Source organism: Streptomyces sp. NPDC096046, from assembly GCF_040303285.1.
Lineage (GTDB): Bacteria > Actinomycetota > Actinomycetes > Streptomycetales > Streptomycetaceae > Streptomyces.
Map to the genome: position 1 here is coordinate 57,672 of NZ_JBEOSZ010000016.1, position 88,233 is coordinate 145,904.

Below are 88,233 nucleotides of genomic sequence, written 5' to 3' on the forward strand. Positions count from 1 at the left end.
CACATAGGGGTGGTAGTCGTTGATCCACACCGTGCCGTGGCGCAGCCGGCGGGCGACCCGCTGGGCCTTCCCGGCGTCCTGCGTCCAGACGGCGCCGGCGAGTCCGTACTCGGTGTCGTTGGCGATGCGGACGGCGTCGTCCTCACCGGTGAAGCGCTCCACGGTGAGCACGGGCCCGAAGGACTCCTCGTGCACCACCCGCATGTCCTGACCGCACTCGTCGAGCACGGTGGGCGGGTAGTAGTGGCCGTCGGCCAGCGCCGGGTCGTCGGGGCGTTGACCACCGCAGCGCAGGACGGCGCCCTCGGCGAGTCCGGCCGCGACGTACGCCTCGACCTTCGCCAGGTGCTGCGCGGAGATCAGCGGGCCGGTGTCGGCCCGCTGGTCGAAGGGGCCGCCGAGCCGGATCCGCCGGGCGCGGCGGACCACCTCGTCGACGAACCGGTCGTGCAGCGAGTCCTCGACGATCAGCCGGGCGCCGGCCGAGCAGACCTGGCCGGAATGCAGGAAGACGGCCGTGAGCGCGAAGTCCACGGCCGTCTCGAAGTCGGCGTCGGCGAAGACGACGTTGGGATTCTTGCCGCCGAGTTCCAGCGCGACCTTCTTCACGGTCGCGGCGGCGGTGGCCATGATGCGTCTGCCGGTGTCCAGGCCGCCGGTGAAGGAGACCATGTCGACGGCGGGGTCCTCGGCGAGCGGTGCGCCCGCCTCGGGCCCGGTCCCCAGGACGAGGTTGGCGGCACCGGCCGGGAGCCCGGCCTCCTCCAGCGCCCTCATCAGCAGGATGGACGTCGAGGGGGTGAGCTCACTGGGCTTGAGGACGATCGTGTTGCCCGCGAGGAGAGCCGGAGCGACCTTCCAACTCGCTTGGAGCAGCGGGTAGTTCCAGGGGGTGATCAGTCCGCACACACCGATCGGCTCGTACACGACGCGGCTGACGGCGTCGTCGCGGCCGGTGTCGATCACCCGGCCGGCGTCGGTGCCGCCGAGCCCTCCGTAGTAGCGGAAGCAGGAGACGACGTCGGCGATGTCGTACTCGCTCTCCACCAGCCGCTTGCCGGTGTCCAGCGATTCGGCGCGGGCGACGGCGTCGGCGTCGCGTTCGAGGAGGTCGGCGGTGCGCAGGAGGAGCGCGCCGCGCTCACGCTCGGGGATGCGCGGCCAGGGCCCTTCGTCGAAGGCCCGGCGGGCCGCGGCGATGGCCGCCTCGGTGTCCGGACGGGCACCTTCGGACACGGTCGCGGAGAGGGTGCCGTCTGCGGGGCAGCGGATGTCCCGGTGGCCGCCGGCGACGGGATCCCGCCATGTTCCGTCCACGTACAGGTCTGCCAAATCGAGTGCCTTTCAAGCGTTCGCGTTGCGCATCGTGCACCGTATTGCTTGTGGTGGAACACTCTGTAGAAGGCCGCACCCCACGTCAAGGGGGTGACCGATGACGGTTTCGCCAAGAGGACGGTCACGGGGAGCCTACGCCAGCCAGCCCGGAACGCTTCGCGCCCGGGCCTGCCGACTGTCTGAAAAGTGCTGGTTACGACTGGGATCGGTGCCGGTAATACGCGGCATCGGACGGCGGCAGCGGGTCCTTTCCGAGGATGAGGTCGGCCGCCTTCTCCGCGATCATCATCACCGGCGCGTAAATGTTGCCGTTGGTGATGTAGGGCATCACCGACGCATCGACCACGCGTAGCCCTTCCACCCCGTGCACCCGCATGCTGGCCGGATCCACGACGGCCGTCTCGTCGGTGCCCATCTTGCAGGTGCAGGACGGGTGCAGCGCGGTCTCGGCGTCCTTGGCGACCCACGCGAGGATCTCCTCGTCGGTCTCGACGGACGGTCCCGGTGAGACCTCCCCGGCGTTGTAGGGGGCCATGGCGGGCTGGTTGAGCAGCTCGCGGGCGACTCTGACGGCCTCGACCCACTCGCGCCGGTCCTGCTCGGTGGACAGGTAGTTGAAGCGCAGCGCGGGGTGCTCGGCCGGATCCTTGCTCTTGATCTTCACCGAGCCGATGGCGTCGGAGTACATGGGTCCGACGTGCACCTGATAGCCGTGTCCGCCGGCGGGCACGGAGCCGTCGTAGCGGACCGCGATGGGGAGGAAGTGGAACATCAGGTTGGGGTAGGCCACGTCCTCGTTGCCGCGGACGAAGCCGCCCGCTTCGAAGTGGTTGGTCGCGGCGGGGCCCGTGCGGAAGAGCCACTGCAGGCCGATGAACGGGGCCCTCCACTTCGCGAGGTACGGCTGCATGGAGACGGGCTGCTTGCAGGCGTACTGGATGTACACCTCCAGGTGGTCCTGGAGGTTCTCGCCGACACCCGGCAGATCGTGTACGACGTCGATGCCGAGCGCGCGCAGTTCCTCCGCGTTGCCGACGCCCGAGAGCTGGAGCAGCTGCGGGGAGTTGATCGCACCTCCGCAGAGGATGACGTCGCGGGCGAGCACCCGCTGGGGTCTGCCGCGACCGCGCCGGTACTCGACGCCGACCGCCCGCTTGCCCTCGAAGAGGACGCGGGTGACCAGCGCCCGTGTCCTGACCGTGAGGTTGGGGCGCTTGCGCACCGGCTTCAGATAGGCCTGGGAGGCCGACAGACGGCGACCGCGATGGACATTGCGGTCAAACCTGGCGAAACCCTCTTGACGGTAGCCGTTCACGTCGTCGGTGGGCGCGTGGCCCGCCTCCTCGGTGGCCTTCAGGAAGGCCTGGAAAAGCGGATTGACCCCCGGGCCGCGTTCCAGCACGAGAGGGCCGTCGTGGCCGCGGAAATCGTCGTCGGGGTCGGCGGCGAGACAGTTCTCCATCCGCCGGAAGTACGGCAGGCAGTGCGCGTAGTCCCAGGCCTCCATGCCCGGGTCGGCCGCCCAGCGCTCGTAGTCCATGGGGTTGCCCCGCTGGAAAATCATTCCGTTGATGCTGCTGGAACCGCCCAGCACCTTGCCCCGCGCGTGATAGACGCGCCGGCCGCCCATGTGGGGCTCGGGCTCGGACTCGTACTTCCAGTCGTAGAACCGGCTGCCGATAGGGTAGGTCAGCGCGGCAGGCATGTGAATGAAGACGTCCCAGGGGTAGTCGGGCCTGCCCGCCTCAAGGACCAGCACCCGGTTGCCCGGATCCGCCGAGAGCCGGTTGGCCAGCGCACTGCCGGCCGATCCGCCGCCGACGATGACGAAGTCGTACTGCACGTGAGCCATGTTGTCTCGTCTCGCTCGCGCCGTTGAGAATGCGCGGCATGCTAGTACCCGTATCTCTATGTGCACCAGGTTGCGGACGACGCAACTTGGATGGAGTCGGCCCGACCCGCGTGATCTCGCCGCCGCGGGCTATGTTTACGGTGCGTATAGTTGCGTTGTGAGCAACTACGAGCCAGATACCGAAACGACAAGCGCGCCGACCGGCGGGGTGCAGTCCGTCGATCGCGCCATCACCGTGCTGGAGATCCTGGCCCGGCGTGGCGAGGCCGGTGTCAGCGAAGTGGCCGCTGAGATCGATGTCCACAAATCGACCGCGTTCCGGTTGCTGGGGGCTCTGGAGGTGCGCGGCCTGGTGGAGCAGGCAGGCGAGCGCGGTAAGTACCGCCTCGGTTTCGGCATCGTCCGCCTCGCCGGTGCGGTCACCGGACGCATCGACCTCACCCAGCAGAGCCGCCCGGTCTGCGAGCGTCTCGCCGAGGAGATCGGCGAGACCGTGAACGTCGCAGTGATGCAGGAGCAGTTCGCGATCAACCTGTACCAGGTGCGCGGTCCGGGTGCTGTCACGGCGTTCAACTGGGTCGGCCAACTGACGCCGCTGCACGCCACCTCCAGTGGCAAGATCCTGCTGGCGCACATGCCGGCGAAGGAGCGTGCCTCCCTGCTGTCGGCGACCGGGCTGAAGAAGGTGACCCCCCGCACCCTGACCGCGAGAACCAAGCTGGAGAAGAACCTGAGCGAGGCGCTCGAGCGTGGCTACTCCTGGACCCTGGAGGAGTTCGAGGTCGGCCTGCACGCCATGGCCGCCCCGGTCCGCAACCGGGACGGAGAGGTCATCGCGGCGATCAGTGCCTCCGGACCGGCGTACCGGCTCACCGAGGACCGCATGCACGCCCTCGCTCCGGTGCTGGTCAAGGGCGCGGACGAGATCAGCCACCGCATGGGCTACCTGGGCTGATCCCGCCCCGTCGTCCGGGACGGGCGCCCTCACATCAGGGCCCGGTCGGCCGGTGCGGCGCTACTGCGGCCGCCCGGCGCCCAGGCGCTTCTCGACGAAGGCGTGGAACTCGCCGATGTGATGCTCGCTGGGCACGAGCACGCCGCCCTTGGCGTACAGCCGAGAGCTCATCGCGGGCTGACAGCGCTCGCACGCGTCGAAGTCCTGCCGGTTGACCCGGTCGAAGAGTTCCACCGACCGGCTCACGTCCTTGCCGCTCTCGACGACGTGCTTGAGGTAGAGCCAGTCGCACTCGACGACGGTGCGATCCGCGGCGACCGGATACATCCGGTGGAAGATCACGTGGTCGGGTACGAGGTTGATGAACACCTGCGGCCGGACGGTGATGGCGTAGTAGCGGCGATCCTGGTCCGCGGTGACCCCTGGAATGCGGTCGAGGCCTTCGGAGCCGTCCACGGTGAAGCCCTTGATCCCGGAGCCGAACTCCGCGCCGTGTCCCACGTAGAACTGGGCGGCGTACCCGTCGGCGAACTCGGGGAGCACCTCGGTCAGCTCGGGGTGGATCGTCGCGCAGTGATAGCACTCCATGAAGTTCTCGACGATGAGCTTCCAGTTCGCCCGCACGTCGTAGACGATGCGTTTGCCGACTTCGAGGTTGTCGATGTCGTAGTGCTCGATCGAGTCCGTGTCGCCGAGCCGCGCGATGACGTCCCCCACGACCTCGTCGAAGGGGGGTGGTTTCTCCGCGAGGCACACCCACACGTAGCCGAGCCACTCCCGCGTGGCCACGGTCGCCAGTCCGTATGCGGTGCGGTCGATGTCGGGCATCTTGGTGAGGTTGGGCGCCGCGACCAGTTTGCCCGTCAGGTCGTATGTCCAGGCGTGATAGGGGCATTGGAAGGCGCGTTTGACCTCGCCGGTCTCCGCCGTGCAGAGCTTCGCGCCGCGGTGCCGGCAGATGTTGAAGAAGGCGCGCACGGAGTTGTCCCGTGCCCGGGTGATCAGGATGCTCTCGCGGCCCACCTCGACGGTCCGGAAGGCTCCGGGCCGGGCAAGGTCGGCGGAGCGGACGGCGCAGAACCACATCGCCTCGAAGATGTGTTCCTGTTCCTGGGCGAAGATGCCGGGGTCCGTGTAGGCGGAGCCGGGGAGGGTGGCGATCAGGCTGTCCGGCAGGCCGGTCGCGGTCACAGTGCACTCCTCGGGGGATCGTCGTAGATCGGGCATGCACGCGCCGGGAAGTGCGACACCGGACGTCGTCGGATGCGGAGCAGCGCGGCTCCACGCAACAGCTGCTGTGCGGGTGAGGCCTGTGCGCCCGTCAGGGCGTTCCGGCCGCCGCGAGATGCTTGCGCCAGCGCATGAACGGCCGCGGCTGGTTCATCCCGAGCACGGCGACGGGGTGTCCCCCGCGCCGGTAGACGGCCAGGACGTTGCGCTCGTCCGCGGTGCCTTCCTCGATCGTCACGCTGTCGGCGCGGGAGGCGTTGCCGGCGAACTGGATCTTCACACCGTACTGATCGGACCAGAAGTACGGCGGCCTCGGTACGCCCGGTTCGGACTCGCCCCAGGACAGCAGGGCGGCCACGGCCGCGTCGGGCCGCTCCCTGGCTCCGGTCCAGTGCTCGACACGGCGGTGGGTGCCGGCGCGCGGGTCGTACCAGGAGGCGCAGTCCCCGACCGCGACCACCCCGGCGAGGCTGGTACGGCCGTCCGCACCGCACTTGACACCGTCGTCGAGTTCGATGCCGGATCCGGCCAGCCATTCGACGCAGGGGCGGGCCCCGACCCCCACGACCACGATGTCGGCGGGGATGCTCCGGCCGTCCTCCATCAGGACGGCGTCGACGCGGTTCTCCCCGCTCAGCCCCTTCACGCCCACGCCGCACAACAGGCGTACGCCGTGGTCCGCGTGGAGGGCCGAGACGATGCGCCCCATGTCCGGGCCGAGCGGCCCGGCCAGGGCTGTGGGCGCCGCCTCGACGACGGTGACGTCGAGGCCGAGGGCGTGAGCGGTGGAGGCGACCTCGGCTCCGATGAAGCCGCCGCCTATCACGACCAGGCGTCCGCCCCGGGCCAGTTCGTCCCGCAGGGCGCGAGCGTCGTCGAGGGTGCGCAGCGTGTGCACGCCGGGCAGTCCGTCCATGCCGGGCAAGGTCCGGGCGGTGGCGCCGGTGGCGATGACGATGCCGTCGGCGCGCACCTCCCGGCCGTCGGTGAGCCGCACGGCGCGGGGCGCGGTGTCGAGGGCGGCGGCCCGGGCCCCGAGCAGCCACTCCGCCCGGAGGTCCTCGTCGTCCGGCTCCAGCGCGAGTTCGGCTTCGCCGATGCTGCCGGTCAGGAACTCTTTGGACAGGGGCGGCCTGTCGTACGGGCGATGTGTCTCGTCGCCGATGACGATCAGGCGGCCGTCGTAGCCTCGTTTGCGCAACGAGCGCGCCGCCGACAGACCGGCCAGCGACGCGCCGACCACGGCCACCGTTCTCACGCGACGCCCCCGGCGAGCCGGGCGGCGATGCAGGGAGGCAGGTTCGGGGCTGCCGTGGACAGCCGGACGTAGATCATGCCGTCCTCGACGAGGACCTCGTGCGTGCGCACCGGGAGCTTGGCCGGCGGGGCGTCGACGGCTCCGGTCTTGAGGTTGAACTTCGAGGCGTGCAAGGGGCATTCGACCTCGCAGCCCTCCAGCCAGCCGTCGGCGAGCGAGGCGTCCTGGTGGGTGCATGTGTCGTCGATGGCGAAGAGTTCGCCGTCGTCGGTGTGGAACACCGAGACCGGCGGGTCGATGTCGAGCCTGTGGGCCTCGCCTCGGGGCAGATCCACGAGACGGCACGCGGCAATCATCATGACACCTCGGTGCGTATAGCGAAACGGATTGCGGTGAACGCAACGCCAGTTTGAGGGCGCCCACAAACCCTTGTCAAGGAGTTCACTGGACACCGAATGCCCATCTTTTGCGTTGCCCCAGACGCAACGCTCAGCGTCATGAGAAACGCAGGTCGGCGCCGGGGACCGTCAGAACCGCGGCACGGGCGACAGCGTTCCGGCCGCTTCGAGACCCCACCGGGCCACCACGCGCACCGCGTCGGCCGTCGAGGCCACGTCATGGACGCGCACGCACCAGGCACCCTGCGCCGCGGCCAGGACCGACACCGCGGCGGTGGCCGCGTCCCGCAGGTGCGCCGGGCGGGGCCGACCGGTCTCCGGGTCCGCCAGGAGGTCTCCCAGGAAGGACTTCCGCGCCGCACCCACCAGAACCGGCCGGCCGAGTGCGGAAACCTCCCGGAGACGGCCGAGCAGCCGCCAGTTGTGTTCGGAGTGCTTGGCGAACCCGAGACCCGGGTCGACCACCAGACAGTCCGCCGGGACCCCGGCGTCCAAGGCCGCCTCGACTCTCGACCGCAACTCGTCGACCACGTCGGTGACGACGTCGTCGTACACGGCGTTCGCCTGCATGCCCGCGGAGTGCCCGCGCCAGTGCATGAGCACGTAGGGCGTACCGGCCCGCGCCATCAGCGGCAGCATGGCCGGATCGGCGAGCCCTCCGGAGACGTCGTTGACGAGGGCGGCGCCGGCCTCGACGGCGTGCGCGGCGACCTCGGCCCGCATGGTGTCGACGCTGACCGTCGCACCGGCGGCGGCGAGTGCACGGACGACCGGCAGCACGCGCCGCAGCTCCTCCTCGACGGCCGGGCGCGCGGCACCGGGGCGGGTCGACTCACCGCCCACGTCCAGGATGTCCGCGCCCTCGTCGAGCAGCGCCAGGCCGTGCGCGACGGCCCGTTCCGGGTCGAACCACCGCCCGCCGTCGGAGAACGAGTCGGGCGTCACGTTCACGATGCCCATCACCAGGGTCCGGTCGAGGCGGGGAAGACCTGGCGGATGGAGCACGGGAGCCACCTGACCGGGCCGGGCGGCGGTACTCACGCGTCTCGGTGCGGGTCGGCGTGGGGACGTGCGGGAATCTCCATGAGCCTGTCGACCTCGTTGCAAATAGAGGAACAACGTGCGATATGAGCAACGAGTCTGGGGACGGCGGCACGACACTGTCAAGCCTGCTGGAAGGCGCGGGCATCCCGGTACGGACCGGACGCCGGAGAGAGCGAACGAGCGGCCTTCGGCTCGGTCTCCTCCCGCTCCCCGGTGGGCTCGGGCCCCCAGGTGATGCCGGCGCCCGTTCCGAAGCGCAGCACCGGTTCCCGCCGGGTCGGCCCGGTCGATCCGAAAAGTGCGGACGCCCACGGCCAGTTCACCGGTCCCCCGGACGGCGTCGACCCAGCCGACGGCACGGCGGTGGGGGCCGCGTGGCCGGCACTCCAGGGCGTCGTTGCTGCGCAGTGCATCGGACTTGGGCGCGCCGGTCATGGAGCCCGGCGGGAACGGCCCGCCGAAGCGGGCCATCGGGGCGGGAGCGTAGACGGCGGTTCGTCCACAGGCCGACGAGGCGGGGGCCCTCGGTCATGACGGTGGTCGCCGGCCGGGGCCGCTGTCCGTGCACGGGTCTCGTTCGAGGAGACGTGGGTGCACGTGACCGTCCCGGCCGGCCTGGGGCCTGTGTCACCAGCCGCGGGCGGCCCACTCCTCCAGGTGCGGCGCTTCCGCCGCGACGGTCGTGGTATCGCCGTGTCCCGTGTGGACGACCGTCTCACCCGGGAGGGTCAGCAGCCGGTCACCGATGGAGCCGATGATCGTGCCGAAGTCGCTGTACGAACGCCCGGTCGCGCCGGGCCCTCCGGCGAACAGCGTGTCGCCGCTGAACAGCGCGCCCAGGTCCGGTGCGTACAGGCACACGGCGCCCGGAGCGTGTCCGGGCGTGTGGAGGACCCGCAGGCCGACGCCCGCCACCGTGAGCTCGTCACCGTCCGCGAGGGGCCTGTCGGGTCGCCGGCCGGGATGGACCATCTTCCACAGCACCTGGTCGTCAGGGTGCAGGAGGATGGGCGCGCCCGTGGCCAGCGCGAGGTCCGGCGCGGCGCGCACATGGTCGTCGTGGGCGTGGGTGCAGACGACGGCCGACAGACGCCGGTCCCCGACGGCCTCCAGGACGGCGTCGGAGTCGTGCGCCGCGTCGATGACGAGCACCTCGTCGTCGTCACCGATGATCCAGACGTTGTTGTCGACGTCCCAGGTGCCGCCGTCGAGGCTGAAGGTCCCGCTGGTGACGAGGTGTTCGATCCGGGGTGCGCCGGCCATCACAGCACCACCACCGAGCGCAGCACGTCGCCGTGGTGCATCTTCTCGAACGCCTCCTCCACGTCGCCGAGGCCGATGGTCTCGGAGACGAAGGCGTCCAGGTCGAAACGGCCTCCCAGATACAGGTCGATGAGGGCCGGGAAGTCGCGCGAGGGCAGGCAGTCGCCGTACCAGCTGGACTTCAGCGCACCACCCCGCCCGAAGACGTCGAGCAGGGGCAGCTCCACCTTCATCTCCGGGGTGGGCACGCCGACCAGCACGACCGTGCCGGCCAGGTCTCGGGCATAGAAGGCCTGCCGGTAGGTCTCGGGGCGGCCGACGGCCTCGACGACGACGTCCGCGCCGAAGCCGCCCGTCAGCTCGCGCACTGCTTCCACCACGTCGTCCTTCGCCCCGTCGACCGTGTGGGTCGCGCCCATGGTCATGGCCCGGTCCAGCTTGCGCCGGTCGATGTCGACGGCGATGACCTTGCTCGCTCCGGCGAGCCTCGCACCCGCGACGGCGGCCATGCCGACGCCTCCGCAGCCGATGACGGCGACGGAGTCGCCCCGGCCGACGGCGCCGGTGTTCACGGCCGCGCCGAAGCCCGCCATGACGCCGCACCCGAGCAACCCGGCCGCGGCCGCCGGGGCCGCCGGATCCACCTTGGTGCACTGCCCGGCCGCGACCAGCGTCTTCTCCGCGAACGCGCCGATGCCGAGGGCGGGCGAGAGGGGGGTGCCGTCGAGCAGTGTCATGGGCTGTGTGGCGTTGTGGGTCGCGAAGCAGTACCAGGGCTTGCCCTTGCTGCATGCCCGGCACTGGCCGCACACCGCCCGCCAGTTGAGGATCACGAAGTCGCCGGGCTCGACACCGGTGACACCCTCTCCTACCGCTTCGACGCGGCCCGCCGCCTCGTGCCCCAGAAGGAAGGGGAACTCGTCGTTGATGCCGCCCTCGCGGTAGTGGAGATCGGTATGACAGACGCCGCACGCCTCGACGTCGACCAGCGCCTCGCCCGGACCCGGGTCGGGGACGACGATCGTTTCGACGGTGACCGGTGCGCCCTTCTTGCGGGCGACGACGGCACGAACCTCGTGGGCCATGAGCTGCTCCTCAAGCAGGAAACTCTCGCGAGCGCGTTGCCTCATCCGCTACACGCACCGCTATGCGCAACCGAGCATCGCGGAGGGGAACGCCGAGGGTCAAGGGCTCGGCGCCAACCGGGCCGACTCGGCCGGATCCTTCGACGCGAGGAACCGCGCCTTTACGGCTGGGACCGGCTGCGGCGGTCCGTCACCCAAGACATGACCTGGCAGCTCACTCTCTACGTCGGTGCGGTGACGGGAGCTCCCTCCCCAGGGTGGCTCGGCCTGCACCCCGGTCGCCGACCAGGACGCCGGCTCCGCGCCGGCAGGGCGACCCTTTCTCAACGTTTACAGTCAAATAAAGTGCTCCACCCCTTGACGCCCCGGCGGCCTGCGCTATCTATTTGGGCCCAAATGAAATGGAGGTGGGGACATGACCCGTGAGCCCCAAGCCGCTCTCCTCGCCGGGGTGGCAGTCGACACCCGGCACTGGATCGGCGGCGAGCGTGTCGCCTCGACCGAGACGTTCGCCGACATCTCGCCGCTCGACGGCGGCGTACTGGGTGAGATCTCCCGGGGCACCACGACGGAGGCTGCCGCCTCGGTGGCCGCCGCGAAGGCCGCGTTCCCCGGCTGGGCCGCCACCCTCGCAGGCCGAGCGCGCACGGGTCCTGCACGTGATCGCCGAGGGCGTGGAGAAGCGGCTGAAGGACCTGTCGATCGTCGAGACGTGCGGCAACGGCCCCCTGCTCCGCTCCCACCGGCGCGGCGTGATGCCCCGCGTCGCGCACAACTTCCGCTTCTTCGCCGACTGGCCGCTGACTCTGGACCACGAGCACTTCCAGACCCGGGGCCGCACCGGCCACGTCAGCTGGGACCCGGCCGGCCCCTCAGTGCTGTTCACGCCGTGGAACGCCCCGCTGCTGCCGGCCACCTGGAAGGTCTCCCCCGACCTCGTCGCAGGCAACACGGTGGTCCTCAAGCCGGCCGAGTGGTCCCCCCTGACCGCCTCGCTGCCGACGGACATCGCCGCCGAGGCCGGTCTGCCCGCCGGGGTGCGGAATGTCGTGCGGGGCTACGGCTCCGAGTCGACACGCGCGATCACGGAGGAGTGACGAGATGGACCTGAACAAGTGGCTGGCCGCGGCGGTCGCGTCGAACGCCGAGTGGGCGAAGACCTTCGGCCCCTTCGACCCGCACCCGGCGCCGGCCGTCGACGACAGCCGGTTCGCCGCCGCGTTCGAGGTCTTCACCGAACGGCTGAAGGACAATTACCCGTTCTTCCACCCCCGCTACGCGGGCCAGATGCTGAAGCCGCCCCACCCGGCAGCCGTGGTCGGATACCTGACCGCCATGCTGATCAACCCCAACAACCACGCTCTGGACGGCGGGCCGGCCACAGCCGCGATGGAGCGTGAGGTCGTCCAGCAGCTGGCCACCATGTTCGGCTACGACACCCACCTCGGGCACCTGACCACCAGCGGCACCATCGCCAACCTCGAAGCGCTCTTCGTGGCCCGCGAACTGCACCCCGGCAAGGGCATCGCCTACAGCACCGAGGCCCACTACACCCACGGCCGGATGTGCGGCGTCCTCGGGATGGAGGGCTTCCCCGTCCCCACCGACGACCTCGGCCGCATGGATCTCGACGCGCTGGAGGAGCTGCTGCGCGGCGGCAAGGTCGGCACCGTCGTCCTCACCACCGGCACGACGGGGCTCGGCGCCATCGAGCCGGTCCACGAGGCACTGGCCCTGCGCGAGCGGTACGGCGTGCGCATACACGTCGACGCCGCCTACGGCGGATTCTTCACCCTGCTCGCCGGCGCCGACGGCCCCGAGGGCCTGCCCGCCGAGCCCTGGCGGGCCGTCGCCCAGGCCGACTCCATCGTGGTGGACCCGCACAAGCACGGGCTGCAGCCCTACGGCTGCGGTGCCGTCCTCTTCCGCGACCCCACGGTGGGCCGGTTCTACCTGCACGACTCGCCTTACACCTACTTCACCTCCGACGAACTGCACCTGGGCGAGATCAGCCTGGAATGCTCCCGCGCCGGCGCGTCCGCCGCCGCACTCTGGCTCACCTTCCAGCTGCTGCCTCCCACCCGCGACGGACTGGGCCAGGTCCTGGCGGCCGGCCGGCGGGCCGCCCTGCGCTCGGCCGAACTGATCGAGGGCTCCGAGCACCTCGAGCTCCACCAGCCCCCACAGCTCGACATCGTCAGCTACTTCCCCGTGACCGCCGGCCACACGCTGTCGCAGATCGACGCGGCCAGCAACCGGATCCTCCAGGAGGGCATGACCGACAGCCAGGACCCGGTCTTCCTCAGCACTCTCCGTGTAGGCGCCGAACGCTTCACCGCCCGTCACCCGAAGATCACCGCGGACACCGACGGTGCCCGGATCCTGCGCAGCGTGCTGATGAAGCCCGAATCCGAGACCTACGTCGAGCACCTTCACCAGCGTCTGGAGCAGCTCGCCCGTTCATGACCACTCGGGGCACCACCGGCTCACCGCGGCCCACCGACGGTGAACCGTAGGCCGGGCGCCCAGCCCTGATCGCACACGACGGCACGCCCCCTTCTCCGCGCCTGTCAGTCCTGCTCCGCCTCCGGCGACGAACTGCTGGACCCGGCACTCGCCCAACCCCGCCCCGGAGGCGAAGAGGCCGTGCCCGGCGTTGTTGACGACCGCGTCGATCGTGCCGAGCGCCTTGAAGGCGTCCGCTACGACCTGGTGGGCCTGCTCGGTGTGAGTGACGTCGAGCCGGGCCGGCCAGAGGCGCTCACCATACTGAGCACGCAGATCGTCCAGTACCTCGGGCCGACGTGCGGTGGCGGCGACCCGGTCGCCGCGAGCCGGCAGCCTCTCGGTGAGCAGACGCCCGAAACCCGAAGAAGTACCGGTGATGAACCATGTGGTTGGCATGGGGCTCCGTTCATCGGTGACAGCCACGACAGGAGTCCGCACTGCGCCGTGCCCGACCGTGGCTGACGCCGTGACCGCCCAGGTGACTTGCGGAACCGCTCGGCCGTTTCATGGTGCGATGCCCACACCCTCGATGCGGCTCCACGCCCGTTCCCGCGCCGCGGACATGGCGGGCCAGTGCAAGCCCCCGGGCCGGGGACGAACCCGGGAGGCGAACGGGGCGGGGCGGAAGGCCGGATCGTGGAAGCAGCCGCCACCATGGGCGGTGTCGAACGCGCTGCACGAACGCGCGATCGATCCAGGGGTGGGCTTCTTCCCGGTGCGCGCCCATGTGTCCAGTGCGGCGAGGGAGTTGGCGTACTCCGCGTTGCTGAGCGCCCTGTGCTCGCTCTCCTTCGTGAAGGTCTGGACGAGGTTCCCGCTTCGGCCTGCGGCCTGGACCGTCGCGCGGTAGGCCGCCTCGTGCTCGACGAACACCTGTGGGTCGTCGATCGCGTGCAGCGTGAGGACCGGCAGTGGGATTCGTCCGGTGAGGTCACTGTCGTAGGAGAGGTCGCGGCGCGCGGCGGGGTCCGCCGAGAAGCGGGACATACCGGCGTTGAGCGCCTTGTCGTCGTGCGACCCGTCATAGCGGACCCCACGGTTGCTGAAGGGGTTACGGCCGTCGAGCCGCTTGTGCACGATGTCCCGCAGGAGGAAGGCCGCATACTGCATGTTCGTGGCCAGTGAGTGTTCCGGAATGCGGGTGACGGACATGATGGCGTCGAGGTTGCGCTGCTGCCGCGCCGTCCGGTCGGCCGGTTCGGAGTCGATGCCGGTGCACTCCTGGAGTCGGGCGTGGACCTTGTCCGGTGTCATCGTGGAGTCGGCGGGCAGTCCTTGCCACAGCGGGTACTGCATCTCGGTGGGACGGGGCAGGTTGCGGCAGTAGTACTGGTAGACCAACCGCAGGTCCACGCGCGTGTCGTAGCCGCGCGAGCCGCCGGCCAGGAAGCCGTTGGTCAAGAGCACTCCGTCGTAGGCGCCAGGCTTCCCACCGTAGGTCTCGGCGGCCTTGGCGGCGACGTTGCCGCCCCAGGACTGGCCGTGGAGGTAGGTACGGTCGGGGCGGCCGAAGTGGCTGACGAACAGGCGGCGTACGTTCTCCGTGTCGGCGGCGGCCATCCTGACCCCGTAACCGCCGCGCCGGTACGAGGAACCCGCCCAGGCATAGCCCTCGTCGACCATCACCGCCCAGCGTTCCAGGTCCTCGGTGGGGGTGGACGCATCGTAGGAGAAGTCGGGACCGCCATGGGCGTGGACGACGAGGGAGCCGTTCCAGTGTTCGGGGACGGCCATGGTGTAGTAGGCGCCGTTGGCGTCCCGGCCGGTGTGGCACGTGGCCTTCTCCGCCAAGTGGCCCGGGCAGGTGGCGGCGGTGGGGTGCGGGGTGGCGGCCGGGGTGGCGGGCGCGGCGCCCACGGTACCCACGGCCGCGGCCGCGGCCGCGAGCAGTGCCGTCAGCTTTGCCGAGCGGCGTGCGCGGGCCCGGGGTCGGGCACGGGTAACCGGTTCGGGCACGGCAAGTGGGTTCAAGGGACTGCTCCTTCGGATGCTGGGTGGGGAGGGTGAGCCGGTGAAGTGCCGCGTCCGGGCGGTGTCAGGTGGCGGGCAGGGGCAGCACCGCCAACGGCACATGGTGCTGACCGGAGTGGACGTCACGGTCTCGCAGGGATGCCTGGCTGACAGGACGCGGGAAGGAGATCTTGACGACGTTCAGCGAGGGGATGCGGAACATCTGCACGTCGGCCTCGTCGATTCCGTAGAGCCGGGCGACGGTTCCCTCGTTGAGGAACGTCTCGTCGGCGGCGATGCGATAGCCGTCCGCGTCACGCATGAACAGCTCCATGGTGACCCAGAACGGTCCGGCGTTCTTGGACCGGACCTCGTACGCCAGGTCTCCCAGAGTGGTGGGGGTGGTCTCAGCCATGGTGGGGGACTTCCTCGATCGCGGTGCGGAACATGTCGGCGGGGGCGAGGGTGTCGACGACGTGGTTGAGTACGAACGCGTACGCCGGGCCGCGCTCGACCTCCGCCGGTGAGGTGGCGAACGCGAGGCTCGGCAGGTGGTCCATATCGGCCGTCGGCAGGTGCAGCATCAAGGGATTGGCGATTTTCGCGACGGCGGTGGCGGTGCTCTGGTCCGGTGCGTTGACGAGGAGCATGACTCCCACCTCGCGAGGCGGATCCGATGCGGGATCGAGATCCCCGAGGATGGCGTTGTACCCGTAGAGGCGCAGGTCGAAGGCGTACTTGTCCTCGCTCAGACCGATCGTCTGCTCCACCCTCTGTTTGATCATCGTGCGCATGAGATCGGCCCAGTCGTCGATGTTCGCCAGGATGTGCGGGTCCCGGATCGCGCTGAACGACATGGTCTCGTAGCCGGTGATCCGGGCGCCTTCGAGCTTGATGGTGTGCTGGTCGGCGACCTGGAACTGCGAACCCTCGACTCGCACCGTGCGCTCGTCCAGGGCCGAGTAGAGGGCGTCACGGACGTCCAGCGTCCCGTCCGGCTCCCGCATCTGAAACGGGTTCACCGTCTCGTACAGCATGTGGGCGGCGACCAGGATCGGCGTGCAGGCGACCGTCGGGTCGAGCGGCTCGATCGTGAAGCCGTCGGCGTCGATCGTGGCCAGCACCCCGCCCGCGCGCGGATCGCTGGTGCACTGCCCACCGCACTCGATGATTTTCGCCGCGTGCCAGGACGGCCCGGCGGGCATCCCCTTCATCAGCGGATAGGCGGCGGCGATGGCGGTGTCCGTGGCGCGGCCGGCGAGCACGACCTGTGCCCCGGCCTCGAGGGCGGCGACGATCGGCTCGTGCCCCATGGCGCCGACGATGTGCGTGCAGCTCCGCAGCGTTTCCGGCTCCAGTTCGCCCCGTGGGGGCAGGGCGTGGATCCGCCCCTCGGCCAGGCGCTCCAGGAGCGCGCCGGTGTCCTGCTCGCTGTAGATGCGCGCCACCCGCAGCCGGAGTCCCTCGGCCGTCAGGATGTCGGCGACGATGCCGGTGACCCAGTCGACACCGGCATCGGTTCCGCTGGTGCCGCACGAGCCCACGATCAGTGGAATTCCGGCGCCGGCCGCGGCCTTCAGCAGTACACGAAGGTCACGGGCGACCGCAGCCCGGGTGGTCTTGGGCTGTGACGCGCCGAGATAGTAGGGACCGGAGTCGGTGCTGCCCCCGTCGACGGAGATGACATCGGCGCCGAGCGCCAGGCCTCGCTCGATCGTGGCCTCGGGAAAGCCGGCTCCGAGCATGCCGGTCGGTGCCAGGACCTTGACCTGGTGGAGCCGTTCGTTTTCCGTTTCGTTCTCCATGTTCCTCTTTCCTCTTGGTGGCGGGCGGGTGTCACCCGTCGGACCGGGCGGTGGGCGTGCGGGGCAGCAGGTGGGCGTTCACCACGAAACGGGGGCGGCCCTCGAGGGCGGCCACCACCTCGGCGGCCCCCTCCAGGCCTGCGGCGGCACGGGCTTCTGCGGTCTGACCCGCGAGATGGGAGAAGACGATGATTCCCTCGACGTCCCGCAGCGGGCTGTCGGCCGGGAGGGGCTCCTCACTCACCACGTCGAGGGCCGCCGCTGCGATCTCGCCGGTGCGCACGGCGTCGGCCAGAGCCCGTTCGTCGACGACGGCGCCCCGCGCGGTGTTGACCAGTACCGCCGTCGACTTCATCCGCCGGAAGGCGCCGGCGTCCAGGAGGCCTCGTGTGCGGTCGGTCAACGCGGTGTGCACCGACACGTAGTCGGAGGCCTCCAGCAGTTCGGGGAGGTCGACGAACCGCACCGGCTCGTCCGGCCGTTGGTCCTTCGGCACACCGGTCGTGCAGAGCACCTCCATGCCGAAGGCCCGGGCCAGCGGTACCACGGCGCGTGCTGCCGCCCCGTACCCGATCAGGCCGAGCGTGGAGCCACGCAGTTCGTGACCGTCCGCCCTCGGCCACCGCCCGGCTGCGACCCCCGCCGCGCTCTGCACCAGCCGACGCGCGGCCGCCAGCAGCAGACCGAGGGTGAACTCGGCCACGGCGTTCGCGTTGATTCCCGGCAGGTTGCTCACCGTGATGCCGAGCCGGCCGGCGGCGGTGATGTCGATCGAGTCGTAGCCGACGCCGGTTCGCACGATGGCGCGCAGGCGAGGCGCCTCACCGAGGACCTGGGCGGTCAGGGGCTCATGGCCGACGAGCGCGGCGTCGATCCCGTCGAGGGCGGCGACGAGTTGCTCGGGCCCGTGCCGTCCGATGAACGGCACGTGTACCGTCGTGTGGCCGTGCGCCCGGAGATGGTGATCGACCTCGTCGCCGGGCCGCAGGTAGTCGGTGGTGATCAGAATGCGGGGCACGGTTTCCTCGTCTCTGGCTGCGCCGGGCACCGGGTGGGCGCCACGCCGCGTGGAGGGGCTGACTACTTGGCGAGGGTCGGGACGGCGCGCCGCTGCAGCACACCGATCCTGGCTACGACGACGATCGACAGCGCGGCGACGATGGCGATGTCCATGAGCATCAGGGGCCAGCCGCTGATGTCGACCATCCCGCCGACCACCGCCGGGCCCACGAAGCCGCCGCCGGCCCAGCCGACGGTGTACATCCCGGCGTAGGTCCCGAAGACCCGGGCCGAGGGTGCCAGGTTCCACAGGACGACCACCGCGTTGACCAGGAAGCAGGCCGCGCCGGCTGCCGCGAGGCACAGGGCCACGGTGGCCCCCGTCGGTGTCCGGATGAGCGTCCCCAGGACCATGGCGCCGGCGAAGACCGACATGCCAAGGGCCATGACCCGGAGCCGTCCGTGACGCTCGGCGAGCACGGCCGCCGGGTAGGCCGCCAGGATGAAGGCGATACCGCTGGGCAGCGTGAGACCGCCCGCGTCTCCTCGTGACATGTCCAGCGCTTCCATCCCGTACGGCGTGATCAGGGACCGGGACGCGGCCCATGCGCTGCCGAAGAGGAGGATCGCGAGGAGCAGCAGGAGCCGGCTGCGGTCGGAGTCCTTGAGGATCTCGATGAAGGTGTCCCGGACCCGTGGTTCGATGCGCTCGGCATCGTCCTCCGTCGCGCATTCGGCCACCGCCGCCTGGTAGGCCGGGGACCGGTTGTCGCGCACGGTGGCCGCAAGCACCCCGATCGAGATCAGCATGATGACCGCGGGGATCGCGAAGGCCAGGCTCAGGTGGTTGTCGACCAGGAAGATGCTGATGAACGCGGCGACGATGGCCGTGACACTCGAAGCGATCTTGACCACGGCGTTGGCCCGGCTCCGTCGCTCGGGTGCGATGAAGTCCGGTACGAGCGCCTCGGCGATCGGCTTGAAGGTGTTGGCGACGAGCGCGTACGAGAACAGCACCGCGATCAGGAGCGGCAAGGACCCCGCGCTGTGAGGGATGAGGATGAACAGCGCGGCGGCGGTCGGCATCCCGACCACCAGGTAGGGCATCCGCCGACCCCAGGAGGTCCTGGTCCTGTCGGACCTGTTGCCGATCCACGGCTGGATGAAGATGCCGAGCAGGTTGTCCATGCCCATCAGCAGACCCACGACGGCCGCGCTGGTGAGGTGCTCCCGCAGGAGCGGCGGAACCTGGGATTCGTAGAAGTTCCAGGTCGACTCCTGCGCGAAGACCGCGAGTGCGACCAGCAACGTGATGCGCCGGGTACGTGTCCGCTGGCCTGCTGACACCGTCGTCATACGGGTCCTCCCTCCGCCACCATGCTGGGCAGCCGCCGGATAGTGCGCGTGGGGTGGTCGTCGGCGCCGTCCGCGTCCGGGGCTGCGCGGTGGACACCGTCGGGCAGGTCTCGGACGCCCCCTCTCATGGCGGCGTCGGTCACCGCGTGGACCTGGGGCGCGAACGCTTCGAAGTCCGGCTCACGGAAGTCGGTGGGGCATTCCTGGGCGCGTCGGCGGCACACGGCGTGCGCCGCGGCCTGCGCCTCCAGGTCAGCCCAGACCTGGTCCGCCCGTCGCACGTTCACCCACAGCAGGTCCGTGACCACCTGCTCGACCCGCCCGGCCAGGAACAGCCGCGGGGAAGGAATCAGGATGCCCTCGCAGGGCAGCTCGGTGGCGTTCGTCGAGGGCGTGCCGCCGATGTCCGGTGAGTGCGCCACGGTGCCCGCGAACGCGACGAGACGTCCGCGGTGGAAGACCGGGGAGATCATGGCGATGTCGGACAGGTGCCCGGTGGCGATCCACGGGTCGTTCCTGATGACGACGATCCACGGATCGTTTGCGATGCCAGTGTCGCCGTCCTGCAGGTCGTGCGCCGGGAGCCGTTCGAGGACCGGCTCGGTCAGTGAACTCATCAGGGCGGCGAAGGCGGGGAGGCCGGCCCGCGACCCGGACATCGTGCGGCCCGCGCGGTCCATCAGGACGACCGTGCAGCCGTTCGGCTCCCGGGTGATCGTGGGGAACGCCGTACGCCGCATCGTTGCGGCCGCCGCGTCGGTGGCGGCGAGCCGGTCCCGGCGCACCTCGACGCCGACCGGGCCCGAGACAGATCCGGTCATAACGCCGGGAGCCCTCCTTGGGCCGCGCGACCGGCCGGATCCCCGGCCGCCCCTCCCCCGCCCTGGCCGGCGCGCGACCCCGCCGCGATCCGGGCCGCGATGGCCTTCCCCAGTCCCACCGTCGTCCCCGGGCCCCCGAGGTCGGGGGTGACCACATCGGGCTGCTCGTCCAGGACGTTCTCGATCGCCGCCACGACGTGCGCGGCCGCCTGCTGCTCGCCGAGGTGGGTGAGCATCATGGCGCCGCTCCAGATCTGACCGACGGGGTTGGCGACACCGAGACCGGCGATGTCCGGCGCCGACCCGTGCACCGGTTCGAAGAGGCTGGGGAAGGAGCGGTCGGGGTTGATGTTGGCGCTGGGGGCGATGCCGATCGTTCCGGTACAGGCCGGGCCCAGGTCCGAGAGGATGTCACCGAACAGGTTGCTGGCGACGACCACGTCGTACCGGTCGGGCTGGAGGACGAACTTCGCGGCCAGGATGTCGATGTGGTCCTTGTCGGCGGTCACGTCCGGGTATCGGGCGGCCATCTCGGTGGCGCGCTCGTCCCAGAAGGGCATGGAGATCGAGATCCCGTTGCTCTTCGTCGCCCAGGTCAGGTGCTTGCCCGGGCGGGACGAGGCGAGTTCGAAGGCATAGCGCAGCACGCGGTCGACGCCGGTCCGTGTCATGACCGTTTCCTGGACCACCGTCTCGCGGTCGGTGCCCTCGAAGATCCGGCCGCCGATGCCGGAGTACTCGCCTTCGGTGTTCTCCCGCACGACGTAGAAGTCGATGTCGCCCGGCCGGTGGTCACGCAGCGGACTGCGGACGCCGCGCAACAGCCGGACGGGACGCAGGTTGACGTACTGGTCGAAGCCCCGCCGCAGCCGGAGCAGGCTGCCCCACAGCGACACATGGTCCGGGACCACCTCCGGCCATCCGACCGCGCCGAAGAAGATCGCGTCGAACGCACCGAGTACGTCCCGCCAGTTCTCGGGCAGCATCGTGCCGTGCTTCTGCCAGTATTCGGCACTGGCGAACTCGAAGTCGGCGACGTCTAGTTCGAAGCCGTGCGCCTCGGCAGCGGCCCGCAGGCACCGCAGGCCCTCCGGGACGACCTCGCGGCCGATTCCGTCACCCGGAATCGCCGCGATGCGATAGGTCTGCGGCACGACATCACTCCCCGTCCATGTGATCGATGCGCAAGTGAAGTGGCGGGCACTGCCTGCGGAGGCGTCCCGGCCACAGCGCGACTGGGTCCTACCTTGGCCAGCGGCGACAGCCGTTACAAGCCCGTAATCGGCAAGGTACGTTTTCCCCCATGGAAAGCTCTCGGCGTTCTGGTCGCCCCTGGCCCAAGAGCCGTTCAGTCGTGGATGACTTGCGGTTCTTCCACGTGGTCGCGTCGAGCGAGACGCTGACGGCCGCGTCGCGTGAACTCGGTTGCTCGCTGCCCGTCGTCAGCAAGCGCCTCAGCGCACTGGAGCACCGCCTGGACGTCCGGCTCGTGCAGCGCGGCGCCCGCCGGCTCGTGCTGACATCGGAAGGCGAGCTGTACGCGGCGCGCGTCGAGGCGATCCTCGACCAGGTACGCGAACTGGAGGACACCATCACCGACACGGCCGGGGGGCTGCGCGGGTCGCTGGTCGTCGAAGCCACCCTGGGCCTCGGCCGTGCGCACATCGCGCCGCTGCTCGGCGAGTTCGCCGCGGCCCATCCCGAACTGCACGTCCGGATGCAGACGTCCGCGCTTCCGCTGCGGCCCCACCAGCGTGAGTTCGACGTGGCCGTCCACGTCGGCATGCCGCCCGATTCCTCACTGCGCATGCGGCGTCTGGCCAGGAACCGGCGGGTGCCCTGCGCGTCACCGTCCTATCTCGCCAGGCACGGCACCCCGGCGGGCATCGAGGATCTGGCGCACCACGACTGCATAGTGCTGCGGGAGAACGAGAGCGATTTCGCGCTCTGGCGCTTCGAGGACGCGGACGGTCCCCGGCATGTGCGGGTGCAGGGAAGCCTGTCCAGCAACGACGGTGACGTGGTCACCGGCTGGGCGCTGGAGGGCCGTGGTGTGATCATGCGCTCCGAGTGGCACGTCAGACCGCATCTGGAGCGAGGCGAGCTGGTCAGGGTCCTGCCGCACCTGCCGACACCGGCCGCCGACATCTATGCCCTGCTGGAGGAGAGCGGGCATGTCCCGCGGCGGGTCAGCGCACTCCTCGACCACCTCGCCGCACGGCTACCGCTCCGGCTGGAACAGGCACAGGACCGGCCCCCGGGGGCGCTGAGCGCCGGTTAGCCGTACTGACCCGTGGGATTGGGGACGCTGCAAGCGGGTGGGCGCCTCTCAGGGCGGTGATTTCCGAGGTGGTGATTGTGGGTGTGCAGCCGGCCGGGGAAGGCGTCGCGTCGTTCCCGCTCTGAGCGGTACCGCGGGCGCAGGCCCACCCATCCGGCAACGTCCGATGGAACCGCTCGAACCTTGCCGTTGGTTTGCCGCCGACAGGGCGGGTGCGCTTGTGCGTGATGCCGGCCCGGGCCAGCTCGTCACGCCAGTCGCGTGAGCGGCAACGGGAGCCGTTGTCGGTGAGCACCCGGTCGCTGACGAGGAGTGCCTGAGCCTGAGCCGTCGAGGCGAGTCCCGTCGGCTTGCGCCCGCAGTCCGGGCTCCTCCTGGCCGGAGAGGACCGCCCGTCGCCATGCCGTGAGAGCCTGCGGAGAGACGAGGCGGCGCCGACGCGGGTTGCAGAGAGAAGGTGACCCGTGTCGGCGCCGGAGACCGACTCAATCGAGGATCGCGGTCGCCTCCACCTCGACCAGGACGTCGGGCTCGAAGAGGTAGTCGACCCCGATCAGCGAGGAGGGCGGAAGCGGCACCGTCAGCCCGATCTCCTCCGCCACCTGCCCGACCCCTGCCATGAACGCGCCGATCTTCTCGGGGGCCCATTCCGTGACGTAGAACGTGAGCCTCAGGACGTCGTCGAACGACGCACCCGCCCCCGCGAGGCCCTTCCCGGTGTTCCGCAACGCGTGGGCGACCTGGCCGGCGAGGTCTCCCGGGGCGACGGGAGACCCGTCCGCCGAGCGGGCGACCTGGCCGCTGACATGCACGTGACGCGTTCCGGTGCCCACGGCCACATGCTCGTACGGGGTGGGCCGCATCATGCCTTCAGGCGTGAAACGACGGACGGACATGGAGATCTCCTCACTTCGACCAAAGGCGGTATACCTTTGCTACCTGGTAGACGAAGGACACTTCAAGGAGACCAGGTATCGTGCCGGTTACCACGCACAGCCACGACGGCGAGCTCAGGATCGAGCAGCCTCACCGGGAGTTCCTCGACCAAGTGCTCGACAAGTGGTCGCTGAGCGTCCTCAACGAACTGTGCGAACGGCCCTGTCGCTTCAACGACCTGCGCCGTGCGATCCCCGCGGTGACCCAGAAGTCGCTCACCGCCACGCTGCGCCGACTCGAACGCAACGGAATCGTGGAGCGCGTGCTCCTCAGTTCCCGCCCCGTCGCCGTCGAGTACCGGATCACGCCCCTGGGCAAGACCATGCGGCAGCCGATCGAGGTACTCCTGGAGTGGGCCGCGACACACATGCCCGAGGTGGAACGCGCCCGTCGCGCCTTCGACCTCGCATGAACTGACTGGCACGACCGGACCGGCACCCTGACGCCTGGACGTTCGGCGACTGCAGGGCGCGGTCGGGGTTCTGGGTGAACAGGTCGGCGGCGAGACCGACGCCGTACCGAACGGTGGACAGAACCCGCAGGGAAACGGGATGTCCGCCGTGCGGCACGTTGTTGCCTTCGGTCAGATGCCGAGCATGGTGTTGAGGTCGTCCAGGGATTTCACGGTCACGTAGTCGTATCCGTGGGTCACCGGGTCGTAGCCGCGGTCCAGCAGGACCAGGTTGCGGAAGCCCATGTCATGCATCGACTGGTGGTCGTAACGGGTGTGCGACGCGACGTGCACGAAGTCCTCGGGGGACGCGTCCAGCTTCTCGAGCATGTACTCGAAGGCGGCGTAGCGGGGCTTGTAGTAGCCGGCCTGCTCCGCGGTCAGGACCGCGTGGAAGTCCGCCCCGAGCTTGGGCACGCTCTCCGCGAGGAAGGAGTCGTCGGCATTGGAGAGGATCACCAGCTTGTAGTGCTCGGCCATCTTCTTCAGCGGCTCCACCACGTCCGGGTGGGGTCCCCAGCTGCGGACGCCTGCGGCGAACCGCTTGCCGGCGTCCGGCGCCGCCGTCACACCCCACTTGCGGCAGACCCGCTCGAAGGAGTCCTGCAGCACCTGCTCGTAGGGGTAGTACGCGCCGCGCACCTGGTCGTAGCGGTAGCCGCGGAACTCCCGCACGAACTGGTCCCACTGCTCGGCGGGGATCTGGTCGCCGACGAGCTCGTACGTGATGGGGGTGATCGGGTACTCGATCAGCGTGCCGTAGCAGTCGAACGAGACGTACTTCGGACGGAACTGGAACGAGGGAATCGCCATGACAAAAGCTCCTGCCCTTCGATAGGGGAATCGCAGAGGTACGGGATTGAATGGTCAGGAAAGCCCGTGACGGGCTTGCCGTAGGTGCGCGACGACGTCGTCCAGGCTCACGGCCAAGGAGCGCTCGACGTTGATCCAGTCGTCCCTGGCGTGCTCCAGGAGGTACTCGCGCCGTTCGGGCGCCCGCTCGGCACGCCAGTTCGTGATCAGCGCGCGCAGGGTGAGTCGGGCCAATGCGGCAACCGGGAGCAGGGGAAGTTCGCAGGCCCGGATCGGCCGCTGCCGTTGGTAGCCCGCGACGAAGGAACAGGCGTCTCGCCAAGGATCATCCGGCGTCCTGCCGAGCAGGTTCGCCATGGGAACGGCGGGGTCGAAGATCACCGCGCTGCGCACGGTGTCACCGAAGTCGATGACCCCGGTGACGAAGTGATCACTCGTCGGGTCCACCACGATGTTGTAGGGGCTGAAGTCGCCGTGGATCACTTGTGTCTCAAGGTCGCTCAACCTCGGGACGACGTTCTCACCGAAGAGCCGGAAGACCGATCGGGCTGACCTGCGGTGCTCGAGGTCAGGCGTGTGTTCGACCAGTTCGGTCAGCTGGTGGAAGTGCCGGATGTCCCACGCCAGACCCCGTCGGTCCGCCGGGTGGGTGAACTCCCTGAGCGCCACGTCGATCAGCCCGAGCATCTCACCCGCCCTGGCCAGCCGCTCCGCGCCCGGGTCCACATCGGCCAGGGCCTGGCCTTCGACGAAGTCGAACACCCGCAGGACCCGCGTCTTGCCGTCGTTCAGCCTCAAGGTCACATGGTCGTTCCCGTCGGCGGTCAGCTTCACCCGCTGGACGGGCAGGTGCGGAGCCGTGCTTTCGAGGTAGCGCATCGCGGCGGTCTGGAGAGCGACGACCGCCTCCGCCTCTTCCGGGGGCGAGACCTTGACGAGACAGGTGCTCGACTCGGTGCTGAGTTTGAACGTGTCGTCCTTCTCGGTCGCCAGCCGTTGGAAGCGCCCGCTGAGGCGGTAGTGCCTCTCAAGGAAGATGCTCACCAGCATCACGTCGATGGGCTGATGGGACGACGTCAGGCCGCTCTCTTGGAGAAGCCGTTGAGCATAGGTCGGAGCCGGTGAGGTGTTCACGGTCAGTCCCTTCGGCCAGCCTGCTACAGACGGTTCTTCGCGACCGCGGCGAAGGTCTCCAGAAAGCGGGTCACATCGGCGGAGTCGAAGGCCAGCGGGGGGCGGATCTTCAGTGTGTTCGCCGACGTGCCCGTACCGTTGATCAGGATGCGGCGATCGCGCATGTCGTTGATGACGTCTTCGGCCAGTGCGCGGTCGGGCTCGAGGGTCTCCCGGTCCTTGACGAGCTCCACGCCGACGAAGAGACCGGCACCGCGGACTTCGGCGACGTAGGGGGAGTCCTTGGTGATCTCCCGCAGCCCCGCGCGCAGAGCGTTGCCGCTCTCCAGGACACGCTGCTGCACGTTCTCCTTCTCGATGACGTCCAGCACCGCGGCGCCGGCGGCCACGGGGATGGAGCTGCCACCGAAGGTGTTGAAGTAGCGGACGTTGCGACCGAACTCCTCGCAGACCTCGGGGCGGAAGACCACACCCGAGATCGGCAGGCCGTTGCCCATCGGCTTGCCCATGGTGACGATGTCCGGCAGCACGCCGTGGCGGCTGAAGCCCCACATCGAGTCCCCCAGCCGGGCGAATCCCGACTGGACCTCGTCCGCGATGTAGACACCGCCGGCCGCGTGCACCTCCTCCACCACGGCCTGCATGTAGCCGGGAGGGTCGGTGAAGATACCGTCACTGCTGTAGGCGCAGTCGGTGATCAGCGCGGCGAGCCGGTAGCCGTGGCGCTCGAGGTCGTCGATCGCGCCACGCACCTGCTGCCGCATGTGCTCGTCGAGCGTGGAACCGGGGGCGGCGAGGCGCGGGTCCGGGGCGTCGATGAGCCGGACGTTCGGGCCCAGCGGTGAGCCCGCACCCAGAGTGGGCGAGAAGCTCGCCACCTCACGGGTGATGCCGTGGTAAGCCCAGCGGGTGACGATGATGCCCTCGCCGCCCGTGTGGAACCTCGCCACGCGCATGGCCAGGTCGTTCGCCTCCGAACCGCTGCACGCGATGCTCAGCTTCGACAGTTCCTCGGGGAAGGTCGCGAGAAGCCGCTCCGCGTAGTCGACCAGCGCTTCCTGGACGTAGCGCGTGTTGGTGTTGACCGCGGTCATCTGCCGGGCCACGGCCTCGGCCACGTGGGGGTGGGCGTGCCCGACGCACGGGACGTTGTTGTAGGCGTCGAGATAGTCGTTGCCGTCACGGTCGATCAGGTGGGCGCCGTGACCGGCAACGAACTCGACCGGCTCCTTGTAGATGAGCGTGTAGCCGGGGCCCAGCACCCGCTCGCGGCGGTGGATGGTCTCTTGGATGTGTTCGGGGAGTTCGCTCACCGCGCCCGGGTCGAACCGGTTGGGGTAGTGGGCGATGGCCCTGCTGAGTGTGGAAGTCATCCGCAGGCACACCTTCAGTCTCGTTCTGGTCGAGGTTGCTCGCTGCTGTGGCTGCGACCATACCATCATTTGTTCCAGTTCCAACCTGAGACTAAAAAGATTCTGGGCTGATCCGCACGGCACAGCCGCGGTACGCACGTGGCCGTCATCGAAGCCGAAGCCACGGCGGCAGGGTCGAAGAGCTCAGTCTCCGCTCGGCGGCTTCCGGTACTGACATCGGTGAGGACGAGGAGCGGCTGGAACCGGTCGGCTCCACGGGGCTGCGCCCGCGGGTCAGGACTCGAGCCCCGCCGGACGGCCTCCGTGGTGAGTGGTAACGTCGCCGGCATGCGGTCAAGTCGCCCTGGTGATGGGGCGATCAGCCCTGCGATGTCCCTGCGTCGCGGCGGCTGACCGCACAGGGGTCCACCGTCTGATGGATGCTCGCTGCGACAGCCACCTGGTCATCGACCCCCAGTCTCCTGGCCTGCGCCGCGGTGCGGCGATGCCGCTGGGAGTGCCGGGGGACCCTTCGGAGTGCATGCAGATGAGCCGAGAACCGTCCGTCACAGCGGAGGACGAGGGAGAGGGCCCTGAGGGCCCCCTCCAGCGCACCCGGGCGACGACGGCAGGCGGGCGCGAGCAGCCTCGCGTCACTCCGCCGACGCCCATGATCATCACGCGCAGGCCGGTCCCGGCGGGAGCGGCGTACCGGGCTCGCTATGGTCATCACGTGACCTCTCACCCCACTCCCCGCGACTACAACAAGGCATCGGTCCTCGACGTGGTCCTCTCCCACGCGCCCCTGACCCGGAACCAGCTGATCGAGCTCACGGGCCTGAGCAAGGCCACGGTGTCCAGAGCGGTGGAGGAGCTCCGGGCCGACGGCTTCGTCGTCGACGGCGGAATGGACGAGGTCACCGGCCGTGGCCGCAGGTCCACCTACCTGGACTTGCCGGGCACGACCGGGCATGTCGCCGGCATCAGCTTCGGTGCGCAGACCACCGGTGTGCTGGTGACCGACCTCCGGGGCCGGGTGGTGCACCACCTGGCGGTTGCCACCGCCGAACACCAGGAGGTCGAGGACGCCGCACGATGGCTGGTCGATCTGATCGGACAGGCGGCCGAATCCGCGCGGGGTCCGCTGCGTCAGATCGTCGCCGCAGTTCCCGGCCGGGTCCGCGGCGGCACCGAGATCTTCGGCCCTGCGGAGTCGATGAAGATCTTCGAGGGCTCCGGTCTCCACCGTGCCGTCGAGGAACTGGTCGACGCCCCGGTACTCCTCGACAGCGACGCCAACGCGGCCCTGCTCGGGATCCTCACCGATGACGCCAGTATCCGGAACGCCGCGCTCTTCAGCGTCAGCACGATACTGAACTTCGCCAGCTGCACGGATCACGAGCTCGCCCGCGGGAATACACCGGCTTTCGGCGACATCGGTGTGCTGTCCTCCGGGACCGGGACCGAGGTCCTCGACGAGCTGCTGAGCACCAGGGGGCTGCTCCGGTTCGCACGTCAGCGAGGACTCGACATCGAGCGCGTCGAGGACCTCTGGATGGAGCCGCACCCCGGCGCCGCGCGTGGCGAAGTGCTCGAAGCGTTCACCACGGCCATCGTGACCGCTGTCAGCGTCGTCGCCGTGACGCTGGACCCGGAGTCCGTCTACTTCGTGGGCCGTCTGCGCCCGCTCGTCGACGAAGTGCTTCCCGAGGTGCGCGGCCGGCTCGACCGGAGCCTGCCGGCCGTTCCCGAGATCAGGTTGGTGCAGCATCTGATCGGTCTGTCGACGGCACAGGGAGCGGTGTACGCATGCCTGTCGATGGCTCAGGAACGGCTCCGGGACGCCGTGCTAGCGGCGCGCCGACAGAGCGGACCGGCCGAGCAGTCGGCACCCGCCTTCTGAACCGGGGCCGAAGGCGACGCACTCCACCGCGCACTGTCGAGCTGCCGGCGATTGTGGTTGCCTGGCGGTTCGGGCACGAGCGCAGTGCCGGGTGGCAGTGCCGGCACGTGTCGACGCCGTCGGCGAGTGCCTGGTCAGGGACTGCCGGAGCAGGACTCTCGTGGACATGCCTCTGGGTGTGTGATGCGCTCGATCACGCTGTGCGGCTGTGAGCTTTCCCGGACGCGGTCGGGCGGGCTGCGGGCGGGCGGATCAGCGCAGTCCGGCGAAGAGATCGTTTTCGGGTAGGGCCGCGCCCGTGGCGTCCTGGACACGTACGAAGGTCTCCATGCCCATCAATTCGCCGAACCTCTCCTTGCCCATCTTGAGGAAGAAGATGTTCTCGCCCTGACTGGCGTGCGCGGCCAGCGCGTCGAACTTCTGGTCGCTGACCGCGGTGGTGTCCACCCACGTGGTGATCTCATCGTCGGGGAGGCCGATCTCGGCCATCGCGGCGGCCTCGGCAGGATCCGGCTCCGGCATGTCCGGATGAAACTCGCGCATGATCTCGCCGAACCGCTGCATCATCGAGCGGGGCATCGTGGTCCAGTACACCTTCGGTGTCAGCGTGGTCATCTCCAGCGCCGCCATCGTGATGCGGTGGGCCTGGATGTGGTCGGGGTGGCCGTAGAAGCCGTTCTCGTCGTAGGTGACGACCACATCTGGTCGGTAGTGCCGCATGAGTTCCGCGAGCCGGGCCGCGCCTTCCTTCACAGGGGTCTGCCAGAAGGATCCGGGGGCTTCGTTGCTCGGCCAGCCCGCCATCCCGGAGTCGGCATAGTCCAGCATTTCCAGATCGCTGATCTTCAGGACGTCACAGCTCGCCTCGAGCTCTTGACGGCGCATCAAGGCGACCGCTGCCGGATCATGACCGGGATCACCCGGCTTGACACCCCCCGGTCCGTCACCGCAACCGCCGTCGGTACACGTCACCAGAACTGTGCGGACGCCTTCCGCCGCGTACTGCGCGAGGACCCCTCCGGTTCCGGTGGCCTCATCATCGGGGTGGGCGTGCACTGCCATGAGCGTCAAGGGCCGGTCCGTCATGAAACGTCCTCCTACTGAAATACGTCCTGGTCCGAGTGCGCGGCGGGCGTACCGCGCGCCTGGGCCCGGATCCTGGTAGGGCCGACGGCCTGTTGATCTCCCTGCTCCTCGCCCGTGCGGCGCCGGTCCCTCGGTCGATGCAACCGTGCGGACCGGGCGGCTGTTCCCGGCGTGGCCGCCTGCCCGTGATCAACGTCCAGCCTCGCGAGAGCCTGCAGCCCTCCGGCGGCGGCATCACCACCTCCGCCAACCTCGCCTACAGCCTGGCGCTCGGCGGTCCGTCGCAGCTCCCGGCGCTGCTCGCCGCTCTCGGCCTCCATCACGGCTCTGTGCTTCGGCAGCAACTCGCGCTGGGCGTCGGCCAGGGACTCGTCGTTCATCGGCGGCTCAACTCTCCTGCAGCGGGCAGGCGTTGACAACTGCACGTGGTCGTGTGCCAGCCACCGTCGGTCGGCGCCGCGAACTCCGGCCTGGCGAGCCGCACCGCGTGGCACGCCGACGTGGCCTGCTCAGACCTGCCGGGCCGTTGTAGGTCGACCCGACGACCTGCCGACCCGGATCATCAAGCAGATCCTGCCGTGCCTGGACAAGCCACGAGTGATCTACTTCCCCGACGCCACCCCGGAGATGATCGCAACTCTGGAAACGCAGCTGGAGCAGATGAACCAGCGCATCGAGTGCCTGACCCGCAACCGGGACGCGGTGGCTGGGTACTTGCAGTCGGTCCGGGACTGCGGCAGCTCCGACGCCGACTGAACGCCGGACGGGCGCCGAGGGGCCGTTCCTTTCCGCCGTTGTCAGTTCTCGGTGCCGACAGAGATCTCGGGGAGCGATTGCGCAGGGTGACCGGGCTGTTCCGTTGTGAGGCTTCGTGTCGCGTGAGACCGCGTGCGCCCGGCCGTCTGACGGGCAGGAGTGACGCTCCGTCAGGTATGTGTCCGGTCCTGTCATGAACCGTATCGCCGTCCTGCGTGCGACCCCACCTCAGGCGCCGCCGCCGACAGTACGGCGGGTCACCGGCTGGCTCACCGGCCACCCCGCGACCCTGGGCGAGGACGAGCGCGCCGCGCTGAGGAACGTCCTGTCCCGCTGTCCCGAACCCGCCGGCCTCACCCTGCACCGGAGTTCCGGTGGCACCGAAGGCGCTGTGAACCGCATCAAGAAGATCAGAAGGCCTCTCTACGGGCGGGCCGGATTCGAACTACTCCGCAGAATGTACCCGCTCCAGTAACCAAGCAGCCGCACGCCCGGGACATCAGCCGCGGACGAGCGGCGGCAGCGACGCGCAGAGGTGCTCGGGCAATTCCGGCAGGGTTTTGTGGATCCCGGCGCACCCCGCATCTCCGTTCGTGGCGACCGGCCGCCAGCCCGAGGACTCGGCCCGGTAGAACCAGCGCTGGGAGAGACCAGAGGAGGAGCATCCGTCGCCGGCGTCACCGCACGCCGGTCCCATCCGGGTCGACAGGTCCAGCACCAGCCAGGTGTCGTCGCAGCCGCGTTCCTCCCAGCTCGTGTGCTTGGGGATGTCCGTGTCGTTGACCGCCTGCCGGTACGAGGACGAGGTGCAGCGCGGCGGCGTGGGGTCGCAGCCGTTCTCACCGCACTGCCGCAGGGTGGGTGGTGTGGCACCGACGGGGGTGTACACGTCCATGGTGTTCACCATGACCCTGCGGGAGCCCAGGGGCTCGCCCAGCTTCACCGTCGCTTTGACCCGCCGCGTGCCGGTACAGCCGGAGTCCTGGTCCAGGGAACGGGTCTCGTACGTGACTTTCACGTATACGGTGCCGTGCTCGACGGTGTCGAGCTCACCGCGCAGGCTGCGCACGCAGTCGCGTGTCCCGTCGGGCACTTCGGCGTCGACCACCAAAGACCGGCCGCCGTCGGCGGTACGGACGCCGTCGACGCGAATCGGAGCGGCGAGGGTCCAGGCGGCCGTGGCCGTGTCTGTCGCCTCCTCATCGGTCTCGGCGATCTTGGAGCCGCAGCCGGCGAGCACCACCAGGGCCGCGCCGAGCGCGACCACCCGTGTCCCCCGCTGCCGCATGCCATGCCCCCAGCCGCCGTAGAACCGCAGCCTAACGTGCCCCCGGGTGCCCCCACCGTCTCCTCCCGGACCGCCTGCAGGGCAGATTCAGGCCGAGCACGTCGTCCAGGGCGTGGAAGATCCTCCATCGGTGCCCCGCCGTACGGCTTCCCAAGATCTGACGGGGTCGCGAGGGTCGGCGAGCAGGACGACCTCCCCGCCCTGCTCGCCGACCCTCTGAGTGAGGGCGGCCGATGGGGCGGACACGGCAGGACGAGGGGTGTTCGCAGCCGCGCCATCATGTCCGCGTACTTGACCGAGGTAGTGGTTGACGTAGTGCCAGGCGCACATGAACCCGTGAGCGTCGTCGTTCGACACCGTGATGCCGAGGTTCCTCATCGTCTCCAGGACCTGGACGCTGAAGACGCAGATGGTACCGGCGGTGTACTTCTGAGAGACCGGCTCACCGTAGGTGTCGTAGTCCCACACTCCGCTCTTCTTGTGCAGTTGCCGCACCGAGGCGTGCACCAGGCGCACCTTCGTCACATTGGCGCCAGGGCGCAACTGCTTCTCCTCTTCCTTGGCGATGTGGAAGGGACGCGGCTGATCGGGGTCCTGAAAGGACCGCGGAGGATTCCCGAAGACGTCGGCTGCGGGTGACCGCGTCGCATCACCGTCCCGGCTGACGCTCGGCGGCCACCCGCTGATGGACCGGCATGCTTCAGGTGAAGCTCCCGCGGTACCGGCGTTCGTGCTCGTTCGGAGTCAGCTCTGGTCTTCGGACGAGGGGTAGATCCGCCACAACTGGGACAGGTTGGGTCCGCCCCACATGCGGGTCAGGCCCACCAGCCGGTCGTTGCCCTGGAGGTGGTCGGCGATGGCCAGGGCGTAGCGGGGGTGCACGACCGAGACCAGGTAGAAGTCGTTGCCGTGCTCTGCGTGCGAGACCAGCCGCCAGTGCTGGTTGAGGCTGTCCGTGCTTTCCCGCAGGGTCACGATGTCGGGCGGGTTGGCCCCTGCGGTGAGGCAGCGGTGGTTGGCGTAGGACTCGATGCGCACGGTGCCGCCGGCGTTCTGCCGCAGGAACCAGCGGTGGGAGCTGTTGTCCTTGGCGAAGGGGTCTTGGGCCCAGGTCTGGGTGTGGTTGCCGACGCCGTCGTGCCAGCCGTTGCACATGAAGTAGGTTCCGGTGACGTGGTGGGTCATCGTCACGGAACCGCCCGCGAGCAATAGGAGGTCGCTCAAGTCATGCTCCTCAGCTTCGAGAGTCGTTCACGGAGCGGGCGCCCCTACAACTCAGCGTAAGGAGAAGGCGGTTGCTCCACAGCGTGGCCAACCGGCCGTTTCCTGAGGTCAGAGCCTGTCCGGTAGGTCTCGAACGGGTGGATGGCGCTACTCGAACTACTTGACCGAGCGTCACCCACATGTCCCGCATGCGGCGCAACGGTGTGGCAGCGCACCGCCGGCCTGAACGGACAGGGTGAACGCCACAGGGCAGGCGAGAGCGGCAAGACGAGAAACTGACAGCTGTCCCGGCGAGCTGCCTGTCTCATACTGCGGGTCGGCGATCAGCTCGCCGCGAGTGCACACCCGGCGCACACAACCAACTCACCGGCTTCCCTGCCCCCGCACGCCGCTGCTCGGCAGGTAGCACGACCAAGACGGCCTTCAGTACGTCGGCCGCACCATCAACCTCGCCCTTTCGGAGGGGGTTGCGGCCGCCGGCCTGCTCGCTCCAGGGCGGCACGGTCATCCGTGGGCAGGCTGGTCCTGCTCCGCCTTCCCTGTTGACTGGCGTTTTGAAGCCGTGAGGCAGTGTGCGGGCAGGAAACCCGGTGCGTCGGTTCGTACAGATCTGCGATCATCCCCGAATGGCGCACGGTCTGGAATCACTGGTCATCCGACACACCCACCGCATTCCCTCCCCCAAGGGCTCCGCCGGAGAGGGCGCCGCCGCCGCGCGGCAGTTCGACGCGACGCTGGCCTCCGTCGGCTTCAAGCTCTCGGCGGAGGCGCTGGAACGGCTGTCCGGGCTGTCGGAGGCCGCCGTCGTTCACACCGCCAAGCGGACGCTGCGCACCGTGAGCGAGATGGTCGGCGACCACGTCCGGCACAACTCGTACTTCATCGACTTCCCGGCGAACGTACCGGACACCGAAGAGTTCTGGATGCGGTGTGTGACCAAGGCGCTCGCCGACGACGCGTCGCGCGGGAACGTACTGACGCAGCTGGCGCACGGGGTGCTGGACCTGCTCACCCTGCCCACGTACGGCCGCTACCAGCACACCTACGAGGAGATGCTCGCAGCCCAGGACGAGCTGATCGCCTCGGCGGGCGACCGGGTGACCGTCCTGCACCTCGGCCGCGACCTGGACGACGAACTCACCGACCTCTACCTGGCCCTGGCGGGCAGTACGACGCCGCTCGGCGACGACCACCTGGGCGATCTCGGGATCCTCGCCGAGCGGTGCTCGCTCGGACCCCAGCCGGAGTCGATCCCGGTCAGGGAGAACCGCGCGATCGTCAACGAGGCACGTCTCGCCGTCGGCGCGGACCTCCTGCTCGACACCGTCGTGGATGTGCTGCGGCTGGCCTGCGCCGTCTCGGGCGGCGACGTGACGCTGCAGGAGCCGACCCGGTTCCGGGGCTTTCCCCGGCCGGTGCGCCGGAAGCTGCTCGCGGGCCTTGATGCCGTGGTCGCTGCGAACCCCGCCGGGCTGGCCGACGTACACGCCTACCGCGAGCCGTTCAAGCGACTCGGCGAGCGTCTTCACCCGCACGAGTATCCGCAGTGGCCGTGCGCGGCCGATGTGTTCGCCGTGGCCCGGGGCGAGAAGGAGGCGCGGTCCTTCGACAGCCGCTTCGAGAAGCTGCTCGACGCGTCCGACGTCCTCGGTGCCGTGCGGTTGCTGAAGTCCGCTCCCGGCAAGTTGTTCCGCGCGCTGGACCTTCTGTTGCGTATCGCCGCAGATCAGGCGGAGCGCGACGCGGTGGTGGCCGCCGCGGTGGAGACGGCTCCCGAGGTCTCCGGCCGGGTCGTGCTGTCCGTCCGCGAACACTTCCAGAACCGGGAGCGGGCGAGCGACCAGCCCCGGATCTTCGTCAACCGCCGAGGCCGCGGCTGGGTCGTTGCCGACGCCCGGCCGCAGGTACCCGCCGCCGACCGCGACCGCCTGATCACGGCCCTCGACGCCGAGATGCGCCGCAGGCTTCCGGCACCGGGCCGGCTGCTGCTCGACCCCGAAGTTCTCGACGTGGCACTCCCGCTCAGCGGCAGGGCGACCGCGGCCGGGCTCGGAGTGCTTCCGCGTGGTTCGATCTCGGCGGTCGACGGCGAGCAGCTGCGCTTCTTCGTGTACTGGAAGCAGGCCGAGAAGCGGACCGACTACGATCTCTCGGCCCTGCTTCTCCACACCGACTACAGCACCGATGACTGGCTCTCCTACACCTCCCTCAAGGCTGTCGGGGGCAAGCACTCGGGCGATGTCACCGAGGCGCCCGACGGGGCCTCGGAGTTCATCAACCTCTCCCTTGACCGGGTGCGCAGCACCTTCATCGTTCCGCAGGTCAACATCTACGCCGGCGAGGGCTTCGAGGAGACCGAGGAGTCCTTCTTCGGTTTCATGGTGCGCGACGGCGAGCAGAAGGGCCGGCCGTTCGAGCCGCGCACGGTGCGGATGAAATCGGAGCTGCGCGGCGTGGGCCGAGTGGCGTTGCCGCTGGTGTTCCGGCGTGAGGACGACGGCCGGTGGCGCGCGAAGTGGCTGCACCTGTACCTGAGGGGCATCTCCTCGGCCAACCGGGTCGAGGAGAACCAGATGTCGGTGTCCAAGGTGGTGCGTGCCCTCGTGGAACGCGAGTACCTGACGGTGCGCTACCTGGTCGGCCTGATGTCCGACGGCGGCACGGCCGTGGAGGTGTGGGACAGCGAGTCCGTCCTGGACGAGCCGGTCACGTACATCGGGCTCGAGCGCCCCGAGAGGCTGCCCGCGGGCTCCCGGGTCGTCACCCTCGAAAACCTGCGCGACCTGATCCCGGGCTGAGTGCTAGCGTTAGCGTCGGCGAGGCCATGGAGGGACTTCCTTCTCACTCCTTTCCTGAAACAAGTTCCTCCGCTTTCCTCGCCCTCGACGTCGCTCCGGGCGGTGCCCGCGCTCACCGCGCGTGCGCCGCCCGAGCGGTTTTCTGGCCCGGATTGCTCGGGAGACACAAGCCCGGAGGTTACGCGCCGCCCTCGACCAGTTGCGCCGGTTCAGCCGAACGACGTGAGCGACTACGCCGTCGAACATCTCGGAGTGGCGTCATGGGGCTCGGACCCGTCCCAGGATGGAATTCCACGAATCAGAGGAACCCCGGCCGTCGCGCGGCCGGGGTTTTTCAAGGCGGTGAGTATCGGTCAGCCGGTGGAGCTGCCCACGCGGTGGACAGCTCGTCTACGGGTAGACGTGGCCGCCGACTACGAGTACTTCGCCGAGGGCTGCGTCCCGGTCCTCAGCACGTGGGCAGGCACGAGGTGGAGAAGCGGGCCGTCGGGGCGCACGACGCCTTTCCGACGCGGTCCGGTGGGGGCCGCAGGCGTGAATGCGGTTGTTGTGTGCCGCTGCCGTCGGTCCGGAGCGGCTGATCCACCACACGCGGCCCGCGGCGGTGGCCATGCTCCGGGAGGGCAGTTCCGCTGACCTGGTTCTCGCCACGTCCGACCGGCCGCGCAACCCGCCACTGCGGGGCCACGGTCGGATCGGATGACCGTCGCGCCGGTGAGCCGGCGGGTCGGGCCGCCTCCGCGCAGGCGCTCAGTCGTTGGTGCCCGCTGGATCTCTGAGTCCGGGTGGGCGCCGGGTCAGTCGGTGGCGACCCTTTCGGGGTCGTCGCCCGGGGTGCCGACGCGCAGCCACCGGTATCCGTAGGCGGGCAGTTCGACGGCGAGCCGACCGTCGTCGGGCACGGTGGATCCCGCGTGCCCTTCGTCGAGCAGATCCGTCAGCCTCCCACCGGCCCCCGCCTCGGACAGTCGTATCCGCGCGGTGACGGGCCGGCCGGCGAAGTTGTGCAGGGCCAGGACGCTCCCGTCGGCGGTGTGGCTGACGTGGGCGAGGACGGAGCGCTCCCCGCTCTCGACCAGCCGGTACTCGCCCCAGGCCAGCTCGGGAGCCTCCCGGTAGCGCTCGGCGAACAGGCGTATGCGGCTGAGCAGGGAGCCGGGATCGCGGCTCTGCTCGTACACGTTGACCTTCTGCGGTGCGAACGCGCCCTCCGGCAGAGGATTGGGGAAGGTGCCGGGTGCGGCGGTGGAGAACCCGGCGCCGGGCTCCGGCGTCCACTGCATGGGCGTGCGGACGGCCTGACGGCCCTCGGCGGCCAGGTTCTCGCCCATACCGATCTCCTCGCCGTAAAAGAGCACGGGGGTGCCCGGCAGGGTGAACAGCAGGCTGTAGGCGAGTTCGACACGGCGGCGGTCGCCGTCGACCATGGGCGGCAGCCTGCGGCGCAGACCACGGTCGTACAGCTGCATGTCCTTGCCGGGGCCGAAGGCGGCGAAGACCTCGGCGCGTTCGTCGTCGCTCAGCTTGTCGAGGGTCAGCTCGTCGTGGTTGCGCACGAACGTGGCCCAGTGGGCGTCGCGTGGGGCCGCGGGCCGTTCGCGCAGCGCGGCGGCGAGCGGCCCCGCGTCCGCGCGCGCCATCGACAGGTACATCTGCTGCATCCCGACGAAGTCGAAGCACATGGTCAGCTCGTCCCCGCGGTCCGAGTCGGGATCCCCGAAGAACCGGCAGAGGTCGTCGTACGGCAGGTTGACCTCGCCGAGCAGTACGGACTCTCCGTTGCGGCGGCCGAGGAAGGCGCGCAGGTCGGCGAGGTACTCGTGCGGGTCGGGCAGCGCGTCGGCGTCGTCCTGCCCGTCCGTCTCCAGCAGGAACGGCACGGCGTCCACCCGGAACCCGGACAGTCCGAGCTGTGTCCAGAAACCCATGATCCGGGCTATCTCGTCGCGCACGTCGGGGTTGGCGACGTTGAGGTCGGGCTGCTGCTTGTAGAAGCGGTGCAGGTAGTACTGCCCACTGCCCTCGTCGTACTCCCACAGGCTGTCCTCAGCGTCGGGGAAGACCACTCCCTCGGGCCCGTCCTCGGGGGGCTCGTCCTTCCAGACGTACCAGTCGCGATGGGCGGAGTCCCGGCCGGATCGGGCGTCCTGGAACCAGGGATGGTCCTCGGAGGTGTGGTTGACGACGAGATCGGCGATCACGCGGATGCCGCGGTCCCGGGCGGTGCGGACGAACTCGGTGAAGTCGCCGAGCGTCCCCAGGCGGGGGTCGACACCGTAGAAGTCCGTGATGTCGTATCCGTCGTCGCGTTCCCGCGTCGGGTAGAAGGGCATCAGCCATACGCAGGTCACGCCGAGTCGCACCAGGTGGTCGATGCGTTGCGTGAGCCCCGCGAAGTCGCCGACCCCGTCGCCGTTGCCGTCCTGGTACGTCTCGACGTCCAGGCAGTACACCACCGCGTTCTTCCACCACAGGTCGGACGTGCGAGTCAAACGCATCGGTACTCCTCGGCCGTGGCGGGCAACGGGCGGGTGACGTCGAGCCGTGGCAGCACCTCGGCGCCGAACGCGTCGATGAACGCGCCCTGTTCACGACCGACGTGGTGCAGCATCACCGAGTCGAAGCCGAGTTCGGCGTACTCGTGGAGCCAGGCGGCGTGCCGGCCGAGATCGGACGAGACGTTCACGGTGCCCGCCACCTGCTCGGGCGTCACGTGCTCGCTGACGATGTCGAAGAGTTCGGCGGAGTCCAGGTCCCAACTGACCGGAGGCGCATGCACGTTGGTGCGCCACTGGTCGTGCGCCAGCGCGAGGGCCTGGTCGTCGTCGGGTGCCCAGCTCAGGTGCACCTGGAGGTGGACCGGTCCGCGCCCTCCCGCGTCGCGGTAGGCACCGATGATCTCGCGCAGCCGTTCCCGCGGGGCGTTGACGGTGATCAAGCCGTCCGCCCACTGCGCGCACCAGGCCGCTGTGGCCGTGCTGCACGCGGCTCCGATCAGTGGCGGTACGGCGGGCGGCAGCGTCCACAGCCTGGCCCGGTCCACGGTGACGAGTCCGTCGTGGCTGACCTCCTCCCCGTGCAGCAGGGCGCGGACGACATCGACGCACTCGCGCAGCCGTGCCTGGCGGACCTCCTTACGGGGCCAACCGGCTCCGGTGATGTGTTCATTGGACGCTTCTCCACTGCCGAGCGCCACCCAGAACCGGCCCGGGTACATGGATGTGAGGGTGGCGACCGCCTGGGCGATGATCGCCGGGTGGTAACGCTGGCCGGGGGCGTTCACCACGCCGAACGGCAGTTGGCCGGTGGCCTGGAGGGCGGCGCCGAGCCACGACCAGGCGAACCCGGATTCCCCCTGCCGGACGCTCCACGGCGAGAAGTGGTCCGAGCACATGGCGGCGGTGAACCCCGCTTGTTCCGCGTGCGCCACCGCGGCGAGCAGGTCCGCGGGCGGTGTCTGCTCGTGCGAGGCGTGTAACCCGTAAACAGTCATGCCGAGCGGTTACCCCCGGGATCCCCATGCAGCGGAGAGCGGGCCGGAAGAAGCCCGCGAAGCCGGTGTGCCCCGGCGGACCGTCGGCGCGAACGGCTCGCCTCTCGGGGAGTTCGTCCCGTCAGCGGCCAAGGGGCCAGGAGTTCTGTGTCGGGCCGGCCCCACAGCATCACGGCGGGTTCGCGGAGGCGGTCTCGGTGAGCCGGTGGCGACCGGGCCAACCTGAGGTGTCAACCCGTGGACTTCCACGTGCCCTCGGTGAGTCCGACGGGATTGCCGGTCGGGATGATTCCGGAGTCCAGGACTCTTCGTGCGAGTGGTTCGAGAAGGCGGGCGAGGCGGGTGGTCGCGTCGGCGCCCAGCGCCTGCCACGGCGTCAGGGCCGCCGCGTCCGTGTCCGCCTCCATCTGCTCATGAGCGGTCGCGCCGGCCCCGGTGAGGCGCCCCTCCTCGTCGATCCAGCCGCGCTCACGCAAGTTCACCTGCGCCGCACGCCATCGCTCGGCGTTCCACTGACGGATGCGCTGCTGGAACTCGGCGTCCGTTTCCCCTGTGGCGCTCTTGAGCACCAGCGCCTCGACCGGTCCCAGACGGCGGCCCACCAGCACGGCGACGTGGCCGTCGCCGCGGTGTTCGCGCAGAGTGGTCACGGCCTGCCAGAGCCTGACGTGGGGTTGGGCCGGGCGGGGCAGGGCCTGATTGGCCGCGCCGAGCACCCGTCCCGCCGTGTCCGCGGCGCGGGCGGCCTCCCAGGCGAGGTCGGCGGCCTCCGCCAGCTCGGCGGAGGCGACGACGTCCGGACCGAAGAAGCTGGTCATCGCGGCACCCATGGCCTGCTCGCGCGTTTCGAGCACCTGCTGCGGGGATGCGGCGGCCCAGGCGTCCGGCAGCGCGCTCGCCGCCCGGTCGGGGTGGAAGACGTAGAAGGAGCTGGTGACCACGGAGGCGGGAACCGGGCCGAGAGGTGCCGCGCGCAGGGCGAAATAGCCCTTCCAGTAGCCGCGCAATCCGAGACCGTCCGCGGCCTCGCGCAGCTCGGGGGTGAAGTAGACCAGTTGGTGGACCGGTTCGAACCTCTCCCACATCACCCGTGCGACGTTTTCGCTCATCTTCAGGCCCTCCCGGCTCGTCCTGCGCGGCTGCGGCGAACGCCGAGAGGCAGCATCCATCATGACAGCGGTCATAACAACCCCCGGCCTGTCGAACACTGGCCCCTGGGCCAGGCTCTCGACCGGGCCCGGCTCGTGGCGTTGCCGTACCGACAGGACCAGGACCCGTCCGGACGATCGTTCACGGGGCTCGTGACGCCGGTGGTGAGCCGAGGTGTCCCAGGGCCTGGACTTGGCGCAGGCGGTCGCCTTGCCCGTCGTCGTCGCGGAGCGTGCCACCCGCCGCCGTCACGGGGCGTACCGCCCGACGAGTCGGCATAAGCTCTGTCACCTATGCGCGGCGCCGTGTGCCCTGGTGTTGCCTGCCCTCGTCGCGGGCTTGCTGGAAGGCGTCGGTGATCGCCTCCGCGGCACCGGACAGAGCTCCCTTGGTCTTGCCGCGGGCGCCGGACTCGGTGACTTTGCCCGTGAGCTCCGTGAGTCCGGCCGGCTTGCGAGGCCCCGCCTCCAGGTCGAGTCGGTTGCACGCCTCGGCAAAACGCAGGTAGGTGTCCACGCTGGCGACCACGATCCGTATGTCGATCTTGAGGATCTCGATGCCGACGAGGGAGACCCGCACAAACGCGTCGATCACCAGCCCTCGGTCGAGGATCAGTTCCAGAACGTCGTAGAGGCCGCTGGAACCGCCCCCGCCACCCTGCTGCGTCGCGATGGTCATCGCGGCCACCCCTCGTCGTCTGTCCATGTGCGCGTAGTACCGCCCGGCGCTGTCTGCCGTTGCGACGCAGCTTGTGAATGCGGGTAACCCCTCCCCCTTGAGATCAAACGCACGTGCGAGTGTTTGGCGAGGTGGACCCCTGGGCGGAGGTCGTCGTCCCTTCCCGAGGCCGGTGTACATCGCCGGCCGGAAGCCAGGGCCGGGGGTCGTGCTCGGAGCCGTGACCACCCGGCTGCTGCGCGGCGACGTCCCGGAGGGTGATCAGCCGCACTGACTTGATCACATCGCTGTGTGGTGTCGGCAGTCTTCCCACCGACAACCCACGGACCCTTCTTCCCCTCCTGGGTGACGCGAAAGGGGCAACGTCGACGTCGACACCGCCCGGGCCGTCCCTCTGCGATCCACCGCTTCACGGCAGGGCGGACGGGGAGCGCTGTCTGCTACTGCGGGCGGCGTCCGGCGACGCCCCCGCCCGGATCGTCGGGCAGGGCGATGCGGGCAGTGACGCGCTTGCCGACCGGTTCCCGCTGGATCTCGAAGCCCTGGGCGACAGCCAGGACGATCTCCAGTCCGTGCTGGCCGACTCGTCCCGCATCAGCGGCCCGGGCCACCGGCAGCACGGGGTCGCTGTCCCACACGACCACTTCCACCACAGCGCCAACCACGCGCAACTCCATCAGCACCGGCCCGGGAGCGTACTTGCGGGCATTGGTGACCAGCTCGCTGACCACCAGCTGCGTCAGATCCATCGCACGCGCGGACACCGGAATGCCGTGCTCAGCCTGCACGCGGGCCAGGAAGGCCACCGCGCGATGCCGTGCCTCGGCGATGCAGGACCCGTCGCCGTCCAGTGCGACGGTGTCTTGTATCGGAGGGGCTTCAGGCCGCAGGTTGCCGCCCTCCGAGACTGATTCAGCCCGATCCATCCGTTTCCCCCCGTTCGCCCGCCTGCACATACCCCGCACTCCGCCTCGCACGCCCGTGATGTCGGACACACAGAGAGAGCCGAACACGCGTTCACCGTAGTATCGGGGCAGGCTGCCAGCGCACATCGTGTCGGGGGCCATGAGCCCCACGGACGAGCGCAGTCGAGGGAACAGTGACTGAGACCCACGGAGCAGCCCGGCCCGGGCTGTCGATCGACCACACCACCATCGACGACATCCGCGTGGTCACCCTGCGCGGCGAGATCGACCACACCGTCACGAGCGAGCTCACGGAGGCCCTGCTGTCCCACGGCAGCGTGACGCGGCCGAGGACCGTGATGGACCTCAGCGGTGTGACCTTCATGGACTCCAGCGGCATCAACGTCCTCATCGCCGCCCACCAGGCCCTGGGTGACGCGCAGGGATGGCTGCGCATGGCCGGAGCCCAGGATTCGGTGCTGCGGGTCCTTCAGCTCGTCGGCCTGGACCAAGTGATCGGCTGCCATCCCACCGTCGAACGGGCCCTGGCCCCCTGACCGGCGCTGTGCCGGGCAACGGCGTGGTGCGGTACCGATGCCGAGCTTGGTGGGGTTCGTCGGCCTTCGCAGCCTGGCGGCGGAACAGGTGTCGCCGTTGAGATCAGCGAGCGCTGCGTTGAGGTCCGTCTTCCGAGCCTCGGGCACCGGTGCCCGCCCAGCCGCAGCGAGTTCGACCGTCCTCCGAGACCGACTCCGCCCACTCGGTCGGGGTGTGCTGAGCAGATATGTGCCACGTGAGCAGGTGGGCAAGCTTCTCGTCGGAGAGGCTTGCCCACCGCTTCCCCTGGGCCCACTCGACCGCTCGGCGTTCCGGGATCGGGATCGGGATGAAGCCCTGTCACCCGGGGTGCGGCGATTCCAGGGCCATGGTGTGAGCGTCACTGCTCCCGGGGCCCTGACCGTCGGTAGCCGGGTCTCCCGGGCGGGCTGTCACGGCGCCATCTCGTACGCCCCGGACAGTGCTTCCACCCGCTCCCAGACGCGCTCCGAACGTGCTGCGTCGACGACGGGACGCCGGACGGCAGCGAGCGCCCAGCGCTGCTGATCCACCGTGGCGGAGTTCTTGCCGTGCAGTTCTACGGCGAAGGCGGAGAAGTCGCGCACGAGGACGGAGAAGAGTTCGTCGAGCACGTCCTCGTCGAGGTCCGTCAGGCGGGCCTGCTCCAGGATCAGCTGGCCGTGCACCACCAGCGCGAACAACTGGCCGACGGCGAGCAGGAGATCGAGGTCGCGGCTCTGCTCCTCGTCGGGGGCCGCCGTGGTGACGAATTCGCACAGGGCGTCGGCCTGCTCCCGGAAGCGGGCGACGTTCGGCACCGCGGCGTATGCGTCGTAGGCGGGGCGCCAGTCGTGGAAGCGCACGGAGCCAAGCCCACGGGCCGGGCCCTGCTCGAAGAGGAACGTGTCGTCGGCGGCGTCGAGGCGGGTCGGTACGGGCTCGAACTCGGCCGGGTGCAGAAGGTGGTTGCGCATGAACTTGAGGATCAGTGCGAGGTTGACGTGCACCGTGCCCTCGAGCTTGGGCAGCCCACGGATCTCGACGGCGGCCTGTGCGAAGTAGGTGTCCTTCTCGAAGCCCTTGGCGGCGAGCACGTCCCACATCAGGTCGATGACCTTCTCGCCCTCCGTGGTCACCTTCATCTTCGTCATCGGGTTGAACAGCAGATAGCGGCGATCCTCCGGCGAGGCGGAACGGAAGTAGTCGACGGCGCGGTCGCTGAACAACTTCATGCCGGCGAGGCGGACGTACGCGTCGGCCAACTCCCGCCGCACGTGCGGAAAGGCGGTGACGGGGCGGCCGTACAGGATGCGGTTGTGCGCGTGGGTGATCGCCTCGTACATCGCGTGCTCGCAGATGCCGATCGAGGCGGTGCACAGGTTGAACTTGCCTACGTTGACGGTGTTGAGGGCGGCGTCGAAGGCGGCGCGACCCGTGTGCAGGACGTCGTCCGGGCCCACGGGGTAGTCCTCGAGTCGGAACTCACTGACGTACTTCGACGAGTCGACGACGTTCTTCACGAGGTGATAGGCCGGGTGACGGCTGTCGGCGGCGAAGAAGACATAGCCGTCCGGGCCCTCGATGTCGCTGCGTCGGCCGAAGACCGAGACGAGCCCGGCGGCGTTGCCGTTGCCGATGTAGTACTTGGAGCCCGTCGCCCTGAAGCCGCCGTCGCCGTCCGGCGTCAGCAGCATGTCGGTGGAGTAGATGTCCGCGCCGTGGGTCTTCTCGGAGAGACCGAAGGCGAACACCTCGCCCTGCGCGAGGAGTTCCGCCGCGCGGGTGCGAGCAGCGGTGTTGCCGCTCTGCCAGACCGGGCCGAGACCGAGGATGGTCACCTGCCATGCGTACCAGTAGTCGAGACCGTAGAACCCGAAGATCTCGTTGAGGGCCGCGATGCGGGCCGTGTCCCAGCGCTGGTCCTGGTGTCCGGCGGCGGACGCCGGGGTGAGGAAAGTGGAGAACAGCCCTTCCTCGGCCGCGAACGCGAGAAAGTCGGCCAGCCAGGCGCGGGAACGGTAGTCCTCGATGAGCCTGCGCTTGCCGCGGTCCTCGAACCAGTCGACGGTGGCACGAAGCAACCTGCGGGTCTCGGCGTCGAACTGCGCCGGGTCGTACGTACGGGGGTTGAAGAGGAGGGGGTCGGCCATGGAGGTCCGCCTTCCGAGGGTTGAGGGTGGAGGGTGCGTGTCTGAAAATCGCGGTGCGCGAGCGGCCGGTGGCCGGCGGGTCAGGCAAGCGGGGGTGAGGTGCCGAGCCGACGGAGGGTGGTGAGTACGTCGTCGAGCCAGGCGATGGTCATCCGCTCGTACGCGATGCCGCCGCGCAGCACGACATGCTGCAGTTCCTGACCGGCGTCGAGCGGGGTGGGAGCTGCCGGGCCGGTGAAGTCGCGCCGTTGCCCGGCCAGATAGTGCGCGAGCCGGTCGCTGTGCACCTGGCGGTGGCGTTCGACTTCACGGATCAGTACGGACGGGTCGTCGAAGGCCGCGCCGCGGATCTTCACGGCGAGTTCGTGCCGCATGCTCTCGGGTTGGATCGGTTCGTGCAGCCACTGAGAGAGGATGGCGCGGCCGGGGCCCACGACGGAGTACTCCTTCTTGTCCGGCCGTCCCTGCTGCGGCAGCTCACGGACGGCGAGCAGGCCCTCGCTCTCCATGCGCTTGAGGACGCGGTAGATCTGCTGGTGCGTGGCGGTCCAGAAGTATCCGATGGACCGCTCGAACCGCCGGGCCAGCTCATAGCCGGAGCCCGGCTTCTCCAGCAGGGAGACGAGGATCGCGTGCTCGAGCGCCATACCGCGATCTTCGTATGCAACTCGTTGCATAGCCAAGTGGCACCGCACAGGTGAGACGGGGCTCACGCGGGGCGGCGGTGGACGGCCCGCCCGCCGCCGAAGGGATCGGCCCCCTTCATGCCGAACGGGGCGGGCCGACGGGAGCACGGCCTGCTTCGGGCGCGGGTCCCCTCCTTGTGTGTGGTGGGGGCGGTCACCCGCAGGACCGGGTGGGGCGACCATCGCGTCTGAGCCGTGGGAGCGGGCTGGCGGGCTCCGGGGCGCGCCACCCGAACCCACTCGGCCGACCTTGGTCATGTTGGCCACAGCGTTGCCTTCCGGCACCGCATCGTCGTGCGCCTCGGCCGCATCCTCGATCTTTTGCCGGAGTCCCTCAACCGCGTCGACGGCGTGATCGTCTTCGCCGCCCTCCCTCGCCGACGCGCGGTGACTGGCGGGTGGACGCGCAGGGGGTGAAGCTGGAGAGGACCGGTCGGCCGGGATTCGCCGCCCGGCCGCCGCTGCCACGCACCGTCCAGACCCAGCTCGACAACCGCCTCGCCGGCCTCTCACCGGGCGGCGAGGCCGACTCCGGCGACACGATCGTCGCGGGCATGCGCGGCGACTGCCCGCACCGACCGCGCAGTCGGCGCTGACCGGCGGTCTCAGCCGCCGCAGGAAGGCCCCGGTACGGACCTGCCCCACTCGTGGCCGGGATCGCTCGGGACACCGGCGCTCCGGGGCGACTCGAAGTACACGATGGGGGAACCGGAAGAGAAAACCTGGCGCAGAAGGGGAGGCCGGGTACCGGACGCCCAGCTCCGTCACCGGAAGAGAGACGACGATGACGCACGAAGACGACGCCCAGCAGGCCGTGCCGAACACCCCGGTCATGCGCCCGGACGGCGACGGCGTCGCGCGCCGCCGTCCCCTGCGGGGGCGGCACGTCGAGGAGACGGTCGAGGTCGCGGTGCCGGTGCGGACGGCGTACAACCAGTGGACGCAGTTCAAGACCTTCCCGCGCTTCTCGGCCCTGGTGCACGGCGTCGAGCAGATCAGGCCCACCGTGACCGCCTGGACCCTCCGCTACGGCCCTCTGCGCCGGCGCTTCGCGGTCGAGATCGTGGAGCAGGACCCCGACTCCTTCCTGGCCTGGCGCGGTCTGGAGCAGAGCCCCTCCCATCAGGGCGAGATCGAGTTCGCGCCGACGGAGTCCGGCGGCACCGCGATCACCGTCCGAATGTTCCTGGAACCGCAGGGAGCCGCGAGGATCCTCACCGGCTCGTCCCGGGCCGCCCGGCTCACCGCGCGGCTGGTGCACGGGGAACTCATGAACTTCAAGCGGTTCATCGAAGGGCTGGGGCAGGAGGGCGGGGCCTGGCGCGGCACCATCCGCAACGGCCGTGTACAGCACGATCAGCCGGAACCGCCCCGGAGCCGTGTGGCCCAGTGGCCCGTCGGCTGACGCGCGGACCGGACAAGAGAAAGGCGAACCGATGCAGAACCCGCCCGGCGAGGAGCCGGAGACCGCCCTCTCCGTGACACCGCCGAAGAAGTGGGCGGCCGGCGTCCCCGCGGTCGTGCACGCGCTGGACTACTCCCTGGAGCAGACCTCCCCCCGCAAGACCGGGGTGGACCTGCTGACCATGAACCAGGTGGGCGGGATCGACTGCCCGGGCTGCGCGTGGGCGGATCCGGCCCCGGGCCGACGTCATCGCAACGAGTACTGCGAGAACGGCGCGAAGCACATCAACGACGAGGCCACCACGCGCCGGATCACCGCCGACTTCTTCCGCGAGCACAGCGTCTCCGACCTGGCAGCGCGCTCCGACATGTGGCTCAACCAGCAGGGCCGGCTCACCGAGCCGATGATCAAACGGCCCGGCTCCGAGCACTACGAGCCCCTCAGCTGGAACGATGCCCTGGGTCTCCTCGCGCAGGAGCTGAAGGCGCTGCCCTCCCCGGACGAAGCCGTTTTCTACACCTCCGGCCGCGCCGGCAACGAGGCCGCCTTCGTCCTGCAGCTCTTCGCCCGCGCCTTCGGCACCAACAACCTGCCCGACTGCAGCAACATGTGCCACGAGTCGAGCGGCTTCGCCCTGAGCGAGACCCTGGGCACCGGCAAGGGCACCGTCAGCCTCGACGACCTCCACCACGCCGACCTGATCTTCCTGGTCGGGCAGAACCCGGGCAGCAACCACCCGCGCCAGCTCACCGCCCTGGAGGAGGCCAAGCGCAACGGCGGCCGGATCGTGGCGGTCAACCCGCTGCCGGAGGCCGGGCTACGGCGCTTCAAGAACCCGCAGAAGGCACGCGGGGTCGTCGGTCGCGGCACCCAGATCGCCGACCGTTTCCTGCACATCAAGCCCGGCGGCGACCTCGCCCTGTTCCAGGCCCTCAACCGCCTGTTGCTGGAGGCCGAGGACGCCCGGCCCGGCACCGTCCTGGACCACGACTTCATCAACGCCCACACCACCGGCTTCGAGGAGTTCGCCGAGCACGCCCGCACCGTCGACTGGGACGACGTGCGCACCGCGACCGGACTGAGCCGCGAGGAGATCGAGAAGGTCCGTGACGAGGTCCTGAAGAGCGAACGCGTCATCGTCTGCTGGGCGATGGGCATCACCCAGCACAAGCACGGCGTGCCCACCGTCCGGGAGATCGTCAACTTCCTGATGCTGCGCGGCAACCTGGGGCGCGCAGGTACCGGCGCCTGCCCGGTGCGCGGCCACAGCAACGTGCAGGGCGACCGCACCATGGGCATCTGGGAGCAGATGCCGGACACCTTCCTCGACGCCCTGCAGAAGGAGTTCGGCTTCGATCCGCCGCGCCCGCACGGTCTGGACTCGGTGGACTCGATCAAGGCGATGCGCGAGGGCCGCGTCAAGGTCTTCCTCGCCCTGGCCGGCAACTTCGTCCGTGCCGCTCCCGACAGCGCGGTCACCGAGGAGGCGATGCGCTCGTGCCGGCTGACCGCCCACATCTCCACCAAGCTCAACCGCTCGCACACCGTCTGCGGCGACACCGCGCTGATCCTGCCGACCCTGGGGCGCACCGAGCGTGACGTCCAGGCCGACGGCGAGCAGTTCGTCACCGTGGAGAACTCCATGAGCGAGGTGCACACCTCTCAGGGGCGCCTCGAACCGGCCTCCCCGCTGCTGCTCAGCGAAGTCGCCATTCTGTGCCGGCTCGCCCGCCGCACCCTGGACGGAAAGGCGGACATCCCCTGGGACGAGTTCGAGGGCGACTACGGCACCATCCGCGAGCGCATCTCCCGCATCGTGCCGGGCTTCCACGACTTCAACGCACGGGTGGCACGCCCCGGAGGCTTCCAACTGCCCAACCCGGTCAACGAGGGCGTCTTCAGGAACAAGGTCGGCAAGGCCCTGTTCACCTGTAACGAGTGCGTGGTCCCCCGGGCGCCCGAGGGTCATCTGCTGCTGCAGACGCTGCGCTCGCACGACCAGTGGAACACCGTCCCCTACACCAACGACGACCGCTACCGCGGCATCCACGGCAGCCGCCACGTCGTGCTCGTCAACCCGGCCGACCTGACCGAACTCGGCCTCGCCCAGGGCGATCACGTCGACCTGGTGAGCGTCTGGGCGGACGGCACGGAGCGCCGGGCCGAGAACTTCGAGGTGGTGCCCTACCCGGCCGCCAAGGGCTCGGCCGCCGCCTACTATCCGGAGACGAACGTCCTGGTGCCGCTGGACAGCGTCGCCGACATCAGCAACCAGCCCACGTCCAAGGGCATCGTCGTCCGTCTCGAACCCACGCCCGCCCGGACGCGGACACAGCCCACACCCGCCTGACCGGTGGAACGACCGCGACGGGGCCCGCGACGACAGCGGGCCCCGTCGGGCGGTGAGGGCTCGCGGCAAGCGGCGCCCCGGCGGCCGGGATCATGAAGGCCGCCGCGACCAGCACGAGCGGGACCAGAAGCAGCGGGCGACGGCCCGTCGACGGACGCGGGCGGGTGGGTGGGCTCGCCCGCCCGCGTGCCTGCCGTCAGGGCTGTCGGCGGGCCTGTTCGGCGGCCTGGTCGGCTGCCGCGTGTTCCGTCCTGGCGCCGGCGGTGCTCAGACGCCCGCCGCTGCTTTCCGGTCTTTCACGGTGGGGTCCTCCAGGCCTCATGGCCGGCGCCACGGTCACCACCGCGGTGGATGTTCCGCCAGATGGGGTCCGTCCTCGGCCGCAGCATCCTCGGCACCATCGTCATCACGCACCCCCATCACCTGGAGGGTCGGCTGGTCTCCGGCGACGTGCCCGGCCCGGGCGCCGCCCGCATACCGTCGGCGTCCTCCACGGTGACACCGCCGCCGACATGCCGGCGCCGCTCGCCCGCACCGTCACCGAGTCCGCCGCCTGGGCCGTCACCGGCGCCGCCGTCCATCTCCGCCTGCTCATCGGCGGCAGCGCGCTGCTGGTCATCGCGATCGCACCGCGATCTTCGTGCGGCACCGCAACACACCGGCGCCGGCGTAATCGGCCCGCTGAGAGACAGGCGTCTGCGGCGCTTCGGGGGACGCCGGAAGCGCGCCGGGCCCGGACCCCCGGGCCCCGTCGCCCGTTCGGGCGGGCGGACGGGGGCGGTCCGGCGATGCGTCACCTCGCACCACGTCGGGTGTGCCGCGGGTCCGGTCAGGCTCCCGGCAGTACCCCGGTGCGGGCGACCTGGGAGGACCAGCGGGCGCTGGCCTTGGGGATGCGGGTGCCGGTCGGATAGTCGACGTACACGGCGCCGAAGCGCTTGCTGTAGCCGTGGGCCCACTCGAAGTTGTCCAGCAGGGACCACAGGAAGTAGCCGCGCACGTCCGCGCCGTCCAGGATCGCCTGGTGGACGGCGGCCAGATGGCCTCGCACATACGCGATCCGGGCCGGGTCGTTCACCTGGCCGGAGGGGTCGGCGTAGTCGTCGAAGGCAGCGCCGTTCTCGGTGACGACCAGCGGCAGCCCCGGGCAGTCGGAGGCGAGCCGGCGCAGCAGCTCGTAGAGGCCGCTGGGGTCGATGGCCCAGCCCATCGCGGTGGTGTCGCCGGGCGGCTGGTGGAAGGCGACCCGGTCGGCTCCCGGCCACGGGCTGTGGGCGCTGTCGCCGTGTCCGTCGGAGGTGTGGGTGCCGTTGTCGTCCGCTTCGGAGACCAGGGTGGGGCTGTAGTAGTTGACGCCGAGGAAGTCCAGCGGCTGGTGGATCAGCTGCAGGTCGCCCTCCTGGACGAAGGACCAGTCGGTCAGCTCGGCGGTGTCCTTGAACAGGTCCTCCGGGTAGATGCCGGTCAGCATCGGGCCGGTGAAGACCCGGTTGGCGAGGGCGTCAATCCGGCGGACCGCGTCGGCGTCGCCGTCCGTCGCGGTGAGCGGGCGGACGTGGTGGATGTTCAGGGTGACCGAGACCTGTGCGTCGGCGCGGAACCGGGCACGCAGCGCCTGGACGGCCAGACCGTGTCCCAGGTTGAGGTGGTGGGCGGCGCGCAGGGCGGCGACCGGGTCGGTGCGGCCGGGGGCGTGCACGCCGGAGCCGTAGCCGAGGAAGGCGCTGCACCAGGGCTCGTTGAGCGTGGTCCAGGTTTTCACCCGGTCGCCGAGAGCGTCCGCCGCGAGGGCCGCGTACTCGGCGAACCGCTCGGCCGTGGCGCGCTCGGGCCAGCCGCCGGCGTCCTCCAGCTCCTGCGGCAGGTCCCAGTGGTACAGGGTGGCGACGGGCTGGATGCCCTTCTCCAGCAGCTCGTCGACGAGGCGCCGGTAGAAGTCCAGGCCCTTCTGCACGGCGGGGCCGCGGCCGGTGGGCTGGACGCGGGGCCAGGCGAGGGAGAAGCGGTAGGCGCCCAGGCCGAGTTCGGCCATGAGGGCGACGTCCTCGCTGCGGCGGTGGTAGTGGTCGGTGGCGATGTCACCGGTGTCGCCGTTGCGGACCCGGCCGTGGGTGCGGGCGTAGGTGTCCCAGATGGACGGCGTGCGACCGTCCTCCGCCGCGGCGCCCTCGATCTGGTAGGCGGCCGTCGCGGAGCCCCAGAGGAAACCCCTGGGGAAGGTGCGGGCGGTGTCCGGGGTGGATGCGGTCTGCTGTGCGGTGACCACGTGGGTCCTTTCGGGGTAGGGGGTTGCGCAGGCGGAGGCCTGGCAGGGGGTCGGTGTGCGGGCGGTCCGGGCGCGGCGGGTCAGCCCTTGACGGCGCCCGCCATGATGCCGCTGACGATCTGACGGCCGAAGACGATGAACATCGCCAGCAGTGGCAGCGTGCCGAGCAGGGCACCGGCCATGATCAGCGACTGGTCGCGGACATACCCGGCGCTGAGCTGGGTGAGGGCGACGGGGACCGTCGGGTTGGTCATGTCGAGGACCACGAACGGCCAGAAGAAGTCGTTCCAGGCGTGCACGAACGTGATCATGAACAGGACTGCCATCGCGGGCCGGGCGACCGGAAGCACGATGCTCCAGAAGATCCGCAGCGAGTGGGCTCCGTCCACGCGTCCTGCCTCGACGAGTTCGTCCGGCAGCGCCTCCGACAGGTACTGCCGCATGAAGAAGACGCCCACCGCGCTCACCAGCGTCGGGAAGATGACGGCGGGCAGCTGCTGGGACCAGCCCAGCTCGGCCATCATCATGAACAGCGGCACGACGCCGAGCTGCGGCGGCACCAGCATGGTGCCGATGACCAGCATGAGCAGGGCGTTGCGGCCCTTGAACCGCAGCTTGGCGAAGGCGAACCCGGCGAGCGTCTCGAACATGACCGTGGACAGGGCGATCACCCCGGCCACGATCAGGCTGTTGATCATGGCCTTGCCCATCGCGGCCTCGTCCCAGGCCCGGGCGAGGTTGCTGAACAGGTTCGGGCCGGGCAGGAAGGGCGGCGGGGTCTGGCTGACCCGGGTGTTGTCGGTGGAGGCGGCCACCATCGTCCAGTACAGCGGGAAGATCGACAACACCGCCATGACGGCGAGCAGCACGTAGGCGAGGGGCCCGGCGTGGTGCTGGCGACCGGCGCGCGGGCGCAGCAGCCGACGGCCCCCGCGCCCGGCCGGATCGTCGGCGGAGGTCCGGGCCGCGGTGCCGGTCCGGGCCGGGAGACTCTGAGTGGTCATGATGACTCCAGGTCAGGACGTGCGGGAGCGTGCGCGCTTGACGAGGCGCTGCCCGAGGAAGACGACGACGAGCAGCAGGAACATCGCCCAGGCCACGGTCGCCGAGCGACCCATCTGGTAGTTCTTCCAGCCCTCCTCGTACAGCAGCAGCCCCAGCGTCTGGTACTGGTTGTCCGCGCCGCCGCTCACCCCGTTGGGGCCCTGGCCGAAGATCAGCGGCTCGCCGAACAGCTGGGTGGCGCCGATGGTCGAGAGCACGATGGTGAAGACGATGGTGGAGCGGATCCCGGGCACGGTGACGTGGGTGAACTGCTGCCACCGGGAAGCGCCGTCGAGGGCGGCCGCCTCGTAGCGGTCGGCGGGGATGGCCTGCATCGCGGCCAGGTAGAGCAGCGCGTTGTAACCGGTCCAGCGCCAGATCACGATGGTGGAGATGGCGGCCTGGGCGGGCCACTTGTCGGCCTCTGCCGGTGCCGGGCCTGGCGGATCTGGCCGTCCCGCGCACCATGAGCACGCGGGGCGCCGGGCAGGCCGACCACATCATGGCGGCCTTCCCCAGCAGCACGAGGCACCGTGTCTACCGCGAGATCGTGGTGGAGACGGCCGAGATACTCGCCCGGCAGGCGCAGGCGGGGGAAGAGGGCGCGAAGACCGCGGACGTCACCGACCTGTTCGACTGTTACCTCATGGACCTGGCGTCCATCGCGATCACCGACGACTACCGGATGAACGCTGCCAGGGAACCCAACTACACGGCGAGGGTGTACAACGCCTACAAGGACCTGCTGCGCGCCCGGCTGCAGGACAACACCGCGCTGCGCGATCTCCTGCCGACGAACAAGAGCCTCCTCGGCGTGATCAACGACTTCCGTCGCATCGGCACGCACATGGCGTTCAACAACCGCGGCGACAGCATCCAGTAGGCCGACGCCACCTGAAGGTGGCCACCCGTTGGCCGGTGCGTCGGCGCCGACCCGCGCATCGGCAGCGCGATCGACGTCGCCGACCGCACGAACTCGCCGCGCTGCTGCGGAATGTGCGTCGCGAAAAGACCGACTGGTCACACCCGCCCCCTGCGGGCCACCGTATCGTGCCGCGCTTGCACTCCGCGCCGACGGAGATCGTGGGAGGGGGCGACGACGGGAGCGTGCGGGCCGTGCGCGTCACCGGTGCGAGCGGCGACGCGCTGGTGCCCTCCACGACCGTGTTGCGCGCCATCGGTTTCCGGGGCGCGCCGGTGCCGGGACTGCCGTCCGACGAGGCGACCGGAACAGTTCCGCACGACAAGGGGCGGGTGACCGGACTGACGGGCGCATATGCCACGCCAGCCCACCTGCCGCACCACCCCGCCCCCAAGAAGATCCACAGGCACCAGGCTGGGGAAGGAACGCCGAACGCCACATGGCCCCGGCGCCACGTCAGGTCCTGAACCGGGCACACCCTGCTGGGACCGTCCGGACGAACTCGGCCGGCCACAGACGTCACCCCGCCGACGGCCAGGCCGACATCAGGCCGGGCGCACCACACCCTTGATCGCCGACTGACCGGCGAAGAAGACCGACTCCTCTCGGATGCGCGCTCCCGGACCTGGGGCGTGGATCATCACGCCGCCGCCGCTCCAGATGCCGACGTGGCTGAGGTCGTCATGGAAGAAGACCAGGTCTCCCACCTGGATCTCAGTGAGCGCGACCTGCAACCCCGCCCTCCACTGGGCCTCGGTGGTGCGGGGAAGCGTCACGCCGGCGGCCTTCCACGCCGCCTGGGTGAGTCCTGGGGCGTCAAACGACCCCGGCCCGGCCGCGCCCCAGACGCACGGTCGGCCGATCTGCCCTCGGGCGAAGGCGATCACCCGCTCGGTCTGGGTACTGTGGCCGACCGCCGGAGACAGCCAGGACCCGCCGTGGGCGGCTGACGCGACGCTGGTGACGGTGGTTTCCCCTGCCGCCGAGATGACCGGCGCAGTGAGGACGGCAACCGTCGTCGGCGCGGTGGGGACGGGTGCGGCGGCCGGTTCGACCGGCAGTGCCGGAGCAAGGGCCGCAGCGGCCGGTACAGGGACGCCCGGCAGACCGGCGTCATAGGTCGCGGTGTCAAAGGACGCGGCTTCATAAGGCGCGGTCCGGGCTGGACCGACGGGCAGCGCCGCAGCGGCCTGCGGGGCGGGCAGAGGCCCGGGCTCCGGGGCGAGGGCTGGTTCGGGCTCGTACAGAGGCCATCCCGCCACGCCCCCACCGGGAGTCAAGTGCGTGTCGGCACGCCAAGCGCTCTCGTCCTGTGTGGACTCGCCTGCCGCAGCCGGTGCGACGGGAGGGCCGGAGAGCCGCGGGAGAGCAGGCGTCGTCACCTGGGCCGATCCGCCGGTCAGCTCCCACACAGCATGGGTGGGCTCCTCGGGCTCCTTGGGCGCTTCGAGGGCGAGGGGCTCGGCGGGACGTTCCGCCGGGCGCGTGGATCGCGCCGTCCGGGGCGCGGCGTCGGGACGGACCGGCAGCCTCTCGTCCGGCAGCGAAGCCGGCACGGTCGGGCCCAGCTTGGCACGGGCGGCGTCGAACCACTGCCGGGTCAGGGATCCGAACGCGGGCTCCGGGTCTTCCTGGGAGCGGCCGCGGGTGCCCGCGTTCCGCTGGCGCGGGATCGCGGCGGCGCGGGCCGCGTTGGCGGCACGGGTCGCGTTGGCGGCACGGGTCGCGTTGAAGGTACCCGTGGCGTTCTCGGCCCGGTCGTAAAGGTGGTCGACATACCGACGCACCTCGTCAGGGCTCAGCGCTTCGCTCTCAGTCGCCACCGTGGCCACCAGCAGACGGCGAGAGCCGGGCCTCAGCAGCGACGTCCGTAGGTGCAAGGGAGTCGGCCTTGCCCGCCAAGTCGGCCACTGCGGGGCACGAGGTTCGTTCCGGCGCCATGGAAAGAGCGCTCCTTTCGTCCGAGCGTGCACGAGACCATCCACCCATCGGCGGAACTCGTGCAGTCGGTGACCAAGGTAGCCAACTTGTGAGCCTTCCGTGAAGATCCAAGCCCTGAATGCCCGATATGCTTTGGTGACCTTCACCGCTCCAACCGCACGCTGGTTCCACGCCGTTGCCCTACCGCCCCGTGGTCGCCCCCGGCGCCGGCGCTCATCGGCCCGGCCCACTCGGCCGGGCACCCCCTCCTCCGCAGTCCCCGCAGACCTTCCACTCAGGGACTACGACCAGGCCCAACCCACCACGGTGACGCGGCGGCTTGATGCACAGCAAAGCCCCTGTCCGATGTACGACTCCGACATCAGGTGTTGGCTGAAGCATCAACTCACCACACCGGAAACACAGTTGTCGCACATCCGTTGAGTTGGCAGACTCGCCTCGCCGACGGGATCACGCGGGCAAGCGTGCGAACACCCACGCGGAGGCATCACGTCGGCGGACGGGACTCACGTCATCTCACCAGGGGAAACATCCATGAATCTCAGCCTGCCCAGACGCGCCCTGGCCCGTGCCACCGCCACCCTCGCGTTGGCGCTGGCCATGGCCACCGGCACCACGGGCCTGCTCGCCGGGACGGAAGCACACGCCCTGCCGGTCACCGAAGGCTCCTTCAGCTTCCACGGTGACGAGGACGACTACATCAGCGGCGGCCGGTCCTACGCCTACGCGACAGCGTCCCAAGACCGCATGGACGTCTCCGGCAACACCGACAACAGGGTGGTCACCGTCTCCCTCGAGGGGGCGAACGGCGACTGGTGGACCCTGAACCTCGCGGCGCCGTCCGGGAAGACCCTGACGCCCGGGACCTACACCGGAGCCACCCGCTACCCGTTCAACGACGGGGCGGAACCGGGCCTGTCGCTCAGCGGCAACGGCCGCGGCTGCAACCAGCTCACCGGCACCTTCACCGTCGCCGCAGTGGAATTCGGCCCGCAGGGCTACGTGAAGAAGCTCGACGCCACCTTTGTGCAGCACTGCGAGGGAGGCACCCCGGCCGCGCGCGGTGAGGTCCACATCGAGAACCCGGCCCCGCCGGCCGAACTCGGCCTGGGCCTCGACATCGCCCTGGCCGGCACCGCCAGCTCCCTCAACGGCAAGGCCACCCTCCACGGCACGGTGAGCTGCAACAAGCCGGTGCAGGTGACCGTGGCGGGCGATGTCACGCAGGTGAAGAAGCGGGACCTCATCCGCGGTTCCTTCTACACATCGGTGTCCTGCACCCCGGGCGCCCCGGTCTCCTGGACCGGTACCGCCGTACCCACCGGCTCGGTCCCCTTCCAGAAGGGGAACGTCGAGGTCGAGGGCCGCGCGACGGCGACGGACCCGGACTACGACCTGCCGGTGACGGTCGGCGAGACCGTGGCGGTCCGCCTCACCCGGGTCTGATTCCCGGGTCTGATTCCCGGGTCCTGACGCACTGCCAGAGCCACATCGGCCGGCCCGGGGCCCGTTCCTCTCGAGGAGCGGGGCCCGGGCCGGATCTCGTCGCGCGGCGCCTGGACCACGGACGTCCTGGGGTGCGCTCCGCGACGGCGGAAGGGGCTGCCAGAACCAGTGCCGTCCGTCGGGACGCAGTCGGCCTTGCCGTCCCGGTTCCCTTGCCACTACTGCCTCCTCGGGATACCGGCCACGGCTCGTGGTGTGCGACGACAGTGCGGCGTTGCCCCGGTGGCCAAGGCAATGGATCCCTCATGCTGTGCAGTCGTCGCGGTTGCCGAGCACGGTTCGGCCGGCCGCAAGGAGGCGGCACCATCACCCGCGTACCGCTGCGGAGCGGGCCCCGGCCGCGTTGTGGGGCGCAGGGTTCGCACCGGACCGTCCCGTCACCGCGAGCATCCCTGTCATCGGCCGCTCTGCGGACTGTAGGGCTGGAGGAGTTGGTCCACGGGTGCGTGATCGTCGGTGAGGAGTTGGGCATCGCCCGTCCAGGAGGTGAGGTCCTGCCCGGTGGTGATCCTCCAGCCGGTTCGCCGGGCGTCGAGAGCTTTCTGAACGGCGCGCAGAGCGACCGGCCGGTCGGACGCGAGGACCACCAGGTTGCCGCCGACGACGTCGGCAGCCGTGCCCTGGCCCATGTCGGCGGGTTCGCCGAGGAGGGCGACGTGCTCGAACGTCTCGTCCAGGGTGGCCACTTCGGCGCGTGCGAAGTCCATGCCGCCGTGGTCGATGAGGTTGGCCACGTACAGACCTTCCTCGTTGAGCACACGCCGTACATCAGCCATCGCTTCCGCCGTGGTCAGGTGCCAGGGGACACTGACGCCCCCGAAGGCGTCCCCGATGACCAGGTCACGACTGCCGGTCTCCAGCCGCCGCAGGCCCAGCCTGCCGTCCTCGACGCGTACGTCGACACCGGCTTGCGATCGCAGTCCCAGTTGCTCGCGGTTGATGCGCACGACCCCGCCGTCGATCTCGGAGACGAGGCTGTGCGTTCCGGGCCGCGTGGCCGCGAGGTAGCGGGGAAGGGTGAGTCCGCCGCCGCCCAGGTGGTGGGCGATGAGTGGTTCACGTTGCGGGAAGGCGGCGTCGACCACCGACGCGATGGCGCGCACGTACGCGAACTTCAGCTGGGTCGGGTCGTCGACGTCGACGTACGAGTGCCGCAGGCCGTCCAGTACGAGCGTGCGGCCGTTGCCCCCGTCCGGGTTCGCGACGACCCGTGCACAGTGGTACTTGGTCTCCACGTCGCAGCCCCCGGGCGCCGCCGAGACGGCGAGACCACCGGCCAGGACCACGGCTGTCAGTGCGGGGGCGCCGCTCCACCCGCGGGTTCGCCACTCGATCCACGCCGAGGCTGCCACCAGCAGTGCCCCGAGGCCGAGCAGTATGCCGCTGACCGGCAACCGCGACACGAGGACGAAGCCGGTGAGTACGGTGCCGACGATGGCGCCGACGGTGCCGATCCCCGAAAGTCGGCCGACCACCGAACCGGTCTCTGCCAGGTTGGTGAGACGCAGCTTCGTCACGAACGGGGTCACCGCGGAGAGCAGCGCGCCCGGCACCAGGATGGTCAGTGAAGCGATGACCAAGAGCACCGCGGGCGCCCACTCCGCGGTGCCGCGCAACACGGACGGGGTGAGCGCCACCACCGCTCCGGACACTCCGAGCGACGGTCCGATGAGCCGGCGTGGATCGACCTGGTCCGCGATGTGCCCGCCCAGCCAGGATCCGAAGGCGATGGCGGTGAGCGCGATGCCGATCACCATGGTGCTGGTCTCGAGGGTCAGGCCGAGGTAGGGGGCGAGCAGCCGCAAGGCGACGATCTCGACGACCAGAACCGCTGCCGAGGATCCGAACACCAGCATTGCGGCGGCACGAGGACCCAGACCGACACGGCGGGGCGTGCTCTCGGCAACGGGCGACGATGACGATCCGGTCACGGGCGCCATTCTTGCACGCAGCCCACAGCCGGAACGGCATCGCGTCAATCATCGTCCTTCGGCCCCACCCCTGTTGGGGTTGATGACGTAGTCGCCCGACGGAGTCTTCGACTTCTGGATCAAGGTCTTCGCCCGGTTCTCGACGGGCTCCACGGCCGTCTTCTTCGTCATCCGGCATCGCCTCGGACGGCATCGCCGACTGGCCCGGGCGGAGTCGTCGTGCGTCACGACACCGGCCGACCGGGCTGTTTCGGAGCTTCCCGGAGTGTGACTCCGTGCAGCGCATCATCGAGGCGGGCGTCAGCCGTTCGCGCGCGGCCGGCCGTCGTCGCGCTCGGGCTCACGCGGCAGGGGCTGCTCTGCCCAGATCGTCTTTCCGAGGGAGGTCTGACGACTGCCCCAGCGCTCGGCGACCTGGGCCACGAGCAGCAGTCCGCGTCCGCCCTCGTCGAAGACCCGGGCCCTCCGCAGGTGCGGGGCGGTGCTGCTGCCGTCGGAGACTTCGCAGACGAGTGCGTCGGCGCGGATGAGGCGCAGCTCGACGGGGCCGTTGCCGTACCGGATGGCGTTGGTGACCAGCTCGCTGACGATCAACTCGGTGGCGAACTCGAGCTCGGCCAGCCCCCAGCTGTCCAGCTGCTCGGCCGCCATCTTGCGGGCCCCGGCGACGGCGGCGGGATCCATGGGCAGCCGCCAGGTGCGGACCTGGTCGGCACCGAGCCTGGAGGTGCGGGCCAGGAGCAGGACGATGTCGTCGGCAGGAGGGCCGGGCGGTAGCGTGCGCAGGACTTCGTCGCAGGTGTCCTCCAGATCGGCGGCCGGGCGGCGGAGCGTTTCACTCAGCAGGTCGAGTCCCACGTCGATGTCGCGGTCGGGGGCCTGGATCAGGCCGTCGGTGTAGAGGGCGAGCAGACTGCCCTCGCCCACGTCGATCCGGGCGGCCTCGAAGGGCAGTCCCCCCAGACCGAGCGGCGGCCCGGCGGGCAGGTCCAGCACACGTGCGGTGCCGTCGGAGGACACCAGGACGGGCGGCGGGTGTCCTGCCCGTGCCAAGTCGCAGCAACCGGTGACGGGATCGTAGACGGCGTAGAGGCACGTGGCCCCGACCTCTCCCGAGGCCTCCTCCGCCTGCCCCCGCGTCTCCGGGCCTTCCTCCCGGTCGAGGCGGATGACCAGGTCGTCCAACCGGGTGAGCAGCTCGTCGGGGGTGAAATCGGCGTCGGCGAGGGTGCGTACCGCGGTGCGCAGGCGGCCCATGGTGGCCGAGGCGCGTACGCCGTGGCCCACCACGTCGCCGACCACCAGCGCGACCCGTCCCCCGGACAGGGCGATCACGTCGAACCAGTCGCCACCGATCTCGTCGCCCGAACCGGCGGGGAGGTACCGATAGGCGAGGTCCACTGCCTCCGCGCCCGGCAGCCGCTCGGGCAGCAGGCTGCGCTGGAGGGTGAGCGCGGTGCGGTGCTCACGGGTGTAGCGGCGGGCGTTGTCGATGCTCACGGCCGCCCGGGCGGCGATCTCCTCGGCGAGTGTCAGATCGTCGGGGACGAAGGGATCCGCTGTGCGGTGCCTCAGAAGCTGCATCACGCCGAGGGTGATCCCCCGTGCGCTCAGTGGCACCATCATCACCGAATGGATCTTGAATCGCCTCATGCTCTCGGCGCGGGCCGGGGACGCCGTCGTCCATGCGCGTAGCGGTGGGTCGCCCACGCTGTAGTGGCTGCCCCGACCGGTGATCAAGGCCTGCGCCGGTGGGGAGCCGGGAGGGTAGACGTCGGTGTCACCTGTCCGGACGACGGATTCCGGGCATCCCTGGAGTACCGACCGTTTCGCGGTACGGCGGCAGACGACCGGAGTTCCGGGGGGTACGGGTTGCGGCTCGCGTCCCTGGACGACCGACTCCAACAGGTCGACGGAGGCGAAGTCGGCGAACCCGGTCACCGCCACCTCGGCCAGTTCCTCTGCCGTACGGGTCACATCGAGCGTGCTGCCGATACGCACGCTGGCGTCGTTCAGCACGGCGAGGCGACGCCGGGCCCAGTACTGCTCGGTGATGTCGATCACCAGCGCCGACATCCCCGACACCGCGCCCGTCGGGCCCTTGAGCGGGGAGAGGAAAAGCGACCAGGCGTGGTCGCGGACCTCGCCCGAGGCCCGGAACGGCTGATTCTCGCGGAAAATCATCTCGCCTGTGCGCACGACGTGATGCTGAAGGCGATCGATCTCGTCCATGGGTGGGGTGGGATAGATCTCCCACAACGTCCGGCCCCGCATCTCCTGCGGTGTCAGGCCCATGGCCTGGCTCATCACCTGGTTGCACGTGACGAACCGTGCCTCACTGTCGTAGACGGCCACGGGCAACGGGAGCTGCGCGAGCGTGAGGTCCCACAGCTCCGCCGTGCCCGCGTCGGTCGGTGCGGAGGCGTACGTCGTCACCGCTCGGGTGACGATCCAGTGGGGACCCCCGTACGTGTCCACCAGCGGCGTGCCCCGGAGCTGCACGGTGACACGGTCTCCGTGCCGGTTCCGCAGCACCACGTCACTCGTCCACGGTTCCCAAGCGGCCAGGTGGCGCCGCATCGAGACGGGCAGCCGCGCGGCGAGCAGGCCGGCGGCCTGCCGACCCACCACTTCCTCGCGCCGGTAGCCGAGCAGTCGCCCGGCTCCGGCGCTCCACATCATGACGAGTCCGCGGGCGTCGATGACGACCGCGAAGTCGTCGGGTGCGGCTACTCCCCTTACTCCTGTGGTCGTGTCGGGCTCGTATTCCATGGGATATCCCGACCTCGTTCCTGCCGCACCCCGGCACGGCGCCGCGCCACCCGTCATGGGCGCTGCCTCCAGCATCCCGCCGCGGGACACGGCGCTCAACCGGCCACGGCAGGCCGGACGGCCGACGTGCCTCGGGGAACAGACTTGCGGGGCGTCGTCCGGGGGCCCCGCTCGACGAGGGCGTCTGCCGCATCCCTCAGCGTGCGATGCGAGGCGGTCGCCCCCTCGCTCCGGATCCGAACGGCGCCCGGGCCGCCGGGCGGCGTGCCGGTGACGTCCGCCCCTGCGGCATGTACGCGTACGGCCCACGGCCTCGGCGCGCACCGCCGAAGGCCGTGTCCGGCTGCCCACGCCCGCGTCGGCGGGCGGTGGGCCCGCGGGGGCCGGTACACGAGGCGCCCATCACTCTCGTCCCGTCGGTACGTCGAAGCGCTTCGACTACGCAGTCATGTCGCTGAGCTGTCCATACAGCAGGGCAGAGCTATCAGTTGTGGTCGGGACCCTTGTTTCGCACGGGAATTGTCCGCTAGTTTGCGCCTGGTGGTGAAGCGCTTCGAAACCGGCCACAGGAGGGCCGCCTCGAAAGGGCCCATATGACCGAGGAACTCGGGGCCTTCCACTGGGGGCACGCGGCACTTCGCCTCGACATGGTCTTCCCCGACGACGGCAGCACGCGCCTCACATAGCACCCGGTGAGGGCGGAGCCTGCCGGCTGCGCTCGCCCACGGTGGGCTGCCTGACCCGGCACGGCGAGTCCGGATTCGCCCCACCACGACACGCCCACATCACGAACCGACGAGAGGACCTACCGGGTGCCCCCTCTGCGCCAGCCGGACGGACGCTCCACCAACCCCGTGATCCCCGGCTTCCACCCCGACCCCAGCGTCTGCCGCGTCGGCGACGACTACTACCTGGCCTGCTCCAGTTTCGAGTACTTCCCCGGGGTGCCCCTCTTCCACAGTCGTGATCTGGTGCACTGGACGCAGATCGGCAACGTGCTGGACCGGCCGGAGCAACTGCGCCTGCCCTCCTGCATGCCGTCCTCCGGCGGGATCTACGCCCCCACCCTGCGCCACCACGACGGCCGCTTCTGGCTGATCGTCACCAACTGCAGCGAGGGCGGCGGCAATCTGATCGTCACGGCCACCGACCCCGCCGGACCGTGGTCGGACCCCATCTGGGCGCCGGGCGTCCCCGGCATCGATCCGGACCTGGTCTGGGACGAGGACGGCACCTGCTGGTGCACGGTCGCCGGGGTCTCCCAGGTCCGTATCGACCCGTCCACCGGTCAGACGCACGGGACACCGCACAGGCTCTGGTCCGGCGGTCCGGACGCCAAGGCTCCGGAGGCGCCGCACCTGTACCGGATCGGCGACTACTGGTATCTGCTCATTGCCGAGGGCGGCACCGAACGCGGCCACGGTGTCTCGATCGCCAGGGGCCGTACGCCCGCCGGCCCGTTCGAGCCGTGCCCGGCCAACCCGATCCTCACCCATCGCGGCACCGATCACCCTGTCCAGAACACCGGGCACGCCGACCTGGTCCAGGGCCCCGACGGCTCCTGGTGGACGGTGCTGCTCGGGGTCCGGCCGGGCGGTGGCACCCCGGGCTGGCACGTGCTCGGCCGGGAGACCTTCCTGGCACCCGTGACCTGGGTGGACGACTGGCCGGTCGTCGGCGAGGTCGCCCTGGACCTGCCCGAACCGCCGTGGCCGCTCTCCCCCGGCCCCGTCGAGGGCCACCGGGACGACTTCGAGCTCGCCGAGCTGCGACCGTCCTGGATCTCCCTGCGCGACCGGCCGGCCGAGCACTGCACCCTCAAGGAGCGCCCGGGATGGCTGACGCTCCGCGCGCGGGGCGGCTCCCTCGACGAGCCCGACGTGGTGTTCACAGGCAGGCGCCAGCAGCATCCGTCGTGCCGGGCGCGCGTTCTGGTGGACACCGCTGAGGGAAGCGGTGGTCTGGCGGTGCGGCTCGACGAGCGGCATCACTACGCGATCGAGGTCTCGGGCACGCGGGTCCGGGTGGTCGCGCGCGTGGGCTCCCTGCGCACGGTCGTGGCCGCGCGCTCCGTGCCCGCCGGGCCGGTCGTCCTCGCCGTCACGATCTCGGAACCGCCCTCTCCGCACGGGCCGTGCACAGGACCCGACGTCGTCTCCCTGGGCGTCGAACAGCCCGACGGCACGTTCACCGAGCTCGCGAACCTCGACGGCCGTTACCTGTCGACCGAGGTCGCCGGCGGCTTCACGGGCCGGGTCATCGGCATGTACGCCGTGGAGGGCACCGTCCACTTCGACTGGTTCGACTACCGGCCCCTCGACCGCTGAGCCAGGCTCTCTCCCTCCGCTGACGGGGATCAGGACCAAGCCGGCCGGTGATCGCGACCAGGGCGTCGACGCCACGCTCGAGGCCCGGTTCTCCAAGGGGCCGCCTGACAGATCGACGTGGCCACCCACGGCACTCCGGTGCTGACGAACGCCACGGGCACGGCCGAGAAGTTCACCATTCCCATGAAGTACCGGGGTGACCGGCTGGCGACCATGGAGGCCCGTACCCCGTCGGCACCGCCGGTCAGGTGGTCCTCGTGCGACTCCCTTCCGGGCGTGCCGGGACCGGGCCTCGGCGCCGGGCTGTCTCGGTGCGCTCCCGATGGCGCCGTGGCCGGTGGACGACGTCCCTCACGTGCGGTTCCACTTCTGGCCGGCCTGACCGTTGCAGGTCCACAGGACCAGCGGGGTTCCGTTGGTGGTGGCGGCGCCGTTGACGTCGAGGCACAGCCCGGCGCGGACGTTGCGGATCGACCCGTCGGTGCCGACGGTCCACTTCTGGTTGTCCTGGCCGTTGCAGGGCCAGGAGATGACCCGGGTCCCGTTGGCGGTGCCCCGCTCGTATGCGTCCAGGCACTTGTCGCCGAAGACGCGGATCTCACCACCGGCCCAGGTGGTCCACAGCTGGTTGGCAGCCGTGTGACAGTCCCAGATCAACGCCGTGGCCCCGGCCGCGGTGGAGGCTTTGTCCACGTCCACGCACCGGCCGGACGCGCTGCCGCGCAGCCGCGAGGTGGTGGCCGCCAGCGGGCTGCCGCCGCTCACCCGGAACACGGCCACGCCGTGCGCGGGGACGCTCGCCGAGATCTGCCCGGATGTGCTCGACGTGCCGCCGGACCACAGGTCGGTGAGCGTGAACGGGCCGCCGGCCAGGCCGACTTGCGCGGCGGTGGTCGTGATCGTGGCCGTGCCGCCTCCCCGGTTGAACAGGCCCACCGCGACGGAGCCGTCGGACAGGGGCTTGGCGAACACCTCGGTGCCGCCGTCGTCGCGCACCCTGCGACCACCCGCGCCCAGCGGGTCCTGGTTCACCGCCAGGAGACGCGGATTGCGCAGGATCGCGCTCACGTCGGCGGACATGGTGCGGATGTCGTTGCCGGCCATGAGCGGGGCACTCAAACCCAGCGGAGGGGTGAGCGCCGGGCTGCCGGGTGCGGCGGAGGCGGTGGAGTGAGCGGAGGCCGTCACCGACGCGGTGATCGTCAGCGCGGCGGCCGCGAGGAGACGGAGCAGTCGTCTGCCTGATCGTATGGGCACCTCGGGTTCCTTTCGTCGGCACGCCGACACGAGACAAGGGATGGCTGCTGAACCGCCGTCCACCCTTAGCAGGTACATGACAGTGACGATCATTCGAGATTTCGACCGGCTTTCGGATCGTCGACGCCACGGATACTAGGGAGGTGGCCGAGCTTGTCAACCGTGCCGACCGTGCGGGATGCCCATCAGCGCACGCTCCACCACGGACCGCGAGACAGCGAAATTTTCGGAGAGTCGCACGAATCATGCGAGACCTATTGACGGGAGCTCTCCACCCCCTAGCATCCAGGACGCTCGCGAGTCGACACCCGTTCTCCATCTCGAACACGACAGAGGGAGCGACGCATGGATATGTCATGTTCTCGTCAATTCATGGATCGTCGCCGGGTACTTGCCGCCGGCACCGGCTTGGTCACCGGTGCGTTCCTGCCGCTGGCCGGAGCCTCCCGGTCCGCCGCGGCGGCCCCGGCATACACGAACCCGGTCATCTGGCAGGACTTCGCGGACATCGACGTCATCCGCGTCGGCGCCACCTACTACGCCTCCGCCTCCACGATGCACTACTCACCCGGGGCGCCGCTCCTGCGTTCGTACGACCTTGTGAACTGGGAGATCGCCGGTCACTCGGTGCCCGTCCTCGACTTCGGCGCCAAGTACGACCTGAACGGTGCCCGTGGCTACGTCCGGGGCGTCTGGGCGTCGTCGCTGGCCTACCGGCCGAGCAACAGGACCTTCTACTGGCTCGGCCAGATCGACTTCGCCAGGACCTACGTCTACACCGCGACCGACGTCGAGGGTCCGTGGAACCGGCACACGACGATCAGCACGCCCTACTACGACGCGGGCCTGCTCGTCGACACCGACGACACCCTCTACGTGGCGTACGGGAACACCACCATCAGCGTGGCCCAGCTCTCGCGCGACGGGCGCACCCAGGTCCGCACGCAGCAGGTGTTCACCACACCGTCGAGCGTCGGCACCTTGGAGGGCTCGCGCTTCTACAAGATCAATGGGCAGTACTACATCTTCCTGACCCGCCCCGCCAACGGCCAGTACATCCTGAAGTCGTCGAGCGGCCCCTTCGGCCCCTACACGATGCGGCAGGTCCTGCTCGACCTGCGCGGGCCGATCCCCGGCGGTGGCGTGCCGCACCAGGGCGGGCTGGTCCAGACGCAGAACGGCGCGTGGTACTACATGGCCTTCGTGGACGCCTACCCCGGCGGCCGGGTGCCCGCCCTGGCGCCGGTCACCTGGACTCCGGACGGCTGGCCCGTCGTACACCTCGTGAACGGCGCGTGGGGCACCTCGTACCCCAGGCCTGCCGTGCCCACCCCACCTCGTCAGGTCACCCCCATGATCGGCGTCGACACCTTCGACGGCACGCGCCTCAAGCCGAGGTGGGAGTGGAACCACAACCCGGACAACACCAAGTGGTCCGTCGGCAACGGACTGACCCTGCGGACCGCGACCGTCACCAACGACCTGTACTGGGCCCGCAACACCCTCACCCACCGCATCCAGGGGCCCACCTCCACCGCGACAGCCCTGCTCGACTTCTCCGCGATGCGGGACGGAGACCGGGCCGGACTCGCGCTGCTGCGTGACTCCTCCGCCTGGATCGGTGTGAAGCGCGACGGCGGCGCGACACGGGTGGCGATGGTCGACCGGCTGACCATGGACGGCAACTGGAACACCACCGGCACCGGCACCGAGGTCGCGAACGCCACCGTCTCCGGCACCCGCGTCTGGCTTCGCGCGAGCGCGGACATCCGCCCCGGAGCGGCCCGCCCCGGCACCTTCTCCTACAGCACCGACGGCACCCACTTCATCCGCCTCGGTCCGGCCTTCTCCCTGGGCAACGACTGGCGGTTCTTCATGGGCTACCGATTCGCCCTCTTCAATCACGCCACCCAGGTGCTGGGCGGCGCGGTCCGCGTCTCGCGGTTCGAACTGTCGACCCCCTGATCCGATCTCAGGCTGGAGACGGGCCGATCACGGAGTATTCGGCACGGAGCCGCGGAGAAGACACAGGGCGAGTCCAAGCAGGGCGTGCACCACCGCTCGACGGTCCGCCTGCCGACAGCGAGGGCGGCGGTCCTGAGGATCGCCGAGCACCTCCTGGCACGCGCCCACGTGCAGGTCAGCGGGTCGATGGCGCGGTCTGCCGTGCACCGGTACGGGAAGGCTGGGATGCTGAGGAAGGAAGCGCTGCCCAGGACATGGCCCGGACCCGACAGGGGTGATGAGCACCGTGGCGGACATCCATGCGAGTGCTCAAGGATCCGCGGTTCCCATTGTTCCGGCGCTGTCGCCCACCGACCCTCTGGGCGATCCGTTTCTGCGCACCCGGTTCGCCCTCCCCGCGAGGCCCCGGACGTACCTGCGGCGACAGCGGCTCGTCGACCACCTCGACCAGGCGCTCAGAACGCCGCTGACCCTGCTCAACGGCCCGGCCGGAGCCGGCAAAACCCTGCTGGCCGCCGATTGGGCCTCCGGGCTGGGACCGCCGGTCGCGTGGGTCACCCTCGACCGAGGCGGCGACCATCGCCCCGGGGTCTTCTGGTCCTACGTCCTGCAGGCTCTGCGCGCCTGTGGCGCACCGGCATCCGACGCGGTCGGGGCCCCTGACAACGCCTCCAAAGTGGGCGACAGGCTCCTGTCCTCACTTGCCGCGGAACTGAGCGTCCGAGACCGGCCCGTGCTCCTCGTGCTCGACGCGTACGACCGTGTGACCGATACGAACGTCGCGGAGCAGTTGGAGTTCGTGCTGCACCACGCGGGCCCGGGTCTGCGCCTCGTCCTGGTCACCCGCACCGAACCGCTGCTCCCGTTGCATCGCCACCGGGCGGTCGGCGACCTCACGGAGATCCGCTCCGCGGAACTGGCCTTCACTCCCGAAGAGGCCGCCACACTGCTCGAACTGCACGGCGTTGACGTTCCGATCCAGGCAGCGCGGAACCTGGTGGACCGGACCCGGGGCTGGGCGGCCGGTCTGAGCCTGTCCGCCCTGGCCGCCAGGGAGAGCTCCGACCCCGAGCACTATTTGAAGGAGTTCGAAGCGGACCGCAGCACGGTCGCGGACTTCCTGCTCGCCGAGGTTCTCAAGGGACAGACGCCGCAGGCACAGGACCTCTTGCTGCGCGTCAGCGTCCTGGAGCGCTTCTGCCCCGATCTGGCCAACGCGCTGACCGGCCGTATCGATGCCGAACCCCTTCTCACCGGACTGCACCGCCAGAACGCGTTCGTCGAACGTCTCGAGCACACGTGGTACCAGCTCCATCCGCTGTTCGCGGAGATACTGCGGGCGCACCTGCGCGTTCGCCTGCCCGGAATGGAGCCGGAACTCCACAGACGGGCCGCGCGGTGGCTGCGTCGTCACGGCCACCTGCCGGAGGCACTCGCCCACAGCGCCGCCGCGGACGACTGGGATCTCGCGGCCGGTGCCCTTGTGGACGACCTGGCGATCGGTCGACTCTTCACCGGTCCGGGCTCACACGACCTGGCGCGGCTGTTCTCCCCCATGGGGCCCGAGGCGAGAAGCCCGGCCACGGACCTCGTGCGTGCCGCCCACGACCTGTCCCACCACGACGTCGATCATGGCCTGGCCCGTCTGCACCACGCCCAGGAGCAGCTTGCCGGTGATGCCCGCGACGTCGCGGCCGCCCGGCTGAGCTGTGCACTGCTGGAAGCCCTGGCCGCCCGGCTTGCCGGATGCCCCGCACGGGTGGAGGAGGCCGCCGAGTCGGCCGCTGGACTACGGCAGGAGGTACCGGCTCACCTCCTGGACAAGCATCCCGAACTCACGGCCCTGTTGCTGACCCATGTCGGCTCGACGCTCCTGTGGGCCGGGCGTTTCCGGGACGCTCGTGCCGTCCTGACCACCGTGGCCGGGGCTCCCGGTGCGGCATCCACCAAGGCGCCCCGGGAGGAGGCGATGGGACACCTGGCCCTGCTCGACTACCTCAACGGCTGGCCCGGCAGGGCGGAGCGCAAGGCGCTGGCCGCGCTGCCCGAGGCCGATCGGCCCGGTTCGGCCCAGCCGTCCGGATCCGGGATCGGACGGCTCGTCCTGGCCGCCGTGGCCGTCGACCGCGACGAACTGGACCGGGCTCAAGCCCTCATCGACGAAACGGCCGCTCTCCCCTTGAGCACACGTGATCCCGTGATGGCCGCGGGGCGAGCCCTCGCCGCAGCACGCCTCCTCATGGCCAGGGGGGAGATGCGCGCCGCTGTGGAGGCGGCCGACCCGGCCGTCCCCGCCGCCGTGACTTCCCCATGGGCGACGAGCCGGGAAGCGCTCGTCTCCTCGGCCGCCCACCTGGCCGAGGGTCGGCCGGACAGAGCCACCGAGGTGCTCCGGGCCGTCTCCGTCGACCAGCCCGTGTGCGCTGTGGAGGCCGCGTCGATCCAGCTCGCCGCACGACGTCCCGCGGCAGCCCTCGACCTGCTCGACAGCCTCCACGCCGAGGAACGGACCGGCCCGGCGGTGTCAGTGGGGGCAGCGCTGGTGAGGGCCCGGGCCGCCGACGCGGCCGGAGACACCGCCACCGCCCGCAAGCTCGTGGCGCGGGCACTCCTCGACGCCCGGCGTGAGCGGCTGCGGCGTCCGTTCCTGGATGCCGGGGCATGGATCCGGCCGCTCATCACCACGGGTCCGCTGCACGATCTGGCGGCAGGCTGGCTGACGCCCGCTCCGCCGCCCCGCGGCGAGCGGCCTGGACCGCAGCCGCCGCCCGCACCGCTCGTCGCGGTGGAGCTGAGCGCACGCGAGCGGGATGTCCTGGAGCGTTTGGCCCGGATGATGTCGACGGAGGAGATCGCCGCCGATCTCTGTCTGTCGGTGAACACGGTGAAGACCCACCTCAAGAGCATCTACCGAAAGCTGGCGGTGAACCGGCGGGGCGAGGCGGTGCGCCGAGCACGCGGCCTTCGGATGCTGTGAGGACGTGGCGCGGCGGCGGCACCGCCACCGAGGCGGCGGCGGACGGCAGGGACATCGACCGAGGCGGGAGGCGCCGTCCGCCCTCTCCCCCGTCGGCAGGACCCGACACTGAGGCCACGGTCACCGTCATCCGGCCCACCACCGCTCTGTATGCGCTGGTCATGGCCGCTTTCATGTCGTCGACGCAGCACCGCGGCTCATGGCCGTCACCGGCCGGGTCACCTGCTTCGGGTGAGGTCGAACCGGGCAGGGGGGTGGACGATGACGGAAAGGGCGCCATCCGCCTGTCTTGGGCAGCCGTGGGAGGACAAGCTCGTGCGCTACGAGATCCGCGTCGAGGGGCATCTCTCGGAGACACTGGCCAAAGCGTTTCCGGAGCTGGGCCATGTGGTGATGGCCGGCCAGACGGTCCTGTTCGGCCCGGTCGTGGACGAAGCGCACCTGTACGGGCTGCTGGCGCGCTGCCAGTCACTGGGACTGCGTGTCGTGGAGATGCGGCCGGTGCCGGAATGAGGCGACCGGCACGCCGTGTGTCCGGTCGCCCTGGGCCTATCAGATGGCGGAGGGGAACCCGCCGGCCCTGGGGGGCGAGCAGCGGGAGGTGCTGTGCGGGGCCCGTACAGCACGCCTGCCCTCGGGAGAGATACGAGACCGCCGACCGCAGCAGCCGGTGAACAGCAACAGCGGTGCGAGCAGCGGCATTCGGCGTATGCTTCCACCCGCCCGGTGCGGCTCGCGGCGGGCTGCCGCTCGCGTACTCGGACCGGCGCGGGTGATCGTACTCAGCCGCTGCGGTGGCCGGACGCGGGGTGAGGTCGCGGCGGCGCTTGTACACCTCGGCAAGGTGCACGGCTCCCTGGCGGCGGGCCGCCACGGCCCCTGCCTCGTCAACCGGGCAGGACCCGGCCCACCTCATCGGTGGGGCCGCCAGGCCGTGTCCTGCCGAGTCTCATCCGGCGGCCGTGGTCACTCAGCCTCCGCTCTTGCGCCGGAACGACCGCTGATTCGCGGCCGGGCCGTGCGCGCCGCGGATCTTCGACCCGTGGGTGTTGGCGGCGAGGTCGGCGGCGTCCGCCTGCATGCCGCGCTTGCGCGCCAGAGCCTCCCGAAACTTGCGCTTCAGGTCGGACTGACCCTCATCGACGGGCGAGAGGTCGGTGTTCTCGGCGTCAGCCGACTCCGATCCTTCTTGCGCTGCGGACTCTGCGGCCATGGTGACCTCCTGGGCTAGGACGCTGGAGAGCACAGCTTGTCATGCCGGGCACCGCGTGAGCGCCGCCGTCGGCAACGCCGAGCGCCGTGGCTCATGGCTGTCGCCCAGGCGCGTGAGCTGTCACGTTGTCGCGGGCCGGTCGCCTCCGAGACGAACCGGTCCTCGAGCCCGCCGAAGTCGGCGGCCGTGGAGCAGTCGGCCGCCGTCGGCAAGGATCAGCGTCAGAACAGCCGCCCCTGGCAGCCTTGTCGGGCAGCGCGCGGAGCGGGCCGGCCGGTTACCGCCGGGGCCGGTTCGTCGCCGAAGAGGGGGGCCGTGCCGCACTCGTCCAGCTCGGCCGGGATCCGTCCGTCCACCTCCGCGCGCGGCGGCGCGTCACGGTCGAACTCCTCCGGAGTCATGCACACCCAGTCGCGGCCACCCTGCTCATCCACTCGTCGTCACCGCCCCTCCCCCGGGCCCACCCCCGGAATGCTTCCCGGGATCAAGTGCCGCCCACCCATGATCAGTTCCACCATCGGGGCATGTCCGAACACCCGGGTCCGGATGGCCCACGAGCCGCAGCCGTCACGGCCCGCCATGGTGCGCGGACCGACCTTGAACCCATCGACGACAAAGTATGGACATGACAAGCAAGAGTCTCCGCGGGTGACGGTCGTGTGGAACGGCACGAAGGTCCACGACGACCTCGCCCTCGACAGACCCACCGCCTCGGGCCGGTCCGGGACACCGGCGGCGGGAGCGATACGGCTCCAGGACCACGGCAACAAGGTCCGCTTCCGCAACATCCAGGTGCGCCTCTGCGGTGAGCCGTCACCGACAAGGTCCGGCACCGTGGACAGCGGGGGGCCGGTGACGTCGGCAACCGGCCCCCTGCGCGGAGCCCCAGCACCCTGCCGGGCGTGGCTCCCCCTCCGGTTGTCCGACCGTCCACCCGGGCGCGCCACGGCGGCCCTCCCCGCCCCGTCCGGCCCGCGCTCCATGAGCCGGACCGGCCGCGGCTGCGGCACGATGGAGACGTGCGGATGCGACCAGTGCTGATCTTCGACGGGGACTGCGGCTTCTGCACCACGTCGGTGGGCGTCGTCCAGCGTCTGGTGCGGCCCCGGTGCGAGGCCGTGGCATGGCAGCACGCGGGTCTCGCGTCGCTCGGCGTCACTGCGGAGCGTGCCCGGTACGAGGCCCTGTGGGTGACACCCACCGGGCGGGCGTACGGCGGTGCGCAGGCCGTGGCGAGGATCCTGCTGAGTGGGGGCGGCGTGTGGTCCGTCGTGGGAGCGGTCCTGACTCTGCCGCCCGTGCGCTGGGCCGCGCACGGCATCTACCGCCTGGTGGCCGCCAACCGTGGGCGACTGCCGGGAGGGACGGCGGCATGCGCGCTCCCCGGAGCCAGGACGCGCCGGGAGCGGTCCGCATAGTCCCCGGCGCGCCGCGTGCCCCGGAAGGTCGGGGAGCGTGACGGGCGAGCCAGGCGGTGCGCCGCGCTGGAAACGGCCGACGGCACGGGCGAGTGGCGAGTGGCGAAGACGCCGTTCGCCGTCAGCGACGGGGGTGAGACGGGAGGCCGTCGAGGTTGGCTCCCTCGGCCTCGGCCGCGTCGGCCAGGGCCTCGGCAGCGGCCTCCTCGGCCTGGGCCTTGTCGCTGGCCGCCTGGGAGACCATGTCGTCCGGGGGCTTCTCGCGGGTGGCCGACGACTGGGGCAGCACCTCGGTGAAAGCGCGGGACACGCCCTGGAGCGCGGCGGTGATCTCGCTGGGGATCACCCAGAAGTTGTTGCCCGAGCCTTGCGCGAGCTGGGGCAGGGTCTGCAGGTACTGATACGCGAGCAACTTGGGGTCGGGGTCGTTGCGGTGTACGGCCTGGAACACCTCGTCGATGGCCCGGGACTGGCCCTCGGCCTGGAGGATCGCGGCGGTACGGTTCCCTTCCGCGCGCAGGACGGCGGCCTGTTTGTCGCCTTCGGCGGTGAGGATCTGCGACTGGCGCTGCCCCTCGGCGCCGAGAATCGCCGCCCGCTTGTCCCGCTCGGCCCGCATCTGCTTCTGCATGGCGTCCTTGATGGACTGCGGCGGGTCGATGGCCTTGATCTCCACCCGGTTGACCCGCAGCCCCCATTTTCCGGTGGCCTCGTCCAGGACTCCACGCAGCTGGCTGTTGATGGTGTCCCGTGAGGTGAGGGTCTTCTCCAGGTCCATGGACCCCACGACGTTGCGCAAGGTGGTGACAGTGAGCTGCTCGACCGCCTGAAGGAAATTCGCGATCTCGTAGAAGGCCGCTCGCGGATCGGTGACCTGGAAGTACAGAACGGTGTCGATCTCGACGACGAGATTGTCCTCGGTGATGACCGGCTGCGGTTTGAAGGAAACCACCTGTTCCCGGAGATCGATCACCGGATGAACGCGGTCGATGTAAGGGATCACGAGGCTGAGGCCCGGATTGAGGGTCCGGTGGTAACGACCGAGGCGCTCGACATTGCGAGCGCGTGCCTGGGGCACGATACGGACCGCTCGCACCACGGTGAAAACCGCGATCAAGGCGACGATCAGGCCGGCGATCAAAAAGGCCGAGGTTTCCATGGTTTCAGTCCCGGGGGTAGACGATCGCGGTGGCGCCGTTGATCTCCATGACGTCGACGGTCTTTCCGGCGGGAATCACCAGCGTCTCGTCGTAGGCGCGGGCCGTCCACTCCTCACCGTCGATGCGGACCCTGCCCCCCAGGCCCGTTACCTCTGAGACGACATAGGCACCCTTGCCGACCAGTGCCTCCACGCCGAATCTCGTCGTCTGGGGCTGGAGTACATGGCGCAGCGCCAGGGGGCGTACGAAAATCAAGGTGACGGTGGCCACGAGGGTGAACACCAGGAACTGGAACGGCAGCGGCAGCCCGACCGCGGCGGACCCCGCAGTGACCAGCGCGGCCGCACTGAGCATTCCGAGCGCGGCAGTGAGGGTGAAGATTTCAGCCGCAGCCAATACCGCTGCGATGATCAACCAGATCAGCCATGGATCCATTGCGTGCCTCTTCTGACCGGTGTGGTTGCGGAAGGGCCTGACCTCCATCATTGCACCCTGATACGGCACAGCCGGGATACCCCCCGGAGACGGGAACCCAGCCGAATGACCGGAGACCTGCCCGTGCGATATGGATTCCGAGCAAGCTGCTTCGATCTTTGGGACCGTTTTACCCACGTGGAAAGATCCGTGAACCCGCTCGAAGCGGTCAGGCCGAGCGCGGAGGCCGTCCGGGCCAGGCGGGGGGTGCCGTGATCGCCGGCAGGGCCCCGCCACGCCTCAGGCCCGACGCGCCGCCGAGCATGGCCCGGCTCCGCTGTCCGCCGTGCTCACGGCGCGTCCGGACCGCGTGGCCGCCCCGGCCCGTCACTGACACGCATCCCGCGTGCGCCCCGGTCGCTCCCCCGCGGTCACTCGCTCGTCACTCCTTCATCCCGATGGCGTCCACCGGACGGACACGGAGCACCGAGCGGGCGGGCAGCATCGCCCCGGCCATGGCCAGCAGCGCCGTCGACCCGACGATCGCGAGCCAGCCCAGCACCGGCACCGTCGGTATCGGTGTGCCGGTCAGCGCCAGCGCGACCAGAGCCAGCGGCGGCACCGACAGCAGCGTTCCCAGCAGCCCTCCGACGGCTACCACCGTGAAGCTCTCGAGCCGCACCATGCCCAGCACCTGCGACCGGCTGCCGCCGGTCAGCCTCAGCAGCGCGAACTCCCTGCGCCGGGACACGGTGTTCATCGCCTGGGTGTTGACGACGGTGAGAGCGGTGTAGGCGATGATGACACCCACCACCACGTAGTTCACCCACGCCATCGCGCTCTGCTCCTCGACCCGGGCGTCGGCCGCCAGTGCTCCGATCGGCTCGGCTCCCGGATAGGTCCGTGCCAGAGCGGACAGCCGGTGCGCGACGTCGTCGGAGGCACCGGGATCCGACCGGATCAGCACCGACTGGTCGACGCCCGCCGTGGTGTGGGACAGGAGCAGGTCGTGGTCGAAGGTGAGGTCGGCGAAGCCGAGTCCCCTGCCGTACACGGCGATCACCTCACCGGTGAAGGGCGTTCCGTCCCCGAGGTACAGCCGCGCCCGGTCCCCGACGTCGAGCCCCAGCCACGAGGCGGCCGTGGTGCTGAGAGCCACCGTGTCCGGAGCCAGAGCCGACAGCTTCCCCCTGCGTTCGTCCAGGTCGACGGTGGCGGACAAGGCCGACGGCTGGAGTCCCTGCGCGCTCAGGGAGACGGCTTCCTCCGTGCCGAGCAGCGAACCCACACCGACCGCCTTGGACCGCACCACACCGGTGGCGGCCGTCACCCCCGGCAGTTCGGCGGCCCGGTGCGCGAGCTCCGGAGACATCCCGGTGGGAGCGGCGAGCACGTGATCGGCGACCGTGCCGGAACGGATCTCATCGGTGGACCGGCTCAGCTGAGTGGTCTGGGTGAAGACGACGGTCGCCGCGAAGGAGACGGCCAGGACGATCGGGGTGACCGCGGCCGCCGTCCGGGCGGCACGGGCACGTGAGTTGGCCGCCGCGAGCCAGCCGGTGACGCCGGTCCGGTCGAGGAGCGGGGCGAGGAGGGCCGTGGCGGTGCGGCTGATCAGCGGACCGAGGACCGCGGCGGCGATCACGAGCAGCAGGACGAGGGAGTTGGCCAGACCGACCAGGGTGAGGAAGTCGGCGCGGAAGCCGAGGCCGAGACCCAGTACGCAGACGGCCGGCGCGAGCAGGACACCGCCGGTGATCAGACGGCCCCTGCCGAGGCGCGCGGGATCGGCGGAGGCCTCGCGCAGCGCCTCCGTGGGGCGGACGCGGGCAGCCCTGCGGGCGGCGACGAGGGCCGCCGCCCCCGCGATCAGGACCGTCACGCCGACGGCGGTGAGGAACGGGAGCGGGCCGACGACCGGCCGGAAGTCCGGCGGCACCAGGCCGCGTCCGGCGAACTGTCCGCTCAGCCAGTGGACCACCCCGACGCCGAGAGGGCAGCCGAGCACGCCCGCGACGAGACCCGTCACCGCGGACTCCGCCGTGATCATGCGGTACAGCTGCCCCGGCGTGGTGCCGATCGCGCGCAGCAGGGCCATCTCGCGATGGCGGTGGCGGACGGCGAGGGACGTCGTGGCGCACAGCACGAACACGGCCACGAGCAGCACGTTGCCGCCGATGGCGGTCGCCAGCTCCACGAGGTTGGCCGCACCGACCGCGATGTCGGTGAATTCCGCCTCGCCGCGTTCGTCACCCGTGTACACCGCCGCGCGGTGCCCGGCCAGCACCCGTTCGACGGCGGGCACCACCTGCGAGGACGGTGTACCCGGCGTGGTGAACACGCCGAAGGCGTCGACGGACGCACCGGACAGGGGTGCCAGCCGCTGCATCGCGGCCCCGGAGGCGTAGAGCACCGACTGCCGTGGAGTGCGGTCCCCGTCGAGGGCCACCAGTCCGGCGACCTTGAAGGTGAGCGGAGTGGACGAGGTCATGAGCCGTACGCTGTCGCCGGTCCGCAGCCCGGCCCGGGCCGCGAGACGGGTGTCCAGGACGACCTGCTGGGCACCTTGCGGCGCGTGCCCTTCGGTGAGGCGGAATCCTCCCAGGACTCGGCTCGACCAGGTGTGCGCCTGCGGGACGGCCCCGTTGGCGCCGGTGACGGCACGGTCCGCGTCCGGCAGACGGACCGTCACGCGGCGGTCGGGCACCACGGAGGCGACACCGTCGACCGCGGCGAGATCGCGGGCCAGGGAGGCGTCGAGTCGTGGTCGTTCGAGCAGCGGCTGGGAACTGCGGTACTCGGATCCGTCGGCGGACCTCACGTCGAGGTCGACGGCCTGACGGCCCGCGACGATCAGTGGGGCTCTGTCGTACCGTTCGGGTGGCAGGACGGAGCGCAGCCCTGATTCCAGGAGTACGCCGCAGGCGCTGACCACGGCCGCACCGAGCAGGAGCGCGGTGAACGTGGCGGCGAAGGCCCCCGCGCGGGCGCGCAAGGTGGCCAGGGCGATACGCAGCATCAGCGGGTCCTCCGCAGCTCGGTCATGACGCTCTTGACCTGAGCGGCGGACGGCGCGTCCACACGGCGGACCACGCGTCCGCCGGCGAGGAAGACGACCTGGTCGGTGCGCTGGGCGGCGACCGGGTCGTGCGTGACCATCACCACGGTCTGGTGCAGGTCGGTCACCGCCTGCCGGAGCAGCGCGAGGATGTCGTCGGCCGTGTCCGGGTCGAGTGCGCCGGTCGGCTCGTCCGCGAAGATCACTTCAGGGCGGGTGATGAGGGCGCGGGCGACGGCGACCCGCTGCTGCTGCCCGCCGGAGAGTTCCGAGGGGCGGCGGCCGAGCAGGCCCACGAGTCCGACCGCGGCCGTGACACCGCGGACCGAGTCGTGGTCGGTTCCCTCTCCGGCCAGCCGCAGCGGCAGGGTGATGTTCTGCTCCACGGTGAGCGACGGCAGCAGGTTGAAGGCCTGGAAGACGAACCCGATACGGGTCCGGCGGAACCGGGTGAGCCGCCTCTCGTCCAGCTCGCCGAGGTCCTGCCCGCCGAGCCGCACCGTTCCGGAGGTCGGCCGGTCGAGCCCGGCGGCGCAGTGCAGGAAGGTGCTCTTCCCGGAGCCGGACGGGCCCATGACTGCGGTGAAACCGCCGGCGGCGATGCCGGTGCTGACGTCGTCGAGTGCGACGACCGCGGACGATCCACGGCCGTACTTCTTGGTCACCTCGGTCAGCCGAACGGCGGTTGCTGACGGATCGATGCCGACGGGGGCGCCGGGTTGCGCTTGCCGACTGTGTGCTCCGAGCATGTGGGACCTCTGGGTCGTCGGTGGGTGAGGGGTCCTTCCAGTCCACCGGCGTCCGGGGTCCGGAGCCTCCGTCCTCACGTCGAATCACACCCTCCGCCCGGCGGGTGAGGAAGACGACCGCTTCCACCGGCCGGACGAGACCGGGTGGCGTCCCACCACGCCATGCGCGACGCGTCTCCTCCTCACGGAGGAGGCCGGGAGGAGGAAGGGGGGCGGCGGGAGTCAGACCTCAGGGTGGGGGACCGGATGAGCAGGCCCTTTACCGTGGGGGGCATGAGAGAACCGGGGTCACTCGCAGGCCGCCAGGTGCCTGCCGCGGTGACGGACGTGACTCTGGCCGTCCTGGCGGCGGCCGCGTGCCTGGCACTGCCGCAGGCGATCCCCCCGGACGGTGTCCCGCTGCGACAGCCGGACCAGTGGTGGCTCGTCCTGGTGCTGTCGTCCACGCTGCCCCTCGCCGTGCACCGTCGTGCGCCGCTGGCCGGGCTGCTGGTCATGGCGGTCGGGGCCGGGACACTGCAGTACCTCGACTACATCCCCCAACTCGCCGGGCCGGAGGGCACGTCGATCGGCCCCACCTACCTGTCCGTGGCCATCGCCGTGTATCTCACGGCCGTGCGGGGCGCGCCCCGCGTGACGGCCCTCGTGGCCACCGTGTTCATTCCGCTCAGCGCGCTGACCGAGGCCTTCCTCGCGCCGCGGGGGCACCGGCTCGCGGCGTCGCTGACCGACGCGGTGCTCCTGCTGGCGGCGTGGGCCCTGGGCCGGCTCTCTCGGGCCCGGACGGCCGTTCGGGACGAGGCCATGCAGCGCGCCGCGGCCCTGGAACGCGAGCAGGCCGCCAACGCACGCGCCGCGGTGATGCAGGAGCGCGCACGGATCGCCCGTGAACTGCACGACATCGTGGCCCACAACGTGAGCCTCATGGTGGTGCAGACCATCGCGGCCGACCGGATCCAGGACCGGTCGCCCGACAAGGCCCACGAGTTGCACGCCGCCGTCGAGCAGACGGGCCGGGACACCGTCACCGAGCTGCGTCGGCTGCTGGACGTGCTGCGCACCGACGAGGAGGAGGAGGGCACACCGTCCAAGGAGCCGCCCCAGCCGACGATCGACGCCCTGCCCTCCCTCGTCGCGGCCGTACGGGCCACCGGTCTGGACGTCGACTACGAGGTCTCCGGCTCCGGGGTCGCGCTGCCCGCCGGGTACCAGCTGACGGTGTACCGCATCGTGCAGGAGGCGCTCACCAACACCGTCAAGCACGCGGGCGCGACGCGTACCCGGGTGCGTCTGGTGTGGGAGGAGGAACCGGAACGGTTGCACGTCCGCGTGTGTGACGACGGACCGGGCGACGCGGCGGGGACCTCCGTGCCCGGATACGGTTCCGGTCATGGTCTGCTGGGGATGCGGGAGCGGATCGCCGCGACGGGCGGCACCCTGCACACCGGTCCTCGGCCGGGCGGCGGCTTCTGCGTCCACGCCGTGCTGGACCCGCCCGACACCGACGGCCCGGCGAACAACGGAGGAACGGGGCACCATGCGGTCCATCAGCGTGCTGCTGGCTGACGATCAGCCGATGATCCGGACCGGTTTCCGGTTCATCCTGGAGGCCGAGCCGGACATCGAGGTCGTCGGAGAGGCCGCCGACGGCCAGGAGGCCGTCGAGGAGACGCGGCGGCTGTCACCGGACGTCGTCCTCATGGACATCCGCATGCCGCGAATGGACGGGGTCGAGGCGACCCGTCTGATCGCCGAGAGCGGGCTGCCCGGCCGGGTCGTCATCCTGACCACGTTCGACCTCGACGAGCACGTGGTCGACGCCCTGCGGGCCGGGGCGAGCAGCTTCCTCGTGAAGGACGGTCCCGCCGATTCCCTGGTCTCGGCCATCCGCACGGTCGCCGTCGGCGAGGCCGTGCTCGCTCCTCGGGTCACCCGGCGTCTGCTGGAGCGTTTCGCCGGCCTGCCGTCGGAGTCGCCGCCGCCCGTGCCGCCGCGCCTGGACGTGCTCACCGGCCGCGAACTGGACGTGCTGCGGATCCTGGCGCGTGGTCTGTCCAACGCGGAGATCGCCGTCGAGCTGAACATCGGCGAGACGACGGTGAAGACGCATGTCGCCCACATCCTCGAGAAGTTCCGCCTGCGTGACCGCGTGCAGGCGGTGATCCTCGCCTACGACTCGGGGCTGGTCTCCCCGCGTCCGGCCCGTGGATCCGAACCGTTCTGACCCGGCAGGACCGGGCCTCGCGCGGCCCTGAGTCCTCTCGTCCTCGTACGCCGCCGCGACCCGCGGCGTGTGCCCGTCACACACAAGGGAGAGTGTCATGGACACCCTGACAGGTCTGCTCGTCGTCCTCGTGGGACTGACCACCATCGCGACCGTGGAGAGCCGGGCCCGTCGGCTGGACCGGCTGATGGCCCGTCTGGACCACAAGCTCGGTCTCCTCATGAACCACCATGGCGTGCCGGACGACGACCCCGCCCTCGCGGAAGTGGCGGCCCTGGTGCGTGCCGGACAGCACGTCCCAGCGATCAAGAAGTACCGCGAGGCCACCGGCGCCGGGCTGGTGGAGGCCAAGCAAGCGGTGGACGCCCTGAAGGAACAGCGGCAATGACGTCACGTGTCAGGTGATCGCAGGTGGCCGGGGGCCGGGCGAGGAGCCGGAGATGTCCGGCCGATGTACTACCCGGGGCTACGCCCGTGGCTTCCCGGTGCGCCCGGGCCGAGCGGACAGAGCCTTCGCGGGCGGCCGGCGTCCGCCGGGTGCCTCAAGGGGCGTGACTCACGCCCCTTCGGCGTTGTCCCGCCGCAGCGCCGCGCGCAGCCAGTCGTCCGCGGAGCCCGGAGTCGGCCGCGGGCGGCCGCCCGGCGGAGTCAGGACGGCGGCGGCGAGTTCCCAGTACCGGTCCAGGCGCGGCTCTGCCGACAGCCGGGCCGCCAGCGAGCGGCGGAAGTCGGGGGTGTCGCGGCTTCGGTAGGCGCTCGCGTATGCGGCGACGTAGGCGTCCAGCGCCTCGCCGGGATGCGGGTCGCGTGCCCTGCTCAGGAGGGGGGCCGCGAGTTCGAAGGCTTCTGCGAGGCCCGCGTACAGCAGGGCGGCGCCGCCGGCCCCCGCCACTCGGTGCACCTCCGGCTGGGGCTGCCGACCGCCCGGGCAGGGAGCCGTCGTCATGGCGTTCAGCCGGGCGAAGGCGAGTACCTGGGACGGGTGCGGTTCGTCGGGCGGCTGGGGGACGGCCACTTCCAGGAATACCGCGGTTGCCTGACGCGGCATCCGTGGTGGCAGCCAGGCGCGCCAGAACCTGGCCAGGGGTGCGGTGCTCGGCGGGGTGCTCAGCGTGCTGAGCAGCCTCAGCCGACCGGCGCGCTGAGCCGGCGGGCAATCCCGCACCAGGTGGAGTGCCGCTTCCCGCCAGCGCAGGATCTTCACCTCACTGCCGAGCTCACGCAGGCGGCCGTCGACGGCGTTCTCCAGTGCGCGGCCGGTCGCGTCTTCGTCCTCGAGGATGCGGCGTATCTCGGGCAGGGGCAGGTCAAGGCCGCGCAGGGAGCGGATCAGCTGCAGGCGTTCCAGTGCCGGGCCGCCGTAGCGGCGGTGTCCGCCACTGCTGCGGGCGGCTTCGGGAAGCAGGCCCTGGTCGGAGTAGAAGCGGACGGTCTTCACGGTGGCACCGGCGCGTTCGGCGAGCTCTCCGATGCTCCACAACGGCTCGTACGACGTGGACAGTTGAACCTCCCTCAAGGGGAGTTCCTACGGTACCGGTGCGGGGGCCGGGCACACGCCGCGGCCCGCGGACGATGACGTACGCGACGGGCGCGGCGTCATGGGGCGGACCCGGGGAGGGCTTTGTGCGGGTGTTCATCTTGGTGGCGGGTGCGTTCACCGGGGCGCATGTCTGGCAGGAGACGGCCGCGCGGCTGACCGCGGCGGGCGGCGCGGCGCACGCGGTCCCGCTGACGGGCATCGACCCGGCCCGGCCCGCCGCGCCGGAGCACGTCGGTCTCGAGACGCACATCGATGACGTGATCGCGGCGATCGACTCGGTGGACGTGACATCGGGGCGGGAGATCGTGCTCGTCGGTCACGACTACGGGATCCATCCGGTGCTCGGCGCCGCCGATCGGCGGGCCGAACGTGTCACGCGCGTCGTGTACCTGGACTGCGGGATGCCGCAGAACGGCGTTCCGGCGCTGGCCGCCGTGCCGGACCAGGCACTGCGCGCGCGGCTGGCCGAAGGCGCCGAGGCAGGCGGGTCCCAGGGTGTGCTTGCCGCACCGGCCCGTGACGCATGGGAGCGCTGGGGCAGTACCGCCGGTGTGGGCGAGGCGGCCCTGGGCCGGCTGACCGCCCTGGCGGCGCCGCAGCCGCTGGGTACCCTGTTCCAGCCGCTGCGGCTGACCGGAGCGGTGGCCGCGGTCCCCGTCACGGGCGTGCTGTGCGCCGAAAACGGCGCCAGTATCGGCATGGTGCAGAGGCTCGTCGACTTCGGGGACCCCGCATCGGCCGTCCTGACCGAGCCTCAGGTCACCTTCTTCGAACTCCCCACCGGTCACTGGCCGATGCTGTCCTGCCCCGCCGCACTGGCAGACGTCCTGCTGCGGGCCGCGGCCGGTGAGGGGCACCGCCTGCGGCCGGCCGGTGACGACGCGCCGGCGCCCGCCCACCTGCGGCCGTTCCCGCTGGACGTGCCGGAACTGCCTCGCGACCGCCGAGGTCGTGTCGATCTGTACGTCCCCGACGGCGAAGGGCCGCGACCGGCCGTGATCTTCGTGCACGGCGGACCGGTGCCCGCCGGAGCGCGGCCACGCCCGCGTGAGTGGCCGACGCTGGTGGGCTACGCCCGCCTGGCCGCCGCCGCGGGCATGGCCGGCGCGACCCTCGACCACCGCCTCCACGACATCGCGGACTACGAACGTGCCGCCGCGGACATCGCCGCCGGGGTGGAACTGGTGCGTGCCGACACCCGGGTGGACGCCGGCCGGATCGCTCTGTGGTTCTTCTCCGGCGGGGGCCTCCTCATGACGGACTGGCTGACCCGGCCCCCCGCATGGCTGCGCTGCCTGGCCGCTTCCTACCCGGTCCTGGCCCCTCTTCCCGCGTGGGGGATGTCCGGCAGTCGCTTCCACCCGGCCGGGGCGATCGATCAGGCGGGGACCCTGCCCGTCGTCCTCCTCCGCGCCGGGCGGGAGACGCCCGAGATCGCCGCGACCGTCGACGCGTTCGTGACCGCGGCCGAGGACGGCGCGGTGCGACTCGAACTGGTCGACGTCCCCAACGGCCACCACGGGTTCGAAACGCTCGACCCTCCAGAGGAGACGCGCCCGGCCCTGCATCATGCGATGCGCTCGGTGGTCACCCACCTGACCAGATGACGCCCCGAGGGTGTCGCGGTCGCGCGAGCGATGGGTTCGGGGCTGCCGTCAAGGCGGTGGCGAAGGGCGGTCGGCGGTCCCGGCTGCGGTCTTCCCCCTCAAGGGTGGTGGTGCCAACTCCACCCCTCTGAAGGGGGCGACCGGCAGGCACTGCGCCACCTCAGGAGTGTCGGCGAGCCACTGAGCGCCCCGGCCGGAGGCTGACCCCGCGGGCGGTCCGGCCGCGTTCGCCGTCTCCCGGCCGGCGGACGGGACCTGAGGGGACCGGGGCCCCGGCATCGGAGGTCCGGCTGCCGGGTGGCCGTGCGCCACCCGGCAGCAGTGAGGTTTGTGCGCGAATCGGGTCTACAGGTCGGCGGCGTCCACCACGTCGCGCAGGTCGACGAACTTGAAGCCGGTCGCGGTGCGCGAGCCGCCCTCTCCGTCGGGGACCTCAGGGGTCTCGTGACCGTCCTGGACGACCAGCAGGCCGTTCGGGTAGCGGCTGCCGAGCGGTGCGTTCAGGACGGCGGCGCCATCGCACTCCTGGGACCCGTCGAGGGTCGCCGAGGCCGCGCCGACACGGAAGCCGCCCTCGTACTCGTTGTGCTCGCTCACCTCACGGTCGTACAGGGCGAAGGTGTCGTCGCCCTGGCTGGAGGCGAAGAGATAGCCGTCACCGTCCCGCTCCTGAAGCAGCGTCAGTCCCTCGACGTCCGCGGAGAGCCGCTCGCCTCCGAAGCCGGGGTCGGCGCCGGCCGTGCACTCCTCGGTCGCCTCGTCGTAGACGCCGGGGACGCCGTACTCGCGGACCTTGTCCACCAGGACCGGCTCGCGGGTCAGGTCGGCGCGCATCCGCCAGATGCCGATGTCCTCCTGGCCGGCGTAGAGCGTGCCGGTGGCGGGGTCCACCACCATGCCCTCCACCTGCGGGAGTTCGCCGGGCTCCGTGCAGGGGGACCAGGTCGTGCCGTTCGGCAGGCGGAAGGACGCGGGCAGCTCGAGCGTGCGGACCTTCCGGTAGGTGACGGTCCCGCTCGCGGTCGGCGTCAACTCGACCAGCGCGAGGCGGGTCCGCTCCCGCTAGCTGACCAGGGCGTAGGTGCGCCCGGTGGACTTGTCCTGCCAGGTGGCGAGGCCGTACGCGGTGCGCTGTTCGTTGATGTCGGCCTGGTCGGTGGAGAAGACCGGGGCGGCGGCCGGGTCGGTGATGTCGGTCAGCGGGCCGCCGGGCCTGGACGGGTCGATGCGGAAGATCCGCAGGCGGTCGTTGCCGCGGTCGCTGACCACGGCCACGTCGGCCCGGCCGGTGGGGGTGCGCAGACCGGTGACGACGTCGACGTTGTTGTACCGGCCCGGTGCGTCGTCCTCCGCGGGCGGACGGGGCGCGGGCAGCGACTGCACCAGGCGGGCGCCCAGGTCGTACACCCGCAGTCCGCCCTCCTTGGCGGTCGCGATGACGAGGCTGCGGCCGGGGTCGGCCGCGTTGCGCCAGATCGCCGGATCGTCGGCGTCGGAATGGCCGCCCGCCTCGTCGTCGTAGAGGGCGGGGGTCTCGCTGACGGGTGTCACCGTCGGCAGGCTCCCGCCGTCGGCCCTGGCCGGGGCGGGGGCCGACAGGAAGAGCACGGCGGTGGACAGGACGAGGGCGGCGGTTCTGTATCCGGTGCGGTGTGTTCTCACAAGCGCCTCCTTGATCGACGTCGTGGACATGCCGATGGTGCGGGGAGAACTTTGCGCGCAGGAGGCCGCTTTCTGTACGCGTGATCACGGAAGGGCCGACTGCACGCCAACTGCCGTTCAGCGCACAACGGTAGGACACGCCGGGAAGCCGGTGCGGTGGACGCCGGTACGGCGTCGGTACGGGCGTCGGGCCGCACGGAGAACCGGGGCCCAGCCGGTCCGGGACTGGCGAAGGCGACGCACCACCGCGTCACCGCGATCTCCGGCAACTCGGTCACGTGTCCGCAGCCTGTCGGGGGGCGCAGCCTGCCCGGCGCACCGTGCGGTCGCGGGCCGACCATGCCCGAGAACCCGCTGAAATACGGGCGTAGCATGACAAACACGGCTCGTCTCGGTTCCGTGCCTCAGCCGTTCCGGCGGAAGGAGCCCTCATGTCCACGCCTGAATCTCGCGAGACTCCCCCGGACCGTGCGAGGCAGGAGGCCTTCGCCGGTGAAGTCGTGGACGTCCTGAACAAGGGCGCGCTGGCCCTGCTGACCAGCGTGGGTCACCAGTGCGGCCTGTTCGACACCATGGCCTCGCTCCCACCGTCGACCAGCACGGAGATCGCCGAGGCGGCGGATCTGGACGAGCGGTATGTGCGCGAGTGGCTGGGCGGTATGGTCGTGGGCGGATTCGTGGAGTACGAACCGGGAAGCCGGCGCTACACGCTGCCACCCGAGCACGCCGCGTCGCTGACGACCGCGGCAGGCCCGGACTGCCTGGCCGGGATGATGCCCTACATCGCGCTCATGGGCGAGGTCGAGCAGCAGGTCGTGCGCAGTTTCCGCGAGGGCGGAGGCGTGCCCTACTCGGCCTATCCGCGCTTCCAGGCCCTTCAGGCCGAGGAGACAGCCCGGGTCTACGACCAAGCGCTGGTCGACACGATCGTGCCGCTGGTGCCCGGACTCACGGAGCGGCTGCGCGACGGCATCGATGTCCTCGACGTCGGCACGGGACAAGGACATGCTCCTCTCGTGCTGGCACGGGCCTTCCCTGCCAGCCGCTTCCACGGCATCGACCAGTCCGAGGCCGGGATCGACGCCGCCCGCTCACAGGCGGCCCACTCCGGGCTGGGCCACCTCCACTACACCCTCGGCGACTCGACGGAGATCAGCGGCACCTACGACCTCATCACCGCCTTCGACGTGATCCACGATCTGGCACGGCCGGCCGAGACGCTGGAGGCGATCAGGCGGGCTCTGGCCGAGGACGGCACGTTCCTCATGGGTGACATCGCCGCCTCCAGCAAGCTGGAGGACAACATCGGCCACCCCTTCGGACCCGCGCTCTTCGGCTTCTCCGTCTTCTACTGCATGACGACCTCTCTCAGCACCGGCGGAGCGGGGCTGGGCACGGTCTGGGGGCAGGAGACGGCGGTGCGGATGCTCAGGGAAGCCGGCTTCGGAGACGTCGAGGTCACCTCCGTGGACGGCGACCCCATCAACGCCTACTACATCGCCACCCTGCCCGGACGGCTGGGGAGTGCCGCATCCTCTTCAGCCGGCGATCTGTGACGGCCCGGCGGCGGCGGACGAAGGGGCACGGCTCGGGCGGCGCCGTCCACGAGCTCCCGTGCCCGGCCGCGGTCCGGCGGGGCGGATTCGTCGGGGAAGAGCCGGTGCAGGGGCCGTACGAGCAGGCGGGTCAGCCGCCACGCGACGAGCACGGCCGCGACCGGCAGGACCATGCGCAGCAGCCCGGTGGCGGGAGCCGGCGGCGCGAACACGCTCAGCAGGAGGCCGCCCCCGACGCTCAGGAACCAGGCCACGGCCGTGAGCGTCGAGACGGCCACCGCCACGGGTACGCCGTCCATGCCCCAGGCCCGGAGGTTCGCGTCCGCGTCGAAACTGCCGGCCGAGGTGAAGCCCGCGGCGACGAGGAACCAGAAGCACAGCACCACCACGAGGGCGGCGGTCAGAAGAATCGTGGGCGGGCCGGTGGCGACCGAAAGCAACATCCGCATGCCCTACCCCCCATCCCGTCCACACCGCCCGTCGACCACGCTCGGCCCAGCGCCGCTCGCTGTGCTGTCCGGTGCCGGACACCTGCCGGTGTCCGGCACCGGGATCCCCCGTAGTGCTCCCCGCGGCCCATCCTGCATCGCGGACGGATGACCGCGCATTGCAGCTTTCCGGCAAGGTTGGCCGCGGTCTGCCTGCCGGTCGGCCGCCAGGAAACCGTCAGCGGCATGTCGAACTCACCCTCGGAATATCGGAGTTGGAGATTCCTGAGGTGTGTCCATGCTGCAGACCGCGGTGATCGGCACACACCCGCTGAACCGGTCCGCGGCGGCTCTCTGACGTGCGGGTACCGCCGCGCGTCGACTTTCCGGCGCGGACCGGGGACCCAAGGCTTCTCTCGCGCATGCGTAACATGCTTCCTATGCAGTCGCTCATTACGCCCGTGCGGGGTGGAACCGTGGTACGACGGGCTGTCGCCCGGGACGCCAAGCGGCTGACGCGCCTCGTGCGCGGCTCGCGTGCCTACGAGGGTCAGTACGCGGCCATGGTCGCGGACTACCGCGTCGGACCCGACTACATCGAAACGCATCAGGTCTTCGTGGCGGTCGAGGGCGATGAGGGCGCGGGCCGGGTGCTCGGTTTCTACTCGCTGGTCCTCACCCCGCCGGAACTGGACCTGCTCTTCGTCGAGGACGGGATGCAGGGCCGCGGCATCGGGCGACTGCTCGTCGAGCACATGAAGTCCGAGGCGCGCACGGCGGGGCTGGACCGTGTCCGGGTGGTGTCGCACCCTCCGGCCGAGGGTTTCTACCGCAGCGTGGGCGCACTGCATACCGGGACCGCCCCCGCGAACCCGGTATGCAGTGGCCTGGGACCGGCCCGAGCTGGAGTTCCCGATCCCGTGACCGCCGCGGGGTCCCTCGCTGTCTAGTGCCGCGGCAGGCAACGTTCGCCCCGTCGCGACGCCCGGCACGCACTCTCGCCGCACCGGGCGCAAGCCCAAGTACACCCAGTACGAGGGC

The 88,233-nt window shown here is 70.4% G+C and carries 69 protein-coding genes and 10 pseudogenes (1 of these 79 cut by a window edge); 30 read left to right on the top strand and 49 right to left on the bottom strand.

From position 1 onward, the window contains the following. Both ABTX62_RS16520 and betA read right to left on the bottom strand, forming a co-directional pair. Window positions 1-1,332, bottom strand: partial view of an aldehyde dehydrogenase family protein gene (locus ABTX62_RS16520; RefSeq protein WP_352116816.1) — the 5' portion only. 138 nt of this gene lie to the left of the window's left edge; 1,332 of the gene's 1,470 nt are visible here — the first part of the coding sequence; its start codon is at window positions 1,330-1,332; its stop codon lies off the left edge, out of view. A 196-nt stretch (window positions 1,333-1,528) separates the two neighbouring features. Next, window positions 1,529-3,187 carry a choline dehydrogenase gene (betA, locus tag ABTX62_RS16525; protein WP_352116817.1) on the bottom strand — a complete coding sequence of 553 codons (1,659 nt, stop codon included), beginning with the start codon at window positions 3,185-3,187 and terminating at the stop codon, window positions 1,529-1,531. 208 nt (window positions 3,188-3,395) lie between these two features. Between betA and ABTX62_RS16530 the strand changes: the two genes are divergently transcribed. Further along, a complete protein-coding gene (locus ABTX62_RS16530; protein WP_283972973.1) occupies window positions 3,396-4,142 on the top strand; it encodes an IclR family transcriptional regulator in 747 nt (248 codons plus the stop codon). A gap of 60 nt (window positions 4,143-4,202) precedes the next feature. On the opposite strand, the gene ABTX62_RS16535 is transcribed toward ABTX62_RS16530, so the two are convergent. The 7 genes and pseudogenes from ABTX62_RS16535 to ABTX62_RS16565 all read right to left on the bottom strand — a co-directional run bounded on the left by ABTX62_RS16535 (window position 4,203) and on the right by ABTX62_RS16565 (window position 10,420). Then, the gene (locus ABTX62_RS16535) at window positions 4,203-5,333 is read right to left on the bottom strand and encodes an aromatic ring-hydroxylating oxygenase subunit alpha (RefSeq protein WP_352116818.1); all 1,131 of its coding nucleotides are present in this window, start codon (window positions 5,331-5,333) and stop codon (window positions 4,203-4,205) included. A gap of 130 nt (window positions 5,334-5,463) precedes the next feature. Beyond that, window positions 5,464-6,630, bottom strand: coding sequence for an NAD(P)/FAD-dependent oxidoreductase (locus ABTX62_RS16540; RefSeq protein ID WP_352116819.1), 1,167 nt, complete (start codon window positions 6,628-6,630; stop codon window positions 5,464-5,466). Continuing rightward, the gene (locus ABTX62_RS16545) at window positions 6,627-6,989 is read right to left on the bottom strand and encodes a bifunctional 3-phenylpropionate/cinnamic acid dioxygenase ferredoxin subunit (protein WP_283972939.1); all 363 of its coding nucleotides are present in this window, start codon (window positions 6,987-6,989) and stop codon (window positions 6,627-6,629) included. The genes ABTX62_RS16540 and ABTX62_RS16545 overlap by 4 nt, the downstream gene beginning before the upstream one ends. Before the next feature lie 168 nt (window positions 6,990-7,157). Then, a complete protein-coding gene (gene folP, locus ABTX62_RS16550) occupies window positions 7,158-8,069 on the bottom strand; it encodes a dihydropteroate synthase (RefSeq protein ID WP_502997963.1) in 912 nt (303 codons plus the stop codon). Window positions 8,070-8,191: 122 nt separating this feature from the next. Next, a pseudogene (locus ABTX62_RS16555) lies at window positions 8,192-8,522 on the bottom strand (chorismate-binding protein); the annotation flags it as partial. Between the two features lie 177 nt (window positions 8,523-8,699). Next, window positions 8,700-9,335 (bottom strand): MBL fold metallo-hydrolase, encoded by a 636-nt coding sequence (locus ABTX62_RS16560; protein ID WP_352116820.1) that lies wholly within the window; start codon window positions 9,333-9,335, stop codon window positions 8,700-8,702. Then, complete coding sequence (locus ABTX62_RS16565) at window positions 9,335-10,420, bottom strand: S-(hydroxymethyl)mycothiol dehydrogenase (protein ID WP_352116821.1); 1,086 nt, start codon at window positions 10,418-10,420, stop codon at window positions 9,335-9,337. The genes ABTX62_RS16560 and ABTX62_RS16565 overlap by 1 nt, the downstream gene beginning before the upstream one ends. 415 nt (window positions 10,421-10,835) lie before the next feature. On the opposite strand from ABTX62_RS16565, the pseudogene ABTX62_RS16570 reads away from it, so the two are divergent. Together ABTX62_RS16570 and ABTX62_RS16575 are read left to right on the top strand one after the other, a co-directional pair. Further along, window positions 10,836-11,508: pseudogene (locus ABTX62_RS16570) on the top strand (aldehyde dehydrogenase family protein); the annotation flags it as partial. Between the two features lie 13 nt (window positions 11,509-11,521). Further along, the gene (locus ABTX62_RS16575) at window positions 11,522-12,886 is read left to right on the top strand and encodes a pyridoxal phosphate-dependent decarboxylase family protein (RefSeq protein ID WP_352116822.1); all 1,365 of its coding nucleotides are present in this window, start codon (window positions 11,522-11,524) and stop codon (window positions 12,884-12,886) included. On the opposite strand, the gene ABTX62_RS16580 is transcribed toward ABTX62_RS16575, so the two are convergent. The 8 genes from ABTX62_RS16580 to ABTX62_RS16615 all read right to left on the bottom strand — a co-directional run bounded on the left by ABTX62_RS16580 (window position 12,881) and on the right by ABTX62_RS16615 (window position 21,013). Then, window positions 12,881-13,324 carry an SDR family NAD(P)-dependent oxidoreductase gene (locus ABTX62_RS16580; protein ID WP_352116823.1) on the bottom strand — a complete coding sequence of 148 codons (444 nt, stop codon included), beginning with the start codon at window positions 13,322-13,324 and terminating at the stop codon, window positions 12,881-12,883. The genes ABTX62_RS16575 and ABTX62_RS16580 overlap by 6 nt on opposite strands. Before the next feature lie 108 nt (window positions 13,325-13,432). Beyond that, a complete protein-coding gene (locus ABTX62_RS16585) occupies window positions 13,433-14,899 on the bottom strand; it encodes a DUF6351 family protein (protein WP_502997964.1) in 1,467 nt (488 codons plus the stop codon). Between the two features lie 64 nt (window positions 14,900-14,963). Beyond that, window positions 14,964-15,293 (bottom strand): DUF4387 domain-containing protein, encoded by a 330-nt coding sequence (locus ABTX62_RS16590; RefSeq protein WP_352116824.1) that lies wholly within the window; start codon window positions 15,291-15,293, stop codon window positions 14,964-14,966. Continuing rightward, entirely contained in the window at window positions 15,286-16,683 is a 1,398-nt protein-coding gene (locus ABTX62_RS16595) for an acyclic terpene utilization AtuA family protein (RefSeq protein ID WP_352116825.1), read from the bottom strand. Before ABTX62_RS16595 ends, ABTX62_RS16590 begins: the two co-directional genes overlap by 8 nt. 31 nt (window positions 16,684-16,714) lie before the next feature. Further along, window positions 16,715-17,701: a phosphoglycerate dehydrogenase gene (locus tag ABTX62_RS16600; RefSeq protein WP_352116826.1), complete on the bottom strand. Its 987-nt coding sequence runs from the start codon at window positions 17,699-17,701 to the stop codon at window positions 16,715-16,717. Window positions 17,702-17,763: 62 nt separating this feature from the next. Next, the gene (locus ABTX62_RS16605; RefSeq protein WP_352116827.1) at window positions 17,764-19,038 is read right to left on the bottom strand and encodes an MFS transporter; all 1,275 of its coding nucleotides are present in this window, start codon (window positions 19,036-19,038) and stop codon (window positions 17,764-17,766) included. Further along, complete coding sequence (locus tag ABTX62_RS16610) at window positions 19,035-19,859, bottom strand: hydantoinase B/oxoprolinase family protein (RefSeq protein ID WP_352116828.1); 825 nt, start codon at window positions 19,857-19,859, stop codon at window positions 19,035-19,037. Before ABTX62_RS16610 ends, ABTX62_RS16605 begins: the two co-directional genes overlap by 4 nt. After that, the gene (locus ABTX62_RS16615; RefSeq protein ID WP_352116829.1) at window positions 19,856-21,013 is read right to left on the bottom strand and encodes a tartrate dehydrogenase; all 1,158 of its coding nucleotides are present in this window, start codon (window positions 21,011-21,013) and stop codon (window positions 19,856-19,858) included. Before ABTX62_RS16615 ends, ABTX62_RS16610 begins: the two co-directional genes overlap by 4 nt. A gap of 200 nt (window positions 21,014-21,213) precedes the next feature. Between ABTX62_RS16615 and ABTX62_RS16620 the strand changes: the two genes are divergently transcribed. Then, on the top strand, window positions 21,214-22,140 hold the full coding sequence (locus ABTX62_RS16620; RefSeq protein ID WP_352116830.1) for a LysR family transcriptional regulator: 927 nt from the start codon (window positions 21,214-21,216) through the stop codon (window positions 22,138-22,140). Between the two features lie 68 nt (window positions 22,141-22,208). On the opposite strand, the pseudogene ABTX62_RS16625 reads toward ABTX62_RS16620, so the two are convergent. Together ABTX62_RS16625 and ABTX62_RS16630 are read right to left on the bottom strand one after the other, a co-directional pair. Next, window positions 22,209-22,441: pseudogene (locus tag ABTX62_RS16625) on the bottom strand (IS481 family transposase); the annotation flags it as partial. A 184-nt stretch (window positions 22,442-22,625) separates the two neighbouring features. Beyond that, the gene (locus tag ABTX62_RS16630; RefSeq protein ID WP_352116831.1) at window positions 22,626-23,036 is read right to left on the bottom strand and encodes a RidA family protein; all 411 of its coding nucleotides are present in this window, start codon (window positions 23,034-23,036) and stop codon (window positions 22,626-22,628) included. A gap of 80 nt (window positions 23,037-23,116) precedes the next feature. Here ABTX62_RS16630 and ABTX62_RS16635 point away from each other — a divergent pair, with 80 nt between their 5' ends. Next, complete coding sequence (locus tag ABTX62_RS16635; RefSeq protein WP_352116832.1) at window positions 23,117-23,488, top strand: winged helix-turn-helix transcriptional regulator; 372 nt, start codon at window positions 23,117-23,119, stop codon at window positions 23,486-23,488. Window positions 23,489-23,659: 171 nt separating this feature from the next. Here ABTX62_RS16635 and ABTX62_RS16640 read toward each other — a convergent pair whose 3' ends face one another. The 3 genes from ABTX62_RS16640 to ABTX62_RS16650 form a co-directional block, all read right to left on the bottom strand. Next, a complete protein-coding gene (locus tag ABTX62_RS16640) occupies window positions 23,660-24,340 on the bottom strand; it encodes a haloacid dehalogenase type II (RefSeq protein WP_283972950.1) in 681 nt (226 codons plus the stop codon). Between the two features lie 54 nt (window positions 24,341-24,394). Then, complete coding sequence (locus tag ABTX62_RS16645; protein ID WP_352116877.1) at window positions 24,395-25,390, bottom strand: phosphotransferase; 996 nt, start codon at window positions 25,388-25,390, stop codon at window positions 24,395-24,397. A 107-nt stretch (window positions 25,391-25,497) separates the two neighbouring features. After that, window positions 25,498-26,847 carry an aspartate aminotransferase family protein gene (locus ABTX62_RS16650; RefSeq protein ID WP_352116833.1) on the bottom strand — a complete coding sequence of 450 codons (1,350 nt, stop codon included), beginning with the start codon at window positions 26,845-26,847 and terminating at the stop codon, window positions 25,498-25,500. Window positions 26,848-27,559: 712 nt separating this feature from the next. Between ABTX62_RS16650 and ABTX62_RS16655 the strand changes: the two genes are divergently transcribed. After that, complete coding sequence (locus ABTX62_RS16655) at window positions 27,560-28,729, top strand: ROK family transcriptional regulator (RefSeq protein ID WP_352116834.1); 1,170 nt, start codon at window positions 27,560-27,562, stop codon at window positions 28,727-28,729. Between the two features lie 252 nt (window positions 28,730-28,981). Here ABTX62_RS16655 and ABTX62_RS16660 read toward each other — a convergent pair whose 3' ends face one another. After that, window positions 28,982-29,815 carry a PIG-L family deacetylase gene (locus ABTX62_RS16660; RefSeq protein WP_352116835.1) on the bottom strand — a complete coding sequence of 278 codons (834 nt, stop codon included), beginning with the start codon at window positions 29,813-29,815 and terminating at the stop codon, window positions 28,982-28,984. 185 nt (window positions 29,816-30,000) lie between these two features. Here ABTX62_RS16660 and ABTX62_RS16665 point away from each other — a divergent pair, with 185 nt between their 5' ends. From ABTX62_RS16665 to ABTX62_RS16675, 3 genes and pseudogenes are all read left to right on the top strand, one after another. Next, window positions 30,001-30,231, top strand: a complete 231-nt coding sequence (locus ABTX62_RS16665) for a hypothetical protein (protein WP_352116836.1) — start codon at window positions 30,001-30,003, stop codon at window positions 30,229-30,231. 130 nt (window positions 30,232-30,361) lie between these two features. Continuing rightward, window positions 30,362-30,571 (top strand): annotated as a pseudogene (locus ABTX62_RS16670) (MerR family transcriptional regulator); the annotation flags it as partial. 193 nt (window positions 30,572-30,764) lie between these two features. After that, window positions 30,765-31,046: a hypothetical protein gene (locus tag ABTX62_RS16675; protein ID WP_352116881.1), complete on the top strand. Its 282-nt coding sequence runs from the start codon at window positions 30,765-30,767 to the stop codon at window positions 31,044-31,046. Between the two features lie 24 nt (window positions 31,047-31,070). Here ABTX62_RS16675 and ABTX62_RS16680 read toward each other — a convergent pair whose 3' ends face one another. From ABTX62_RS16680 to ABTX62_RS16690, 3 genes are all read right to left on the bottom strand, one after another. After that, window positions 31,071-31,859 (bottom strand): hypothetical protein, encoded by a 789-nt coding sequence (locus ABTX62_RS16680; protein ID WP_352116837.1) that lies wholly within the window; start codon window positions 31,857-31,859, stop codon window positions 31,071-31,073. A gap of 87 nt (window positions 31,860-31,946) precedes the next feature. Further along, window positions 31,947-32,402: an oxygenase MpaB family protein gene (locus ABTX62_RS16685; protein ID WP_352116838.1), complete on the bottom strand. Its 456-nt coding sequence runs from the start codon at window positions 32,400-32,402 to the stop codon at window positions 31,947-31,949. A gap of 201 nt (window positions 32,403-32,603) precedes the next feature. Then, on the bottom strand, window positions 32,604-33,083 hold the full coding sequence (locus ABTX62_RS16690; RefSeq protein WP_352116839.1) for an RICIN domain-containing protein: 480 nt from the start codon (window positions 33,081-33,083) through the stop codon (window positions 32,604-32,606). A 626-nt stretch (window positions 33,084-33,709) separates the two neighbouring features. Here ABTX62_RS16690 and ABTX62_RS16695 point away from each other — a divergent pair. After that, window positions 33,710-35,881, top strand: a complete 2,172-nt coding sequence (locus ABTX62_RS16695) for a TerD family protein (RefSeq protein WP_352116840.1) — start codon at window positions 33,710-33,712, stop codon at window positions 35,879-35,881. A 797-nt stretch (window positions 35,882-36,678) separates the two neighbouring features. On the opposite strand, the gene ABTX62_RS16700 is transcribed toward ABTX62_RS16695, so the two are convergent. From ABTX62_RS16700 to ABTX62_RS16720, 5 genes are all read right to left on the bottom strand, one after another. Next, window positions 36,679-38,379 (bottom strand): alpha-amylase family protein, encoded by a 1,701-nt coding sequence (locus ABTX62_RS16700; RefSeq protein ID WP_352116841.1) that lies wholly within the window; start codon window positions 38,377-38,379, stop codon window positions 36,679-36,681. Further along, window positions 38,370-39,374, bottom strand: a complete 1,005-nt coding sequence (locus tag ABTX62_RS16705; protein ID WP_352116842.1) for a TIGR03885 family FMN-dependent LLM class oxidoreductase — start codon at window positions 39,372-39,374, stop codon at window positions 38,370-38,372. Before ABTX62_RS16705 ends, ABTX62_RS16700 begins: the two co-directional genes overlap by 10 nt. Window positions 39,375-39,604: 230 nt before the next feature. Then, on the bottom strand, window positions 39,605-40,483 hold the full coding sequence (locus tag ABTX62_RS16710) for an SCO6745 family protein (RefSeq protein WP_352116843.1): 879 nt from the start codon (window positions 40,481-40,483) through the stop codon (window positions 39,605-39,607). A gap of 331 nt (window positions 40,484-40,814) precedes the next feature. Further along, window positions 40,815-41,201 (bottom strand): gas vesicle structural protein GvpA, encoded by a 387-nt coding sequence (locus ABTX62_RS16715; protein WP_352116878.1) that lies wholly within the window; start codon window positions 41,199-41,201, stop codon window positions 40,815-40,817. Window positions 41,202-41,641: 440 nt separating this feature from the next. Beyond that, on the bottom strand, window positions 41,642-42,127 hold the full coding sequence (locus tag ABTX62_RS16720) for an ATP-binding protein (protein ID WP_352116844.1): 486 nt from the start codon (window positions 42,125-42,127) through the stop codon (window positions 41,642-41,644). Window positions 42,128-42,300: 173 nt separating this feature from the next. On the opposite strand from ABTX62_RS16720, the gene ABTX62_RS16725 reads away from it, so the two are divergent. Beyond that, window positions 42,301-42,663 carry an STAS domain-containing protein gene (locus tag ABTX62_RS16725; RefSeq protein WP_352116845.1) on the top strand — a complete coding sequence of 121 codons (363 nt, stop codon included), beginning with the start codon at window positions 42,301-42,303 and terminating at the stop codon, window positions 42,661-42,663. Window positions 42,664-43,095: 432 nt separating this feature from the next. Here the strand turns inward: ABTX62_RS16725 and ABTX62_RS16730 are convergent, their stop codons facing one another. Both ABTX62_RS16730 and ABTX62_RS16735 read right to left on the bottom strand, forming a co-directional pair. Next, complete coding sequence (locus ABTX62_RS16730; protein WP_352116846.1) at window positions 43,096-44,814, bottom strand: acyl-CoA dehydrogenase family protein; 1,719 nt, start codon at window positions 44,812-44,814, stop codon at window positions 43,096-43,098. 80 nt (window positions 44,815-44,894) lie between these two features. Beyond that, window positions 44,895-45,461, bottom strand: coding sequence for a PadR family transcriptional regulator (locus ABTX62_RS16735; protein ID WP_352116847.1), 567 nt, complete (start codon window positions 45,459-45,461; stop codon window positions 44,895-44,897). Window positions 45,462-45,898: 437 nt separating this feature from the next. Between ABTX62_RS16735 and ABTX62_RS16740 the strand changes: the two genes are divergently transcribed. From ABTX62_RS16740 to ABTX62_RS16750, 3 genes are all read left to right on the top strand, one after another. Continuing rightward, window positions 45,899-46,096, top strand: a complete 198-nt coding sequence (locus ABTX62_RS16740; RefSeq protein WP_352116848.1) for a hypothetical protein — start codon at window positions 45,899-45,901, stop codon at window positions 46,094-46,096. A gap of 188 nt (window positions 46,097-46,284) precedes the next feature. Further along, window positions 46,285-46,905 carry an SRPBCC family protein gene (locus tag ABTX62_RS16745; protein ID WP_352116849.1) on the top strand — a complete coding sequence of 207 codons (621 nt, stop codon included), beginning with the start codon at window positions 46,285-46,287 and terminating at the stop codon, window positions 46,903-46,905. Between the two features lie 31 nt (window positions 46,906-46,936). Further along, window positions 46,937-49,255, top strand: a complete 2,319-nt coding sequence (locus ABTX62_RS16750) for an FdhF/YdeP family oxidoreductase (protein WP_352116850.1) — start codon at window positions 46,937-46,939, stop codon at window positions 49,253-49,255. An 829-nt stretch (window positions 49,256-50,084) separates the two neighbouring features. On the opposite strand, the gene ABTX62_RS16755 is transcribed toward ABTX62_RS16750, so the two are convergent. From ABTX62_RS16755 to ABTX62_RS16765, 3 genes and pseudogenes are all read right to left on the bottom strand, one after another. Beyond that, on the bottom strand, window positions 50,085-51,521 hold the full coding sequence (locus ABTX62_RS16755; RefSeq protein ID WP_352116851.1) for a GH1 family beta-glucosidase: 1,437 nt from the start codon (window positions 51,519-51,521) through the stop codon (window positions 50,085-50,087). Window positions 51,522-51,601: 80 nt separating this feature from the next. Beyond that, entirely contained in the window at window positions 51,602-52,525 is a 924-nt protein-coding gene (locus ABTX62_RS16760; RefSeq protein WP_352116852.1) for a carbohydrate ABC transporter permease, read from the bottom strand. Window positions 52,526-52,537: 12 nt separating this feature from the next. Next, window positions 52,538-53,002 (bottom strand): annotated as a pseudogene (locus ABTX62_RS16765) (carbohydrate ABC transporter permease); the annotation flags it as partial. A gap of 29 nt (window positions 53,003-53,031) precedes the next feature. Between ABTX62_RS16765 and ABTX62_RS16770 the strand changes: the two are divergent. Then, window positions 53,032-53,448: a hypothetical protein gene (locus tag ABTX62_RS16770; RefSeq protein WP_352116853.1), complete on the top strand. Its 417-nt coding sequence runs from the start codon at window positions 53,032-53,034 to the stop codon at window positions 53,446-53,448. Between the two features lie 176 nt (window positions 53,449-53,624). Next, window positions 53,625-53,954 carry a hypothetical protein gene (locus ABTX62_RS16775; protein WP_352116854.1) on the top strand — a complete coding sequence of 110 codons (330 nt, stop codon included), beginning with the start codon at window positions 53,625-53,627 and terminating at the stop codon, window positions 53,952-53,954. Window positions 53,955-54,032: 78 nt separating this feature from the next. Here the strand turns inward: ABTX62_RS16775 and ABTX62_RS16780 are convergent, their stop codons facing one another. Further along, on the bottom strand, window positions 54,033-55,310 hold the full coding sequence (locus ABTX62_RS16780) for a C40 family peptidase (RefSeq protein WP_352116855.1): 1,278 nt from the start codon (window positions 55,308-55,310) through the stop codon (window positions 54,033-54,035). Window positions 55,311-55,962: 652 nt separating this feature from the next. On the opposite strand from ABTX62_RS16780, the gene ABTX62_RS16785 reads away from it, so the two are divergent. After that, a complete protein-coding gene (locus ABTX62_RS16785) occupies window positions 55,963-56,874 on the top strand; it encodes a hypothetical protein (protein WP_352116856.1) in 912 nt (303 codons plus the stop codon). Window positions 56,875-57,329: 455 nt separating this feature from the next. Here the strand turns inward: ABTX62_RS16785 and ABTX62_RS16790 are convergent, their stop codons facing one another. The 3 genes from ABTX62_RS16790 to ABTX62_RS16800 all read right to left on the bottom strand — a co-directional run bounded on the left by ABTX62_RS16790 (window position 57,330) and on the right by ABTX62_RS16800 (window position 61,637). Continuing rightward, window positions 57,330-58,865: a fused MFS/spermidine synthase gene (locus tag ABTX62_RS16790; protein ID WP_352116857.1), complete on the bottom strand. Its 1,536-nt coding sequence runs from the start codon at window positions 58,863-58,865 to the stop codon at window positions 57,330-57,332. 48 nt (window positions 58,866-58,913) lie between these two features. Further along, the gene (locus ABTX62_RS16795) at window positions 58,914-59,036 is read right to left on the bottom strand and encodes a hypothetical protein (RefSeq protein ID WP_352116858.1); all 123 of its coding nucleotides are present in this window, start codon (window positions 59,034-59,036) and stop codon (window positions 58,914-58,916) included. A 129-nt stretch (window positions 59,037-59,165) separates the two neighbouring features. Next, the gene (locus ABTX62_RS16800; RefSeq protein ID WP_352116859.1) at window positions 59,166-61,637 is read right to left on the bottom strand and encodes a SpoIIE family protein phosphatase; all 2,472 of its coding nucleotides are present in this window, start codon (window positions 61,635-61,637) and stop codon (window positions 59,166-59,168) included. A gap of 812 nt (window positions 61,638-62,449) precedes the next feature. On the opposite strand from ABTX62_RS16800, the gene ABTX62_RS16805 reads away from it, so the two are divergent. Continuing rightward, window positions 62,450-63,964 (top strand): glycoside hydrolase family 43 protein, encoded by a 1,515-nt coding sequence (locus tag ABTX62_RS16805; protein ID WP_352116860.1) that lies wholly within the window; start codon window positions 62,450-62,452, stop codon window positions 63,962-63,964. 138 nt (window positions 63,965-64,102) lie between these two features. Continuing rightward, window positions 64,103-64,147, top strand: a pseudogene (locus ABTX62_RS16810) (hypothetical protein); the annotation flags it as partial. Between the two features lie 168 nt (window positions 64,148-64,315). Here the strand turns inward: ABTX62_RS16810 and ABTX62_RS16815 are convergent. Then, window positions 64,316-65,083, bottom strand: a pseudogene (locus tag ABTX62_RS16815) (RICIN domain-containing protein); the annotation flags it as partial. Between the two features lie 510 nt (window positions 65,084-65,593). Between ABTX62_RS16815 and ABTX62_RS16820 the strand changes: the two are divergent. From ABTX62_RS16820 to ABTX62_RS16830, 3 genes are all read left to right on the top strand, one after another. Next, the gene (locus tag ABTX62_RS16820; protein ID WP_352116861.1) at window positions 65,594-67,186 is read left to right on the top strand and encodes a glycoside hydrolase family 43 protein; all 1,593 of its coding nucleotides are present in this window, start codon (window positions 65,594-65,596) and stop codon (window positions 67,184-67,186) included. A gap of 277 nt (window positions 67,187-67,463) precedes the next feature. Further along, complete coding sequence (locus ABTX62_RS16825) at window positions 67,464-70,163, top strand: helix-turn-helix transcriptional regulator (protein ID WP_352116862.1); 2,700 nt, start codon at window positions 67,464-67,466, stop codon at window positions 70,161-70,163. Between the two features lie 315 nt (window positions 70,164-70,478). Next, a complete protein-coding gene (locus ABTX62_RS16830) occupies window positions 70,479-70,676 on the top strand; it encodes a DUF8691 family protein (RefSeq protein WP_175437358.1) in 198 nt (65 codons plus the stop codon). A 457-nt stretch (window positions 70,677-71,133) separates the two neighbouring features. On the opposite strand, the gene ABTX62_RS16835 is transcribed toward ABTX62_RS16830, so the two are convergent. After that, window positions 71,134-71,376 carry a DUF5302 domain-containing protein gene (locus ABTX62_RS16835; RefSeq protein ID WP_352116863.1) on the bottom strand — a complete coding sequence of 81 codons (243 nt, stop codon included), beginning with the start codon at window positions 71,374-71,376 and terminating at the stop codon, window positions 71,134-71,136. 630 nt (window positions 71,377-72,006) lie between these two features. Here ABTX62_RS16835 and ABTX62_RS16840 point away from each other — a divergent pair. Both ABTX62_RS16840 and ABTX62_RS16845 read left to right on the top strand, forming a co-directional pair. Further along, window positions 72,007-72,171 (top strand): annotated as a pseudogene (locus ABTX62_RS16840) (3-keto-alpha-glucoside-1,2-lyase-like domain-containing protein); the annotation flags it as partial. A 224-nt stretch (window positions 72,172-72,395) separates the two neighbouring features. Beyond that, window positions 72,396-72,794, top strand: coding sequence for a thiol-disulfide oxidoreductase DCC family protein (locus tag ABTX62_RS16845; protein WP_352116864.1), 399 nt, complete (start codon window positions 72,396-72,398; stop codon window positions 72,792-72,794). Between the two features lie 121 nt (window positions 72,795-72,915). On the opposite strand, the gene ABTX62_RS16850 is transcribed toward ABTX62_RS16845, so the two are convergent. The 4 genes from ABTX62_RS16850 to ABTX62_RS16865 all read right to left on the bottom strand — a co-directional run bounded on the left by ABTX62_RS16850 (window position 72,916) and on the right by ABTX62_RS16865 (window position 78,175). Then, window positions 72,916-73,953: an SPFH domain-containing protein gene (locus tag ABTX62_RS16850; protein ID WP_352116865.1), complete on the bottom strand. Its 1,038-nt coding sequence runs from the start codon at window positions 73,951-73,953 to the stop codon at window positions 72,916-72,918. Between the two features lie 4 nt (window positions 73,954-73,957). Further along, window positions 73,958-74,389: an NfeD family protein gene (locus ABTX62_RS16855; RefSeq protein WP_352116866.1), complete on the bottom strand. Its 432-nt coding sequence runs from the start codon at window positions 74,387-74,389 to the stop codon at window positions 73,958-73,960. A gap of 421 nt (window positions 74,390-74,810) precedes the next feature. After that, on the bottom strand, window positions 74,811-77,387 hold the full coding sequence (locus ABTX62_RS16860; RefSeq protein WP_352116867.1) for an FtsX-like permease family protein: 2,577 nt from the start codon (window positions 77,385-77,387) through the stop codon (window positions 74,811-74,813). Then, window positions 77,387-78,175: an ABC transporter ATP-binding protein gene (locus ABTX62_RS16865; protein WP_502997965.1), complete on the bottom strand. Its 789-nt coding sequence runs from the start codon at window positions 78,173-78,175 to the stop codon at window positions 77,387-77,389. Before ABTX62_RS16865 ends, ABTX62_RS16860 begins: the two co-directional genes overlap by 1 nt. A 318-nt stretch (window positions 78,176-78,493) precedes the next feature. Between ABTX62_RS16865 and ABTX62_RS16870 the strand changes: the two genes are divergently transcribed. The 3 genes from ABTX62_RS16870 to ABTX62_RS16880 all read left to right on the top strand — a co-directional run bounded on the left by ABTX62_RS16870 (window position 78,494) and on the right by ABTX62_RS16880 (window position 80,787). Beyond that, window positions 78,494-79,741, top strand: a complete 1,248-nt coding sequence (locus tag ABTX62_RS16870; RefSeq protein ID WP_352116868.1) for a sensor histidine kinase — start codon at window positions 78,494-78,496, stop codon at window positions 79,739-79,741. Then, window positions 79,713-80,399, top strand: coding sequence for a response regulator (locus tag ABTX62_RS16875; RefSeq protein ID WP_352116869.1), 687 nt, complete (start codon window positions 79,713-79,715; stop codon window positions 80,397-80,399). Before ABTX62_RS16870 ends, ABTX62_RS16875 begins: the two co-directional genes overlap by 29 nt. A 97-nt stretch (window positions 80,400-80,496) precedes the next feature. After that, entirely contained in the window at window positions 80,497-80,787 is a 291-nt protein-coding gene (locus ABTX62_RS16880; RefSeq protein WP_352116870.1) for a hypothetical protein, read from the top strand. 168 nt (window positions 80,788-80,955) lie between these two features. Here ABTX62_RS16880 and ABTX62_RS16885 read toward each other — a convergent pair whose 3' ends face one another. Beyond that, window positions 80,956-81,900, bottom strand: coding sequence for a helix-turn-helix domain-containing protein (locus tag ABTX62_RS16885; RefSeq protein WP_352116880.1), 945 nt, complete (start codon window positions 81,898-81,900; stop codon window positions 80,956-80,958). A gap of 122 nt (window positions 81,901-82,022) precedes the next feature. On the opposite strand from ABTX62_RS16885, the gene ABTX62_RS16890 reads away from it, so the two are divergent. Beyond that, window positions 82,023-83,546 (top strand): alpha/beta hydrolase, encoded by a 1,524-nt coding sequence (locus ABTX62_RS16890; RefSeq protein WP_352116871.1) that lies wholly within the window; start codon window positions 82,023-82,025, stop codon window positions 83,544-83,546. A gap of 345 nt (window positions 83,547-83,891) precedes the next feature. Here the strand turns inward: ABTX62_RS16890 and ABTX62_RS16895 are convergent. Continuing rightward, window positions 83,892-85,238 (bottom strand): annotated as a pseudogene (locus tag ABTX62_RS16895) (phytase). 401 nt (window positions 85,239-85,639) lie between these two features. On the opposite strand from ABTX62_RS16895, the gene ABTX62_RS16900 reads away from it, so the two are divergent. Next, a complete protein-coding gene (locus tag ABTX62_RS16900; protein WP_352116872.1) occupies window positions 85,640-86,764 on the top strand; it encodes a class I SAM-dependent methyltransferase in 1,125 nt (374 codons plus the stop codon). On the opposite strand, the gene ABTX62_RS16905 is transcribed toward ABTX62_RS16900, so the two are convergent. After that, window positions 86,701-87,213: a hypothetical protein gene (locus ABTX62_RS16905; RefSeq protein WP_352116873.1), complete on the bottom strand. Its 513-nt coding sequence runs from the start codon at window positions 87,211-87,213 to the stop codon at window positions 86,701-86,703. The genes ABTX62_RS16900 and ABTX62_RS16905 overlap by 64 nt on opposite strands. A gap of 401 nt (window positions 87,214-87,614) precedes the next feature. On the opposite strand from ABTX62_RS16905, the pseudogene ABTX62_RS16910 reads away from it, so the two are divergent. Further along, a pseudogene (locus tag ABTX62_RS16910) lies at window positions 87,615-88,116 on the top strand (GNAT family N-acetyltransferase). Window positions 88,117-88,233 lie beyond the last annotated feature (117 nt).

Coding starts and splice junctions, on each gene's coding strand:
- betA (WP_352116817.1), bottom strand. CDS start 3,187: ATGGCTCACGTGCAGTACGACTTCGTCATCGTCGGCGGCGGATCGGCC.
- ABTX62_RS16545 (WP_283972939.1), bottom strand. CDS start 6,989: ATGATGATTGCCGCGTGCCGTCTCGTGGATCTGCCCCGAGGCGAGGCC.
- ABTX62_RS16560 (WP_352116820.1), bottom strand. CDS start 9,335: ATGGCCGGCGCACCCCGGATCGAACACCTCGTCACCAGCGGGACCTTC.
- ABTX62_RS16565 (WP_352116821.1), bottom strand. CDS start 10,420: ATGGCCCACGAGGTTCGTGCCGTCGTCGCCCGCAAGAAGGGCGCACCG.
- ABTX62_RS16575 (WP_352116822.1), top strand. CDS start 11,522: ATGGACCTGAACAAGTGGCTGGCCGCGGCGGTCGCGTCGAACGCCGAG.
- ABTX62_RS16580 (WP_352116823.1), bottom strand. CDS start 13,324: ATGCCAACCACATGGTTCATCACCGGTACTTCTTCGGGTTTCGGGCGT.
- ABTX62_RS16590 (WP_352116824.1), bottom strand. CDS start 15,293: ATGGCTGAGACCACCCCCACCACTCTGGGAGACCTGGCGTACGAGGTC.
- ABTX62_RS16595 (WP_352116825.1), bottom strand. CDS start 16,683: ATGGAGAACGAAACGGAAAACGAACGGCTCCACCAGGTCAAGGTCCTG.
- ABTX62_RS16605 (WP_352116827.1), bottom strand. CDS start 19,038: ATGACGACGGTGTCAGCAGGCCAGCGGACACGTACCCGGCGCATCACG.
- ABTX62_RS16610 (WP_352116828.1), bottom strand. CDS start 19,859: ATGACCGGATCTGTCTCGGGCCCGGTCGGCGTCGAGGTGCGCCGGGAC.
- ABTX62_RS16630 (WP_352116831.1), bottom strand. CDS start 23,036: ATGTCCGTCCGTCGTTTCACGCCTGAAGGCATGATGCGGCCCACCCCG.
- ABTX62_RS16640 (WP_283972950.1), bottom strand. CDS start 24,340: ATGGCGATTCCCTCGTTCCAGTTCCGTCCGAAGTACGTCTCGTTCGAC.
- ABTX62_RS16645 (WP_352116877.1), bottom strand. CDS start 25,390: ATGCTGGTGAGCATCTTCCTTGAGAGGCACTACCGCCTCAGCGGGCGC.
- ABTX62_RS16650 (WP_352116833.1), bottom strand. CDS start 26,847: ATGACTTCCACACTCAGCAGGGCCATCGCCCACTACCCCAACCGGTTC.
- ABTX62_RS16660 (WP_352116835.1), bottom strand. CDS start 29,815: ATGACGGACCGGCCCTTGACGCTCATGGCAGTGCACGCCCACCCCGAT.
- ABTX62_RS16675 (WP_352116881.1), top strand. CDS start 30,765: ATGAACCGTATCGCCGTCCTGCGTGCGACCCCACCTCAGGCGCCGCCG.
- ABTX62_RS16680 (WP_352116837.1), bottom strand. CDS start 31,859: ATGCGGCAGCGGGGGACACGGGTGGTCGCGCTCGGCGCGGCCCTGGTG.
- ABTX62_RS16695 (WP_352116840.1), top strand. CDS start 33,710: ATGGCGCACGGTCTGGAATCACTGGTCATCCGACACACCCACCGCATT.
- ABTX62_RS16700 (WP_352116841.1), bottom strand. CDS start 38,379: ATGCGTTTGACTCGCACGTCCGACCTGTGGTGGAAGAACGCGGTGGTG.
- ABTX62_RS16705 (WP_352116842.1), bottom strand. CDS start 39,374: ATGACTGTTTACGGGTTACACGCCTCGCACGAGCAGACACCGCCCGCG.
- ABTX62_RS16710 (WP_352116843.1), bottom strand. CDS start 40,483: ATGAGCGAAAACGTCGCACGGGTGATGTGGGAGAGGTTCGAACCGGTC.
- ABTX62_RS16715 (WP_352116878.1), bottom strand. CDS start 41,201: ATGACCATCGCGACGCAGCAGGGTGGCGGGGGCGGTTCCAGCGGCCTC.
- ABTX62_RS16720 (WP_352116844.1), bottom strand. CDS start 42,127: ATGGATCGGGCTGAATCAGTCTCGGAGGGCGGCAACCTGCGGCCTGAA.
- ABTX62_RS16730 (WP_352116846.1), bottom strand. CDS start 44,814: ATGGCCGACCCCCTCCTCTTCAACCCCCGTACGTACGACCCGGCGCAG.
- ABTX62_RS16735 (WP_352116847.1), bottom strand. CDS start 45,461: ATGGCGCTCGAGCACGCGATCCTCGTCTCCCTGCTGGAGAAGCCGGGC.
- ABTX62_RS16745 (WP_352116849.1), top strand. CDS start 46,285: ATGACGCACGAAGACGACGCCCAGCAGGCCGTGCCGAACACCCCGGTC.
- ABTX62_RS16750 (WP_352116850.1), top strand. CDS start 46,937: ATGCAGAACCCGCCCGGCGAGGAGCCGGAGACCGCCCTCTCCGTGACA.
- ABTX62_RS16760 (WP_352116852.1), bottom strand. CDS start 52,525: ATGACCACTCAGAGTCTCCCGGCCCGGACCGGCACCGCGGCCCGGACC.
- ABTX62_RS16770 (WP_352116853.1), top strand. CDS start 53,032: ATGAGCACGCGGGGCGCCGGGCAGGCCGACCACATCATGGCGGCCTTC.
- ABTX62_RS16785 (WP_352116856.1), top strand. CDS start 55,963: ATGAATCTCAGCCTGCCCAGACGCGCCCTGGCCCGTGCCACCGCCACC.
- ABTX62_RS16795 (WP_352116858.1), bottom strand. CDS start 59,036: ATGACGAAGAAGACGGCCGTGGAGCCCGTCGAGAACCGGGCGAAGACC.
- ABTX62_RS16800 (WP_352116859.1), bottom strand. CDS start 61,637: ATGGAATACGAGCCCGACACGACCACAGGAGTAAGGGGAGTAGCCGCA.
- ABTX62_RS16820 (WP_352116861.1), top strand. CDS start 65,594: ATGGATCGTCGCCGGGTACTTGCCGCCGGCACCGGCTTGGTCACCGGT.
- ABTX62_RS16825 (WP_352116862.1), top strand. CDS start 67,464: ATGAGCACCGTGGCGGACATCCATGCGAGTGCTCAAGGATCCGCGGTT.
- ABTX62_RS16835 (WP_352116863.1), bottom strand. CDS start 71,376: ATGGCCGCAGAGTCCGCAGCGCAAGAAGGATCGGAGTCGGCTGACGCC.
- ABTX62_RS16850 (WP_352116865.1), bottom strand. CDS start 73,953: ATGGAAACCTCGGCCTTTTTGATCGCCGGCCTGATCGTCGCCTTGATC.
- ABTX62_RS16855 (WP_352116866.1), bottom strand. CDS start 74,389: ATGGATCCATGGCTGATCTGGTTGATCATCGCAGCGGTATTGGCTGCG.
- ABTX62_RS16860 (WP_352116867.1), bottom strand. CDS start 77,387: ATGCTGCGTATCGCCCTGGCCACCTTGCGCGCCCGCGCGGGGGCCTTC.
- ABTX62_RS16865 (WP_502997965.1), bottom strand. CDS start 78,175: ATGCTCGGAGCACACAGTCGGCAAGCGCAACCCGGCGCCCCCGTCGGC.
- ABTX62_RS16875 (WP_352116869.1), top strand. CDS start 79,713: ATGCGGTCCATCAGCGTGCTGCTGGCTGACGATCAGCCGATGATCCGG.
- ABTX62_RS16880 (WP_352116870.1), top strand. CDS start 80,497: ATGGACACCCTGACAGGTCTGCTCGTCGTCCTCGTGGGACTGACCACC.
- ABTX62_RS16900 (WP_352116872.1), top strand. CDS start 85,640: ATGTCCACGCCTGAATCTCGCGAGACTCCCCCGGACCGTGCGAGGCAG.
- ABTX62_RS16905 (WP_352116873.1), bottom strand. CDS start 87,213: ATGCGGATGTTGCTTTCGGTCGCCACCGGCCCGCCCACGATTCTTCTG.